107 protein-coding genes, 1 other RNA gene and 2 pseudogenes (2 of these 110 only partly in view) are annotated in these 115,343 nt (G+C 42.6%); 32 read left to right on the top strand and 78 right to left on the bottom strand.

All coding sequences use genetic code 11. The annotated features are described in order from the left end of the window. From FIV01_RS11185 to FIV01_RS11225, 9 genes are all read right to left on the bottom strand, one after another. A protein-coding gene (locus FIV01_RS11185; protein ID WP_152431069.1) for a riboflavin synthase crosses the window boundary here: on the bottom strand, positions 1-618 show its 5' portion. Its footprint begins 33 nt before the window's first position; 618 of the gene's 651 nt are visible here — the first part of the coding sequence; it begins with the start codon at positions 616-618; its stop codon lies off the left edge, out of view. Between the two features lie 2 nt (positions 619-620). Further along, a complete protein-coding gene (ribD, locus tag FIV01_RS11190) occupies positions 621-1,721 on the bottom strand; it encodes a bifunctional diaminohydroxyphosphoribosylaminopyrimidine deaminase/5-amino-6-(5-phosphoribosylamino)uracil reductase RibD (protein WP_152431070.1) in 1,101 nt (366 codons plus the stop codon). 14 nt (positions 1,722-1,735) lie between these two features. Further along, the gene (gene nrdR, locus FIV01_RS11195) at positions 1,736-2,185 is read right to left on the bottom strand and encodes a transcriptional regulator NrdR (protein WP_114785212.1); all 450 of its coding nucleotides are present in this window, start codon (positions 2,183-2,185) and stop codon (positions 1,736-1,738) included. Positions 2,186-2,404: 219 nt separating this feature from the next. After that, positions 2,405-3,655, bottom strand: coding sequence for a glutamate-5-semialdehyde dehydrogenase (locus tag FIV01_RS11200; RefSeq protein WP_152431071.1), 1,251 nt, complete (start codon positions 3,653-3,655; stop codon positions 2,405-2,407). 14 nt (positions 3,656-3,669) lie between these two features. Further along, on the bottom strand, positions 3,670-4,803 hold the full coding sequence (gene proB / locus FIV01_RS11205) for a glutamate 5-kinase (RefSeq protein WP_152431072.1): 1,134 nt from the start codon (positions 4,801-4,803) through the stop codon (positions 3,670-3,672). A gap of 173 nt (positions 4,804-4,976) precedes the next feature. Next, the gene (gene crl / locus FIV01_RS11210) at positions 4,977-5,366 is read right to left on the bottom strand and encodes a sigma factor-binding protein Crl (RefSeq protein ID WP_152431073.1); all 390 of its coding nucleotides are present in this window, start codon (positions 5,364-5,366) and stop codon (positions 4,977-4,979) included. Positions 5,367-5,473: 107 nt separating this feature from the next. Further along, positions 5,474-6,721, bottom strand: a complete 1,248-nt coding sequence (gene frsA / locus FIV01_RS11215) for an esterase FrsA (RefSeq protein ID WP_152431074.1) — start codon at positions 6,719-6,721, stop codon at positions 5,474-5,476. A gap of 224 nt (positions 6,722-6,945) precedes the next feature. Further along, a complete protein-coding gene (gene gpt, locus FIV01_RS11220) occupies positions 6,946-7,410 on the bottom strand; it encodes a xanthine phosphoribosyltransferase (protein ID WP_152431075.1) in 465 nt (154 codons plus the stop codon). Between the two features lie 66 nt (positions 7,411-7,476). Further along, the gene (locus FIV01_RS11225) at positions 7,477-8,766 is read right to left on the bottom strand and encodes an NCS2 family permease (RefSeq protein WP_152431076.1); all 1,290 of its coding nucleotides are present in this window, start codon (positions 8,764-8,766) and stop codon (positions 7,477-7,479) included. A gap of 830 nt (positions 8,767-9,596) precedes the next feature. On the opposite strand from FIV01_RS11225, the gene FIV01_RS11230 reads away from it, so the two are divergent. From FIV01_RS11230 to FIV01_RS11245, 4 genes are all read left to right on the top strand, one after another. Then, positions 9,597-11,069 (top strand): aminoacyl-histidine dipeptidase, encoded by a 1,473-nt coding sequence (locus FIV01_RS11230; RefSeq protein WP_152431077.1) that lies wholly within the window; start codon positions 9,597-9,599, stop codon positions 11,067-11,069. A gap of 280 nt (positions 11,070-11,349) precedes the next feature. Next, on the top strand, positions 11,350-11,793 hold the full coding sequence (locus FIV01_RS11235) for an ATP-dependent zinc protease family protein (RefSeq protein ID WP_152431721.1): 444 nt from the start codon (positions 11,350-11,352) through the stop codon (positions 11,791-11,793). Next, positions 11,790-12,695: a 30S ribosomal protein S6--L-glutamate ligase gene (gene rimK / locus FIV01_RS11240; RefSeq protein WP_152431078.1), complete on the top strand. Its 906-nt coding sequence runs from the start codon at positions 11,790-11,792 to the stop codon at positions 12,693-12,695. The genes FIV01_RS11235 and rimK overlap by 4 nt, the downstream gene beginning before the upstream one ends. Beyond that, a complete protein-coding gene (locus FIV01_RS11245) occupies positions 12,682-13,746 on the top strand; it encodes a succinylglutamate desuccinylase/aspartoacylase family protein (protein WP_152431079.1) in 1,065 nt (354 codons plus the stop codon). The genes rimK and FIV01_RS11245 overlap by 14 nt, the downstream gene beginning before the upstream one ends. 40 nt (positions 13,747-13,786) lie before the next feature. Here FIV01_RS11245 and FIV01_RS11250 read toward each other — a convergent pair whose 3' ends face one another. The 3 genes from FIV01_RS11250 to FIV01_RS11260 all read right to left on the bottom strand — a co-directional run bounded on the left by FIV01_RS11250 (position 13,787) and on the right by FIV01_RS11260 (position 16,685). Further along, positions 13,787-15,151, bottom strand: coding sequence for a sodium-dependent transporter (locus tag FIV01_RS11250; protein ID WP_152431080.1), 1,365 nt, complete (start codon positions 15,149-15,151; stop codon positions 13,787-13,789). Between the two features lie 253 nt (positions 15,152-15,404). Next, on the bottom strand, positions 15,405-16,151 hold the full coding sequence (locus FIV01_RS11255; protein ID WP_152431081.1) for a YggN family protein: 747 nt from the start codon (positions 16,149-16,151) through the stop codon (positions 15,405-15,407). A 57-nt stretch (positions 16,152-16,208) separates the two neighbouring features. Continuing rightward, positions 16,209-16,685, bottom strand: coding sequence for a GreA/GreB family elongation factor (locus FIV01_RS11260; RefSeq protein ID WP_152431082.1), 477 nt, complete (start codon positions 16,683-16,685; stop codon positions 16,209-16,211). Between the two features lie 75 nt (positions 16,686-16,760). Here FIV01_RS11260 and FIV01_RS11265 point away from each other — a divergent pair, with 75 nt between their 5' ends. Then, positions 16,761-18,713, top strand: coding sequence for a RecQ family ATP-dependent DNA helicase (locus FIV01_RS11265; RefSeq protein WP_152431083.1), 1,953 nt, complete (start codon positions 16,761-16,763; stop codon positions 18,711-18,713). Here FIV01_RS11265 and dinB read toward each other — a convergent pair. After that, positions 18,699-19,766, bottom strand: coding sequence for a DNA polymerase IV (gene dinB / locus FIV01_RS11270; RefSeq protein ID WP_152431084.1), 1,068 nt, complete (start codon positions 19,764-19,766; stop codon positions 18,699-18,701). The genes FIV01_RS11265 and dinB overlap by 15 nt on opposite strands. 468 nt (positions 19,767-20,234) lie before the next feature. Between dinB and FIV01_RS11275 the strand changes: the two genes are divergently transcribed. Next, positions 20,235-21,581 carry an AAA family ATPase gene (locus tag FIV01_RS11275; RefSeq protein ID WP_152431085.1) on the top strand — a complete coding sequence of 449 codons (1,347 nt, stop codon included), beginning with the start codon at positions 20,235-20,237 and terminating at the stop codon, positions 21,579-21,581. After that, on the top strand, positions 21,582-22,517 hold the full coding sequence (locus tag FIV01_RS11280) for a DUF4435 domain-containing protein (protein ID WP_152431086.1): 936 nt from the start codon (positions 21,582-21,584) through the stop codon (positions 22,515-22,517). A 100-nt stretch (positions 22,518-22,617) separates the two neighbouring features. Here FIV01_RS11280 and FIV01_RS20755 read toward each other — a convergent pair. After that, positions 22,618-22,917, bottom strand: a pseudogene (locus FIV01_RS20755) (regulator); the annotation flags it as partial. A 995-nt stretch (positions 22,918-23,912) separates the two neighbouring features. Between FIV01_RS20755 and FIV01_RS11290 the strand changes: the two are divergent. Beyond that, on the top strand, positions 23,913-24,578 hold the full coding sequence (locus tag FIV01_RS11290) for a hypothetical protein (protein WP_152431087.1): 666 nt from the start codon (positions 23,913-23,915) through the stop codon (positions 24,576-24,578). A gap of 131 nt (positions 24,579-24,709) precedes the next feature. On the opposite strand, the pseudogene FIV01_RS11295 reads toward FIV01_RS11290, so the two are convergent. The 10 genes and pseudogenes from FIV01_RS11295 to bolA all read right to left on the bottom strand — a co-directional run. Beyond that, positions 24,710-25,130 (bottom strand): annotated as a pseudogene (locus FIV01_RS11295) (helix-turn-helix domain-containing protein); the annotation flags it as partial. 174 nt (positions 25,131-25,304) lie between these two features. Beyond that, positions 25,305-25,538, bottom strand: a complete 234-nt coding sequence (gene nqrM / locus FIV01_RS11300) for a (Na+)-NQR maturation NqrM (RefSeq protein ID WP_152431088.1) — start codon at positions 25,536-25,538, stop codon at positions 25,305-25,307. Positions 25,539-25,558: 20 nt separating this feature from the next. Beyond that, entirely contained in the window at positions 25,559-26,563 is a 1,005-nt protein-coding gene (locus tag FIV01_RS11305; RefSeq protein WP_152431089.1) for an FAD:protein FMN transferase, read from the bottom strand. A 144-nt stretch (positions 26,564-26,707) separates the two neighbouring features. Further along, positions 26,708-27,931 (bottom strand): NADH:ubiquinone reductase (Na(+)-transporting) subunit F, encoded by a 1,224-nt coding sequence (gene nqrF / locus FIV01_RS11310; protein WP_152431090.1) that lies wholly within the window; start codon positions 27,929-27,931, stop codon positions 26,708-26,710. A gap of 33 nt (positions 27,932-27,964) precedes the next feature. Then, positions 27,965-28,561 carry an NADH:ubiquinone reductase (Na(+)-transporting) subunit E gene (gene nqrE / locus FIV01_RS11315; protein WP_152431091.1) on the bottom strand — a complete coding sequence of 199 codons (597 nt, stop codon included), beginning with the start codon at positions 28,559-28,561 and terminating at the stop codon, positions 27,965-27,967. Between the two features lie 7 nt (positions 28,562-28,568). Further along, a complete protein-coding gene (locus FIV01_RS11320; protein WP_152431092.1) occupies positions 28,569-29,201 on the bottom strand; it encodes an NADH:ubiquinone reductase (Na(+)-transporting) subunit D in 633 nt (210 codons plus the stop codon). Next, on the bottom strand, positions 29,201-29,971 hold the full coding sequence (locus tag FIV01_RS11325) for a Na(+)-translocating NADH-quinone reductase subunit C (protein WP_152431093.1): 771 nt from the start codon (positions 29,969-29,971) through the stop codon (positions 29,201-29,203). Before FIV01_RS11325 ends, FIV01_RS11320 begins: the two co-directional genes overlap by 1 nt. Continuing rightward, on the bottom strand, positions 29,961-31,205 hold the full coding sequence (locus FIV01_RS11330) for an NADH:ubiquinone reductase (Na(+)-transporting) subunit B (RefSeq protein WP_152431094.1): 1,245 nt from the start codon (positions 31,203-31,205) through the stop codon (positions 29,961-29,963). Before FIV01_RS11330 ends, FIV01_RS11325 begins: the two co-directional genes overlap by 11 nt. A gap of 5 nt (positions 31,206-31,210) precedes the next feature. After that, the gene (locus FIV01_RS11335) at positions 31,211-32,551 is read right to left on the bottom strand and encodes a Na(+)-translocating NADH-quinone reductase subunit A (RefSeq protein WP_152431095.1); all 1,341 of its coding nucleotides are present in this window, start codon (positions 32,549-32,551) and stop codon (positions 31,211-31,213) included. Positions 32,552-32,990: 439 nt separating this feature from the next. Further along, a complete protein-coding gene (gene bolA / locus FIV01_RS11340) occupies positions 32,991-33,299 on the bottom strand; it encodes a transcriptional regulator BolA (protein ID WP_152431096.1) in 309 nt (102 codons plus the stop codon). Positions 33,300-33,432: 133 nt separating this feature from the next. On the opposite strand from bolA, the gene FIV01_RS11345 reads away from it, so the two are divergent. The 4 genes from FIV01_RS11345 to FIV01_RS11360 all read left to right on the top strand — a co-directional run bounded on the left by FIV01_RS11345 (position 33,433) and on the right by FIV01_RS11360 (position 37,318). Beyond that, on the top strand, positions 33,433-34,563 hold the full coding sequence (locus FIV01_RS11345) for a methyltransferase (RefSeq protein ID WP_152431097.1): 1,131 nt from the start codon (positions 33,433-33,435) through the stop codon (positions 34,561-34,563). Positions 34,564-34,609: 46 nt separating this feature from the next. After that, positions 34,610-35,179, top strand: a complete 570-nt coding sequence (locus tag FIV01_RS11350; RefSeq protein WP_152431722.1) for a YajG family lipoprotein — start codon at positions 34,610-34,612, stop codon at positions 35,177-35,179. Further along, entirely contained in the window at positions 35,179-35,736 is a 558-nt protein-coding gene (locus tag FIV01_RS11355; RefSeq protein ID WP_152431098.1) for a peptidylprolyl isomerase, read from the top strand. Before FIV01_RS11350 ends, FIV01_RS11355 begins: the two co-directional genes overlap by 1 nt. A gap of 208 nt (positions 35,737-35,944) precedes the next feature. After that, positions 35,945-37,318, top strand: a complete 1,374-nt coding sequence (locus tag FIV01_RS11360) for an AmpG family muropeptide MFS transporter (protein WP_152431099.1) — start codon at positions 35,945-35,947, stop codon at positions 37,316-37,318. Between the two features lie 55 nt (positions 37,319-37,373). Here FIV01_RS11360 and FIV01_RS11365 read toward each other — a convergent pair whose 3' ends face one another. From FIV01_RS11365 to FIV01_RS11375, 3 genes are all read right to left on the bottom strand, one after another. Next, complete coding sequence (locus tag FIV01_RS11365; protein WP_152431100.1) at positions 37,374-38,036, bottom strand: ChrR family anti-sigma-E factor; 663 nt, start codon at positions 38,034-38,036, stop codon at positions 37,374-37,376. Beyond that, positions 38,033-38,617 (bottom strand): sigma-70 family RNA polymerase sigma factor, encoded by a 585-nt coding sequence (locus FIV01_RS11370; RefSeq protein ID WP_152431101.1) that lies wholly within the window; start codon positions 38,615-38,617, stop codon positions 38,033-38,035. Before FIV01_RS11370 ends, FIV01_RS11365 begins: the two co-directional genes overlap by 4 nt. A gap of 101 nt (positions 38,618-38,718) precedes the next feature. Continuing rightward, a complete protein-coding gene (locus tag FIV01_RS11375; RefSeq protein ID WP_152431102.1) occupies positions 38,719-39,288 on the bottom strand; it encodes an LON peptidase substrate-binding domain-containing protein in 570 nt (189 codons plus the stop codon). Between the two features lie 347 nt (positions 39,289-39,635). Here FIV01_RS11375 and FIV01_RS11380 point away from each other — a divergent pair, with 347 nt between their 5' ends. From FIV01_RS11380 to csdA, 4 genes are read left to right on the top strand one after another with little or no spacing between them, the layout of a single operon-like run. Continuing rightward, positions 39,636-40,445, top strand: coding sequence for a nucleoside-specific channel-forming Tsx family protein (locus FIV01_RS11380; protein WP_152431103.1), 810 nt, complete (start codon positions 39,636-39,638; stop codon positions 40,443-40,445). A 27-nt stretch (positions 40,446-40,472) separates the two neighbouring features. Next, positions 40,473-41,441, top strand: coding sequence for a 2-dehydropantoate 2-reductase (panE, locus tag FIV01_RS11385; protein WP_343040031.1), 969 nt, complete (start codon positions 40,473-40,475; stop codon positions 41,439-41,441). Continuing rightward, the gene (locus FIV01_RS11390) at positions 41,434-42,039 is read left to right on the top strand and encodes a DJ-1 family glyoxalase III (protein ID WP_152431104.1); all 606 of its coding nucleotides are present in this window, start codon (positions 41,434-41,436) and stop codon (positions 42,037-42,039) included. Before panE ends, FIV01_RS11390 begins: the two co-directional genes overlap by 8 nt. Continuing rightward, positions 42,036-43,247 (top strand): cysteine desulfurase CsdA, encoded by a 1,212-nt coding sequence (gene csdA / locus FIV01_RS11395; protein ID WP_152431105.1) that lies wholly within the window; start codon positions 42,036-42,038, stop codon positions 43,245-43,247. The genes FIV01_RS11390 and csdA overlap by 4 nt, the downstream gene beginning before the upstream one ends. Before the next feature lie 33 nt (positions 43,248-43,280). Here csdA and radA read toward each other — a convergent pair whose 3' ends face one another. Then, the gene (gene radA / locus FIV01_RS11400) at positions 43,281-44,660 is read right to left on the bottom strand and encodes a DNA repair protein RadA (RefSeq protein ID WP_152431106.1); all 1,380 of its coding nucleotides are present in this window, start codon (positions 44,658-44,660) and stop codon (positions 43,281-43,283) included. Between the two features lie 134 nt (positions 44,661-44,794). Here radA and FIV01_RS11405 point away from each other — a divergent pair, with 134 nt between their 5' ends. Continuing rightward, a complete protein-coding gene (locus FIV01_RS11405) occupies positions 44,795-47,140 on the top strand; it encodes a PilZ domain-containing protein (protein WP_152431107.1) in 2,346 nt (781 codons plus the stop codon). Positions 47,141-47,199: 59 nt separating this feature from the next. On the opposite strand, the gene serB is transcribed toward FIV01_RS11405, so the two are convergent. Then, a complete protein-coding gene (serB, locus tag FIV01_RS11410; RefSeq protein ID WP_152431108.1) occupies positions 47,200-48,180 on the bottom strand; it encodes a phosphoserine phosphatase in 981 nt (326 codons plus the stop codon). Between the two features lie 103 nt (positions 48,181-48,283). Here serB and FIV01_RS11415 point away from each other — a divergent pair, with 103 nt between their 5' ends. Next, positions 48,284-48,889, top strand: coding sequence for a YtjB family periplasmic protein (locus tag FIV01_RS11415; RefSeq protein ID WP_152431109.1), 606 nt, complete (start codon positions 48,284-48,286; stop codon positions 48,887-48,889). A gap of 38 nt (positions 48,890-48,927) precedes the next feature. Here the strand turns inward: FIV01_RS11415 and deoD are convergent, their stop codons facing one another. The 8 genes from deoD to FIV01_RS11450 all read right to left on the bottom strand — a co-directional run bounded on the left by deoD (position 48,928) and on the right by FIV01_RS11450 (position 56,916). Then, positions 48,928-49,647 carry a purine-nucleoside phosphorylase gene (gene deoD / locus FIV01_RS11420; protein WP_152431110.1) on the bottom strand — a complete coding sequence of 240 codons (720 nt, stop codon included), beginning with the start codon at positions 49,645-49,647 and terminating at the stop codon, positions 48,928-48,930. Positions 49,648-49,725: 78 nt separating this feature from the next. Then, on the bottom strand, positions 49,726-51,054 hold the full coding sequence (gene deoA, locus FIV01_RS11425; protein WP_152431111.1) for a thymidine phosphorylase: 1,329 nt from the start codon (positions 51,052-51,054) through the stop codon (positions 49,726-49,728). 91 nt (positions 51,055-51,145) lie between these two features. Then, positions 51,146-51,922, bottom strand: coding sequence for a deoxyribose-phosphate aldolase (gene deoC, locus FIV01_RS11430; RefSeq protein WP_152431112.1), 777 nt, complete (start codon positions 51,920-51,922; stop codon positions 51,146-51,148). Positions 51,923-52,204: 282 nt separating this feature from the next. Continuing rightward, positions 52,205-53,470: a NupC/NupG family nucleoside CNT transporter gene (locus FIV01_RS11435; RefSeq protein ID WP_152431113.1), complete on the bottom strand. Its 1,266-nt coding sequence runs from the start codon at positions 53,468-53,470 to the stop codon at positions 52,205-52,207. A 205-nt stretch (positions 53,471-53,675) separates the two neighbouring features. Continuing rightward, positions 53,676-54,449, bottom strand: a complete 774-nt coding sequence (locus tag FIV01_RS11440; RefSeq protein ID WP_152431114.1) for a TatD family hydrolase — start codon at positions 54,447-54,449, stop codon at positions 53,676-53,678. A gap of 2 nt (positions 54,450-54,451) precedes the next feature. Then, positions 54,452-54,598, bottom strand: coding sequence for a hypothetical protein (locus tag FIV01_RS20615; protein WP_172971833.1), 147 nt, complete (start codon positions 54,596-54,598; stop codon positions 54,452-54,454). Positions 54,599-54,610: 12 nt separating this feature from the next. Further along, on the bottom strand, positions 54,611-55,384 hold the full coding sequence (yaaA, locus tag FIV01_RS11445; protein WP_152431115.1) for a peroxide stress protein YaaA: 774 nt from the start codon (positions 55,382-55,384) through the stop codon (positions 54,611-54,613). Positions 55,385-55,482: 98 nt separating this feature from the next. Then, positions 55,483-56,916: an alanine/glycine:cation symporter family protein gene (locus tag FIV01_RS11450; protein WP_152431116.1), complete on the bottom strand. Its 1,434-nt coding sequence runs from the start codon at positions 56,914-56,916 to the stop codon at positions 55,483-55,485. A 701-nt stretch (positions 56,917-57,617) separates the two neighbouring features. Between FIV01_RS11450 and FIV01_RS11455 the strand changes: the two genes are divergently transcribed. After that, positions 57,618-57,800 (top strand): DUF3545 family protein, encoded by a 183-nt coding sequence (locus FIV01_RS11455; protein ID WP_114785163.1) that lies wholly within the window; start codon positions 57,618-57,620, stop codon positions 57,798-57,800. Between the two features lie 40 nt (positions 57,801-57,840). On the opposite strand, the gene FIV01_RS11460 is transcribed toward FIV01_RS11455, so the two are convergent. After that, positions 57,841-58,392 carry a hemerythrin domain-containing protein gene (locus FIV01_RS11460; protein WP_152431117.1) on the bottom strand — a complete coding sequence of 184 codons (552 nt, stop codon included), beginning with the start codon at positions 58,390-58,392 and terminating at the stop codon, positions 57,841-57,843. Positions 58,393-58,485: 93 nt separating this feature from the next. Continuing rightward, a complete protein-coding gene (gene ung, locus FIV01_RS11465) occupies positions 58,486-59,178 on the bottom strand; it encodes a uracil-DNA glycosylase (protein WP_152431118.1) in 693 nt (230 codons plus the stop codon). 782 nt (positions 59,179-59,960) lie between these two features. On the opposite strand from ung, the gene grcA reads away from it, so the two are divergent. The 4 genes from grcA to FIV01_RS11485 all read left to right on the top strand — a co-directional run bounded on the left by grcA (position 59,961) and on the right by FIV01_RS11485 (position 64,266). Beyond that, positions 59,961-60,338, top strand: a complete 378-nt coding sequence (gene grcA, locus FIV01_RS11470) for an autonomous glycyl radical cofactor GrcA (protein WP_152431119.1) — start codon at positions 59,961-59,963, stop codon at positions 60,336-60,338. Between the two features lie 137 nt (positions 60,339-60,475). Continuing rightward, the gene (locus FIV01_RS11475) at positions 60,476-62,047 is read left to right on the top strand and encodes a sensor domain-containing diguanylate cyclase (protein WP_246210399.1); all 1,572 of its coding nucleotides are present in this window, start codon (positions 60,476-60,478) and stop codon (positions 62,045-62,047) included. Positions 62,048-62,306: 259 nt separating this feature from the next. Then, complete coding sequence (locus FIV01_RS11480; protein ID WP_152431120.1) at positions 62,307-62,708, top strand: hypothetical protein; 402 nt, start codon at positions 62,307-62,309, stop codon at positions 62,706-62,708. A 415-nt stretch (positions 62,709-63,123) separates the two neighbouring features. Beyond that, positions 63,124-64,266 (top strand): RCC1 domain-containing protein, encoded by a 1,143-nt coding sequence (locus tag FIV01_RS11485; protein WP_152431121.1) that lies wholly within the window; start codon positions 63,124-63,126, stop codon positions 64,264-64,266. 41 nt (positions 64,267-64,307) lie between these two features. Here the strand turns inward: FIV01_RS11485 and FIV01_RS11490 are convergent, their stop codons facing one another. From FIV01_RS11490 to FIV01_RS11510, 5 genes are all read right to left on the bottom strand, one after another. Further along, a complete protein-coding gene (locus tag FIV01_RS11490) occupies positions 64,308-64,928 on the bottom strand; it encodes a hypothetical protein (RefSeq protein ID WP_152431122.1) in 621 nt (206 codons plus the stop codon). Between the two features lie 114 nt (positions 64,929-65,042). Continuing rightward, positions 65,043-65,663: a hypothetical protein gene (locus FIV01_RS11495; RefSeq protein WP_152431123.1), complete on the bottom strand. Its 621-nt coding sequence runs from the start codon at positions 65,661-65,663 to the stop codon at positions 65,043-65,045. Next, on the bottom strand, positions 65,660-66,409 hold the full coding sequence (locus tag FIV01_RS11500; protein ID WP_152431124.1) for an AHH domain-containing protein: 750 nt from the start codon (positions 66,407-66,409) through the stop codon (positions 65,660-65,662). The genes FIV01_RS11495 and FIV01_RS11500 overlap by 4 nt, the downstream gene beginning before the upstream one ends. Before the next feature lie 12 nt (positions 66,410-66,421). Then, positions 66,422-69,244: a DUF4150 domain-containing protein gene (locus FIV01_RS11505; protein WP_152431125.1), complete on the bottom strand. Its 2,823-nt coding sequence runs from the start codon at positions 69,242-69,244 to the stop codon at positions 66,422-66,424. A 27-nt stretch (positions 69,245-69,271) separates the two neighbouring features. Next, complete coding sequence (locus FIV01_RS11510; RefSeq protein ID WP_152431126.1) at positions 69,272-69,721, bottom strand: hypothetical protein; 450 nt, start codon at positions 69,719-69,721, stop codon at positions 69,272-69,274. 381 nt (positions 69,722-70,102) lie between these two features. On the opposite strand from FIV01_RS11510, the gene FIV01_RS11515 reads away from it, so the two are divergent. Beyond that, entirely contained in the window at positions 70,103-70,948 is an 846-nt protein-coding gene (locus FIV01_RS11515; RefSeq protein ID WP_152431127.1) for a LysR family transcriptional regulator, read from the top strand. On the opposite strand, the gene FIV01_RS11520 is transcribed toward FIV01_RS11515, so the two are convergent. The 13 genes from FIV01_RS11520 to FIV01_RS11575 form a co-directional block, all read right to left on the bottom strand. Then, positions 70,899-71,678, bottom strand: a complete 780-nt coding sequence (locus FIV01_RS11520) for a TSUP family transporter (protein WP_152431128.1) — start codon at positions 71,676-71,678, stop codon at positions 70,899-70,901. The genes FIV01_RS11515 and FIV01_RS11520 overlap by 50 nt on opposite strands. Before the next feature lie 281 nt (positions 71,679-71,959). Beyond that, positions 71,960-73,018 carry an MFS transporter gene (locus FIV01_RS11525; RefSeq protein WP_246210401.1) on the bottom strand — a complete coding sequence of 353 codons (1,059 nt, stop codon included), beginning with the start codon at positions 73,016-73,018 and terminating at the stop codon, positions 71,960-71,962. 9 nt (positions 73,019-73,027) lie between these two features. After that, positions 73,028-73,159, bottom strand: coding sequence for a hypothetical protein (locus FIV01_RS20870; protein WP_281361289.1), 132 nt, complete (start codon positions 73,157-73,159; stop codon positions 73,028-73,030). Positions 73,160-73,165: 6 nt separating this feature from the next. Next, positions 73,166-73,549, bottom strand: coding sequence for a VOC family protein (locus FIV01_RS11530; RefSeq protein ID WP_152431129.1), 384 nt, complete (start codon positions 73,547-73,549; stop codon positions 73,166-73,168). Beyond that, positions 73,519-74,256: a hypothetical protein gene (locus tag FIV01_RS11535; protein ID WP_152431130.1), complete on the bottom strand. Its 738-nt coding sequence runs from the start codon at positions 74,254-74,256 to the stop codon at positions 73,519-73,521. Before FIV01_RS11535 ends, FIV01_RS11530 begins: the two co-directional genes overlap by 31 nt. 391 nt (positions 74,257-74,647) lie before the next feature. Further along, positions 74,648-74,752, bottom strand: a complete 105-nt coding sequence (gene cydX / locus FIV01_RS11540; RefSeq protein WP_152431131.1) for a cytochrome bd-I oxidase subunit CydX — start codon at positions 74,750-74,752, stop codon at positions 74,648-74,650. Positions 74,753-74,761: 9 nt separating this feature from the next. Further along, positions 74,762-75,898 (bottom strand): cytochrome d ubiquinol oxidase subunit II, encoded by a 1,137-nt coding sequence (cydB, locus tag FIV01_RS11545; protein WP_152431132.1) that lies wholly within the window; start codon positions 75,896-75,898, stop codon positions 74,762-74,764. Between the two features lie 9 nt (positions 75,899-75,907). After that, positions 75,908-77,485, bottom strand: a complete 1,578-nt coding sequence (locus FIV01_RS11550) for a cytochrome ubiquinol oxidase subunit I (RefSeq protein ID WP_152431133.1) — start codon at positions 77,483-77,485, stop codon at positions 75,908-75,910. A 69-nt stretch (positions 77,486-77,554) separates the two neighbouring features. Next, complete coding sequence (locus tag FIV01_RS11555; protein WP_152431134.1) at positions 77,555-78,154, bottom strand: HvfX family Cu-binding RiPP maturation protein; 600 nt, start codon at positions 78,152-78,154, stop codon at positions 77,555-77,557. 2 nt (positions 78,155-78,156) lie between these two features. Then, on the bottom strand, positions 78,157-78,882 hold the full coding sequence (locus FIV01_RS11560) for a putative DNA-binding domain-containing protein (RefSeq protein WP_152431135.1): 726 nt from the start codon (positions 78,880-78,882) through the stop codon (positions 78,157-78,159). Beyond that, positions 78,875-79,741, bottom strand: a complete 867-nt coding sequence (locus FIV01_RS11565; RefSeq protein ID WP_152431136.1) for an MbnB/TglH/ChrH family RiPP precursor modification enzyme — start codon at positions 79,739-79,741, stop codon at positions 78,875-78,877. The genes FIV01_RS11560 and FIV01_RS11565 overlap by 8 nt, the downstream gene beginning before the upstream one ends. Next, positions 79,729-80,043, bottom strand: coding sequence for a hypothetical protein (locus FIV01_RS11570; RefSeq protein WP_152431137.1), 315 nt, complete (start codon positions 80,041-80,043; stop codon positions 79,729-79,731). The genes FIV01_RS11565 and FIV01_RS11570 overlap by 13 nt, the downstream gene beginning before the upstream one ends. Continuing rightward, entirely contained in the window at positions 80,033-80,989 is a 957-nt protein-coding gene (locus FIV01_RS11575; protein WP_152431138.1) for an MBL fold metallo-hydrolase, read from the bottom strand. The genes FIV01_RS11570 and FIV01_RS11575 overlap by 11 nt, the downstream gene beginning before the upstream one ends. 337 nt (positions 80,990-81,326) lie before the next feature. Between FIV01_RS11575 and FIV01_RS11580 the strand changes: the two genes are divergently transcribed. The 5 genes from FIV01_RS11580 to FIV01_RS11600 all read left to right on the top strand — a co-directional run bounded on the left by FIV01_RS11580 (position 81,327) and on the right by FIV01_RS11600 (position 84,982). Beyond that, on the top strand, positions 81,327-82,025 hold the full coding sequence (locus FIV01_RS11580; RefSeq protein ID WP_152431139.1) for a hypothetical protein: 699 nt from the start codon (positions 81,327-81,329) through the stop codon (positions 82,023-82,025). A 318-nt stretch (positions 82,026-82,343) separates the two neighbouring features. Beyond that, a complete protein-coding gene (locus tag FIV01_RS11585) occupies positions 82,344-82,979 on the top strand; it encodes a delta-endotoxin CytB (protein ID WP_114785146.1) in 636 nt (211 codons plus the stop codon). Between the two features lie 62 nt (positions 82,980-83,041). Then, positions 83,042-83,629 carry a type-2Aa cytolytic delta-endotoxin gene (locus tag FIV01_RS11590; protein ID WP_152431140.1) on the top strand — a complete coding sequence of 196 codons (588 nt, stop codon included), beginning with the start codon at positions 83,042-83,044 and terminating at the stop codon, positions 83,627-83,629. A 31-nt stretch (positions 83,630-83,660) separates the two neighbouring features. Next, complete coding sequence (locus FIV01_RS11595) at positions 83,661-84,278, top strand: hypothetical protein (protein WP_152431141.1); 618 nt, start codon at positions 83,661-83,663, stop codon at positions 84,276-84,278. Between the two features lie 20 nt (positions 84,279-84,298). Then, positions 84,299-84,982, top strand: coding sequence for a cytolytic delta-endotoxin (locus FIV01_RS11600; protein ID WP_152431142.1), 684 nt, complete (start codon positions 84,299-84,301; stop codon positions 84,980-84,982). 114 nt (positions 84,983-85,096) lie between these two features. Here FIV01_RS11600 and carB read toward each other — a convergent pair whose 3' ends face one another. The 21 genes from carB to rsmI form a co-directional block, all read right to left on the bottom strand. Beyond that, positions 85,097-88,327: a carbamoyl-phosphate synthase large subunit gene (carB, locus tag FIV01_RS11605; protein ID WP_152431143.1), complete on the bottom strand. Its 3,231-nt coding sequence runs from the start codon at positions 88,325-88,327 to the stop codon at positions 85,097-85,099. Between the two features lie 16 nt (positions 88,328-88,343). Continuing rightward, on the bottom strand, positions 88,344-89,483 hold the full coding sequence (carA, locus tag FIV01_RS11610; protein ID WP_152431144.1) for a glutamine-hydrolyzing carbamoyl-phosphate synthase small subunit: 1,140 nt from the start codon (positions 89,481-89,483) through the stop codon (positions 88,344-88,346). Between the two features lie 483 nt (positions 89,484-89,966). After that, positions 89,967-90,776 (bottom strand): 4-hydroxy-tetrahydrodipicolinate reductase, encoded by an 810-nt coding sequence (dapB, locus tag FIV01_RS11615; protein ID WP_152431145.1) that lies wholly within the window; start codon positions 90,774-90,776, stop codon positions 89,967-89,969. Between the two features lie 143 nt (positions 90,777-90,919). Next, positions 90,920-91,318, bottom strand: coding sequence for an 8-oxo-dGTP diphosphatase MutT (gene mutT, locus FIV01_RS11620; RefSeq protein WP_152431146.1), 399 nt, complete (start codon positions 91,316-91,318; stop codon positions 90,920-90,922). A 63-nt stretch (positions 91,319-91,381) separates the two neighbouring features. Beyond that, positions 91,382-94,111: a preprotein translocase subunit SecA gene (secA, locus tag FIV01_RS11625; protein ID WP_152431147.1), complete on the bottom strand. Its 2,730-nt coding sequence runs from the start codon at positions 94,109-94,111 to the stop codon at positions 91,382-91,384. A 337-nt stretch (positions 94,112-94,448) separates the two neighbouring features. Then, positions 94,449-95,366, bottom strand: coding sequence for a UDP-3-O-acyl-N-acetylglucosamine deacetylase (gene lpxC, locus FIV01_RS11630; RefSeq protein WP_152431148.1), 918 nt, complete (start codon positions 95,364-95,366; stop codon positions 94,449-94,451). A gap of 150 nt (positions 95,367-95,516) precedes the next feature. Beyond that, positions 95,517-96,752: a cell division protein FtsZ gene (gene ftsZ / locus FIV01_RS11635; protein ID WP_152431149.1), complete on the bottom strand. Its 1,236-nt coding sequence runs from the start codon at positions 96,750-96,752 to the stop codon at positions 95,517-95,519. Between the two features lie 29 nt (positions 96,753-96,781). Beyond that, entirely contained in the window at positions 96,782-98,044 is a 1,263-nt protein-coding gene (ftsA, locus tag FIV01_RS11640) for a cell division protein FtsA (RefSeq protein ID WP_114785125.1), read from the bottom strand. Next, the gene (locus FIV01_RS11645; protein ID WP_152431150.1) at positions 98,028-98,837 is read right to left on the bottom strand and encodes a cell division protein FtsQ/DivIB; all 810 of its coding nucleotides are present in this window, start codon (positions 98,835-98,837) and stop codon (positions 98,028-98,030) included. The genes ftsA and FIV01_RS11645 overlap by 17 nt, the downstream gene beginning before the upstream one ends. 160 nt (positions 98,838-98,997) lie before the next feature. Next, on the bottom strand, positions 98,998-100,461 hold the full coding sequence (gene murC, locus FIV01_RS11650) for a UDP-N-acetylmuramate--L-alanine ligase (RefSeq protein WP_152431151.1): 1,464 nt from the start codon (positions 100,459-100,461) through the stop codon (positions 98,998-99,000). A gap of 11 nt (positions 100,462-100,472) precedes the next feature. Then, on the bottom strand, positions 100,473-101,534 hold the full coding sequence (gene murG, locus FIV01_RS11655) for an undecaprenyldiphospho-muramoylpentapeptide beta-N-acetylglucosaminyltransferase (RefSeq protein WP_152431725.1): 1,062 nt from the start codon (positions 101,532-101,534) through the stop codon (positions 100,473-100,475). Beyond that, a complete protein-coding gene (gene ftsW, locus FIV01_RS11660; RefSeq protein WP_152431152.1) occupies positions 101,521-102,720 on the bottom strand; it encodes a cell division protein FtsW in 1,200 nt (399 codons plus the stop codon). Before ftsW ends, murG begins: the two co-directional genes overlap by 14 nt. A gap of 14 nt (positions 102,721-102,734) precedes the next feature. Continuing rightward, the gene (gene murD / locus FIV01_RS11665) at positions 102,735-104,060 is read right to left on the bottom strand and encodes a UDP-N-acetylmuramoyl-L-alanine--D-glutamate ligase (RefSeq protein ID WP_152431153.1); all 1,326 of its coding nucleotides are present in this window, start codon (positions 104,058-104,060) and stop codon (positions 102,735-102,737) included. Positions 104,061-104,065: 5 nt separating this feature from the next. Further along, positions 104,066-105,148: a phospho-N-acetylmuramoyl-pentapeptide-transferase gene (gene mraY, locus FIV01_RS11670; protein WP_152431154.1), complete on the bottom strand. Its 1,083-nt coding sequence runs from the start codon at positions 105,146-105,148 to the stop codon at positions 104,066-104,068. Beyond that, positions 105,145-106,503, bottom strand: a complete 1,359-nt coding sequence (locus FIV01_RS11675; RefSeq protein ID WP_152431155.1) for a UDP-N-acetylmuramoyl-tripeptide--D-alanyl-D-alanine ligase — start codon at positions 106,501-106,503, stop codon at positions 105,145-105,147. Before FIV01_RS11675 ends, mraY begins: the two co-directional genes overlap by 4 nt. Continuing rightward, on the bottom strand, positions 106,500-107,984 hold the full coding sequence (gene murE, locus FIV01_RS11680) for a UDP-N-acetylmuramoyl-L-alanyl-D-glutamate--2,6-diaminopimelate ligase (protein ID WP_152431156.1): 1,485 nt from the start codon (positions 107,982-107,984) through the stop codon (positions 106,500-106,502). The genes FIV01_RS11675 and murE overlap by 4 nt, the downstream gene beginning before the upstream one ends. A 9-nt stretch (positions 107,985-107,993) precedes the next feature. Continuing rightward, positions 107,994-109,754: a penicillin-binding transpeptidase domain-containing protein gene (locus FIV01_RS11685; RefSeq protein WP_152431157.1), complete on the bottom strand. Its 1,761-nt coding sequence runs from the start codon at positions 109,752-109,754 to the stop codon at positions 107,994-107,996. Then, positions 109,751-110,068 (bottom strand): cell division protein FtsL, encoded by a 318-nt coding sequence (gene ftsL / locus FIV01_RS11690; protein WP_114785109.1) that lies wholly within the window; start codon positions 110,066-110,068, stop codon positions 109,751-109,753. The genes FIV01_RS11685 and ftsL overlap by 4 nt, the downstream gene beginning before the upstream one ends. Positions 110,069-110,074: 6 nt before the next feature. Further along, entirely contained in the window at positions 110,075-111,025 is a 951-nt protein-coding gene (gene rsmH / locus FIV01_RS11695) for a 16S rRNA (cytosine(1402)-N(4))-methyltransferase RsmH (RefSeq protein WP_152431158.1), read from the bottom strand. Positions 111,026-111,210: 185 nt separating this feature from the next. Beyond that, positions 111,211-111,605, bottom strand: an RNA gene (gene rnpB / locus FIV01_RS11700) — RNase P RNA component class A. A gap of 120 nt (positions 111,606-111,725) precedes the next feature. Continuing rightward, on the bottom strand, positions 111,726-112,589 hold the full coding sequence (gene rsmI, locus FIV01_RS11705; protein ID WP_152431159.1) for a 16S rRNA (cytidine(1402)-2'-O)-methyltransferase: 864 nt from the start codon (positions 112,587-112,589) through the stop codon (positions 111,726-111,728). Positions 112,590-112,652: 63 nt separating this feature from the next. Between rsmI and FIV01_RS11710 the strand changes: the two genes are divergently transcribed. The 3 genes in view from FIV01_RS11710 to FIV01_RS11720 are tightly spaced (at most 3 nt apart) and all read left to right on the top strand, a layout consistent with a single transcriptional unit that may run on beyond the window. Then, positions 112,653-114,467, top strand: coding sequence for a penicillin-binding protein activator (locus FIV01_RS11710; RefSeq protein ID WP_152431160.1), 1,815 nt, complete (start codon positions 112,653-112,655; stop codon positions 114,465-114,467). After that, positions 114,451-114,819 (top strand): YraN family protein, encoded by a 369-nt coding sequence (locus tag FIV01_RS11715; RefSeq protein WP_152431161.1) that lies wholly within the window; start codon positions 114,451-114,453, stop codon positions 114,817-114,819. Before FIV01_RS11710 ends, FIV01_RS11715 begins: the two co-directional genes overlap by 17 nt. Before the next feature lie 3 nt (positions 114,820-114,822). Next, positions 114,823-115,343, top strand: partial view of a phosphoheptose isomerase gene (locus FIV01_RS11720; RefSeq protein ID WP_152431162.1) — the 5' portion only. 70 nt of this gene lie beyond the right edge of the window; only the first 521 of its 591 coding nucleotides appear in the window; its start codon is at positions 114,823-114,825; its stop codon lies beyond the right edge, outside the window.

Consider the following 115,343-nt stretch of genomic DNA (forward strand, 5'->3'; position numbering starts at 1 on the left):
GGTTAAGCGTGATTCTGGTTGTGAGGATTGACTTGTTAACAGACGCTCCATATAACGAGCCAGTACATCAACTTCTAGATTAACTTTACGTCCAACATGAAAGTCTTTAATGGTCGTTTCATCTCCGGTATGAGGCACTATCGTCAGCTTAAACGCATTCTTTCGCAAGGCATTAACCGTTAAGCTAATGCCATCAACGGTAATAGAACCTTTTTCGGCTAGATATTTAGACAATTCTTGAGGCATTGAAACCCAAAATTCGATCGCCCTACCTACTTGGTTACGCTCGACAATTTCCCCTACGCCATCAACATGTCCAGAGACGATATGACCACCAAATCGAGTCGTGGGTAGCATGGCCTTTTCCAAGTTGACCTTACTCCCCACCTGATAGTCAGTAAAAGCCGTTTTATTGAGCGTTTCCAAAGATAAATCAGCAGTGTAGCCGGTCGAGCTACAATCAACGACTGTCAGGCAAACCCCGTTAGTAGCAATACTATCGCCAAGTTTCACATCAGACATATCAAGCTTGCCGGCTTCAACCGTTACACTAATGTCTTCACCTTGAGGAGTGATTGCAGTCAATGTACCAACCGCTTCTATAATTCCTGTAAACATAACTATGATTCTTTGTTTTCTACTTTAGCAATAATACGAATATCAGGACCAATCTGCGTTATATCGCGGAAATTAAGTTCTATTGTTTCTTGCATCGACTGTAAACCAAGCGCACCAAGCAAGCCTCTACCATCACTGCCCATGAGTTTCGGCGACAAGTACAACACTAACTCATCCACTATCCCTTGCTTAATTAAGCTGGTAGCTAGGGTGGCTCCCGCCTCTACCCAAAGGTGATTAATTCCAAAGTTTGATGCCAAATCAGCAAATGTGGGAACTAAATCAATTTGACCACTAGGAGCAAGATGAGGACTGAGATCACCCTGCTGAGACACAATAATACGCGGCCCTTTGGTTGAGAAAAGCTTAAGCTCGGACGTAAGCAGGTTTTGCCTGTCTAAAATAACTCGTTTAGGTTGACGCACTTCATTCTCGGCAAGTTGGCTTTTGACCGTTTCAGGTAGCTCAGACCAACGCACATTGAGAGAAGCATTATCCTCAATCACCGTCTTGCTGGTTGATAAAATAGCATCAGATTGAGCGCGATATTTCTGTACATCGCTTCGAGCTTGCGCAGAAGTAATCCACTTGCTTTCGCCATTTGATAAAGCGGTTTGACCATCAATGCTGGCTGCCATTTTCAATTGCACAAAAGGAAGCCCAGTTTGCATCCTTTTAATAAAGGCGGGATTCAAAGCCTCTGCATCGCTTTTTAAAAGACCAACTTGCACTTCAATACCAGCATCTCGAAGCATGTTAATGCCTTCAACTTTGGGATTAGGGTCTTCCATCGCACAAATAACCTTTGCCACTCTAGCCTGAATCAAAGCAGATGCACAAGGAGGGGTTCTACCGTAATGAGAGCAAGGTTCGAGTGTGACATAAACAGTTGAACCAACGGCTTTGTCCCCTGCCATATTAAGTGCATTAACTTCAGCATGGGGTTCGCCTGCACGATAGTGAAAACCTTCGCCAACAATGGCGTCATCACGGGTAATAACACACCCTACGTTTGGGTTGGGTGGCGTAGTATAGATGCCGCCTTTAGCCAAATTAATGGCACGCGACATCATTTTATAATCTAGAGAAGAGAATTCAGACATTATACTGCTAACCGTCAATCTTCCAGACGCGCTATTTCTTCACCGAATTCTCGAATATCTTCAAAACTTCGATAAACGGAAGCAAAACGAATATAAGCAACTTTGTCGAGCTCTTTAAGTTGATCCATCACTAAATTACCAATCATCTCACTGGAAACTTCTCGCTCACCTGTCGCTCGAAGTTGTGACTTAATCATACTTATTGAGAGTTCAACCGAATCTGCACTCACGGGACGCTTTTCTAACGCACGCTGAAGCCCACCAATCATTTTATTTTCATCGAAGGGCTCACGGTTTCCATTTGATTTAATTACTCGAGGCATTACCAACTCAGCGGTTTCAAAAGTGGTAAAACGCTCACTACAGGCTAAACACTGCCTGCGACGACGAACTTGATGGCCATCAGCCACCAAACGAGAATCGATCACTTTGGTGTCATTCTCTGCGCAAAAAGGACAATGCATATCACCTCCATAATATACTGAAATACCCTTTCATTGACGAGCTAATTCCATCAACAAAGCTATTTTAATATATCGTTGCTAGTGTAACGGATTTGCTAAAGTGAAGAAAAGTAAAAGGGGCATTATCGCCCCTTTTTTATCCTAAAGATGATCAAAATGTTGAGCTGCACTGTGTTGAGCACAAAACAACTAAAAATATAACCATCAATTAAACACTAATTAAGCTCGTACTAGATAGTTAGCTTTACCAACCCATTTATAACTGGTTAGCTCTTCAAGTCCCATAGGGCCTCTAGCATGCAGTTTCTGCGTCGATACAGCTACCTCAGCTCCAAGGCCAAATTGTGCACCATCAGTGAATCGGGTTGATGCATTAACATAGACCGCGGCTGAATCGACAGAGTTTATGAATCGCTCTGCACTTTCTAAGCTATTTGTCATGATTGCATCTGAATGACTGGCATTATGCTCTCGCATATGGTCAATCGCTTGTGCTATATCTGATACAACTTTTACACCCAGAGTGTGACTTAACCATTCGGTATCAAAGTCTCCTTCTGCACTATCACGAACGTTTTCTGCATCGCCTAGCAATGCTTTCGCGGCTGGCTCTGCAACAAAAGTTACTTTGTTTTGCATGCGAGTTTTCAGTTTTATCAGCAAATCGGCGGCTATATCCTGATGAACCAGCAAAGTATCGAGTGCGTTACAAGCCGATGGGCGTTGAACTTTTGCATTTTCAATCACATTAACTGACTTTTCCAAGTCCGCACTTTCATCGACAAAGATATGGCTAATACCAAAGCCACCGATTATTACGGGTATCGTACTGTTCTCTTTGCACATTTTGTGTAAACCAGCACCACCACGCGGAATAATCATATCAACATAATCGTCGAGCTTTAAAAGCTGAGAAACTAACTCCCTATCTGGCTTTTCAATATATTGTACCGAAGCTGCTGGAAGATCAGCCCTCTCCAATGCAGATTGGATAACCTTGACCAACTCCATATTGGAGAAAAACGTCTCTTTACCACCCCGAAGGATGCTGGCATTACCCGTTTTTAAACATAAAGAAGCAATATCTATGGTTACATTTGGGCGCGCTTCATAAATCACACCCACTACCCCCAGCGGTACTCGGCGGCGAGCCAGCGACATGCCATTTTCGAGGACTTTACTCTCTATTTCGCTCCCGATAGGATCATCAAGCTTTATCACATTTCGAACATCATCAGCGATAGAGGCTAAACGAGTTTCATCAAGTAAAAGGCGGTCAAGTAATGCCTCACTCATCCCCGACTCTCTCCCAAGCTCAATATCCTTGGCATTGGCTTCAAGAATGCGGGCACAGTTGGCTTCCAATTCATCGGCAATTATCGCCAAAGCATGATTTTTTTGTGCTGTCGATGCGTTAGCTAGTTGAAATGTAGCTTGCTTTGCAGCCTTACCTATAGAAATCAGTTCCAATCTCATTACCTCAATTATTCCTGAATTATGACCATATCATCACGATGCAGCACCTCACTGCCGTAGTCATAACCCAAAATCCCTAAAATATCTTTGCTGTGTTTACCTATGATGCGAGCCATATCGAGACTAGAGTAGCTCGAAATACCACGAGCAATGAGCACTCCTTTTTGATCAGTAATTCTCACTACTTCTCCTCGTCCGAACTCACCACTGATGCGAGTGACACCTTTAGCCAATAGGCTACTTCCTTGCGACAACACTGCTTTTACTGCACCATCGTCTATTACGATGTCACCAGAAGCAGAGGGACCGGCCAAGATCCAACGTTTACGACTTTCTAATGCCTCTTCTATTGGCAGAAAACGAGTTCCTTGTGGCTGCTCACTAAGAGAGTCAAATACAACATTTGGTGCACTGCCTGCTGCAATAATCACTTCGATTCCAGCACGACGAGCAATGTCCGCTGCTTGCAGCTTGGTAGCCATACCTCCGGTTCCCAATGAAGTTCCACTATCTCCGGCAATCTTTCTCAAGGTATCATCAATGGTTTTTACTTCTTTGATCAATTCAGCTTGGGGGTCTTTGCGGGGATCAGCAGTAAACAGTCCTTTTTGATCAGTGAGCAATAAGAGCTTATCGGCACTACACAAAATGCCTACTAATGCAGAGAGGTTATCATTATCACCCACTTTAATTTCACTTGTCGCAACTGCATCGTTTTCATTAACAATAGGAATAATATTGTTATCCACCAACGCACTAATAGTATCGCGAGCATTAAGGAAACGTTCACGATCTTCTAAGTCTGCACGAGTAAGCAACATTTGCCCTATTTTAATGTTATAGAGGCCAAACAATGCTTCCCAAGTTTGAATAAGTTGGCTCTGACCAACAGCTGCGAGAAGCTGTTTGTTTGCCATTGAGTTAGCTAGTGCTGGGTAACCTAAATGCTCTCTTCCAGCAGCTATTGCACCTGATGAAACCATAACCACAGAATGGCCTTGCTTCTTAAGCTCTGAGCACTGCCTTGCCAGTTCAACCATGTGAGCTCTATCTAATGCTAACGTACCGCCAGTAAGGACACTGGTCCCGAGCTTAATAACTACGGTTTGACAGCTCGTAGCCTTCACGCATTTTTGATTCATTATCGATCTGCTATAAAAATAAAAACCTTCGTCCACCCGCTTGCAATGAATATGGATGTCATTGCTGGATGTTCTTGAACTAGATGTTTTAACAATCAACGCAGCAATTAACAAGCACAAAAGGCGCTAATCAGCGCCTTTTTTTAGTCTAGGAAATATATACAGGAACTTATCTAACCGAACTCTGCAGACTCTTTATGAAAATCAAGCGTCATGCCAAATTGTGTTGCCAGTGTTTCAATAAGTTTCTGGTGAAAGCCTTCCTGAGTGCGGCTAACTTCCGCTATCGCTTTTTTGGGCAGCTTCTCATCCATCCAATCACCTTTAGCGTCATATAAACCGACTCGGTATTTTGCTTCGAACGCCTCTCCCTCTTGTTCCAGCTCTAACCACCACCCCCAAAACTCTCTCTCTTCAGGTGATTTTTTGTCGTTCACACACACAGAAAGGCAGTCAAACAAGTATTTGCCTTGCTCACACTGCGCTTCTCGTAAATAGGGACCAATGGCTTTTAGCGTAGATAATAAACGGTAATGGGTTGGATTCTTCGACTGTTCAGACATAATGAATCTCCATATTCAATATCTGTTGTAATTATGACGAGCAAAAATCAGGACTACTTAGTTAGGGTATTACCCATATATAAGTGTTGACTAATTTATGTGATTTGTCATCTAATTAGCTCGTCCTCCAACCACTTGATGGCTAAATCGAGTGATTCCTCATACCCCTGTGTAATTGTTTTCGCACTAATTTTCTTTGCTTTCCCATAGTCGCTAAATAACGCAACTAAGCGATTATCACTATGTGGAGACACAGGATCATTTTCTAAACTCATCGCTAAAATAGGCACTTTGGTTTTACGACTTGATAGTATGCCTTGAACCTTTAATGACCAAGCCATTAGCTGACCGGATAAGCTATTGATATCGACCGCATTTTTTCCTAGTCGAGAGGCCAGTATATCAAGATACATTTTCGGCATTTTTTTCAGCTTCTCAGGCGAGGACAGCACATCATGAATCGGTGCACCCAAGCTGACACAGGCTTTCAGTTTATCTTGCTCCACAAATGCAAGCCTGACCATAGCATTACCACCGAAACGAAAGCCCAATAATCCGACCTTATGGTGATCGACCCAAGGAATATTAAACAATTCATTAAGTACTGCTTGATGCAAACACGAAGTGTCTTCAGTCAGGCTCCAATGGCTATTATGACCGATAGACGGCATATCAACCGTCAGCATGGCAATATTTTTCGCCGCTAAATGATTACGAAACAGTCTCCACAAATCCGTTTGCAGGCTATCTAATCCAGCGCTGACCATGACAACAGGTTGAGGCTTATCCGTACTGGTGAGGTGTAAGTGAGCAATAATGCGCTTGTTCTGATAAGGAATTTCTAATTTCTTAACTATATACTGAGTCTTTTTTGCCGCTTCAGAATATGCGTTACTCGCCAATACTTGAGCTTGGGAAGCTAGGTTATCGTTTTTTAAATGAGGGTAGCCAGCAATACTAAAACACAAAGAAGCATTAAAAAGTGCATCAGCAGCCTCCTCGCCCTTAAGTTCATTAGAGCGAAGGGTGTGTGACATACCCAACTTAGTCCACTCATAGGTCCAGTTACCACTGTGATATCCCATCACAGTATCGAGCCATTCATCATAAGTTCTTGAATGCTTAGAGGATGCTATCTTGGATAACACTTCATCTGCTTCAATCGGATCTAAACCTTGCCATGCCCATTGCAATCGATTGATATTCCTATACCACTTAGCCCCCTCTCTGTGACGTTTATCGTCTAATATTTTCTGGCTGCTTGGCATATATTGAGTAAGCGAAGAGGTTTCCTTCGCTTGCTTATGGTTGGTAAACAGAGTTTCTGAGAGGTTTTTGCTCACTTCTTCAGACATGACATGGCCTAGTTATTAAGTTTTCTGTATTGTATACATGGATTGGATTAAAAATCAGATCTGGCTTGCTGTTTAACATACAAGTTCACATTCAGCTGAAAATCAAAATAAGCGCAGCAGAAAAGACAAACCAAAAATGACCCACTAGGGGCCATTTTAGTCTGATTCGATTCCATTATCTCCGTGTCTTGCACAGCAAGACAAGGACTCTGGTTTTAATCAAATTATTTTTGCTTGCGGTTTATTGGTTCAATGTACTGAATCGACATGTCCCAAGGTTGTTCTATCCATGTTTCTTGCTCAATATCTACCACATAATCATCAAGTAAAAGCGCACCGGAAGGTTTGGCACAAACTGCAATAAGTTTCGCTTTTGGATAAAGTTCACGTAACTTACGCGCCGTATCACCACTATCTACCAGATCTTCTACGATTAAATAACCTTCACCATCACCTTCAGGCGCTTTGAGAACACTCATGTCGCGTTGGTGATCATGATCGTAACTGGAAATGCAAATGGTATCGACATAACGAATACCCAATTCACGAGCTAAAATCGCTCCGGGAACAAGACCACCTCGACTCACAGCCCATATCCCTTTCCACTGTTCTGCTGGCATTTGCTTCTCAGCAAGTTCCCGGCAGTAAGCGTGCATTTGATCCCACGTAATAATGAACTTCTTAGTCATTGTAATAACCCAATAATTAAACTTGCCACTGCATAGACGGATTCCGACTAGCAAGTATGAAAAGCGCTAAGCAACCATGTACTTGATGATAAAGACTAATGACATAACCCAAACACTAAGAGAAACATCTCGACCTTTTCCGCTGCATAACTTTATTGCAGCATAAGCAATAAAGCCCAACGAGATACCTTCAGCGATTGAGAAAGTTAACGGCATCAATAAACATGTCACAACAACAGGAGCCGCTTCAGTTAAATCCTGCCAATCGATATTTGCTAACCCTGATAGCATCAAGATTGCTACGTAAAATAGCGCACCAGCCGTCGCATAGGCTGGAATCATTCCCGCCAAAGGAGAAAAGAATAAAGCAAGTAAGAATAAAATACCAACAACAACAGCAGTTAAGCCCGTACGGCCACCAGCTGACACACCCGAAACGCTCTCAATGTAAGATGTGGTGTTGGATGTTCCAAGCAAAGCCCCAACAGACGTCGCGGTTGAGTCAGCCAACAGCGCTTTGCTTAAACGAGGGATTTTGCCATCTTTATCCATTAAGCCCGCTTTTTGCGTAACACCCACCAAGGTACCAGCGGTGTCAAATAGGTCGACAAACAAAAAAGCGAAGACAACTGAAATCATACCCACTTCAAATACGGCAGAGAAATCCAGTTGCAGAAAAGTAGGTGCGATACTCGGCGGTGTGGACATAATACCCGCCCATTGAACATCACCAAATGCCAAACCCAAGCCCGTCACCGCTAAGATAGCAATCATAACCGCACCTTTGATGCCACGATTGACTAAAGCAATGGTTAGGAAAAAGCCTATTGATGCCAATACCGCAGGCAATGATGTAATAGCGCCTAAGGATACTAAAGTAGCTGGATTATCAACCACTATGCCAGCATTTTTTAACGCGATAAAAGCAAGAAAAAGCCCAATACCCGCAGAGATGCCCGTTCGTAATGACAATGGAATAGAATGAATTATCCACTCACGAATCTTAAACACACTTAGAAGAATAAACAGTAAACCAGACACAAATACTGCGGCTAATGCAACTTGCCAAGTGTACCCCATACCAAGCACAACAGCATAAGTAAAGAAAGCATTCAGCCCCATACCCGGTGCTTGTGCGATAGGGTAATTAGCAACAAACCCCATGATAAAGCAACCGATCGCAGCTGCTAAACAGGTCGCTACAAATACCGCACCATGATCCATGCCCGCATCCGCTAAAATTGCCGGATTAACAAAGATAATGTAAGCCATGGTCAAGAATGTTGTTAGACCGGCAATGATCTCAGTTTTTACACTTGTGCCGTGTTCACTGAGCTTAAAAATTTTTTCGAGCATAATCGAATTCCAAAGATGAAAAAGTAAACGGTTGCGTAATCGATTGGCGGAATTATAGAGTTTAATATTTTCAAATTCCAGACAGATTTCATCTGTAAGAAAGCAATCTATCTATAAAATTTCAGCTCAAATAATGTGGCACAATATCACTAAATCAAAAACATCTTTAAGTTCATAGAGTAATAAAAAAACGCCACTCAATTTGAGTGGCGGTTGATTCATATCAGTTACAAGAGCACTGAGACAAAATTCTAATTTATAGGGGGTATATAAACTTCATTCAGGAATCTCTGTCTAAGTTAAATAACTAAAACTAGATGAATAGACAAAATCGCCAATGTAAATAGAGTTGCTTATCCAGAGTTTTGCACTTGGTAAACCTTTCATAACCATCACCTTCTAACTCAATTAAAAAACAATCTAGATTGCTTTCTCAGTTTCTTGGAGGCGGCAAAGTGGACTCTTCCCTTGAGCATTTTATCTTCACTGCAGAAGTTAGTTTCTGACTATATCAAAAAGAAACTTTATTACAATAGTTAAAGATTAAAGTCACAAAAACTTAATAAAATAAGAGTTTCACGCATAGAAATTGTAATTAAATTACATCAATATCAGTTATAAACTTCCCATAATGAGCAATTAATATCATATCAATGATTCTGACAATAATCATGATAAAACGGTTTTTTGTTCACTTTTACTACTAGGTTGTAGTAATGAATGATATTCTCAAATGTTCTAATTCGTGCGCCAACCAGAGCCATGTATGCCAACGAGCTTTTAGCATTACATGCCCAAGTCTTGGCACTATCACAGTAAAGGAGTCACCTGTGTCTGAATTTCATTCTGAAGTTAGCGGCTTATCACCAAGCGTCGTATGGCAGTTTTTCGATAAAATTTGCTCAATTCCTCATCCTTCTAAGCATGAAGAAGCATTGGCCCAGTACATAGTCAACTGGGCAAAAGAACAAAATCTAGATGTCCGGCGAGATCCTGTGGGTAATGTTTTTATCAAAAAGCCCGCAACTCCGGGAATGGAACATAAAAAAGGCGTGGTACTTCAAGCTCACATCGACATGGTGCCGCAGAAAAATGAGGACACAGATCACGATTTTGCTAAAGATCCAATCCAACCATATATTGATGGCGAATGGGTAACAGCGAAAGGTACAACTCTCGGTGCTGACAATGGCATGGGGATGGCATCGTGCTTAGCTGTACTGGCTTCCGATGACATAAAACATGGACCACTAGAAGTTTTACTGACTATCGATGAAGAAGCGGGTATGACAGGAGCCTTCGGGCTTGAGGCGGGATGGCTAGAAGGTGAAATATTACTCAATACCGACTCCGAGCAGGAAGGCGAAGTTTATATGGGCTGCGCTGGCGGTGTAGATGGTGAAATCTCCTTCGATATTCAGCGTGAAGCCGTTCCAAGTGGCTACACAATTCGCCAACTGACATTGAAGGGGCTAAAAGGCGGTCACTCTGGCTGTGACATACATACAGGGCGTGGTAATGCCAATAAACTCATCGCTCGTTTTCTCGCAGGCCACGCCCAAGAGCTCGACCTACGCTTAATTGAATTTCGCGGTGGAACACTGCGTAATGCTATTCCGCGCGAAGCTTTTGTGACCATTGCGATCCCAACTGACAATGAATCTAAATTGTCAGACTTATTTGAAGCGTATACAAACCAAATACAGCAAGAGTTGGGAAATACTGAACCTAGCATCATTTCACTAAATCAAAACGTTGAATCGAGCCAAGAAGTGATTGCAATCGCCGATCAGCAACGCTTTATAGCAGCACTTAATGCATGCCCGAATGGCGTCATTCGCATGAGTGATGACATCGAAGGCGTCGTTGAGACCTCTCTTAATGTGGGTGTAATCAGCACGCAAGAAAACACCATCAAGATACTTTGTCTGGTGCGTTCTTTAATTGATTCAGGACGTAGTCAAGTCGAAAGTATGTTGAGTTCAGTTGCTGAACTTGCTAATGCAGACATTGAATTTTCCGGTGCCTACCCGGGGTGGAAACCAGATCCCGACTCAGAAATCATGTCAATCTTCCGCGAGATGTATCAAGGCATATACGGTCACAAGCCAAACATTATGGTAATACACGCGGGCTTAGAGTGTGGGTTATTCAAAAAGCCTTACCCTAATATGGATATGGTCTCATTCGGCCCAACCATCAAATTTCCTCATTCTCCTGATGAGAAAGTCAAAATTGACACTGTTGCTCTTTATTGGGAACAAATGGTGGCTTTGCTCGAAGCCATTCCAGAAAAAAGGTGATCCCGTCAACTTCAATTAATAGTGCACTACAGGGGTAAACAAAGCGCCTCTGTATGTGTGCAACCTATCGTATCTCCCCTTCAACACATCATTTATCCTATTCCCACCGATAAATATTATTTGTCGTCACGATGAGCTTTTCTGTTCGTCCAATCTCTCCTATATTGCTAGGATAGCCCCTTAGTTAGAACAGACAGATAGCCATTCTTAACAATATTTTTATCATAAAAAACAACTTGTTAACATGGGTACTCAAATCGTGGTTAGGGTTAGAATAGTGATCAAAGAAAAAATGGTGCTTGGTTGGCGAGAGACACTGAGTCTGCCTGAACTTGGAATAGCCCAAATAAATGCCAAAGTGGATACGGGGGCACGCACTTCATGCCTTCACACCTTTAAAATGGAAAAATTTGAGAAGCACAATGCGCCTTGGGTTCGGTTTTGGATTCATCCTATACAACGCAACACCGAAGAAGAAATCATTTGTGAAGCCGCTATTATTGATGAGCGAGTCGTCAGAGATTCAGGAGGACATGAAGAGTCGCGCTACGTTATTGAGTCAATGTGTTCACTGGGAGGAGAAACTTGGCCGATAGAAATCACTCTCACCAATCGTGAAAATATGTCATTTCGCATGCTTCTAGGAAGAACAGCTATGGGAAAACGAATTGTCGTTGATCCAAACCAGTCATATTTAATCCCCTTTGAGGACAGCAGCCAATGAAAATAGGTATCCTATCACGTAATGCTAAGTTGTATTCTACTCAACGTTTAATAGAAGCGGCACAAGATAGAGGACATGAAGTCAAAGTGATTGATGCCCTGCGTTGTTACATGAATATCAACTCAGACAAGCCTCAGATCCATTTCAAAGGGGAAGAACTTTCTGGATTCAATGCCGTGATCCCAAGAATCGGTGCTTCGGTCACTTTCTATGGTACAGCTGTTCTGCGTCAGTTTGAAATGATGGGTGTCTACCCTGTCAACGAATCCGTTGCTATCACTCGCTCGCGCGACAAACTTCGTTCAATGCAGCTGTTATCGCGTAAAGGTGTAGGGATGCCAATCACAGGTTTTGCCAGTAAGCCTGATGATGTTAAAGATCTCTTAGAGATGGTGGGCGGAACTCCTGTTGTTATCAAGCTACTCGAAGGTACTCAAGGCATAGGTGTAGTGCTGGCAGAGACACGTAAAGCGGCTGAAAGTGTGATTGAAGCTTTTATGGGCCTCAAAGCAAACATTATGGTGCAGGAGTACATCAAAGAAGCCGAAGGGGCCGATGTACGCTGCTTTGTTCTCGGAGATAAAGTGATTGCGTCCATGAAACGCCAAGGGGCAGAAGGAGAGTTTCGCTCTAATTTGCATCGCGGTGGCAGTGCATCTTTAACAAAAATTACTCCACAAGAGCGCCGAACTGCTGTTGCAGCAGCTAAAATAATGGGACTAAATGTTGCTGGTGTCGATCTATTGAGATCTTCTCGAGGGCCATTGGTTATGGAAGTTAACTCCTCTCCGGGCTTAGAAGGTATCGAAGCTGCAACTGGAAAAGACATTGCTGGAATGATCATTGAATTTATCCAAAAAAACGCAGCAAGCAAAAGGACACAAACTCGTGGCAAAGGCTAAAAAAAATCACGTATTTGAGTTTCTCGGTCAATCAATATTACCCGGCGAGAGAAAAGTCATTGAATTGGAGGCTGCCAAACTCTATACGCACTCTCCTCTATCCTTCCCAGTAGAAATAATTCATGGAAGATTGGCTGGTCCTGTACTTATGGTTAACGCTGCCATCCATGGCGATGAGCTGAATGGCGTTGAAATTGTTCGCCAGCTAATAGACACCATAGAGATCGATAAACTCAAAGGTACACTCATTGCGGTCCCTATAGTTAACGTTTTTGGTTTCATTCACAAATCACGTTACCTTCCCGACAGGCGAGATCTTAACCGCTGCTTTCCCGGTAGTGAAAAAGGCTCTCTCGCCTCTCGTATGGCTCACACTTTCTTCTCTCAAGTAGCGAAGCGTTGCGATTACATCCTTGATCTGCATACAGGCTCAATTCACCGGACTAATTTACCGCAAATTCGTGCCAACCTGACTAATGCTGAGACACTGCGTATTGCACAAGCTTTCGCAACTCCGGTTATTATTGATGCCCCATTACGGCCCGGTTCACTGCGCAGTGAAGCAGAACAACTCAATATTCCTGTGCTTACCTATGAAGCTGGAGAGGCGCTGCGCTTTGAACCCATATGTATAAATGCTGGTTTTTTGGGGGTTAAGCGCGTGATGCAAGCAATAGGAATGCTGCGAAAAAGCAGAAAGACTTTACCAACATCAGTAATAGCCAAATCGACCAACTGGCTTAGAGCGGAAAGTAATGGCATTTTGAGAACTATGGTTACGCTCGGAGAAAAGGTCACTCGAGGGCAAGTGCTCGCCTATATTAGTGCGCCCTTAGGCCACAGTGAAATCGCTTTAAAAGCGCGTAAAGGGGGGATTGTCATCGGGCAACAAACCTTGCCACTGGTCAATGAAGGTGATGCCATCTTCCACCTCGCCTATTTTGAAGAAGACGATCAGCAAGTAGAGCAAGTGGTAGGCGATTTTATTGATGAGGTCTCAGACGCTGATCTTGAGCCACTCACCACAGGACAAATTACTCAACCCAACTAGCAACACCTCATACCAAATGAGGCGTTGCTAGCCATTTTATTTAGCTAAATGATGCCCAAATAACCGTAGCAACTAGTACAGGACAAACAAACTTAACGTATACAGGCCAAAGTTTTCCGAACCAACCGAGAGTAAAATCTGGACATCCTTGCTCTAATTCTTTGATTTTCGAACTTCGATTCCAAACCCAGCCACCAAATACACAAAATAAAAGTGCAGCTACTGGCTGAACATATTGAGTCGCCAATGTGGCAACGAGACCAAAGAGGTTACCAAAATTGAACACGATCACTGTACTAAATAGCGCAATCAAGCCTCCCAAAATCCAGCTGGTCGAACTGCGTTTGGTACCCAGTCTTTCACTCACTAGAGCTACTGGACACTCCAGCATTGAGATGGATGAAGTTAAAGCGGCGATCGTCAGTAGTGTGAAAAATACAATAGCAAATAACTGGCCTAACAGTCCTAGGCTATCAAACATTAAAGGTAGAACAGTAAACACTAAGGTGTCTGAGCTAAGTAACGTCCCATCTTCTGCATAGATCTGAACTCCTTTGTACATAGCAACAAACATCGCAGGCATAACCACCAATCCTGCAATAAAAGCCACAGAAGTATCAACAAGAGTGACATGCATCGCCATCTTGGGTAGGTTTTCTTTCTTACTCAGGTAGGAGCCATAAATCAACATAGAACAACCACCTATGGTCAAGGAGAAGAAACCTTGGCCCATAGCTGCCAAGATCAATTTGCCATCCATCACCTTACTAAAGTCGGGAACCAAATAATGCTTTAACCCTTCTGTCGCTCCACTCTGAGTCATGATGTAAACAAAAAGTAGTCCAAACAGAACAAATAGTGCGGGCATCAGACGCGTTGACCATTTCTCAATACCTTGCTTTACACCGCCTTGGACGATCAAAATCGTCAGTACATAAAAAGCAAGAGTGCCAAATAAATTGCGCTCTATACTAAACCCTTGAAGCCATTTCGTCGCAGACTCTAGACCTAGAATTTCAGTGATAGCACCAAGGAGAAAGCAGATAAGCCAACCGCCAACAATGCTGTAAAAGGCAAGTACCATACTAGGGACACTCAGACCAATCCAGCCAACCATAGCACCAAATTTTTTCATCGCTAAATTAGGTGTCAGAGCTCGCATACTATCCACAGGGTTGGCTTGTCCATGGCGACCAATCGCCATCTCAACCACAAGCATGGGAAAAGCGACAACCAAAATCATGACTAGGTAGACCAGTAAAAACGCTCCTCCACCATTGCTCGCCGCTTGAGTCGGAAATCCCCAAATATTACCCAATCCGACCGCGGCACCTGCTGCCGCTAAAATAAAACCCAATCGAGAGCCAAAGTGTTCCCGAGATTTACTATTATCTTTTGCTACCATAAAACTAAAAATACTGCATTCACAAACTAGTTGGCTAGTACAATATTACAATCACTGATTTCTCTCTAGTGGTATCAGGCGCTAGTCAGCAGTTACTCAGCAAAAAATAACATCACAGATCGTAAATATTTGTTTACACAAATAATCAGCTAGTCAATGGGTCTCTGATAAAAAGACAAAAGAGTGAAGGTACAGAAGGAAAGAGCGCTCAATGCGCTCTATCTAAAAGTAAGCAAGGCTATTAAATAAGTATCTAAATAGTAAACACTTGGTAATCTTGAAGCTGAGGAATAATCTGGTGCAGCTCTTGCTCTTCTTCTGCAAGTTCCCCCAAAGAATCACAAAACTCTTGGCTTTGTTGCTCAACTTCACCAGCATGCTTTTTCAACCTTGCAGAGATACGCTCTTTAAGCTCACTCATAGTGTCAGCCATTTGAGTAAGATTAAGGCCATCTTCAGCTTTCATTTTCTCAGACATGGCTGTAAAGGCGCTGGATATAAACTCTTTATTAAAAAGCTTTTTAGCCTCTTCCAAGTCTTGGTTCCAAGTTTCACTCAAAGAAGAAAAACTGTCTGCGGGTAAAATCAAATCTCCTTCTTTGTAATACCTTTGTTCAATATTGGCGTAAAACTCTTGCATCGAAGCTTTAACTCCTTCAAAAGCTTTAGGCGTATCAAAGCTTTTTGCAACATCATCGATAATATCATTGGCCAGTGCAAGCCCATCACGAGCTATTTGCTTAGCTTGTGGTAGATAATCATTTAAATGAGCACGATAGTCGGATATTGCTTGTGTTTGTTCAGATTTAAGAGTGACTTCTTCTCCTTGAATCAACAATCGATTGTTCGAATCTAGCACCGCAGTGTTACCGTCTGGCTGATGTATTTCCAACCTTTCATTATTCAATCGAATATCATTTTTTAGATCGACACTGCACTGATCAGCTACCACTTGGTTTACCACCATAAGTAAAGGGATCATCCAAAGTACTTGTTTCATTTTTATCTCGCTTTATTAAATACTTCCAAACCCTAGCAAACAATTCACCTGCTTACGTCAAATTATTGTATCGATTTGATAATAGAAACTCTTTGGTCCAACTTGATAGTCCACGTCATCTCCCACTAACTTACCGTTTAATGCCTTTCCTAATGGTGAACTAAGTGTGACTAACATGACTCGCTTTGCTTGATAGTCAATTTTCAGTCCGCCTGAACATGGTGCAATAAAAAAGTATTGAGCTTGGTCATCATCGTCAAAAAGCGAAACTAAACAGCCAAGCATCACTGATTCGGCATTTTTCGGTAATTGCATCTGTTTCATCACGCTCAGTTCGCGCTCACACTCTTCAACTCTCATGGCTTGCCCATGTGCCAAATAAGAAGCCTCTAATGCCAAAGTGTCATATTTATGCTCAGGAACCGTCTCTTCATCTGTTGCCGATTCAATCGCTCTTTGGGTTGCGCTTTGAGCAATGACGAGCGACTTTTCCATCTCGAGTAATATTGTTTGCAGTAGCTCAAACTTATTCATACTAAAATCATATTCCTCAACTGATAATCTCTTTAGAATACTATTTCATGAGCCCAAGTCATACCGATAGCAAAAATGCAGACTTCAAATAACCAACAAATCATCTACCAAAAACTGCAACAGTGCTTTGGTTTTGAGCAATTAAGAGAAGGACAATACCAAGTCATAGATAAGGTATTGAGCGGAAAGTCATGTGCAGCTATCTTTCCAACGGGCTCAGGAAAGTCCCTCTGCTACCAGCTTTCTGCTTTGTGTCTTCCTAATCTCACCCTTGTGATCTCTCCATTGCTCGCGCTAATGAAAGACCAGCTTACTTTTCTTAAAAGTAAAGGGATCAAAGCAGCCTCACTTCATTCTGGTCAGACTAAAGAAGACGTTCAGGCCACAATGAGTGGTGTTCAAACTGGTGAGATCCGTATTTTGATGGTGTCGGTAGAGCGAATGAAGAATGAACGTTTTCGTCATTTTTTATCTCAACAATCCATATCTCTACTAGTTGTTGACGAAGCACACTGCATCTCAGAGTGGGGACATAACTTTCGACCTGATTATCTAAAGCTCCCTCAAATTCAGCAGCAACTTTCCATACCTCAGGTGTTGCTTCTCACTGCAACAGCCACTCAAGCAGTACTGGATGATATGAGCAATAAGTTCGCGATTGAAAAAAATGATATTACTGTCACTGGCTTTTATCGGCAAAATCTCGAATTGTCAGTACTGCCATGCCAAGTAAACCAAAAGGAAACGGTGTTACTCTCGTTGCTCAATCAAACGCCTACACTCTCCACCATTATTTATGTCACTCAGCAAAATACTGCCGAAACGTTGGCCAAGATGCTGCTCTCCAGGGGCATCAATGCTGTAGCCTATCATGCTGGCCTTGAGAGTGAACAAAGAGAAAACATTCAACACGCCTTTATGGCAGGTCACACAGATTGTATCGTCGCGACCATCGCCTTTGGAATGGGGGTAGACAAAGCGGATATTCGCCGAGTTATTCATTTCGATTTGCCCAAATCTATAGAAAACTATGCTCAGGAAATTGGCCGAGCAGGCAGAGATGGTCTTTCTTCACAGTGCGTATTGCTTGCCAACGAGGAAGGACTTTGTACTTTAGAAAATTATATTTATGGTGATACGCCTGAATATGGCGAAATCCTCAATATCATTAAGCAAGCCTCCTCCTCTGCTCCCCAATGGGAGATCGTCGTTTCCAGGTTGTCTAGTGAAAGTAACATTCGCCCATTACCTCTCAAAACCTTACTGGTTTATATGGAATTACATGGGCTTATCTGCGCTCAGTATACCTATTTTGCACAATATCGGTTTAAGTTTCTAATAACTAAAAATGACATCATAAGCCGCTTTAATGGTGAAAGGCGAACATTTACTCAAGCGCTGTTTGATAGTGTTTCCAGCGCTAAAATATGGAATCAAGTAGACTTTGATCATTTATGGAATACCTATCAAGGTGAAAGAAACCGAGCGATAGCCGCACTGGATTATTTTCATCAGCAAGGATGGATTGACCTCGAAAGTAAGCTAATGACCGAAGTGTATCGAGTTGATGATATTAGCGATGACAAAGAGAAGATAGCTCAGAAACTATGGTCTTTGTTTAAAGACAAAGAGTCTTGCGATATCGAACGAATTCACACTCTGCTTAAACTGTTTAAATCAAATCAGTGTTTAAGTTACGCTTTAGCATCTTACTTTTCTGATCCCAATGCGCCGCAACAATGCGGTCACTGTAGTGTGTGTAAAGAAGAGACCAAACCTTGGCCAGAGAAGGTAAACTCAAATATACCAACATCAGAATTGAATAATTGGTTACAAGAATTAGAAAATCTCACATCAGAAGTATTATCGGATAGTGTGAAAACTAAATTTCTTTGTGGCATTCCAACTCCTTGCTTTACCAAGATAAAAGCCAAGAAATTGACGGGGTTTGGCAAGCTTGGCCATTGTGCCTACCAACAAGTTCTTGATGAAGTCGTATCGAGGAAGAAAAGTTTAGAAAAAGCTTAGTTGCTGAGATCCTTCTTCGGGTTTGAGCATCACATTTAGGCCAAGTAGGCGAATCTCGCGACCTTTTTGCCGCTTGAGAATATCGCGAAGCAAGCCTTTAAAATCGCCAAGATCCAGCTGTGAATGCAGATGTTCTATAGTAGTTTGTTGAAAATCAGCAAACTTAAGCTTAATACCTTGCTTTAATATCATTTTTTCAGGAGAAACTTTGCTGAGCCTTATTTCAAGTTCAGGAAACAGTTTACTTTCAATAACCTGCCAACACTGATCAAATGTCATAATATTTTGAGTCAATGTGCTTTCCACCCCTACAGATTTACGCTCTCTCTCGACAATAACAGGCCGGTTGTCAATGCCGTGGCTTTTCGTCCATAAAGAAGCGCCGAGACGACCAAAGCCTAACAGTAAATTGCGATAATCACTGTTTTTGATATCCGAGCAAGTATATAAGCCCGCTTTGTTGAGCTTAGCTAAGCTCACTTTTCCAACACCTGGGATTTTTTCCAGTGGCAATTTATCCACTTCATGTTGTACATGACTTGGCGGTATTACATATTGTCCATTGGGCTTATTTAGATCTGAAGCCACTTTTGCCAAAAATTTAATCGGTGCAATGCCTGCTGATGCGGTCAGATTAAGTTCTTTCGCAATATCACGTCTAATAGCCTCGGCAATGAGCGTTGCTGAACCTTTATAAAGCGGACAGTCGGTCACATCTAAATAGGCTTCATCTAAGGACAAAGGCTCAATCAGAGAAGTATAGCGAGAAAAAATTCGTCGGATATGCTGCGAAACTTGCTTATAAACCTGCATTCGACCCGGAATCACTACAAGATTCGGGCATAGGGTCAAGGCTTTCCCCGTTGGCATAGCACTTTTAACTCCGTACTTTCTCGCCTCATAATTACAGGTCGATATCACTCCCCTTTGCTTTTCCCTACCTCCCACAGCCAAAGGTAGAGAGCGATAGCTTGGATTGTCACGCATCTCTACCGCAGCGTAAAAGCAATCCATATCAATATGGATAATTTTCCTTATTTTGCCTTGCTCCATGAATCGACAAAACCCAAAAACTGTATATAAACACAGTATATTGTAATTTTACTGGTACACCAAGGCAGAAGACGTTGTTTATGCACTGTCGCTGAACAATAAAAATAAAAACTGTCTACCCCGAAACCCGCTTCTATCATGGCTACCAAAAGCCAATTGTGAAAATAAAGTTGCAAACTTCCCGATGCTTTTTTGTCGTCGTTTGTCTTTCGCTCTGAGAAGGTTTTGCCCCAAAGTGTGTTAGCCCCTTTGCTTATTAACATCCTGTTTATGGGCTTTTGCCTTATTACAAGTTATCCATTCTTCTCATGCTGTTGGCTGTTAATACCCGAGATGTAATACGGGGTGAAAATCTAATATTAACAATATCAATATTATGCACACATATTCATACAAACCACTTTCATTTAAGTGGGTGTTCGGTTTATCATCTCGTTGTATACGTCAGTTAATACCAATAGGAACACTATGGAACTTCATCAAATAGACCCCGTAATAGAGCATTTCAGAATACTTGGTCTCCACAACGAGAGAAACATTAGCTTAGACATGAACGGTAACGTCAAGATTCTAGTCGGAGATAACGGTTCTGGTAAAACGACTCTACTAAACTGTATGTACTATGTACTGAATAAACAGTTTGAGAAGCTCAACAACATTTGTTTTGGAAAAATTGAAATTAAGTTTTATGGATCTGAGCCTTTAACTATTACAAAAGAAGAAGTTGAAGAACTAAATCTTGATGAAGTATTTTTTGAACCTCAACTAAGAGAAATTAGTAGATACATTCCGCGCGAGATTGTGCTCGAGCTTACCAAACGTGCAGCGTCGCTATCATTCTCTTCATTTGCAAACTATATTCGTTCTAAAGGGTATATGTATAAAATACCAATGAGTAGCCGTGAAATGTATGATGCGTGTAGAGTTGGATATACGCATTACAACTCACAAATTACATTAAACTCTCGTTATAAGATGTGGAATGAATATGTTGATAAACATTTTGATTTAAAGATATTATACCTACCTACATATAGACGTGTAGAAGAAGACCTTTCTAATTTAGGTTCCTATGAGAATGATTTTAGTGATTCATTGATAAACTTCGGAATGAGCGATGTTAAACAGCGATTTAAAAATGTCAGAAATGAATTAAGAGATTCTGCTGTTAGTTTGTATACAAATCTAAATGGTCGAATGTTGACCCAGCTAACCACAGATTATGTTGCCACAGCAGAACAGTTCAAAAAAATCAAAAACACTGAAGCATTGAAAATTGTTCTTGATCGCGTTGGAGATAGTATTTCCAGTGAGACAAAAAACAGAATATTGGAGCTTGTTGAAAATAAAACCATTGAACAAGAACGCTATCATCCTCTGGTATTTATTCTTAGTAATCTAATTGATGTGTATTTTGAGCAAAAAGAGTTGGATGACGCAATAAAAGAGTTTGTCTACGTATCTAATAAATATTTGGTCAATAAAACCTTTATCTATAACGAAAGTAAAGTAGAAATAACGATTATAAATAATCGCTCAGAATCAGAAGTAGAGTTGGACAACTTATCTTCCGGTGAAAAGCAATTAGTTTCAATCTTTTCAAAACTGTATCTAGAGAAAAATAGTAGCTACGCTATTCTCTTTGATGAGCCAGAACTTTCACTCTCTATTGAATGGCAGACTGAGTTGTTACCGGATATTCTTCATTCCGATAAGTGTGGATATATGTTGGCGGCTACACATTCCCCATTCATATTCCAAAACAGCTTGGATTCTCTTACTGACAGCCTCAACGTTACTTATTGCGAGGTGTAAATGTCAAATAGAAAAGAAATGATGAAAGGGATGGCAAATCTCCCTGTTGTTGGTTTGATTAGACTCTTAAAGGCTCACTCATCTGAACCCGATGCAATAATATGTGTATTTGAAGGCGAAGATGCTAAATACTACGGTGCTCGCATCGATTCAGTTTTTAAAAGTAAAACTAGACGAAATGTTCCTTGTAAAGGTAAAGGTAATCTTTTTTCTTTGAAAAAAACTGTCGAGAGTAATGCTAATCTAAAAGGAGTTAATATACTATATTTCGCTGATCGAGATTTCGATTTTTCTGACATTACACAAAGAAATATTTACTTTACTCCATGCCACTCTGTTGAGAATTTTTATGTAAATGATGCTACTTTTCGTAAGATACTGAGTGATGAATACGGAATATGTTCGGTAAATAGTAAAAAGGATTATGATGAAATCCTTGAAATGTTTAATTCTACTTATAAAAAGTTAGAAAATGAGATTATTTGCTTGAATGCGTGGATAATGCTGCAAATTAAACTCGGTGAAAAAGATGATTCGATTTCACTTAATTTAAACAGCACTAAGATCACCGACTTTGTGGATATTGAACTCGACAGTATTATTCCAAAGTATGACTTGGGCAAATTAGGTAAAATGTTCCCTAACTCAGGTGAAGTAAATGATGCAGAACTTGGCACAGCTACCAATGCTCTGAGAGATAACGGTGGAGCTAGTTCTTGTCGCGGTAAATACATTATTCAGTTCATGAGAATATTTTTAGATAAATTGAGTTATGAACTAAATAACAAACAAAGTAATTTAGTAAATTTAAATGTTAAACCTAAATTAATGGTGAATGATGGCAACATTTTGTCTGCCTTATCCCAATACGCGACTACCCCTCCCTGCCTCAGTGACTTCCTTATCACACATAATGAACTAGCTTTGGCATCTTAAAAAATGAGGCGGAACGCCTCATTTAAATCATTAACTATCTAATTTTTGATATTGCCCTTGCCATTTATATTAACTTTGTAGATGTTTCAATTTATAGCTATGAATTAATCTCTAGCAATGTAATTCCTGCTAAAATTTGCTGTGGTGTTACTAGTTGCCCTGTAGGTAGTTCTAATTGGCATTTACGCATTCTGAAGCCATGCTACTCTTTATTATAAGACAATTCTAGACGACATTGATTGCGCTTCAATCTTCTACACTCTTTTGGGATTTCTTTTCCTTTGTCCCACTCTTGGAAAGTCCTCACACTTTTCAAACAAAGCATCGCTGCCTGTTCGACAGATAGTCCGCATTCAAACTCACGAAAAACATAGCTTTTAGTCATTTCATGATACTTCACAGTTAACTCTCTCTAAATTGAAAGAGTTTATTATTTGCGATTTAGAATAGACGTAAGCGGCATTAAACATAAGGGCGCAAAGTGCGCACTGCACGAAGTCGTATTAACTGGCAATATTTGCCTTATAAAAAGTTATTCATGAATTGCTAATGTTCAATTTTTAGTAACGCATTTCTGTCCAATACCTTGACGAAATAATTGGAGAAGGTAAATCGAGTCCTGTAGATTTTCAGCGAATGGAAATGATCTTAAATATTTGTGGTCGTGAATTACTCCCCGCATATCAAGATATCTTAAAATGTCGCGGTCAGATCGCTGAAATGGCAACTGCTTATAAGGAGGATTACAAACAGGGTAAGAATCGAAAAATTATGCGGAACCAGATTCCCTCTTGATCCTATCTCTATAGAATGAGTTGTCGTAGGCACAAAAACTTATGAATTCAGTTATCAAATAAAGTGGGTCCGAGTCACTTGCTCTCGGGTCGGCTTACCCTTTTATTCTTACTTAATTCGGGTCCAAAAACTCGGATGTAATCAGGTCCGAGTGATTTTGTTTGCGGTCCACTACAGATATTGAGCAAATCTTAACCGACAACGCAAAACTTTGCGACAAAACCTGGTTGTGCTGTGACTAGGTGTAACGACCCGCAAGCACAATGACAAGCAAGTACATGAGGTCAATTTTTCTTCTTAATCCAAAGAGTGGCAGGGGCTGAGCTGATGCTTACGAATAAATTAATCTTTTGGTTAATTACCCCAAGAAACGCAATGGCCTGGTTATTGTGAATAAACACCAAAACTCAACTATATTCATATTGATTGGGCGAAATAGAACCCATAGACAATTAATGTAGACTCCCCTGGAAAGGCCAACGCTAAAGCTAGAACTTTAACCCAAAGTAACCGCTTCGCGATCGTGATTTGGAGCATTCATCCACGGGTAAACCCATGGTGGTCTGTATCGACAGAATACAAAAAAGGGCTAGGACTATAATGAGTATAACATTGTATGAAGCAAATCGGTATCAACCGGATATTTGCAAATCTTTAACAACGGCATGGCTAGGCCAAATGATGCGGGGGACAAATTACGGCGAATTGTGGTGCGCCACCGCTCACGCAGCGACCGAGAACGATGCATTCTATCAATCTCATTGTCAGCAACAAGCACAACTTGAGTGTACGGAGCAGTTAAAGGCGCAGAAAAATATACAAATGCTGTTAACGCAAACGAATTTTATGCAAAACCATCCTAATGAATCAGTGGCATTAGTCATGGCGAGAACACCCGCTATTGATTCCTTAACTTCTCAGAAAACAAAGAAAATCATGTTAATGAGAGTTCGCAATATTAAGGTAGTGAGATCCACTGACAATATTGATTTGATAGGATTGAAAGCTGAGTTTAACAAGCTAAGTGATACAACACGTTATTATGTGGTGCAGGTGAGAGCGAATAGTGGCTCTCATGCGATTGCTGTTGTCTCTACAAAAGCGAAAGGTATTTTTAGCCCTAGTGGGTATCTGTACTATTACGATCCGAACTTAAAGAAAGTGGTTCGCTGGAGCAGTCGGGAGGAGATGAAAGGCTTTTTAGACAAAACCTTGCTTAAAGATTATCGGTCAATAAATGGGATTTGGCAGGTGCAGGCAATGTAGGGCTCTGAGTCGGCAGAAACTTAACTATCGACATAGTCGGTTCTGTCTCGTTTGCATTTTATGCAGGTTTGATAACCGACTTTTGAGATGAGATGTGTGCTAGGTGGCTTGCGAGTCGTTTCTCTAATTTTGCTTGAACGCAAATATTCCCTATCGATATTTTTTACTGTTTCCCAGCGAATTCCTAAATGTTGAGAGACGTTATGTATGCTCATGTGGCGACATAAGCCACTGATGAAATTGCAAAATCGAGCGGTATAACGACCACCTTTAGCCACATATTCAGTCTCTTCAATCAACCGTCGTCTTTCTTTGTCTCTAGTTTGAGTCAGCTCAACCTCAATCGTACAAGACCGCCCACTCACAGGTAAATCTTGAAGACGTCTTTTAACGTAGTGATCGACGGTACAGGAAGTCCCTGCTATTGGCTCTTTGACTTTATACCGGCGGTCTCGACGACAGCGAACGAATACGCTTTGGGACATTTCTTCTATTGAACAAGATTCAACACTGGCCTTTAAAGCTAAATAACGAGGAAGATAAAGACGACAAAATAGACTACTGACTTATTTTAAAAATAAGTATTATAAGTCATGTAATTATGATGAATAAGCCGTATATACAGACTCATGAAAGCGGAGAAGGAGGTCTTTTACGACAAAGTTTGAGGATAGTTAAGTCAGATCTGGAATATTTACGCCCGACAAAATGCCGAGCTTAAATATTTTATGCTATGCGGTCTTTTTCCCATGCGGCCAGCTTTTCAGCTCTGAGCGCTTCTCTTGCTTCGCGTTTTTTACGTGCATCGCAAGGTTCAGGACAATTACATACTTTATCTACACCGACAGCCCCTAGCCCACCGCAGCTGCCTTTCACCACTTTCTTTTGAAAGATATAGCCGACAGACATCGCCATTATAAAGGCGATAAACACACCAAAGGTGATCAGAAATGTACTCATAACAACATACTCACTAATTATTATTTATTAATATATGGCTTATACGCGTCTGACGCCAGTTCTATGAAGCCATCACTCGATTTTACAATCATAAATACGGGTATACTTTTGTCGTTGGCGACCTTCATACCTCTATCCTCTCCAAGCACCATTAAGCCCGTTGCTAGACCATCAGCCGTCATAGAGGATTTATCGAGTACAGTAACAGAAACAACTTTATGATTAATGGGTTTCCCAGTTTGTGGATTAATTATATGGGAGTATCTCACACCTTCTTTTTCGAAGTAATTACGATAATCACCTGACGTGGCAATCGCCATATCTCCTGGCTCGATGATTTCCTGTATGGCTCGCTCATCAACCGTGGGCTTTTCTATCGCTATTCGCCACTTAACCCCTTCGCGATTTAAGCCTTTGAGACGCATCTCACCGCCGACTTCAACCATGTAATTTAGTATGCCTTGCGACTCAATATAATCCGCTACCACATCAACACCCCAGCCTTTTGCAATGGTTGAAAGGTCAACATACAAGTTTGGAATATCTTTCGACAACGCATTACCTTTTACACTTAAGTGCTCAATTCCCGTTTCTGCTTTGCGTTTTTTAAGCTCATCGTTGCTTGGCACCACTTCAGGGCGTGCTTCAGGCCCAAAGCCCCATAGGTTCACCAGTGGACCAACGGTGACATCCAAAGCCCCCAATGTCAGATTATTAAGACGGATAGCCTCTTTCACTACAGTTGCTGTTTGCGGCGAAACTTCAAAAGGTTGCGAGCTTTCACTTTGATTAAAACGACTTAATTCAGAATCAGTTCGATAGGTCGACATCTGATCATTCACTTGCTCAAGTAAGCGATCTACTTCTTTCTGTACCACATCAGGAGTGGGCTGGTCTTCGGCAACAATGTATTTAATGTTGTATGTCGTGCCCATAGTAGGGCCACTAAGATGGACTTGATCAACGGGCTTTTGACAGCCGGCAATAATGAAAAGAGAAGCAAAAACAACAAGCCATTTTTTCACTTGTTTGACTCCTTATGGTGAAATGAAAATAGTACATAAATCTGGACTCAAGATTCATCTTCTATCATCACTTTTAAATTACAGCATAGGAAAAAATAATGGCTGACCTTGTAGGCCAGCCATAGATATCAATAACTTAAAGTGTTAGCCACCAAAGTCATCGAGGAGGATATTTTCATCCTCTACACCAAGGTCTTTCAGCATACCGATAACAGCAGCATTCATCATTGGTGGACCACACATGTAATACTCACAGTCTTCAGGCGCTTCATGGTCCTTCAGGTAGTTTTCATACAGAACGTTGTGAATGAAGCCTGTATAGCCATCCCAATTATCTTCGGGCATTGGATCAGACAGAGCACAGTGCCATACAAAGTTGTCGTTCTCTGCTTGCAATCCATCGAAGTCTTCTACATAGAACATTTCTCGCTTAGAACGAGCACCGTACCAGAAAGACATCTTACGTGAAGATTTGAGACGCTTCAGTTGGTCAAAGATATGAGAACGCATTGGAGCCATACCTGCACCACCACCAACAAATACCATTTCATTGTCAGTATCTTTAGCAAAGAACTCACCAAACGGTCCTGAAATTGTACACTTATCACCTTCTTTTAGTGACCAGATATACGAAGACATAATGCCAGGTGGAACATCAGGATTGTTCGGCGGAGGCGTAGCAATACGGACGTTAAGCATAATGATGCCTTCTTCTTCCGGATAGTTAGCCATTGAATAAGCACGAATAGTTTCGTCATTAACCTTAGATTCATAACGGAACAAATTAAACTTATCCCAATCCTCACGATACTCATCAGGAATATCGAAATCCGCATACTTAACGTGATGCACTGGCGCTTCAATCTGAATGTATCCACCAGCACGGAAAGGTACTGACTCACCATCAGGGATCTGAAGCTTTAGCTCTTTAATGAAAGTTGCTTTGTTATCGTTAGAAATAACAGAACACTCCCACTTTTTAACACCAAAAATCTCTTCAGGAAGTTCAATATCCATGTCAGTTTTCATTGCGACCTGACAGGCTAAACGCTCACCTTCGCGCGCTTCACCTTTTGTAATGTGGTCAAGCTCGGTAGGCAAGATGTCACCACCGCCTGATTTGATTTTTACCCGGCACTGGCCACAAGAGCCACCGCCACCACAAGCAGAAGATACGAATACGCCGGCACCTGCTAGCGCACTCAGTAATTTACCACCTGGTTGTGTAACAATGGCCAATGAAGGGTCATCGTTAACAGAAATTGTAATGTCACCTGTTGGTACAAGCTTAGATTTAGCGAAAAGAATCACTAGTACTAAAACCAGTACAATCAGAGTAAACATCACTACACCAAGAATAATATCCATTGACTATTCCTTTATTGTTGCGGTCTACCCGACTTACAGTTGAACACCAGAGAAAGACATAAAGCCCAACGCCATTAGACCTACGGATATAAATGTGATACCAAGACCACGTAATCCGGGAGGTACATCAGAATACTTCATTTTCTCTCGGATACCTGCAAGAGCGACAATCGCTAGCATCCAACCCACACCTGAGCCGAATCCATAAACGACAGACTCTGCAAAGTTGTAATCACGTTGAACCATGAAAGACACACCACCAAAGATCGCACAGTTTACTGTGATCAATGGCAGGAAGATCCCAAGCGCGTTATACAAAGGTGGGAAAAAGCGGTCCAACACCATTTCAAGGATCTGTACTAGAGCCGCGATAACACCGATAAAGGTAATGAAGTTTAGGAAGCTAAGGTCAACCCCAGCAACCAAGGCATTCTCTTTAAGAACTAGGTTGTATACTAAGTTGTTGACGGGTACTGAGATAGTCAGTACCACAACAACAGCAACACCAAGACCGAAAGAGGTCTTTACTTTCTTAGATACGGCAAGGAAAGTACACATACCCAAGAAGAACGACAAAGCCATGTTCTCGATAAAAATCGATTTAACTAACAGACTAATGTAATGTTCCATGACTCTCTTACTCCTTCGCTTCTACTTGTTCTGGCTTAAGAATACGGATTGCCCAAATCAGGAAGCCGATTAAGAAGAACGCAGATGGGGCAAGTAGCATCAAACCGTTAGGCTGATACCAACCACCATTGCTCACTAGAGGCAACACTTCAATACCAAATAGCTTGCCTGAGCCAAGCAATTCGCGGAAGAAACCAACAGTGATAAGAACGAAGCCATAACCCAAACCGTTACCGATACCATCAATGAAAGAAGGTAGTGGTGCTGATTTCATTGCGAATGCTTCCGCACGGCCCATTACGATACAGTTGGTTATGATAAGACCGACGAATACCGAAAGCTGTTTAGAAATATCGTAAAGATAGGCTTTAAGTATTTGGTCAACCACGATAACAAGAGAGGCGATAATTGCCATTTGGACAATAATACGCACACTATTTGGGATGTGGTTACGAATCGAAGAAACGAAGAAGTTAGACATAGCAGTTACAAACGTCACCGCTAGAGTCATAACAAATGCAGTTTCCAGTTTGGTTGTTACTGCAAGCGCAGAACATACACCAAGAACCTGAAGCGCAATTGGGTTGTTATCCAATACAGGCGCTAAAATGCTCTTTTTAACGTTTTGTGCACTAGACATTAGTTCAGACCTCCGTCACGAACTTTTGCTAGGAACGGGCCAAAGCCCATGTCTCCTAACCAGAAGTCAAATGTGTGTTGAACGCCCTTACTGGTTAATGTTGCCCCAGATAGACCATCGACACCATGCTCAGAACCAGCCGGAGCACCACCTTTAACGACTTTAATTGCGGGTTTATGGTTTTCATCGAACAATTTCTTGCCGACCCACTGAGCTCTCCATGATGGGTTTTCAACCTCACCACCAAGTCCAGGTGTTTCACCTTGCTCGTAATAGGTAATCCCTGACACTGTGTTGCCATCTGTTTCTACGGCAACAAACGCGTACATCATTGACCATAAGCCGTTACCATGAACAGGTAAAATAACACGAGTCACAGTATCGTCTTGCTTAACGAGATAAATAGTACCTACGTTAGCTCGTCGAAGTATCTTAGCTTGGTCTTCGTCCGGACTTAACTTAATTGACGAGGCTGGATCTTTAGCTGCTTTACGCTGGTCATAGGTTGCAGCGTCGCCGTCAACAAAATCACCAGTTTTGAAATCAACCAAACGCGCTTCAATAAATTCAGAGAAAAGCTCAGGGACTTTTTTTCCGTCAGTATCGATACCAGCAACTTCGATAATTTTAGTTTGCTTATCCAGAACAGCGTTCGCTTTTTGTTGATTTCGCAAACCTACAGCGGCTGTTGATACTATGATTGAACAAACAAGGCTCAACCCGATAACAACACCCAGCGTCTTTTTAATGCTGTCGTTATTACTTGCCATAACGTGCTAATCTCCGCTTGATGTTCTTCTCGATAACTATATGGTCGAACAAAGGTGCAAACAGATTCGCAAATAGAATCGCAAGCATCATCCCTTCTGGGTAAGCCGGATTCACAACACGAATCAACACACACATCAAACCAATAAGTATTCCGTACCACCATTTAGCATTGTTAGTGAACGAAGCAGATACCGGATCTGTCGCCATAAAGAACATACCGAATGCAAAGCCACCCAAAACTAGGTGCCAATGCCATGGCATATTGAACATTGGGTTAGTATCTGAGCCGACTAGATTGAATAATGTTGCTGTTGCAATCATACCAATCATGACACCAGCGATGATTCTCCACGACGCAATGCGCATATATACGATCATTGCTGCACCAATCATTAGCGCTAAAGTAGACACTTCACCAATAGAACCTGGAATGTTACCAATAAACGCATCCATCCAAGTAATTGGAGCACTGGTAACAGTATTCATTAAAGCACCGTTACCACCTTGAGCCCATTGACTCAAAGCTGTGGCACCAGAGAAGCCATCAGCAGCAGTCCAAACTACGTCTCCGGAAATTTGTGCTGGGTAAGCAAAGAATAAGAACGCACGACCAGCAAGCGCAGGGTTTAAGAAGTTACGACCTGTACCACCAAAGATCTCTTTAGCAACCACAACACCGAAAGTAATACCAAGGGCTGCTTGCCACAGAGGAAGCGTTGGAGGAACAATGAGTGCGAACAAAATGGAAGTCACAAAGAAACCTTCGTTAACTTCGTGCTTACGCACCATACAGAAAAGTACTTCCCAGAAACCACCAACAACAAATACTGTCGCATAAATAGGTAGGAAGTAAGTCGCACCCAAGAGCATTTTACTGCCCCAGCCTGCATCGGCAGCAAGAGTACCGCCGAACATTTCCGTCAGCCAGTAGTGCCAGTTGCCAGCAACAATTGAGGCAAACTCATCACCAGCATACATATGATTTAAGGCCGCTACAGCTTGGCCACCAGCGTTATACATTCCCCAGAACATCGCAGGGAAAACCGCTAACCAAACCATGATCATGATGCGTTTTAGGTCAACGCTGTCACGAACATGCGAACTTTTCTTCGTAATTAGACCTGGAGTATAGAATACTGTCGCAACAGCTTCGTACAGAGCAAACCATTTTTCATGCTTACCACCAGGCTCAAAATGATGTTCAATGTCTTCAAGATACTTTTTCAGAGCCATGAAAATCACCCTTCCTTCTCGATCGTGTCTAGGCATTCACGAAGCAATGCTCCGTACTCATACTTACCCGGACATACAAAGGTACACAATGCCAGATCTTCTTCATCCAGTTCTAGCGCACCTAATGCTTGAGCACTGTCAGTATCGCCCGCACATAGGTCGCGAAGTAGTAAAGTAGGTTCCATATCCAGCGGCATAATACGTTCGTAGTTGCCAATTGGCACCATAGAGCGATCACTACCATTGGTCGTTGTAGTCATGTTAAACAACTGACCCTTGAAAATATGGCCTAAATAGGCACGCGTTATCGAGAACTTATTCTTACCAGGCGTCGCCCAACCGAACAGCTCTTTATCGCGGCCTTCACGTAAGACTGAAATCTGTACATGATAGCGACCAAGATAAGCGTGCGGACCAGAAGCCTGAGTTCCTGATAGAACTGAGCCTGAGATAATACGCACTTCACCTGGCATTAATTCACCATCCGTTAGGTCAGCAACGTTTGCTCCCTGAACGGTGCGAATTAAGCGGGGGTTATTTACAACGGGGCCAGCAAGAGAAATAACACGCTCTGAGTAGAGCTCACCAGTTAGGAACAACTTACCGAATGCAATCACATCCTGATAGTTAATACTCCAAGCAACATTCTCTGCATTTACTGGATACAGGAAATGCATGTGAGTGCCGACAAGTCCTGCTGGATGGGGGCCGTCAAAAACATGTTCCTCAACATTGCTTTGAGAAGAACGAGGAAGACTGGTGCCGGCTTTACAAACGTAAACTTTGCCATCAGTCAAAGTTGAAAGTACATCCAGACCTGCAACGAATGCTTCCTGCTGTTCATTAATGACCAACTCAGGCTGAACCGCCAATGGATTAGTATCCATAGCAGTAACAAAAATTGCCTGTGTAGAAGATTCAATAGCTGGAACCTTGCTAAAGGGACGAGTACGCAAAGCGGTCCAAAGACCAGAATCAACAAGCTGAGTTTTAACCGCATCGCGGCTAATGCCAGCTATTTGTCCTGCTTCAAACTTATCGAACGTAACCTGCTCTTCACCTGCCACTTCAATCACAACGGACTGAAGGACACGTTTAGCGCCACGGTTAACCTCGACCACTTTACCACTTGCTGGTGAAGTAAATTTCACGCCTGGGTTCTTCTTATCTTCAAAAAGAACTTGAGCTTTTTTCACTTCATCACCTACGCGAACATGCATGGTAGGACGCATGCCGACGTACTCTTCGCCAAGCAAGGCGACTTTCTTGATGGTTTTACCATCATTAATCACCTGGGTAGGAGTTCCTGCGATAGGCAGGTCCAAACCCTTCTTTATTGTAATCATACGCACTTGCACTACTTTTATCGGGAAAAAGATTCATTGATTGCGTAACTTTTAGACACGACATTAGTGTCCGGTTTTGATGCTGGTTAAAACACCAAAATCGCAACATCCTATTAAAAACCTCGCTACAAATTTAGTCGAGATTTATCAGGTGCGTTAGTCTATCATCTTTTTAGAAGTATACGCCATGACCAAAGAAAGGAATCAGATATATATTTCGAAGGATTTGAGTTTAAAAGGTTAAATATTGGTCATAAGTTTGAACCACCGCACAAACAGCAATAACCACACGCCTCATAATACTTTATTTTATTCATAGTATGAAACACTTAGCAATAGAGCTAATCAAGCCGTGTATTTGTATATTTAGTGTTAAATAGTTGATTAATTAACAATCAAAAAATATCATGTGCCACTACGAGCTTTATAATACGCTATACTACTTGGATCCGCCCAAACACATTGGGCTATCTGGAGCCACTTGATTTTGTTTATTCCACTCTTCTGTTGTGTAAGTGTGAATAGAGAGTGCGTGGATATGATTTGCGAGTTCATCTGCCAAAACTTGGTTGACCTGCCGATGGCGGCCAATCAACCTCTGTCCTGTAAATTTCTCACTGACAATGATAACTTTAAAATGACTTTCTGAACCTTCTGGCACATTGTGCATATAACTTTCGTTTATTACCTCAAAGTGGGCTGGTTCAAAGTAGTCCGAGAGTTTCGCTTCTATTGCTTCATGTACCATTACGTCAACCTAAATACGAATTGCTTCTGTCCACGAATGATACTCTTGTTATACATAAAGCTAAAGGTTTTAGTTTTAACTACCTTCTGCTTCTGCGACAATTTATCGTATACATTTCCATACCATTACAAATATGAAAACTAAACTTGCGCTTCACCAACGCACTTTAACTCTTCATCGTCACCCTAAAAGGAATAATGAAACACTTCAAGCGTGGGATGCTGGAGATGAATACCTCATAAACCACATGGAAGAATTGGACATTGCTCCTGGCAAACATATTTTGATCCTAAACGATAGTTTCGGTGCACTAAGCTGCTGGTTTGCACTTAACCATCAGGTGACCTTGATGAGTGACTCTCATATTGCACATCAAGCGACACAGCAAAACCTAGCGGATAATCAAAGTAACAATATCACTTTATGCAGCACGCTAGCCAATGTCCCCGCTCACGTAGATTACGTCCTAATGCAAATCCCAAGAAACAATCGCTATCTTACATGGCAGTTGAATCAATTAAGGCTAAGTTTGGGTAAAGCTGTACCTGTCATTGCGGTGAATAAAGCCAAAGAAATCCATTCTTCAACACTCAAATTGTTCGAAAAATATCTAGGAAGCACTCATACCTCTCTCGCTTGGAAAAAGCACCGCCTAGTTTTTTCTACCCCTGATGCTCCTAACGCTATCGCTGTCGATCCCATCACTAAATGGAAAGTTGAGCCGCATAAATTTGAACTGAAGAACTTGCCCAATGTCTACTCGGGAGAAAAACTCGACCAAGGCGCTCGTTTTATGCTCGAGCATTTACCAAATGGCTTAACCACAGAGCGAGTCATTGATCTTGGATGTGGGAATGGCGTGCTATCAGTAAAGCTAGGACTCGACAACCCCGATATAAGTATTACATGTGTAGACGAAAGTTACATGGCAACAGCCTCTGCAAAGGAAAATCTACTCGATGCTCTTGGTTCTGATAGACAAATAGAATCTATCACCAATAACTGTCTGGATGGGTTCCAAATCGATAGTGCAGAGCTGGTTTTATGCAATCCTCCCTTTCATCAACAACAAGCTATAACGGATCACATAGCATGGCAAATGTTCTGTGATGCAAAGCATGTTCTTTGCAATGATGGCAAATTATTAGTTATCGGCAATCGACACCTCGGCTACGATGTAAAGTTATCTAAGTTGTTTGGTAAGCCTAAGGTCAAACTTATCGCCTCAAATAAGAAATTTGTTATTTTACAGGCAACTAAATAGTTCACTATCATGTCTCTATATTAGAGTTACGTTAAAGGAAATTATGATGAGAAAACTGGTTCTAGCCGCCTCAGTGGCGTTACTTACTGCATGCTCCTCCCCTCAACAAGAACAGCTAAACTTTATGCCTCAGCCTGTTCTGAGCAACAGCAACCTTGTTCAAAATGCAAATTTTACGCTGACAAGTAAAGATGTTCGATCGGCTCAATACGTAGCATTGATAGATAGCGGACGTTCTAACATTGAACCAATACACTCAAGACAAAATGTTCGCATCAGCATTGAGAATGCCTTATTAGAGCAATTCCAATCCCAAGGTTTTAACAGCACGGTCAACAGCGAAAACTCTGTAAGTGTGGAGATACAAGAAGCTCTCGTATCGGTTAAACACTCGGTCATGGCCAATGAAATGGACGGCAAGGTCGTACTCGAAATCACCGCTGAAACTCCCAAAGGTAAGCTAGTGAAAACCTACACAGGGACCGCAAAAAGAAATGGAGCACTAAGCGCATCAGATGATGAAATAGGTATGGTACTCAACGATGTGACTAACTTAGTGTTAAAAGAAGTTGCCAACGACCGTGAACTCAAAGACTACATGCAGGAGCGCTTTTAATGTGGAAGACAATCATTGCCTCATTGGCGCTTTTTAGTAGTCTAGCTTTTGCTGGTCCTAAAGTCGTATTTGAAACCACTTTAGGCGCATTTACCGTTGAACTCGATAAAGAAAAAGCACCAATTACGGTTGCGAATTTTGTAAAATATGTCAAAGACGGGAGTTATGTAGGGACACAATTTCACCGAGTTATCCCAGGTTTTATGGCTCAAGGTGGTGGATTAGACAAAGACATGAAACCTGTACCTACATACAGTCCAATTAAAAATGAAGCGTCAAACGGGCTAAAAAACGAAGTCGCCACTATAGCCATGGCTAGGACTCGTGATCCAAACTCTGCCACTCGACAATTCTTTATTAACTATAACAATAATGAGTACCTGAATTTTAGCGACGACAAACAAAAGCCTTCCGCAGGCTATGCTGTGTTCGGCAAAGTCACCAGAGGCTTTGAAACCGTAAAGAAAATGAGTGAAGTGCCCACAACGACAAAAGGCAATTTTCGAGATGTACCTAAAACTGCCATCATTATCACTAATGCCAGTTTAATGCCTTGAATTTATAGCTCTAACCTAACTGGTTAGAGCTGTTTATTATTGATAAACAAATTATTAGTGAACATAATCATCTCGCCCTTCGAGGACTAAGCAATATTTTTAGCCACTATAACTTAAGCTGGTTTAAAGAGCTTAAGTATCTAGCTCCGGCCTAAAGGGTGAGAGCTACTTGTGATTGTATACATTTAAACGCTATTAGGATGAGTTCATGTCAATCAATTCCTGTTCCAAATCGTGGCTAACAACTCTACGTAGCTATTCAGACAAAAGACTGCTCTGGGTATTCATGTTAGGCTGCTCTAGTGGTTTTCCTTGGGTACTGATTGGTTCAAATATGTCTGGCTGGCTAAAAGACGCTGGTCTAACACGAGCAGCTATCGGCTATTTTGGTAGTGTCTTTGTTGTCTATGCTATTAATTTTCTTTGGGCACCACTGGTTGACCGAATTAAGCTTCCATTGCTCCATGCCTTCTTAGGTCAACGCAGAAGCTGGATTTTCTTTTGTCAATCACTCGTCTTAATCTGCACCATAGGGATAGCAGGAGTTAATCCAGCAGAAAATCTCCTGTTCACATCAATGCTAGCACTTGCGATAGCAATCTCGTCCGCTACTCAAGACATTGCTATCGATGCTTTTCGTATTGATACTTTCCCAAAATCAGATTCCTCCAAACTACCTCAAGCTTCAGCAATGGCGGTAATGGGATGGTGGACAGGATATTCTCTACCCGGCTATGTAGCATTCATCAACGCAGACACCATTGGCTGGAATGGAGTTTATTACGGAATGGCCATCATAGTCGCTGTGTTGATGCTGTTTACTCTTTTAGTTGGTGAGCCCGCGACTGATCGAGAGAAATTGCAAGCAGCGGCTGAAGAGCGCCACAGCAATGTAGTTGGAAATAGAGTGATAGCATGGCTGACGGTTACCGTTATCGAACCTTTTCTAGATTTCTTCAAGCGCAATGGGACACGTGTCGCTCTCACACTGCTGTTATTTGTGTTCTTATTTAAAATCGGCGAAGCTTTCCTTGGCCGAATGTCGATTGCTTTTTACAAGGAAATCGGGTTCTCAAATGAGCAGATTGGCTATTACTCTAAGCTCGTAGGTTGGGGACTAACGACGTTGTTCACCTTGGTCGGCAGTATGGTCAATGTAAGGTTTGGTATTGTTCGAGGGTTGATGATTGGTGGTATCACTATGTCGGCGAGCAACTTAATGTTTGCATGGATAGCATCAGTGGGACCAAATGAGCATCTATTCTTGGCAACCATCATTGTCGATAACTTCACAACGGCATTTTCCACGGTTGCCTTTGTGTCTTTCCTAACCGTTCTCACTGGCCAAGCATTTTCAGCGACCCAGTACGCCCTGCTCGCATCACTAGGTAATTTGGGGCGCACAACGCTAGCATCTTTCAGTGGTGAGTTGGTCGATTATTTAAACGATTGGTCCACATTCTTTATCCTTACCTGCTTAATGGTGATTCCAAGCCTGATAATGCTGTATTCGCTTCGCCATCATTTCACCGCCTTACTAAACAAAGCTCAGCAAATAGATAACGAAGAAAATCAAGGTTGAACAAACAGACAAAAGGCTTGATTTAATCACCAAGCCCTTTCCTATCTAGCACAAGTTAGGGATACATTCCCTTGCCAAACAAGTTAAATATTCTTGCCACTCCTTGGGTGAACATCATAGGCTCAGTTAATACGGTAAGGCATAAACAATCTTCACCCTCTTTTGTGTAAGGACTGTGCTTGTCTGACCCATCTTTGACTAGATAATCTCCCGCCTCATAATGCCCGGCTTCATCACTAAAACCTCCGTGCAGTATCAAGGTCGATTCAACCCCTTTGTGAGTATGCTGAGGAATTTTTACCCCCTCCGCGATATACAACAGATTCACTTTGACTGAGTCACACACATCGACCGGAGCACTAAATACTTTGCCGCCGTAGCTGCGCCACTCGCCAATTTTGTTTTCAAACCGAGAAAGAGAAAGCGGCAAAGCAAAGGTTTTACCGTGCACTTGCACTGATAGAGGCTTTCTGAACGGCCTCATCGGTAGGATGTCTTGCTCAGAGTCTACTATGTCCGCGAACATAGACTCAAAGCTCGGATCTTGTTCCCCCTTGAGAGAACTCAGCTCCTCACCCAAATATTGCTCGTGCTTTAACACGTTTGCTTTACAGTCTGGACAGCTCTCTAGATGCGTAGCAATAGCAAACCCGTCAACGGAGTTAAGTTCTCCTGCCGCATATGCTTTGAGAATGTGTAGTTCAGGATGATAACTCATAACCGCTCTACCTCCATTGAGTGGCGCAATTTTTCAACGGCCAATCTTAGTCTCGATTTCACCGTCCCCACTGGAATATCGTACATGTCAGCGACTTGCTGATGAGCAAGCTCTTCCAGATACACGGCTTGTACAACCTTCCTTTGCGGTTCTGGCAACACGCTCAAAAACTTGACAACCTGCTCTTTGAGCATCTCATGCTCGGGGGTATAGTCTTCGATTCGATCTGGCGGACAAAAGTCATCTGGCCAAATATCTTCGGAGTGGATGTGTACCTCCCGTCCTCGCTGCTTGCGTAGCGTGTCGAAGCATAAGTTCCGCGCGATTGTATATATCCACGTCGATAGTGAACTTTTGGCTCCATCAAAAAGCTGGCTCTTTCGCCACACTGTCGTTAACGTCTCTTGAACTAATTCAAGCGCGACTTGCTCGTTACCCATGTGCTTAAAAGCAAATTGCTTGAGGCGCGGTGCGAAATGCTTGAAGACCAGAGAAAAAGCGTCTTTGTCCTGCTCTTTCACTCTGTCCATGCACTCACACCAATCTTGCTTAGCAAATGACTCAGTGTCTTTAGATAACATGCCGAGTTCCTTTTACGTGCTGTATTAGTCGGTATACGAACACTGACAGCAAAGTGATCATATTCGAGTTCAATAAAATTGGACTCTATCTTATCTAAAGTTTAGTACTCTATCGACTGAGACAAAAATTCTATAGCCTGCTGACAATCGCTCTGCATGAGCAGATGGTCTGCTTCTTTTTGATTGACAGGGAGGAGTTCTAACCATCTCTGGCACACCCAAGTGGCGTCATCGAAATAACACTCTGGGTGAAGCTCGGAAAATTGAGGAAAGCGGCGGTACACATCTTTGAGGTATTCACTTAGGTGCTGATGTTCCACTTTTATCTTTGAGTAGGTCCAAGAGTCTAGCCATTCAACTTTGGCTTGCCTTAATCCATCGTATTCAGAGCGCACTTTAATGATCTTAAAGCGCTTTGTTCCAACGACAGTGACACCTAGTAGCCCACCGTCCAAAACTTCAAAATCGACAATCTCAGCAAGTGTCCCGACGACCGACAACGCAGGGTCTCCGGATTCGGCATTCGAATCATACAAACAGATGCCGAACGTGTTATCGACCTGACACGCTTGCTTGATAAGCCTCTTATACCTTGGCTCAAAAATTCTCAGTTTCATTTTTCCGCCGGGAAGCAGCACAGAGCCGAGCGGAAAAAGCATTAATTCATTCACTACTTAGTACCATATGTTCGTTTAAAAATATCTACGGTACAGGTAGCAATTCGATCAATTCTTGGCCTCACGTGTGATTAAAACGAGAAAATCACATTTTCATTTAACAAACCGAGAAGCAAACGATACCGTCAACACTTCTGCTAGAAACATGTTAGTTCCATTTAAAAACAAATCAATCACTAAAATCGTGACTTAGATCACCTAAATTGTGCAAAATATCATCATTTGTCACTGCTAAATGATGCGTTTATCGCTATTATGCGCCCAGCCAAAGTACAGCGAAGATTGTATACCTCGGCACGATAACTACATTTTCACACAAAATATACATAGAGAGTCCCACTATGCGTAAATCACTTTTAGCTCTTGGTGTTGTTACTGCCATGTCTAGCCCTGTTATGGCAGCTGACTACTCAGACGGTGATATCCACAAAAACGATTACAAATGGCTTCAATTTAACCTAATGGGAGCCTTTAATGAAAAAGGCCCTGGTTCTGACTCCACCCATGACTACCTAGAGATGGAATTTGGCGGTCGTTCAGGAATTTTTGACCTTTACGGGTACGTTGATTATTTCAATATTACTGGTGATTCTGACAGCGACAAATCAGGCTCTGACAAACTATTTATGAAGTTTGCTCCTCGTATGTCTCTGGATGCATTAGCAGGTAAAGATCTCTCTTTTGGCCCTGTACAAGAAGTCTACATTGCCAGTGAAAATATCTTTTACGGCGGCGCAACAGAAGCACAGTATAAAATCGGTGTCGGCTCTGACGTCATCGCGCCATGGTTTGGTAAAATGGGCCTAAACCTTTATGCAAATTATGACAACTCTAAAAAAGATTGGAATGGTTACCAGCTTTCAACTAACTGGTTCAAACCTTTCTATCATTTCGAGAATGGTTCCTTTATCTCATACCAAGGTTACCTAGATTTTCAGTTTGGTATGAAAGACGAATATTCTCAGTCTAGTACTGGTAGCGCTATGTTCAATGGCATCTACTGGCATTCAGACCGCTTTGCTGTAGGTTATGGTCTAAAACTATTTAAAGACGTATACGGCTTTGAAGATGGTGTTAAAAGTCCCTTTGGCAATGAAGAAAACGAATCTTCAGGCGTTGGCCACTACGTATCAGTTACCTATAAGTTCTAAGCTAGGTAGCAGGCTACAGCTTTCAAAATGGCACGTTTACGTGCCATTTTTATTGGCAATACCTTCATATCATCGTATTCTCTTGGCAAATTCGCGCCTATTATCATTCAGATGAAGATTGTTATTCTTGGTCCTGGGGCTATTGGCTCTTTATGGGCATGTTGTTTAAGCCGCGCTGGCCATTCAGTGTCACTTTGGTCTCAACACCAATGCGACTCCATTTATCTTCAGCAAGAGCACTTACCTGCAATACAATTTACCAGTAATAATAAAGACAAACTTGCATCGGCAGACCTGTTATTGGTCACGCTTAAAGCCCCTAATGTCATGCCAGCTATCAAAGAGATAGCTCTAAACATTGCCCAACAAACGATTGTGGTATTAATGCACAATGGCATGGGGACGGCAGAGGCCATTAACACTTTATTACCGAATAATCCACTGGTGATTGCCACTACCACACATGGCGCTTTTCGCCCAAAACCGAGTCAAGTACTGCATACAGGTAAGGGATACACAGAGCTCGGCGGCTATAACGACGGTGGTAAGCGTTGTGATTTTTTACAACCCGTGTTTGAGCATGCGCTGCCAAAGACAAGTTGGCACTGTGATATTTTCACTCCAATTTGGCATAAACTGGCAATAAACTGCATCATCAATCCGCTGACTGCGATTGATCAGGTTAAAAATGGAGAGTTATCCTCCGCTAAATATCAGGAAGTCATCACTTTGCTGATAGACGAAATAAACCAAGTATTAAAAGCTGAAGATATAGATGTGACTCACGAAAATCTAACCACTAAAGTACATCAGGTTATTGAGGCAACATCTGACAATTACTCGTCTATGCATCAAGATATTTTCCATAAACGCCCAAGCGAGATAGACTTTATCACAGGTTATCTTTTACAAAGAGCAAAGGCACATAATATCTCTGCGCCAGTCAACCAAACGCTCTTTCAAAAAATTAAGCAGATTGAACAAGACCATGACTAAAAAAGTACTGGTACCTATAGCTCCAGGTACAGAAGAGATGGAAGCCATCACTATCATCGACATGATGGTGCGAGCAGGCTATCAAACCGTTATTGCAAGCGCTGATTTCGAAGGTCAGTTAGCAATGAAGGCGTCGCGCGGCGTAACATTAACCGCCGAGTGCAAACTGGTCGATATTGCCGACGACGAGTTTGACGCCATTGTTTTACCCGGAGGCGTCGGCGGCTCTGAAGTCTTTCGTGATAGCACATTGCTAGTTGAAATCGTTCGCCAACAAATGTATGAAGGCAAATTAGTTGCGGCTATCTGCGCAGCCCCTGCCATAGTGCTTGCTCACCATAATCTGTATCCGGATGCGATTATGACTTGCCATCCAAGTTTTGAGTCTCATATAAGCAAAGAAAAATGGCGCGCTAAACGCGTGACCTACGACGTCAACCATAATCTATTAACCAGTCAGGGTCCTGGCACTGCCCTTGAGTTTGCAATGGAAATTATCATCAATCTATCAGGCAAGAAGCATGCATGGACAGTTGCAGAGCCTATGATTACTCTTCCTACTCTACACTATCAAAAATTAGGTGGCAGTGAATCATGATAGACGTGGAGGCTATTCGCACTCAATTTCCAGCATTGCAGCAAACCGTCAATCAACAAACCTTGGTATACCTTGATAGCGCTGCAACCACGCAAAAGCCTGATTGCGTAATCGAGACTATTGCTCACTACTATCGCGCACAAAATGCTAACGTTCATCGCGGCAGTCATAGTCTCACTGCACACGCGACCGGTCAGTTTGAATCCGCACGCTCCACTATCGCCAAGTTTATTGGAGCAAACAGCGAAAGAGAAATCATCTGGACGCGGGGAGCAACTGAAGCGCTCAATCTTATCGCTCAAACCTTTGCTCGTAATACGCTCGAACCTGATGATGAAATCTTAGTGAGTGAGATGGAACACCACGCCAATATCGTACCTTGGCAAATCGTAGCTGAGCAAACCGGTGCTAAAGTGGTAAAAGTCCCCATGACAACAGACTGTCAGTGGGATATGAAGGTATTTGACTCTTTACTTTCCCAAAAAACAAAAATTGTCGCACTGGCACATATCACCAATGTCACAGGAACGAGATTGCCGATTGAAGAGGTGATTACTAAGGCAAAGCAAGTTGACGCGAAAGTGATTATTGACGGCGCACAAGGCATCGTCCATGAGCCTATTAATGTCAATAAGCTTGGTGCTGATTTTTATGTTTTTTCAGGCCATAAGATCTTCGCTCCTGCTGGAATTGGCGTGCTTTATGGAAAATTAGAGTTGCTTGAAGCCATGCCACCGTGGCACGGCGGTGGTAAAATGGTTGAGCATGTCTCTTTTTCAGGTACCACATACAGCGCACTTCCCGGAAAATTTGAAGCGGGCACGCCAAACGTGGCGGGGGCCATTGCACTGGCTAGGGCAATTGACTGGTATAGCGCGCTGTCCATCCAAGAAGTCGAAAAACATGTGCAAAATATCACTCAGCAAGCTTATCAGAGGCTAAGCAAGATTGAAGGCGTGAAAGCACTCGGCTTTCAGCCAAAAGCGAGCGTGATTTCTTTTGTGGTTGAAGGGGTTCATCACCAAGATGTGGCCACTTTGCTCGATCAGCAAGGTGTGGCCATCAGGGCTGGCCACCACTGCGCTCACCCTTTAATGGATGCCCTTGGCGTTAAAGGTACGATAAGAGCATCTTTTGCTGTTTATAACAACTTGGAAGATGTTGACAGATTAATAGCTGGCGTTGAAAAAGCCGTTGACATGCTATAAGAGCTAAGGGTTGAGCACGTTCAACCCTATCATTTACAACTCTTCAAATGCAGCAATAGCATCAGACAGTTTTTTTACTGCGTGGATTTGCATTCCCGCGATTCCTCCCTTGGGCATATTGGCCGCTGGTACAATCGCTTTCTTAAAACCATGCTTAAATGCTTCGTTTAATCTTTCCTGCCCACTTGGAACCGGACGTATTTCACCCGCCAGTCCAACTTCGCCGAAGATCACCACATCTCGAGGTAGAGCTCTGTCTCTAAAGCTTGATAGCAGTGCCATAACTAATGCTAGATCAGCACTGGTTTCGGTAACTTTTACCCCGCCAACCACATTCACAAACACATCTTGATCCGCCATTTGCAAACCGCCATGTTTATGCAGGACCGCGAGCAAAAGAGAAAGGCGGTTTTGCTCAAGGCCAACAGCAACACGTCTCGGGTTGGCCAATTGGGAATAGTCGACTAGCGCCTGTATTTCCACCAGCAAAGGTCGCGTGCCTTCCCAAACCACCATGACAGAGCTTCCCGACGTCTCTTCTTCCCCCCTTGAAAGAAAGATTGCCGAAGGATTGCTGACTTCTTTGAGTCCTTGTCCTGTCATTGCAAAAACACCTAGCTCGTTCACTGCGCCAAAACGATTTTTGTGACTGCGAAGCGTTCTGAAACGGCTGTCAGTGCCACCATCAAGTAATACTGAGCAATCGATAATATGCTCCAGAACTTTCGGTCCTGCTAGAGTACCATCTTTGGTCACGTGCCCAACAATAAACACGGCGACATTATTTTGTTTAGCGTAACGGGTTAACGCAGTCGCCGACTCCCGTACTTGAGCCACACTGCCAGGAGATGACTGTACATCCGCAACATGCATCACTTGAATCGAGTCAATCACCAATAGCTTGGGCTGCTCCTTCTCTGCAACCTGACAAATTCTATCCACGTTAGTCTCTGACAGCATCTTTAAATTATCCTTGGGTAAACCAAGGCGCGAGGCACGCATCGCCACCTGTTGTAAAGACTCTTCTCCTGTCACATAGAGTGTAGGCATGTGAGAAGCGAGATAACACATGGTTTGTAAAAGCAGGGTCGATTTACCCGCACCTGGGTTTCCACCTATCAGTATCGCCGCACCTGGAACAACACCTCCGCCAAGCACACGATCAAGCTCTTTAAAGCCACTGGTAAAACGAGGGACCTCTTGCAAATCAATCTCAGACAATACTTGAACCTGAGTTTCTCCGGAATTACCTGCGTAACCTGAAAGCCGGTCATGTTTATTCCCAACTGGTGAGGCAGCCATCCGAACTTCGCTGATCGTATTCCAAGCACCACAAGCATTACACTGCCCCTGCCATCTGGGAAAATCCGCCCCACAGTCGTTACATACGTAGGCTCTTTTTACCTTTGCCATATCACTTCAGACCCCAATAAATACCGTTCACCTTATCATTCGTCATCAATAGACCTTGATTCGTTGTAACATAACACTAAAGTTTTATATATCAAGGTAGATATTTTTTGCGAGGGGTTATTAATCAATAACCAATGGAACAAGCCGAAATATTGTCGTTAGCAGAGCGACTCATCCCTGCTTATCACTCAGAAGATTTTGACTTCGTTCTTAGCCAAATGACCGAAGGAGAGGCCCCGTCTGTCAAACTTTTGGTCAAAATGGAATTAAACCGAGTGATGGCGCCTTGCTCTAAAATTGTTGACTTAAGAGGCAGGGTTAATGGTGAATGCCGAGAGTATGAGCTGGATGGCGTAAAACACTGGCTTGATGACGTCGCATTCAATACTTACCAAAAAAATGTACGCAGGTATGGTGGTTATACGGAAGGAGTATGGGAGGCATTGTGCAACACTCACAATAACTTCCGTGTAATGAAAAAAAGAGGCCAGTTGCATGGTGACGAAACCGAAGAAAAGACCAGCATATTCGATGTTGAAGCGATTAAACTTGGCTACGACTTAAAACGCCGAGAAAATCGCCTCAAAATATCTTCTCAGATCGAGTTTAAACTCGCTATTGACCTAGTTCATGCCACAACCATAGACCTTTCTCCATCAGGAGCAAAGTTTAAAGTCCCGTCGGCGTTCGATTATCAAGCTGGCTCAGAAATCTCTGTAAAGTTTACTGAATTGATGAAAGAGTCCGATCTCGAAGGATTAACCAACCCTATAAAATACCGAATTGTTGGTGTAGATGAATCCTACGATAATGACTCGGTCAAGTTTCTTCGTTTGCTCAAACTAGACGAATCTAATGTCATTGAGCAGTTAATCGATAGTAAACTAAGCAGTGATAGCCAACGTAACCGGCATGACACACAAGACAAAGTCATTCGGGCTCGTTCGAGAGGCTATGAACACACTTTTCTAAAACATACTTGCAATCTTCCTCTGTTTTTCAGTGGTTCTGAGTTAAAGCTTGCCTTGATGACAGAAAACAATCAGCCAATATGGCACTATTGGCATGATGAACGTAATCAACAAGCCTTAACCAATCTTTTTAATCCCAAACGCATAGCACGCATACTTAAAGCAGGTGAACAAAATTCAAGCCATACGTTTTATACCTTCACACATGGCCATCAAGAAAAAACTTTGTTTTTTTCTATGATGCTGTCAGAGGCAAAGCCTGAGGTACAACAACTGTTTTGCCACGTAGGAGCAAGGAAAGACAGTTGGAAAGTATTTAGAATTCATATGTTCAAGCTTACTGAAGAAGAAAGCTCCGAATTAGCGCAGCATTCTTCGGAGCTCACTCTGGATGCAATTACACTCACCCATTGTGGCATCTTGCAAGAGCTATCGACAGAGACAAGTAAAGACGACTATTTAATCGCTCCAAAGCCCAAGCTCCCCAGTAGTACCATCAATAACTTTTGCCATGCTCGAAACCCGGCTAATAATCCAGCTTGTATTTACTATGATGCTAAATCACGCCGCAAAGAACCACGCTTTCAATTTCGCTCTCCTTTGGTACTTACAGGGGAGGATAAACAAACACACTCTGGCATAACGCTTGATATTTCCAAACGTGGTATCAGTATTGCTTTAACCTCTCCTAGCACGCTTAAAGCCGGAGAAACATGCTCGGTAAACTTTACCGAACTAGACAAACTCGACAAGAACTCCTCATTAAGTAAAGTCCCATATAAGGTGATTAGAATCTCACCTGGAGGGAAACGATTACAACTGGTGATTCTCGAAGATAGCCATACTATGAAAAACATCGCCTTTTTCGGCAGTTTAATTCAACATAATCAAGACAAACTAAACTCTATAACGGAAGTACTTCCCAGCAATGAGTTATTAGAAGACCTGCATGATATTCTCCTGGGTAAAATCGTCAGCGCGCCTATTTTTGTTGAAAAACCAACACGAACTCTCAAACCTAGAGTGATCGGTGTTAATTTCCCTCTGCCTCCCTATCTAGTTCCACTGGCCAAACTCGGCAAGGAAGACAAATTCTCTCTTGAGCCTATTTTCAAAGGACATACCAATACATTACTTGCCCAGCCAATGAAACATATCGACGGCGCACAGCCACAGTTTCACGAAATCTATCTGGCGTTAACCTTATTTGGTAACCGAATCCAATCATGGGAGTCGAAGCTCATCGGTGAATTTGAGTCAGTACAAGAGCGAATAAAATTTATTAAAAAAGCTCAAACAATGGGGCGTTTCTATGCGATTCGAATCTGTAGTGCGCCAGTGTTCGAGCCGATGAGCGCTCTATTGCAAGAGGATATTACTGAACTTGCACCGCTTAACATGCATCATGCTAAAACACTGGAAAAAGAAATTACCGGTATCGTCGGATATAGCGAAATAACAGACATCACTGAAGAAGTAACACTCAGACTGCACTTGCCAAGTGAGTAGCTTTTTACTCGTTCGCAGAGACGTTTAAACTCAACGCCTCTGATTGTCATTGACCGACTTTATGGCTTAGCCTGAAAACTTATCTTTTTCTGCTTAGCTAGACTGGCAGACAGAATACATAACACGCCACCCAATCCAGCATAGCGCACTGCGGCTTGGGCGATTTTTTCTACTTTAGGCTTAGCATGGTAAGCAACTCCCAAACCCGCCGCTTCCATCATAATAAGATCGTTCGCACCATCACCAACAGCAACAGTATTGTGTTTTTCTACCTCATACAACTCTGCGAGTTCGTGTAAGATATCGGCTTTAGTCTGAGCAGATACTATCTCACCTAGAACGTTTCCTGTTAGCTTACCATTGGCAATTTCCAGTTGATTGGAGCGCGCATAATCCAAGTTCACTGTCTTTTTAAGGTGATCTGAAAAGTAAGTAAAGCCACCTGAGGCAATTGCCGTTTTCCAGCCAAATTGTCGAAGCGTACCAATTAAACCGCCAAGATCAGGCATTAAAGCCAATTCATCCCTAACTTGGGTTAAAATTGATTCATCAGCACCAGCAAGCGCAGCGACTCGGCTACGCAAGCTTTGCTCAAAGTCGAGTTCACCCTGCATGGCACGCTCAGTGAGCTTTGACACTTGCTCTCCAACACCTGCCAATTTTGCAATTTCATCAATGCATTCTATTTGAATGGCGGTAGAGTCCATATCCAGCACGATCAAACCCGGTTTAGACAGGTCTGGAACATCATTAAGAGACGCATAATCAAGAGATAATGTTTGCAATATTGTCTCATGCTCAGACATTAAGTCCCCTTGCACCAGAGCAACTTGATAAGGCCCGACTTTCCATACATCGACAATCTCATTGTGGTACCCTGTGAAGGTATTGATGCGTTCAAAATGTTCGGCTAGTAAGTGCTCACCAAAAACAATCCAGTTAGCTTTCGCCTTATCCATGTGATTAGTAAATCTGGCTTCCGGTAATCGAGCATACAAAGAAGCCTGTTTTTGAATAGAAAGAGTCTTAAACGTTTCCATGTGAGTTATTCCTGAAAAACTTAACCACAACTTAACCTATTGCAATTTGCCTGCGCAAGTATCAATATTCTTTATAGTAAACTTATCTTATGTTTAGGTGAATATGGAATCTTCCCTATTTTCGTTTCGAATGGCTTTGAGAGTACTCACAATCGTCTCTCTTATCAGTATGTTACTTGTTATTGGAATCAATAGCGTCAAGATAAGCCAAGCGAACCAAGATATTCAAAAAAACCAGTTAGATACTTTAATTAAAGTTCTTGTGTCTCAAGCATCATTGGCTGCAGGAGAGATGATTGCAAGCCAAGACCAAGAGCGCTTATTAAAGCTCACCAATCAGCTATCTAAAGACGATCTAGTATTTGACGCCACTATTTATGATGCTGAAGGTGTGCGATTAGCATCGAGTGACAAAAGCAAAAGTGTACGAGAGATTCTCGGTTTAGATACCCCGCTGGAGACAGCAAGGATCGGAAAGCAACAACTTGTAGAACCTGTTACTTACGATAATGTGGTGATAGGTTTTGTCCGCCTTACGTTTGAAACAGGCAAAGTTACCGCTTTCTCTGACCATTACTACAGGAAAAGCGATCGCTACATGTACACTATGGTCGCCATGAGCTTTATCACTGGGATACTTCTGACCATTGTTGTGCGTAGAAAGCCCAGACAAAAGGGTGAAAATCTACTTCTAAAAGAACTAGATTAAAGGGCTGATGTTCAACATCAACCCTATCATGGCACAGTTTACTTGCCATCAGACAAGATAATTGAATCGAGTGCTATCAGTATCATCTCATTAAAGGTTGTTTGGCGCTCATCAGAAGTGGTTTGTTCGCCCGTTTTGATGTGATCGGAAACCGTACAAATTGTCATTGCTTTGGCGCCATATTCTGCGCACGCCCCATATATCCCAGCAGCCTCCATCTCTACGCCCAGAATACCGTATTTATCCATTACATCAAACATACTAGGATTCGGTGTATAGAACAGCTCGGCAGAGAATAAATTACCAACCTTTAGCTCGATGCCGCGCTCTTTTGCCGCATCTTCAGCTGCGCGTACCATGTGATAATCGGCGATAGCAGCAAAGTCGTGGTCATTAAAGCGAATACGATTTACTTTTGAGTCAGTACATGCGCCCAAACCAATAATGACATCGCGGACTTTAATATCACTACTTACCGCCCCGCAACTGCCAACTCGAATGATTTTCTTCACACCATAATCTTTAATAAGCTCAGTGACATATATCGAGCAAGAGGGAACACCCATACCATGCCCCATCACAGATACACGGCGCCCCTTATAATATCCAGTAAAACCCAGCATATTACGAACATCACAGACCTGAATAACATCATTTAGGAAGGTTTCAGCTATGTATTGAGCACGAAGTGGGTCGCCAGGCATAAGTACAACATCTGAAAAATCGCCTTGCTGAGCGTTGATATGTGGGGTGGCCATAATTGATTATCCTTTTTTTCCAATGTTTAGCATTCTAGTTGCGTTTAAGCTTTCGTTATCTATACAGTCAGGCACGCTCTATATATCTTCAGCTCTAATTTGACGATACACATCAGGAGTTGGGGTGTATTCGCCTCCAACAGTAATAGCTTGTTGAAGTGATGTAGCGGCCTCTTTCCATTGCTGCTCATTTCGAGCATGGATAATAGCTAATGGCTTATCTGAACACGCCTGCTCACCCAAGCGAATAAAATGGTCAAACCCTACAGCATGGTCAATCTTATCTGTCGCAAAACGGCGTCCTCCCCCCATAGCAACCACAGCCATCCCTATAGCGCGAGTATCCATAGCGGTAACAATTCCCGTTTTCTCAGCAAATACAGCTTGGATAAAAGGCGCTTTTTCTAGGTAATCATCGTAATTTTCGACAAAATCGACTGGCCCACCTAAACCTTCAACCATCAGGCCAAAGCATTGCGCTGCTTTACCATTTTCCAATACCTCGATTAACTTGGTACGTGCATGCTCAGTGTTATCAGCTAACCTTCCCAATACCAACATTTCAGCAGCAAGAGCTAGCGTCACTTCTAAAAGACGGGGGTTTTGATATTCACCGGTTAAGAACCGAACCGCTTCTCTGACCTCCAGAGCATTACCTGCTGATGAGGCCAATACCTGATTCATATCGGTTAAAATAGCGGTTGTTTTGGTACCTGCACCATTTGCCACTCCGACAATGGATTTCGCCAAATGCTCAGATTCTTCGTAGGTTGGCATAAAGGCGCCTGTTCCTACTTTGACATCCATAACTAGAGACTCTAATCCAGCTGCTAACTTTTTCGATAAAATAGAGGCGGTGATCAAAGAAATATTATCAACCGTTGCCGTGACATCTCGAGTGGCATAGACACGTTTATCAGCTGGCGCTAAATTTCCGGTTTGTCCTATGATGGCAACGCCTGCTTGCCTAGTCACGTAAGTAAAGACTTGGTTGGATGGCATAATGTTGTAGCCTGGTATAGACTCTAGCTTATCCAGTGTTCCTCCTGTATGCCCTAGTCCTCTTCCCGAAATCATAGGAACAAAGCCTCCACAGGCCGCAACCATAGGACCCAACATTAATGAGGTCACATCTCCTACGCCACCTGTTGAATGCTTGTCCACCACTGGACCAGGAAAGTCTTGTTCGTGCCAATCAATGACCATTCCCGAGTCACGCATTGCACAAGTCAGCGCAATTCGCTCTGGCATCGTCATTTCATTAAAAAAAATCGCCATAGCAAAAGCCGCTATTTGGCCTTCAGAAATACTGTTATTGGTAATTCCTTGGATAAAAAAATTAATTTCACCAGAGGTCAGCACCTCACCATCACGCTTTCGGCGTATGATTTCTTGGGGTAAATACATTAGAGCCTCCCATACATTGGGGGTTGATGAGTTAGATGCAGCGGCAAGTAAACACTTACCGCTAAATTGACAAGATTAAGATCTATCGATCTCAATAAGCTGCAGGATCAGCGGTTTCTTTTGTCACTTCTAATGTATGAAGAAGATTGGTCAAAAGACTCGAGGCTCCGAAGCGGTAGTGACGTGCATCGACCCAATGTTCACCCAATATTTCATCCGCCATGGCCAAATAAGCGGCAGCATCTTCCGCAGTGCGCACTCCACCAGCAGGCTTAAAACCAACAGTGGAGGCGACCTTCATATCACGAATCACTTCCAACATCATTCGAGCATATTCAGGCGTAGCATTGACCGGCACCTTGCCCGTCGATGTTTTAATAAAGTCAGCGCCAGCATTGATTGATATCTCTGAAGCCTTTTTTATCAATGCTTCTTGTTTAAGTTCACCGGTTTCAATAATCACTTTGAGCAAAATATCACCACAGGCTTGCTTGCACTGCTTTACAAGTTCAAAGCCTACTTCTTCGTCACCTGCCATCAGTGCACGATATGGAAAGACCACATCAACTTCATCAGCACCATAAGCGATTGCAGCTTTAGTCTCTGCCACGGCAATACTGATATCAGGGTTTCCATGCGGGAAGTTAGTCACAGTCGCAATTTTAATATTGGGTGTACCTTGTTCTTTAAGTGTTTTTTTGGCTACGGGGATAAAGCGAGGATAGATACAGATCGCTGCCGTATTACCAACTTTTGACTTAGCCTCGCGGCACAGCTTGATGACTTTTTCATCGGTATCATCATCATTTAGTGTAGTAAGATCCATCAATTTAAGCGCCCTTAAAGCCGCGTCTTTTAAATCGCTCATTCCTATCTCCGAACAATGTTTATTTTTGGCTTAATGGAAAAGTCAGAGTGTGGTTTCTATAAACGCAAAACTAAAATTTTCTGCCAGCTACAACACTCTCATATAGTCACAATACCCGGGCTTAACCCATAACGATAGCCACTTATAAAACGCAAACGGTTTGGATCTCAAACTAGTTTCAGCCTTAAGAACAAGCGACTAAATGAGTTAAGCAGTGAAGCCTAACCAATAAAAAACCCGCTTTATCGCGGGTTTTTTATTCACTTTAACGAGTTGGTCTTATTACATACCAGATAAGGTTAAGCAGAAGCCTGCAATCGTTGCAGCCATTAGGTTTGACAGTGTACCCGCAGCAACTGCTTTCATCCCCATACGAGCGATATCAGAGCGACGCTGAGGTGCAATTCCACCCAAGCCGCCTAGCAAGATTGCAATCGAAGACAGATTTGCAAAACCACACAGTGCAAATGAAATGATTGCCTTAGTTTTCTCAGACAGCACGATTTCTGCTGAATCACCCAAAAGCGGAGCAAAGTTTAAATAGGCAACAAACTCATTTACTACCAATTTTTGACCAATAAATGATCCCGCAATCGTTGCTTCTTCCCATGGAACGCCAATAAGGAATGCAAGTGGAGAGAAAACATAACCAAGGATTAACTCTAGCGTCAGCTCAGGCATTCCAAACCAACCACCAACGCCACCCAAGATACCGTTAACAAGCGCAATAAGGCCAACGAAAGCAAGTAGCATGGCACCAACATTCAGTGCCAACTGTAAACCTACAGCTGCACCACCAGCGGCGGCATCAATGACGTTAGAAGGCTTGTCTTCTGCACCATCAATATCACCATCAAAGCTTTCATTAGGCTTATCAGTTTCTGGCATGATGATCTTTGCAAACAGCAAACCACCCGGCGCTGCCATAAAGGATGCTGCGACTAGATACTCGATCGGAACCCCCATAGATGCATAGCCAGCAAGTACACCACCGGCAACAGAGGCTAGACCTCCACACATTACAGCAAATAGCTCTGATTGAGTCATTTTAGGAATGAATGGGCGAACGACTAGAGGAGCTTCGGTTTGACCGACAAAAATGTTTGCTGCCGCGGACATAGACTCTGAACGTGAAGTACCCAACACCTTTTGTAGAGCACCACCAAGGATTTTAATTACCCACTGCATAATACCGATGTAGTACAAAACAGAAATAAATGCAGAGAAGAAGATTAGTGTAGGAAGAACACGGAAAGCGAAGACGAAACCGCCACCACCGAAAACTTCAAACATCTTACCAGAGACTAAGCCACCAAAGATAAACTCAGAACCCTTGTTACCATATGCGATAACATCTGAAACACCGTCAGAAAAGCCCTTTAGCAATTCCTGACCCCAAGGTATGTATAGAATAAATGCACCGAGTGCAAATTGAATAGCGAATGCGCCACCCACTGTTCTAAAATTAATAGCTTTACGGTTACTAGATAACGCTACTGCAATGGCAAGTAGAACTAGCATACCGACTAGGCTCATAAACAGGCTCATAGTTTATGACTTCCTTATATGTTGTTTGTTGGCGTGTTACAATTATGGAGCTATAAAGCGGGGGCAATTATACTCATCCGGCCACACATAAAGTAATGTATTCTTCACAGTTTCTAATAAGATTCATCATGCGCTCACTCATTTATGTGACATGGATCTCTATTTGAAGTATGTTAAATCATATAAATAACATTGTACTTAGATTCTATTCACAAACTTTAAAGACCCGATTGGCATTTTTCCATGTAATTTGTGCGACAGATCGCTCATCTGTATCACGCAGAAGAGTCAAACAAGACAAGACTTGAGATAACATTGCGGGGTGATTAGGTTTTCCTTGATACCCCATAAGCGGCATATCTGGAGCATCTGTCTCCAGCACTATCCATTCAAGAGGTAAATTCGCTGCCGTCTGGCGAGTTTTTCTCGCACGAGGGTAAGTGATAACTCCACCTATACCAATATAAAAGCCAAGTTCGATAAATTGCATCGCCTGTTGATAGCTGCCAGAAAAACCATGCAACACACCTCCAAAAGTAAACTTATGCTGTTTTAACAGCTGAAGGACTTCATTATGCGTTTTTCTGCTGTGAAGGATTAAAGGTAATTGAAGGTCATTTGCCAATGCGATTTGTGCATTAAATACTTTACCTTGTATGTCATGGTCAACATCAACCATAGCATCTAAGCCACATTCACCAATCGCTCGAAAGTGATTAAGATGGGCCTCTGTTTGTTTCTGTAAATCGGTAAGGTGATAAACACTATTGTCGGTAAGAAAATAAGGGTGCATGCCTAATGCTGTATATATACCCGCATATTCAGCCGACATTGCAAGCAACTTATCCCAGTTTGATGGGCCAATAGAGGGAATCATTATCCTCTCTACACCTTGAGTCTGAGCCAACTCAAGCTGACAGGCAAAGTCATCTGCAAAAACATCGAAATCAAAATGGCAGTGGGTATCAAAAAGGCGCATTATCATTGCGCCTTGTGTGTCGAATTAGATGCTTGGTCATTAGAGTCATTACGATAAAAAACACAGCGGCGTCGATTCGCTTCAACAAGGCCCATAGACTCACACCATGAATCATAACGTACAATCCAATTTTTGAGCCAAGCATACATAGCTAAAAACCTTTATTGCTCTTCTCGCTTAAAGACCAACTCTGTTGGGGATGACTCTTGCTCAACAAAATAATAACCCGCAACATCAAAGTCTGTCAGTTTTGCCACACTATCAATGCGATTTTCGATAATATATCTTGCCATCATACCGCGTGCCTTTTTAGCATAGAAGCTGATGACCTTATACTGGCCACTTTTACAGTCTTTAAATATCGGCGTCACCACTTGAGCATCGAGTAATTTTGGTTTAACTGCCTTAAAGTATTCATTTGAAGCTAAGTTTATTAGCACATTATCACCCTGATCTACAATAGCCGCGTTTAGCTTATCGGTTATCACATTACCCCAGAATTGATAGAGATTACTTCCTTTGCTATTCGCGAGCTTAGTGCCCATCTCCAATCGATAAGGCTGCATTAGATCGAGGGGTTTAAGTAACCCATACAATCCAGATAGCATTCTTAAGTGCTTTTGGGCATAGTCAAAATCATCGTCAGAAAGTGTTTGTGCATCTAATCCAGTATACACATCACCCTTAAAAGCCAAAATCGCTTGACGAGCATTACCCGTTGTAAATTCCTCATTCCAGTCTTGGAAACGTCCGACATTAAGATCGGCAATCTTGTCGCTAACTTTCATTAAGCTGGCAACATCAGCAGGCGTGAGCTTTCGGCATACATCGATCAATTGCTTGGAGTATTCGACTAGCTCTGGTTGCGTATACTTCTCTGTCGCTAAAGGTGACTCATAATCTAAAGTTTTTGCAGGTGATACGACGATTAACATAACTTTAACTCTATCCTTCCTATCTTGATTATCTACAGAGTACAAAAAAAGCCATGCAATGTCTGCATGGCTTTCTGTATCGTTATCATAGATAAGGTCTATGACTCTTTTTTGCTGTTATCCCAAATACCATCTTCTAACTGTGATTTGAGCTCAGGGAAATCATTACTATCAAACGTTGGAACCTTACCTGCTTTAAGCTGACGGTTATAGTCTTTAGCCAGTTTGATAACGATTCCTGAAAGCAGCAGAATCGCGACTAGGTTAACAATAGCCATCATGCCCATAGATACATCAGCGAGTGACCAAACAATAGGCAAAGATGCTACGGCACCAAACATCACCATACCCAGAACAATAATACGGAAAATACCCAAACCTGCCTTATGGTTATGCTCAAGGAATATAAGGTTTGTTTCTGCATAGGAATAGTTAGCGATGATGGAAGTAAAGGCAAAGAAGAAAATTGCAATCGCAACAAAAACTCCGCCCCAAGAACCAACCTGCGAGCTCAGCGCTGCCTGTGTTAGCTCTATGCCTGTGATTTCACCATGAGGTACATATTCACCAGACATAAGAATAATAGCCACGGTAGCAGAACAAATAACTATGGTATCCATAAATACACCAAGCATCTGTACATACCCCTGAGATGCTGGGTGTGGCGGATAAGGCGTCGCAGATGCCGCTGCATTGGGCGCAGAACCCATACCAGCTTCATTTGAGAACAAGCCGCGTTTGATACCATTAATCATCGCCTGTGCAATCGCGTAGCCAAGACCACCGGCCGCAGCCTCTTGTAAGCCAAAAGCACTCTTAAAGATCAAGCTGAGTATTGCTGGTAGTTTTTCGATATTGGCAAAAACAACGAACAGAGCTAGCAACAAGTATAGTAGCGCCATAGCTGGAACGATCATTTCAGCAACACGTGCAATTCGTTTAATACCACCAAAAATGATCACTGCAGAAAGCATTACTACGGCAATACCAACGTAAGTTTCGTCCCAACCAAATGCTGTATTCATTGCTCCAGCAATAGAGTTAGCTTGTACAGCGTTAAATACCAAACCAAAGGCGATGATAAGGAAAATAGAAAAGAGCACGCCCATCCAACGCATTCCTAAGCCTTTTTCCATGTAATAAGCAGGACCACCGCGGTAGTTGCCATCATTATCTTTGGTTTTGTATAACTGTGCTAACGTGCTTTCAGCGAATGATGTCGCCATACCTAACATAGCGATAAGCCACATCCAGAAAATGGCACCAGGTCCGCCAGCTGTTAACGCAACAGCAACGCCAGCCATATTACCAGTACCAACACGGGCAGCAAGGCTAGTACATAAGGCTTGAAATGATGAAATGCCTGCATTGTCGGCTTTACGGCTATTCTTCAAAACCGAAAACATATGACCGAAATGTCTAAATTGGATAAAGCCAAGTCTGACAGTAAAGTACACTCCGACACCAACCAGTAAATAAACCAGAATCGAGCCCCAAAGTAGGTCATTCATCAAATTAATTAAATCTGTCATAAGCTCCTCATATTGAGTGTTCGCTGCTCTATGCTTCCTTGCCTTCCATCCAGTCGCTAACCAAGTGTCAACTTTGCTTAGTATTATTGTTTGTTTATCGTGCAACTCAGATATGTAAAACGCGCCTCATGCTTCCATTTTACGTAGCAACGTATTTTTTGACTGGCGGATAATGCAATCTACCCAGTCAAAAATCAATATGAAACACAGCACATACTGGTTTTACTTTTAACTATAAAATCACCATTAGCTAACACAAAAAAGCACAAAAAAAACACAAACAAGAAACATTAGCATTAAAATTTAACAACAATAAATAATAGACAACCTGACAGATATATGACCTTGTTTTAATGATTGTCACTCCTTTAACGCCAAGGACTCACCCAAGACACTCGTTAGTAAGATTTACAATAGCAAGCATACAAAACAAGTAGCACAACATCGAGATTCATCACAAATCAAGTCGTTTAATATTTAAACACCCCTTTAACATTTAACTTGTGATAGTTTGTACACTAAATCTTTTCCGTTTGGATAAAAAATCAACAAATTTTCATCATTTTTCTGTGAGGCTCAGTTTAAAATGCATAAAAAATTAATTTAATCGTAACAAATGCGAAACCAATCAAGGTTAGGCTTCAAACAGAGTGGTATTTAAACTGTACCCCTACAAGGGAAATCATTTAAAGAGGTGGCTTATGGAAGGCTTAAACTTTGAAGATATCATGGAAATGGATTTTCCAAAAACTCGAGCAGCACGCTCTAAACCAGTCAAACGTAAATGGCGCGAAATTGAAGCGATTAAGGATAAGCAAAGGCTACAGAGAGAACTGAAAGACATGGACATCGGCTTCGATGATTTTGATGAGCTCGACTACTGATACTTTAAGGAGGCACACCAGTGCCTCCTTTTTATTTTAATTAAACACTTTCTCGTTCACCTTGGCGAACACGCTGGGCAATCTGTTGATATTCTTCGGCGATAGTATCACCAAAAACAGGATCGTCTTCACCGACATTCCAACGCTTTTCGACTTCCTGCCAGTCATGGAGATTAAAGCTTTGTTCAATTAAGGGTAGAATGGAACGCTCCTCAAACTCCAAATGACGCTTTTGTACTTTGATAAACTCGTCAAGCTGCTCGACAAAGATATGTCGAGGAACAACAGCATCTTGTAGAATCATTTCAACCGTATTGAGAAAAGCGTGAGTTTTGTCTGACAATAATTCATGCTCTTGCTCCAAGTCTTCCATCTCCTGTTTATGACCATAATGCTCCGTATAATAGTGATAGAGAATATCTTCTTTAGGGTGATGGACTCGCTCTGAATGATTGGCCATATAGTCGACAATTTCCTTGACCAAGGTGTAGTTTATTGGCAGCTCTGTGTGCATTTGAGCTATTTTCTTTTGCAATACTGCCAGAAGCCGAACCATATAACTATGTTCTCTGTGGATCCTTTCCATCATCATGGTGACACCTCTTAAACCTTGTTTTCTATAAGTGTATAAGAAAGCGTTTGATCGGATATTGACCCTAGTCGAAAATTAACAACAAGAAATTATCTATTCAGTCACATCCACTGACACAGGTAATCGCCAATCAATCTCCGACTTGCCCATGGACTGGAGAAGGTGGTTCGCTCTTGAGAAATGTCGGCAACCGAAGAAACCTCGGTGTGCAGACAAAGGTGAAGGGTGTGGCGCTTCTAAAATGTGATGACGTTTACGATCAATAAATCGGCCTTTCTTTTGCGCATGAGATCCCCAGAGTAAAAAGATAACATCTGATTGATGTTGGTTTATCGCTTCGATGACTCTGTCTGTAAACGTTTCCCAGCCTGTTTTTGAGTGCGAATGCGCTTTACCTTTCTCTACGGTTAAGACAGTATTAAGCAATAAAACCCCCTGCTCAGCCCAATTTTGCAGATACCCATGGGTTGGGATCTCAAACCCCTCAATATCTTGCGATAGCTCTTTGTACATATTTACTAAGGAAGGAGGTGGTTTTATTCCAGGAAGAACAGAAAAGCACAAACCATGAGCCTGCTTAGGTCCGTGATAGGGATCCTGACCAAGGATGACGACCTTTATATCACCAAATTCAGTCGCTCGAAACGCATTGAAAACATCTTTGGCGGGGGGATATACGGCTTTACCTAAAGCCCTTTCAGACTCAACGAAGTTTAGGGTCTGCTGAAAATAATCCTGCAGTTTTTCCGCTCCAATGACATCATGCCACGCAAGTTGCTGGCCCATTGTATTGTTCCTTTTCCAGTTAATGCTGTGCTAATTGTCGCAAAAAGTGTCCAAGGAACAAAGCGGTTAACAAGATGACATTAATGTTTTTGCGGTATCCTATGGTGTCCTTGTCCTGTGACATGTCGGTTTGGCACTGGCATACGAGAAACGCGGGGACGAATATAAAAGGATGTATACGGCATAACTTTATCCTCATGAGTTGCAAGCCTAACTAGGCTATGAAAATTTAGTGCCAATGTTTCAAAACCCCAGCTATGTAATTAATGCACTTGAGTCTCTTTGCTTTTTTCTATCTATATTTCATACACCTAACTAACTCTTATCTTAGACAGCACAAAACAAAAACCAGCAAGGCGGAGCTTAAAGTGTTTAAAAAGCGGCAGTCCTACTTATTTCAAGAGGCAATGCCACCATCTCTTTATGCTTCTCAAGATGACAATCACTATGACTAGCGACCAATTGAGCTTTACCACTTTTGCCTTTGAAATATTCACCACTTTTAAGCCCTTTTCCATTTCAATAGCAGAAACAACAATGTAGTAAAATGACAACATAAAAGTCCAAGTAAGGCTTTACCCTTTGTAACAAGAGTAAATAAAACATACATCGAGAAAATAAAGCCACTTGAATCAATTTGAATACTATCAATAATTTAAAACACTCGGCATTTCATTGATTAAAATCAAAGCTAAAAAGACGTCAGTGCGTTATACAGTAATCAAGAATAGGAATTTAGAAAAAAAACACCAATAAACAATTATTTCGTTTAGGAGATAGACATGATCCAAGGGATACAAATTACCAAAGCTGCCAATGACGCGCTAGTTAACTCAATTTGGCTACTTGATACAGAGAAAGGCGAAGCGCGATGTGTTGCCGCACAGCGTGAATATACTTGTGATCAAGTGATCGCGACTAGCGATCTCGGTGAGTATGAAAGCCGTGAGGTAACTATTGAAACGGCTCCACGTATTGAGGGTGGACAACACCTTAATGTTAACGTTCTAAAACGTGAAACCTTAGAAGATGCGGTCGCAAACCCAGAGAAATATCCTCAACTTACCATCAGAGTTTCAGGTTACGCAGTACGTTTTAATTCATTAACTACAGAGCAACAACGTGATGTTATTGCTCGGACCTTCACAGAATCTCTTTAAAGCCAAATATTAAGGCGCAAATACGCGCCTTTTACAATACTCTCTAGGCTAAACTTCCCTACTTAAATCCGCCAACATCAAATTATCTACTAAACTATCAATAAAACATTATTGATTGTGCTTGATGGGGAAGCGGTTTGAAATCACTATCACCTTTACGACCTACTCTTGGGTTGAGATTATGTGTTCACTTGGGCACTTTGATTACTCTTATCCTTATCTCCTTTGCGATTTTGGTCGGAGAATACAAAGAACAAAAGCGCCGAATACTCGATAATTATTCAGTGAGTATGGAATCAAAAGTTCGCTCAAGTATTGGCGTATATAAAAAATTCTCGCACTACATCTATCAGCAGATAGTCAACAATCAAGAAGTGCTCCAATTACTGGAAATCGCCGTCGCAGAAACAGGGAACAAACGAGACCAAGCAAGAATGAAGTTGTATCAACTGCTTAAGGATAATTATCAGCTGCTCAGGGCTCACAATTTCAGGCAGCTTCATTTTCATTTTCCAAATGGCGATAGTTTCCTTCGTGTACACAAACCGGGAAAATACGGTGACAACCTGTTTTCAATTAGAGAATCTGTAAGACTTGCCAACACACAACAAAGAATAGTTGAGGGCTTTGAAGAAGGGCGCATTTTTAACGGCTATCGCTTTGTCTATCCAATCACTTACGGACAACAAGCACTTGGCAGTGTCGAAGTCTCTCTTTCCATGGGCAGTATTATTGACCTGCTTGTTGAACTGTACCCCAAAGACGACTTCCAATTTATCATCAGCCAAGATGCCGTCGATTCAAAATTGTTCGATGATATGAAAGATCACTACATCCCGAGTGTCCTCACAGATGGTTACTACTACGACAAAGCCGTATTTGAAAAACATTTACGTGATGTAAACCACCGAAACCTCATTGACCAAGCAAAAACATACAGCAGCAAACTTAAGCCTCTGTTTGATAAAAAAGAGAGCTTTTCACAAGCTGTTTCTATACAAGGCAAAGACTACATCATCAGTTTTCTTTCAATCAAAAACTTTAAAGACCAACATGTGGCTTACCTAATCAGTAGCTCTCGAGACAATTTGTTGGGGACTTTACTGCAAAACTACGCCACCTACTTTATCCTGATTATCGTCGTGTCTTTGTTCTACGTTTGGAATATTTACTCCGAATTTACTCATAAAAAACAGTTAACTTACCTATCAAGTACCGATTTTTTAACCAAGCTTTCAAACCGAAATACCTTTACTGAAAACATACAGTTTGAACATGCTAAGTCGACAAGCTTTAACACGACATTCAGCGTGATCCTGTTCGATATTGATCACTTCAAAAAAATCAATGATGAGCTTGGACACAATGCAGGGGATGATTGCCTTAAAGAGCTCAGCGAACTCGTCTCAAAAAAGGTTAGACATACAGACACATTAGCAAGGTGGGGAGGAGAAGAGTTTATTATCTTACTCCCTGAAACACCGGAAGAGAGCGCTTTAAAAGTTGCCGAAGCGATTAGAGAAGCCATTGAGTCAAACGCCTTTTCACTAAATCGTACTGTCACCGTGAGCTTAGGGGTTGCAGAAATTACCCCAGACGACGGCAATGTGGATATGGTCATAGCCCGAGCTGACGAAGCATTGTATGCCTCAAAAGAAGCGGGAAGAAATAAGGCAAAAGCATGGTCTAGCTTAAAAGGTAATAATTAGGCACTCATAATTGATTCATTCAATAATCCAGCGTTAACTTTGCATAAATAGTTATAATCAGCTTAATCTTTTATAAGCGTAATTTAATCACCTTATTTGTTAATAGAGGCGCTCTTTTTATAGCTAAACATCAAAGTATTGTGATTTATTATTTTATAATTGAGATCTTATGCATATTTTATATTCTTGACTTATTTACTCAGGTAAATAAAATGCCCTACCTTGTTGTAACATTTTATTAACAAGGAACGTTTGTCATATGAAATTTTCATCTCTATTATTGTCTTCATTACTACTATTAAGCTCATCAGTATTTGCTGATACCACCACTTATGTCTATTGTGGCCCGACTGATGGTGGTCGTGATTGGGATTGGCTATTAGACCAGGATGATAACTACGTCACCATAAAAGGACAGTGGGCACGTATAACTGAAGCAAGTGGTCGTTACTTTAAAGTATTCAGAGTAACTGAGGAATTATGGCTACAAAAATCTCTGCAATGCCCTGCTGGATATAATGTTCAACCTGCAGATAGTGGCACTTCTCGATGGGAAATCTTTGAAATCATACGTGCTAATGGCTCAAGCTATTTTATCAATGGATATAGGACCTATTATTTCCAAGGTCAAGTAGAATCTAATTTCCAACTAAGAGTTTAGCCTGAAGCATTTAATTAAATTAATCGGTTTTATTTATTAAATAATTGATCATTAACAATTTTTAACACATTATATTTTATCTACATTATAAGTATAAAAACGAAGGTCACTATGAAAAAAACGAAGGTCACTATGAAAAAAACAATCCTATTACTCGCTGTTGCTCTTTTTTCTTCCTCTAGCTCAATAGCCAGTATTAACTGCCCTCCTGGTGAAATGCCAATTTGCAGTGTTAACTTATGTTTCTGCGATAAGCTTTAATTAAATTTTAATATGTAAACATAGGATTGAATAGGCTAATGACATGTACATTAGCCTATTTTTATTTTAAGCAATAAAACAGTACTAGGTATTAGCCAGTCAAAATTCATAGCATAACGGTTATACACTGATTGGATAAAAATATAAGGCGTTTATGATTAAAATGAAGGTTTTCTCTTTCGTCACTCTCTTTTTCTTTATCTCTACTGTACAGGCGCAAACGCCAACTTCTTGGAAACACGTCTCTTTAGGTAGCAGCCATACCTGCGCGCTATCAACCTCAAATGAGCTCTACTGTTGGGGAAACAATTACTCAGGCCAGCTAGGTGTCGGCTTATCAGATGTTCACAGAGTGACAAGACCAAGCATGGTCAGTCTATCTGAAGACACCAAGCAGCTTAGCTTAGCGGGCACTCACTCTTGCGCCCTATCAATTCAGGGCAATATTGCTTGTTGGGGTGATAATATGCGTTATTTGCTTGGTCCAGGCTCTTATCGGCGCTTTGCTCCAAGACCATTACCCGCTCAAACTCCAGCTATGTCTTTATCTATGGGTAGCAGTCATGCATGCTTAGTCAAAGACAATAATACCGCGCAATGTTGGGGAGATAATTTCTTTGGCCAACTTGGCACCGGCCGAACTCGACGTGAACTCACTCCTACCAATGTGGTAGAACCCTCACCTTTGAGCGATATCCAAGTAGGAGAAAACTTCACATGTCTACAAACTCAATCCGGCCAAGTAAAGTGCTGGGGAAACAATTATTTCGGTCAGCTTGGGATTGGTTTTCCAACCAATCAGTCCAAAGACAATCAATCTTACATGCTCCCTCAATTGGTTGAACTCGGTCGAGTTTCATCAGAAATTGCAACTGGTGAGCACTTTGCTTGCTCGCTACTGGATAATAAGCAAGTCAAATGTTGGGGTAATAACCAATCCGGTCAACTGGGAATAGGCAGTCAAACAAACAAAGCACAGCCAACCAGTCTAACCTTCTCCGAAAATGTGCAAAAACTGGCGCTGGGTAAACAGCATGCCTGCGCTATACTGCAAAATGGTACGCTACAATGTTGGGGAGACAATCAATACGGGCAGCTAGGTATTGGCAGCCGTGACAGTCAAACCACCCCAACCACAGTCGCACTTGGCCAAAGTGCTAAACAAATATCACTGGGCGACAAACATACTTGCGCTCTATTAGCCGATGACTCCCTCAAATGTTGGGGCGACAATATACAAGGTCAATTAGGTTTAGGCCATAGAGTGCTAAAAACCACCCCGCAAAGCATTAATTAGAAAAAGGAGGCTAAGCCTCCTTTTGCAGCAAGGCCTATTAATTAAGCGGGTACAAACTGCATGCCCATCACCCAATCAGAAACCTTTACAAAATTTAGCGTGTCCACATTGTGCTTTTTAAATGCCCTAACCACTTTTTCATGCACCATAATATGCGGGTAATCTGTGTATCTTGGCATAAAGACTAAACGATCTTTTTCTGGTATTGCAGATAATTTATCATCATCTAAATAGTACTCAGATATTGACTGTTCTTCTTCGTCAGGATCGAAATCATCAATACGGCATTTTTCTAGGTTTAATACATCCATATCTTCAAAAATATTAAATACCCAATAACCTTCATGATATTTATCATTATCATCAACAATAACTGCCGGATAAGCTTGACAACATGGATTATTAATATTGCCCAAAGATTGCTTTATTGCATCGGAAAAGACTGGATAAGCAATACTCATATGCGCCTGCTTAATCGGTCTTGATATTCTTTTCGCTAAATCTTCATCACGATAGCCATTAACAAAAAACATCGGCTCACCGCCGGTAAGTTTAGTGTATTCATAGTCGCGGTGATCCGATCTATCGTGTGTGGTTAGATACAAAGTGTTTTCATCATAGCTTTTAAATACAATATAGTACTGATCGTTATATTGACTCATCGTCCTACCTTAGCTAGCCCTATTATGCTTTCGGGTGCTTTTGTTATCTGAGTTTAGGTTGCGCCACAAATAGCAAAAGGAGGCTTAGCCTCCTTTTTCAGCAAGGTCTATCAATTAAGCAGGAACAAACTGCATGCCCATCATCCAATCAGAGACTTTAACAAATCTAAGTGTGTCCACATTGTGCTTTTTAAATGCCCTAACCACTTTTTCATGCACCATAATATGCGGGTAATCGCTGTATTTAGGCATAAAGACTAAACGCTCACTTTCTGGCATAGCATTAAGCTTATCGTCATCTAAATAATATTCATCTATCGTATGCCGTGTATCATCTGGGTCAAAATCATCAATACGACATTTTTCAAGGTTTAACACATCCATTTTTTCAAAAACATTAAATACCCAATAGCCCTCATGAAATTTATCATTATCATCAACAATAACTGCCGGATAAGCTTGGCAACATGGATTATCAATATTGCCCAAAGATTGCTTTATTGCAGCGGTAAATACTGGATAAGCAATACTCATATGCGCCTGCTTAATCGGCCTTGATATTCTTTTCGCTAAATCTTCATCGCGATAGCCATTAACAAAAAACATTGGCTCACCACCAGTAAGTTTAGTGTACTCATAGTCACGGTGATCCGATCTATCGTGTGTGGTTAGATACAAAGTGCTTTCATCATAATGTTCAAAAACAATATAGTATTGACTGTTGTATTGACTCATTGTCCTACCTTAGGTGTCCATCTTGTACTTTGGTATGTAATGGTTTTTTTATTCCATCGTGCGCCGCTGTTTTGATAGCGCTTATCCGCACCGTCTCTGTCTTGCTCTTCACTTTGGTAATGTAGCCTGCTGTGGGCGCAATTATTATCTGGGCACAGCTCTGCAAGATTAATATCAAATTGACCAGCACAGCCAGGCCCGCCAGGAATAAAATAGTGAGAAATTTTAGTCAGCGGCAATGAAAAAAACTGCCCCTTTTCAATCCTATTGATTTTTTTTAGTATCTTAATACTAATCGGATCCAAGAGTTTATGAATATCCGCATCTGTCTCGGTTTTTTTTGTCTTACCATAACACTCTTTAATACTTCGCCGTATTTCAGGATCTGTTAACTCTCCTGAGACATAGCGATGATAAGGTTTTTCCTCCGGCCGACTAAAGGTATGATCGCCGCGATGCAATTGACAATGCAGCTGGCACGCCGCAGGCAAAGTGGCCGGCAGCCCGACCAAATTTGATAACTGATTGATATCATACCCTTTACTAACCAAGCTTTCACCTAACTTACTCATTTTTACCGCTTCCGCAGAGATCAAATGATGGGTATCCATATGAATCCCATTATTAAAAGGGTGCTCCTTATCGTTTTTTACATTGCGAACCCAGCGTTTGCGATACCCTTTTTTTTCAATCTTACCGTCAACAAAATCAGATTCGGCGGCTTCTTGATTTAACTTTGTACTCATAAGGCGTTGACTCTATACATAATTAATTTCACCGCGATACACGCGTGGCGTTTTATGTTGATCGCTTTTACACAGTCGGCATTGGCCATTGCGAGGCTGTGGCTTCTCTTTTACTTGGGTGGTTTGATTGACTCTATTGTTGCTGATTGCAGATTTCGGTCGCAGTGCCAAATACCCCGCCAACTTATCGTAATCAGGCAAAATTTCGACCAAGCCATCAAGCGTATTGGTAAAGGTCGTTAGGGCCTTGGTTGCATGAGACAGCTTACCTACCTTAGTCGCGCCCAAAGTTAATTTAGCGCTCACCGCAGCGATTCTTGCCGCCGCGCCAGCAGGTCCTGTCAGCAAACCTATAACGATCGTCAAGACAATTTCGATGGCAATATAAGCAGCCGCTTTGCCCACGTGGTAGAAGTAAAAATTAGGCGGAATTGCCTCAATAATCAAATTGAGATAGGTGAAGTAAGGCAAAATGCTATTATCATCGTTGATAAGTGCCAAAGCTTTGGGGAAAAACTCGCTTTGTTTAATTTCCATCGCCCATTCTGGATCAAACTCCATCACTACTTGGTCAACAAAAGCTTCAATCGCTTTAATGTCGTTATTGGTAAATAGGGTTGGCAGGTTCCATATCGCCTTTCTGTGTCTCGCAATACAGTTAATTTTACGCGTAATGTCGTCTGAGCCCTCATTCCACCATAGCTGAACATCATCAATGGCTTCATCGATACTCTGGTATAGATCAATACTGGCGGCTTTCAACAAATTGGGCGCAATGCTACTAATGTAAGCCGCTTGTTTGATCCAACTCGGCAGCTCGCTTTGCGCGAGTTGAGCTTGAGTGTCCGTCATAGCGTCTAACGTATATTTTTCCAACTGAGTGTATTTTTGGTTGGCATAGATATAGAGCTTGTCAAAACCGTCAGTGGTCGCTTCAGCTAAGGTGTGGCCCATGTCTCCCCAAACTTCAGGAGAGAACAGCTCAACCACATCAGCGCCCCAAGCTTGTACGCCTTCCAGTACCCCATCACCTAAACAAAAGACGCCCTCTTCATCCCACTGTTTTTGGAAACCAGACATATCGTTAGCCACAGTATTAAGTAGGCCATCCAAGTAGGTTTCAATGCTTTGCTGCTGCTTGGCAATTTTATCTTCAATGCCCGCTTCGCCCTCAAACTCTATAGTCACTGAGTGACTATTTGGTTTCAGGTCATCCACCACCATCACTCCGCCTTCGGCTTTCTGCGTCTCAAGCGCCAGCTCAATACTGTCTGATATTGTGCTTGGTTGTGGCATTGCATTAAGCTCTAGCTTGTCTTTGTGTGGCACAGAATCATTAATAATGACTTTAAGGTTTTGTGCATAAACAGGGGTTTGCCATAAATCGTCGTATATCGCCCGTACTTTAATCCACTTTTGCTCCTCAAGGTCGATTTTGGGCAGGGTATTGACCACGACTTCTATGGTGCCTGCTTCAGCGGAGTAGATATTGTCGGCCGCTTGAATGACCGACACGCCTAAGGTATTGCTCATCAACTGCGTCGACTTATCTTCTAAGCGAGTAAAAGCTTGAGCCAATTTATCCGATAATGCCTTGGTATAGGTGTCTATAGTTTTGATGTGCTTGGCGTAAATATCGGCGGAAAGATAGACATAGTTGAGGCGACTGGCTTCTTGTTGCAGCGACTCGATACGACTTTTTACCTTGCCAAGCAAGCTCTCAATCTCGCTATTAAGTAGGTTTTTGGTTTGCTGCCACGGGTACTCTTTAAGGAAGGTTTGCGGGTTACCTTTACCCCTTGCGCGCATGTACGCCAACATGCGATCTGTGGTTTCATGCTTAGGTAGACGAAACAGCACCGACAACAGCTCACCTTCTTCTACCACCATAGGCAGAGCTTGGACTAATAGAGCGTCATAGCTTTCATCGGCCAAACTCTCGATGCCCGCCACTAAAGACTCAGCCAAGAGATTATATTTAAAGTCTGGATGGCGCAGCGCAAAGTGAGATTGGGTTTCCGCTTTCACCATCTCGGCAAAGTAGCGATCGGCGGTGAGACTTTTGCCCATAGTGCCCCAGCCTTCCACAGGAGGCGCGACGCGATTCGGATGCCAAAATAGTTGCTGACCTTTAGACACTGAATCAAAAAATTCATCGTCTAGGAAAGAAGGAAGATAATAAGGATTATTAATCCGAACGGGTCGGACGATATAATCATTAACACTTTCTTGAGCAACAATTTTTATTTGCCCAGGTTTTAACCCTGACACCTTACTTTTGCCCGCCATATCAAAAGCGCCAGCAGACACAGGCATTCCCGAGGGCTTGGTGATGATAAATTCGGCATTTTTTAACAAAATGCCATCTGGGTAGCGGGCTTTTACATAAACGGTATAGGTACCTTCGTCTTCCTCAGTTACCGTCACAGGCGGGTTTTGCACACCGCCCAAACACATGGTGTTGGCTTTGTTCATCGTCATTTGGTCAGACAAGCGAGCAACACCTTTACCTTCAATAAGCACATTGGGCGAGGCGGAAATAAACTCGGCTTCTGCCTCTATGGTGCCAGAAGAGACACCTTTTTGATCGCCGTCAGCATCACCAGTACTTTTGGCAAACTTACTGCCTTTAAGCGCAATACTGTTACCACCGTCAGCGGTAACTGTGGTTGTGCCATCAACCAAATCCGCTGATTTGGCATTGTTGCCGTAAGGAATAGGCACAACAGCGGGCCCAATGGTCGTCAAACAGACGTCAGGTAAGGTTGCATTTGCCTCACCACCAGAGCCCTTATGAACAATACTTAGTCCGTTTGCATTGATAGTAACAGACATGATTACTCCTTGATTCGCTAAACCGACCTAATTTAAGGTAATTTTTTCGCCTCGGATCTTGTTCGATTTCTCAGCATTGGTGGTTATATAGTCGGCTTTAGTGGTAATGCGACCATCGTTTCCACTGAGTTTAGTTTTGGCTGAACCAGAGCCTATGACGACTTCTTCTTTGCCTTCGAGTATCACGCGTTCAGCACTTATGATTAGCTCATCTTTTGCCATCAATGAGAAATAGATATCCCTGACAATAGGGGCCGATAGATCGCCCTTCATAAATTCAATTCGGCAATCAAGTTGGTTATCTATTGCCATATTGATTTGAGCACGAGTAAAAGGCCTACCTATGGGGGCAAGCACAGGCTCTTGACTCGGGTTGCCTTCAAAATCGATGCTTAGATGATTGTTATCAGAGTGGATGCTTTTGATGTGCCCAATACGAGCGGTAATTCGTTTGCTCGATGAGGTTTGTGATGCCATTGCTACTTCCTATGTTCATATGAATCCATTGGCAATATATCACTGGCCAAAAACACAGCACACTTGCACAAAAACAGCCACTAGCGACACATTGAATAGCCATTAAGCAAAATACACAGGTAAAAAGACAAGCAGAGAAAAATAACGCCGATCAAGTCAGTGTTTTTGTCTAAATAAGCAGTTGAAAAACCTTTACTTGTTGTGATACGGATCTCAATAAATAATTGAAATAAATAAACGACATATAGTTGAAAAAGTCTATTGATATACCAGAGTGATACAAAGACGACTTTATTCACATAGGCGGTTTAAGTCTTTAGTATCAACTTCAGTCTAATTAGGCTACATTGAGTTATTCATTCCTATTTTTCAACATTAGTTATGTTACTTGAAGGCATTGAAACTTTGCTGGTTTTGAGCAAAGCCAAAACCATGAGTCGTACGGGAAGTTTGCTGTATATCAGCCAGTCAGCAGTCAGTAAGCGGATTGCCAATTTAGAAAAGAAACTGGATAAAAAGCTGATTGAGCCTTGCGGTCGTTCAATAAAGCTCACCGCAGATGGACAAGCTTTGATCGACAGCATTGGCCCTTCATTTAACGAGCTGCGCGGCCTTATTTATGAACAGCAAACGCTGCAAGATACTTCATGGATAACTCTAGATAGCTCCAAGTCTCTGATTGCAGGATATCTTGGTAAAACCATCGCGGATTACTTAAAACACGATGCCTTTTTGACCATAACTACCAACCACACACCGCGAATTGTGGAACATGTCAAATCGGGTAAAGCCACATTGGGCCTATGCGCTGGATTAATGCCCGCCCATCATGGCCTACTCACGTTCCACTTAGCTGATGAGCCTTTTGCGATCGTGTATAATAAGCCATTAAATAAGCTGCCAGACACCATCATTACCAATGATTTAACCAATCCATCCAACAGTTATCAGCGACAAACCCTCGATAAGTTCAATATCACACCAATTATGGAAATGGACGCTTATACTGCCGCCGCTCAGCTTGCTCTGGGTGGAACCGCGCCCGCGCTTATACCTAACTCCATTATAAAAACCTTAAGCATCTCAGAAAAGTATTGTTTTCGTTTTGCTGAACTGGCGCATCTTATCCGCCCCATCCATATTTGTGTCAGACAAAACGTGTATCAATCGCCCCGAGTTAAAACATTGATAGCAACCATTGGTGATGCTGTTGCCAAAGCAGTTTAAGTGCCATCACCATAGACATAGTGATCACCAAAGGTCGAATCCATTTTTGCCCTTTTGTTACCACCACTTTCGCACCAAGACGTGCCCCGATAAAACCGCCAACGGCCATGACTAAACCAAGTTGCCAAATAGGCAAGCCAGCAATTATAAAAAACAGCAGCGCAGCAATATTAGAGGTAAAGTTGAGCACCTTGGTTCGAGCAGTCGCCGCCACCAAAGAAAATTGCCCAATCACCACAAAGCACACTGTAAAGATGGAGCCGGTTCCGGGGCCAAAAAATCCATCATAAAACCCCACACCGCCACCCACACATAAGGCAAACATCGCCTCTGATATCTTTGCTTCACCCGAGTGTGCTTTAGCTTTAGGCATGAACAGGAAATACAAGGAAATAGCCAAGAGTAAAATGGGAATTAAACTGGTCAGAATACCGGCATCAACATACTGTACAGCTTCAGCACCAATCGCAGCGCCTATAAAAGTACAGCCAATAGCAAGGCGCATTTCTTTGAGGCTCACAATACCGTTGCGAACAAAGTACCAACTCGCTGAGAAACTGCCAAATGAGCTTTGCAGCTTATTGGTCGCCAATGCCTGAGTTGGTGGAACGCCCGCCGCAAGCAAAGCAGGTAAGGTGAGTAATCCTCCCCCACCTGCCATAGCATCAATAAAACCAGCCGCAGTGGCGACCAAAAAAAGTAAGGTTAATATTTCAAATGAGATGTCCATATCGAGAGCTTGTTAATCACTAATTGACAATAAACATATCACTCTATTTTAGACCCACATAAGGAAAGCTTAGATATTAACCTATTCCTTTTATTCATGATTAATTAAAAACAGAATGTATGGATAAAAATGTCTCTTACCCATTCTCATCACTCAAAGAAAAGTTGTACTCTGACTTATCCTTGAGGAGGTTTATTGGTTACTTGAGCAACACAAAAAACTCAAGAAAGCCGCTGAATATAAAGTATGACTTTCTTGAGCGACATGTTTTGACCCAATTACTAAACCATCTGAACTGATTTTTGGTCAGCGCCTGCATTAAAGCGGACCAATACAGCTAATCCAGGTAAGGTCGCAATAGCAACATATAAGCCAACATAAGCAGAACTTAACAACATCGCTTCTGTCACTATCAGCGGCGTGAGACCACCAAAGATCGATAATGCAATGTTATAACCAATTCCTAACCCGGTAGTTTGGTTGGCTGATTGCTGCCATAACAGCGCAGCTAAGTTACCCAAAATGATCGCAGCCAACGCACTGATACCTAACACAGCTATGGCTTGCCAGATAAATTCTCTGGAATCAAGCAGCACAAACAAAGGTATCGCCGTAAACAGCATAAACATCGCCCCAAATTTAAACGCTTGTTGTGGCGAAGAACATTTGTCGACGAGAAAAGAAAATACGAGCAACAACAAAACAAGTAACGATGAATTTATCAACGCAAGATTTTCGATACCCATGGCTTTGCCCAAAATACCGCTAGCTAGGTTCTGTACATAGAACACCACAGCACCAAGAATGGAAATACACAACACTTTGGCAATGATCTGACAACTAGACTTACTGGCCACCGCTTCTGCTTTAGGCAATTCAGGTAGAGAAAGACGTAAATATAAGCTTACAATGATATTTGCTACACCCACTAACAGTGGTACTCGCCATCCCCAATCACTCATCTCTTCTGTGGTTAAGTAGTGTTCTAAAGCTGCAACGATAAGAAGGGAAATGATCACACCCACAATGGAGCTCGCGACAATCAAACTGCTCACACGTGAACGTTCTGACTTCTTCGCATCGTAGAGAAGGTAATTGATTAGGGTTGGGTATTCACCACCGAAGCTAAATGCTTGAATCATTTGGAAGAACAAGAATACAACCACAATGTACTGCCCGACGCTATCCACGGGGACAAACGCCATCGAGACAGTTGCTAAACCCGTCAATAGGTTACAAAAAACCAATGCCCGTTTACGGCCATATGTGTCGGCATAGCGACCAATGACGACACCGCCAAAGGGCCGGATCAAAAAACGTAGGGCAAAGACTCCCCACACCACCAGCTCTTAGTGCTCAATGCCTTGGGTGGCAAATAGCTGGGAAATGTACATAGATATCGATGCGAATACAGCGATATCATAAAACTCCATGGCATTACCAAGCACAGCACTGGAGCGCTGCTTCCAAGTAAGTGACATTCTGTTTTACTCCTCTATAAGTTCTAATTGATTTCCATCGGGGTCTGAACAGAAAAAGTAACGGAAACTACCTAGCCTAGCGTTGTAAATAGTAGTAATGTTAGTGACTTCCGATAATTTTCTATGAAAGGCTTCAAGATCATTGACTCGCAAAGCAAAGTGGGTGATGCCCACTCTTTTTAACGCGATCAAAGATTCAGGAACTGGGGCTGAAACGTCCCCACAAAAGTGAAAAAGCTCGATTCTCGAGCCTTGGTTTTCCAGCATATGAATGGTGACCTGCTCATCCTGATAACTTCGTTCAAGCTGATAACCAAGCAATGCATAGAAATCTTGGCTAGCGACTAAATCACCAACCGTTAACGATACATGATGAAACTGTCCAGACACGCGACCGTCACTCCATGTTCCACCAATTTTCTAAAGAAGACCGAATCAGGCTGAGATTCACAGTCAAGTTTGCATTTGATGATATATATTCGTCGGGCTTCTTCTGTCTCTTTACAACCGCGAAGTAAAGCCACCTCTTGAAAGGTTTTCATCTCAAGAAAGTAACGCACACTGGTCAGTTCATCGTGCGTCAGCATCAAGTTGCCAAACACATAAGGTTTGTTTTCAGCATCATTCGGCCCAGTTGAATTGGCTACCGACAAACTATCGATAGAGATCTGTATTTGTTTATCGCTCCAGCATTCAAGCGCAAGGTGGTTAACCTTAGGACGAAACGCAATCGACTGACTGACCACATCGCAAGGCAAGGGCGTAATTGGCAAAGAAATAAGGAGGATGTCGTACTGTGAGCCCTGATTCGTCACAATATCAACACGGTTATGGCTGGCTTTGGCCGACTCGCAGAAGTTTTGGGCTCCCTGACTGTTCCAAAGATTAATCCCCAGTCTGAGACGCGAATGGAGGTTTTTGTACAGCTCATCGCCCCAATAAGCCAGATGCCACGAGTAGTTGGTCGATACGGTCTTCACTTGCTCCAACTGAGTATCTACCCGAGAAAAAGACACCGTCTGGTCGACTTCCATGTATTCAATATAGCGTTTGAATACATGGCACATCGCTTCCATGTCCGCGTTACGTACATCCACAACTGTTTAACATTATCAATAGAAACAATATGCGCATAATACACTATAAACTTAGTTTTACTACTTAGTGTAAGAATATATATCTAACCCTCTGTTAGACAGCGGGTTATATAACGATTTGACTTCATTAATCAAGAAGGGCATTGGAATGGCCATCACTCTGGTAAAAGCCTTATGACAATACAAGTACCCTCTCAAACTTCGGTTGCAGCAACAAGACGCCCAGGAAAAAGGAAATGTAAGCCATCATGATTCTAGCTCGCCAAAACAAGTAACCATACCGAGAAAACCAAACTCCTTAGAAGGTACTTCTCAAAATAGCAGGAACCCGATAAAGGCGAAGAGCCAACAGAGCACTCCTAGTGTGTATCCCCAATGTATTATTTAACTTCTACTTATCACAGCCAAAAAAGCCAACATGCTCAAGCCATAATCCATTAATAATGCCCAAAGAACAAGCGAGTAACACACCTAGTACCCAACACATATACCACATAAAGCCTCCTTAATAGAGTGATGAGCTATTGCTTTGCACATAGTCATTATCCAAACGCCCAAACATCTTGTAGTAACACCAAGCTGTGTAACTCAGGATCATCGGTACAACAACAATCGCCACAACAGCAATAATACCAAGTGTCTTTTGACTCGACGTAGCATCCCACAAAGTCAAGCTATGCGATGGATTAATGCTCGATGGCATGATCATAGGGAATAACGCCGCACCTGCAGTGATGATGATACTTGCAATTGCCGCACTTGATAGGCTAAATGCCAAGCCAGCGCGTTGATAAACACCCGCCCAAATACTTAACATCAAGCTTACTATGGCATTTATTGGTAGTAGCCAAAGTAAGGGAAAATCGCGAAAGTTGTGTAATAGTTCGCCCGCATCACTAACGACTTGTTTATTGAGTGGATTCGATGCTGCATCTTTTACCAAAGTTCCAACTATGATGTAACCGGACTGAGAGGAAGCTATAAAACCACCTAACGCAAACAATAAGATTGTCGTCACAGCGCTATAGGTTGCTATTTTTTGCGCTCGCATGCGCAGTACATCTTTGGTTTTCATTTGCAAAAATGTCGCGCCTTGAGTCACGGTCATACTCAAACTGACTAAACCACATAAGATGGGCAGCGGCGTGAGTAAATCAAGCAATCCACCTTGATAATCGAGCATAAGCAAAGGATTCAATTCAAATGGCACTCCAACAAGCAAGTTACCAAAACCAACACCGAAAATAATCGGTGGGGTTACACCACTAACAAACAAAGCCATATCACATGCAGCGCGCCATTTTGGACTGTCTAGTTTGGCTCGATAGTCCATACCGATAGGACGTAACCATAGCGTGGCCAGTACAAAGATCATCGCAAGATAAAAACTCGAAAACGCCGCCCCGTACACCAAAGGCCAGACAGCAAAAATGGCGCCGCCAGCAGTAATAAGCCATACCTGATTGCCATCCCAGTGTGGCGCAATCGTATTAATCATGACTCGGCGTTCAAGGTTATTTTTTCCTAAGATAGGCAGTAGCGCAGCCACCCCCATATCAAAACCATCTGCAATCGCAAAACCGATCAACAGCACACCAATTACCACCCATATAAACAGGCGTAAAGTTTCATAATCAAACATACCCTCTCCCTAATTTTGCTTTATCATGGTCTGTAATGATTGTTCTCGCTCGAAGTGATAACGCCCAGTTTTCAACACACTTGGGCCACGTTTGGCAAATTTCACCATCAAGAAGGCTTCGATACACAAAAATATGCTGTAGAGAACAAACACAAAACCTAAAGAGATCCAAATATCATTCGTCGTAAGATTAGATACGGCAATATTAACTGGTAACACTTCTCCAATAGCCCAAGGCTGACGTCCATATTCAGCAACAAACCAACCCGCTTCACAGGCAATAAAAGGTACTGGAATCACCCAGATTGCAGCTCTTAATAGCCATCGATTAGATTCGATTTTTTGTCGGCAAACCTGAATAAAAGACAGTCCTATAATGACAAACATTAGAACGCCACAGGCTACCATAATGCGAAAGCTCCAAAATAAGGGGGCAACTTGCGGTATGGTGTCTTGAGCTGCTAGCTTAACTTGGCTATCGGTGGCATCTACCACCTTGTCTGTGTATTTTTTTAGCAGTAGACCATAGCCAAGATCTTGTTTAATTTCATCAAATTGAGCGATCACATCCGGTTGATCATTACCTGCTCTAAGTTTCTCTAATAAGCCATACGCTTGTATTCCCGAGCGAATCCGCTGTTCATTTTGAGCCATAAGATCTTTAATCCCCGTGACGGGTTTATCCAAAGATCGCGTGGCAATTATCCCCATCAAATAGGGAATCTTAATCGCGTAATCCGTTTCCATGCTGTCTTGGTTTGGCAGACCAAATAAAGTGAATGATGCAGGTGCTTCTTCGGTGTTCCACTCAGATTCAATCGCAGCCAGTTTAACCTGCTGAACATCACCAAGCTCGTATCCAGATTCATCTCCAAGCAGCACTGTCGATAAAATTGCCGCCATCCCAAATGCAGATGCGATAGCGAAAGAACGTCGAGCAAAGGGAAGATCTCGCCCCTTAAGCAGGTAATAGGCGCTGATGCCCATGATAAAAAGAGCACCTGTGGTGTAGCCTGCGGCAACGGTATGGACAAACTTCACCTGTGTCACTGGGTTAAACACCACTTGTGCAAAGTCGACCATCTCCATACGCATAGTTTGATAATTAAATTCAGCGCCGACTGGGTTTTGCATCCAGCCGTTCGCCATTAAAATCCAAAGTCCCGAGAAATTGGAACCTAAGGCCATTAACCAAGTGGCAGATAAGTGCTGTCGCTTAGTTAAACGTTCCCAGCCAAAGAAGAACATCCCCACTAAGGTTGATTCAAGAAAGAAAGCTATCAGCGCTTCTATGGCAAGCGGTGCACCAAAAATATCCCCAACATAGTGTGAGAAATACGCCCAATTGGTACCAAACTGGAACTCCATGGTTAAACCCGTTGCGACACCGACAGCAAAGTTAATTCCAAATAACTTGCCCCAAAACTTGGTCATATCCTTGTAGACTGTTTTACCTGTCATCACATACAAGGACTCCATAACGGCAAGCAGGAAAGACAAACCAATCGTTAGCGGGACAAAAATAAAATGATAAAGAGCGGTACTTGCGAACTGAAATCGAGATAGTTCAACAACATCTGCGAACATAGAAACTCCTTCCCGCTGTGAAAACAGCGGGTTAGGTAAAGAGGATTAATCGATTTAATGAAGGTGTGGTTAGGCTTTAACTGGAGTAGAGTTGAATGGTTTTCGGAGCCAGTAATCTAGGCTCACATATCGGCCGCCACCGTAGAAAAACAGCACCATCAACATAACAAAATAGGTTGCGGCAAACTCCATCCCATTGTTGAGCATCACAGGATCGCCAAGTTCTGTAATATAGTTGTATCGACCAGGGAAGTTAGTAGCTAGCCATTCAATAAACCCGTTCAGCCGTACACTTGCTTCCATACTGCTAGTAGCTATGGCGTCCCAACCATGCTTCCAATGCACCATGGCGCTGGCAACACTCATCAAAAAGATCATAGGAATGGCCATCACTCTGGTAAAAAGACCCAGAGCAATACAAATGCACCCGACTACTTCAGTCGCGGCAGCAAGAAATGCCAGAAGCTCAGGAAAAGGAAGGTTTAAGCCACCATCAGCCGCAGAAGCACCAAACCAAGCGACTGTGCCCGAGAATCCCAAAACTTTAGAACGAGCGCCGACAAAGATAACCGGGATAAGATAGAGGCGGATAGCAAGCAAGGCCAGATAATCATATCTTTGACACTTTTCCACTAAGCCATCGAACCAATTAAGAGCTGACTTAATCATAATTATTCTCCTAAAAATTGGACTTTAATAAGTCCTAATTCACTAAAATGTTGCACCCACTCCATCACGTTAAAGCTGATATTTTTGTGATTAACCCTTTGTTGCAGCAGGGCTGAAGTTAAATCAGGTTGCTCTATCAGCATTTGAATCAAAGCGATATCTATATCTCTTAACCTTTGAGAGACAACATGCTGCTCTTGGTTACGAAATACGCCGTAAAACACACTATGACGGTCAGTGGTTAAAAATGTCACTGAGTCTTGATGAAGCAAGAAAGGGACTTGAGTGAGTTTTAAGGTTGGATTGACTTGTAAGCTATCGTTTTCTGTTACCTCTTTTCGAGAAAACTCAGCAAAATTGTTGCTTACAGCGTCGATTTCCACACAAAAAGTAACCCATTCATATTCAAGCAAGGCTAACTGTTGCAATGATACAGCTCCCGAACTGGCACCTTCATCTTTCTGCATAAACTGTACAAATTCGCTTGCTATTTGGTGAAATTCAGCCTCAAAGGCAGCATGTTTAGCCACAAAGCCATCAATCATTTGCTCAAGTTGTAGATGAGAAAATTGCGCTGAAAAAAGTGGGAAGGTGTTGGTCACCACACCAAAAACATTATCGCGAATGAATTCGCTGTATCGACAGCCGTCTCTTTGCTCGTTTGGCAAACGTATCATTGCCGATAAACGTTCGGTTTGAGCCTGCATTTGGCTAGGAGGGTTAAGCATTAACTACCCCCTTACAAAGCCCCTCGAGCGTTTGACCAAATTCCTGTATTTCACCATGAATACTGCGCAATTCTTCAGCGAGTACCAGTAGAGATGGCATATTTTGATCCCGCTCTAGAAGCAAAGGTTTACTACCATGAACACCATAGGTGTAGCGAGCTAAATCCAATACTTGCTCAGGAACCGGAGCTCCATGGGTATCGAGCAAAAAACCATCTTTTTCTTTAAGATGACCAGCAATATGGCAATAGCGTATCACCTCACTTGGTAAGCTATTAAGCATGTTATAAGGGCAATAACCGTGATTGTGACTGTTTACAAACACATTGTTGATATCCAGCAACAGCTCACAGCCACTTCTATCGCATATCTCAGCAATAAACTCTCCCTCAGGCATTTCGTCGCCATAACTGTGGTAATAAGAGATATTTTCCAGCGCAATCGGCCTCTGAATCACATCTTGGACCCGATGAATACGTTCGACTAAATAGGCAATATTCTCTTTTTGTCTTGGTATTGGCAGTAGCTCATACAAATAGCCTTGACTGTCCTTTGAAAAGCTCAAATGCTCGCTGTATATCTCGATATTAAACTCATCGAGAAAATTCGCGACATCTCTTATAAAAGGTTCATTTAAAGGCTGACAATCACCAATAGATAAACTGAGTCCATGAGCAACCAAAGGATATTTTTGCGCAATATCTTGCAACTGCTCGCGCTTTAACCCACCGATATTCATCCAATTCTCTGGCGCCAATTCAAGGAAATCAATATCAGGATGTTCAGGTAGCTGGCACAGCAAATCAATATGTTCGCTGCGCAGCCCTAGTCCTTTTGACGTATTGGTTATTGTCCGCATACGCCACCTGTGATTTTGCTTTGGGTTAATTTAATGGTTTCATTAGAAGGGTTAATTCCCTCCCCTGTCACGCCACACTTACCATCACGAGCACGAACTAACCGACCTTGGGGGTCACTTGTTAATTCTTGTTTTTCAAAGCGCTTTTCTGTGCCACATTTACCCGCTGCACATTTCCCGCCATGCTTTGATTTAGATTGAGCTTCAACCGGAGCTTCCGGCGAAGTATCAGCAAAGGCCATACCTGAGTTGAGAGTAATAACCGATGTCATTGCAATAGATAGAACGAGTTTATTGTTCATTGGATATCTCCTTAGCGGCGCTCATGGGATAACTGGATAAATCGTGCCCAGCAATCACCTGACCTTTGTAATACTGTTTCACTATCTTGATCGATTCGGGTTTGAGCTTAAGACCTAGTCCCATCCAATGATTGAGGACCAAAATTTTGGGGTTCACTTGCGCGGCGATTTTGCCAACGATTGAGGGCTTAGCATGCAAAAATGCAGATGTTTCATCGGCTTGTTCGTGAATCGCTAAAGGCATCAAAAGAATATCAGCCCCTTTCGCAAACTCGACAAAATCCGGATTACTGCCATTTTGATCAGCAGAAAGCACCATCACGCCTTCTTCGCTTTCAATGCGATAGGCTAGGCAAGGTACATCACCATGGGGGATGCCGAGCGCAAAGATAGTCAGCCCATCTTGCTGGTAAACTTTGGTTCCTTGTGAAGATTTATAGGGTACGTCTGTGATAGTGACAGGAAATAAGCCATCACTACCATCAAACAAACCATTGAGATAGGCATAAGCACCTTTATCACCATCGAACAATGCTTTCATATAACCAGTCATACTAGGAAAAGCAGAACCGGCTTCAGGCCCAGCAATATCTAAAGGATCTTGGCGATCAAAAAAGTAACCACCTTTAAGCAGTGCTGGCACATCAGCAACGTGATCGGTGTGAAAATGAGTTAGACCGAGAAAATCGAGATCCTCAAGCTTACCGCCAGCTTGACCAAACCTTAGGTAAACTCCGCCACCAGCATCTATCATCACTTGTGACTTTCCCTTCCACCAGATAAGTTCACCGGAAGAAGCGCGAAGATCGTCGGAAATAGGTCCGCCAGATCCAAGCAGTTGGAGAGTAAAATTTTTATCGAGCGGTTCGAGAGAAAGAGCGTAGCTATTCACTGAACCAAGAGATAACCCCATCGCTAGTATCAAGGCTTTTAAAGGCTTTTTCATATCAGATACCTATGAGTGACATTTATTATTTCTCTTCTTTGGGTGAGCAGCCAAAGAAGCAACAAGGGCAGGAAAAACGAGCTGTTTTTGATGTCCGTCAAAGTACTCAACTAAGATATCTAATAAATGAAGTTAAGAATATCTATATATTTTTAATTATCGTTTAGATAAACTGAACAGAATAAAATATATTGAGTGATCAGCATCTAGATACAAAACTGATTGCATGGAATGGAGCCAAAGCTTTCGCTGCTTCTTCTAGCAGGTGGGAACTAAATCACTATTATCCGAAATGTAAAAGCCTTGATAACCCAATAACATAAAGGATAATCCTGCGATGAAAAAAACAGCGTTAGTTTTCTCTTTACTGGCTTCAAGCCAACTGTGTTTCGCTGATAATACGCTTTATCAACCAAAAGATGAAAACACCCCCTCCATTGAATCCATTACGATGAGCTACGGCACTCCAATGAGAAAAGAACTTGCTCTAAATGGCGCGACTTCGGGCTTACCTAAAACCGCTTATAGTGGTGCAACCATGAAGCTTAATATGATAGGCGGCGTGGCGCCCTACTCTGTCGAAGTAACAGAAGGTAATGTAGATATTAAAGACGATGTCCTGACCATTAGAGAGAAAGGAAAAATCAAATTGCTCATCTCTGACTCTGTAGGCTCAAGTTTCACTTATTCTTTTAATCCGAGTTTTTTCTCTACACCCGACAATGTGATCAGAACCTTTTCTCAGTCTGAGAAATACTGTAGCAAACTAGGTGGTAGCTTACCCAAGATTGAAGATATTGCACTCTTTCCAACTGCTAGAATGTTTGGTTATTTATTTTCTGAGTGGGGAAGCTTTTCTTTAAATCAATCTGGTTGGTATACATCTGATCAAGATATATCTTATAAGCTATTTAGAAACCAAGATGAATGGTCAAGTATGGGCTATGACGGACATATATCCGCTCATTTAGATAATGGATTGGTTTACCAAACATATGATGATGCTTTTGCTAGAACCACTTGTATTCTTAAATAATCCATGATTAAAGGAGCGTTATTAAGTTAGCGCTCCTTTATAAAAATAAACCCATTATTGATAGATTAAATTTTAACCTGCCGTAGATAAATGAATACTATCAATCAAACCCTCCAAATACGCAGCACAGGTCACTATTGATTCAATAATCGCAAAGCTGATATTAATCAACAACTTAAATAACACCCTCTCATAACAAGTTATTCGTTATGTGAATAGTGTCGCAATTATGAAACACCAAACCTGCATATAAGACGATCTGCATATAGACCTTGGGATGAACTTTACTCCCAACCAATACAGCATGGAGATCAGATTATGACTTTTGATAGCGTTGTCGTTCTAGACAGTAACGATGTGATCAAAAAGGCAGGTGAAAGCAAGCTTAACTTCAATACTCTGTTTCAAGTTCCAGCAGAGAATGTTCATCAGGCAATTGAAATGGCACAAGTTTTTCAAGATGCCATCAATGGTGACACGCTAGAGTTTAACTTTGACCAAGCACTACAGCTTGTCAAAGAACACAAAGAAATGGCCGTCACTGGCACGATAAACCAGTCAATCGTAAAGCAAGATAATCAAGTATCGGCCATGGTCGATGATGTCATGAACCTGCTTGATACTGTAGTGGGTGTTTACCTAGACAAAGAAACGCCAACCTATGAAAAATTCAAAAACACGATTGAGCAAGGCTTTACGAACCTCAATGAGCAAAAAGAAAGTTCTTGGATTTTCTGGAGTAAGGAAAGCGAGCACAAGACCACCTACACCTACAACATCTTATTTGCTGTGGCCAATAAAGATACAGGCTCGGTTATGGCGGCCGCTCCAATTGGCTTAACCATCACTGTTGATGTCGACAAAGAGAAAGTACTTTGGATTACAACCAAAGATAAGCATAACTACTCTGTGAACGTTAAATCAATCACTGTCGTTGAAGCGCTGCAGGCATAAAAGCCTTGGAGGTGGCCATTTGCCACCTCCTAATTCGCAATATAATCAACTAAGGAAAGGTCATGGAATCAGTAACCATAGCACCGGATATTAAAACTGATATTTTTAGCCCCATCTTAAACATCAACCTCGAATATCTAGATCAAGCAGTAAATATGTTAAGTGCCTTTGACAATCTTCACAGCGCAACACAAGGTATAGATTTTGACCAAGCTCTTACTATTGCTAAAAGCCATAAAACCATGGCAGTTATTGGCACAAAGACGGTTGCCGAAACAGCCCAAACAATGCAAGCATGGGTCGCGATAGATCAATTACAAAATTTGATCGGTATGGTTCAAGGAGCGGTGACTGAAAATTGGGCTGCATTTGGTATGGCTGCGCGAGCTTTTTTGGATCTCAATGCTCAGAAAAATGGCGGTTACTTTGTGATATTTGGTCAAAGTGAAAAAGAAGTGTCCTACCAGTACAATATGTTTAACATTGTGCAAAATCAGTCGACAGGTGCCACTATGGTTGGCCAACTTACATCCGTCGACATTCACCTAAAGTCCTCTGATAGCAACGTATTGTCTTTGGTGGCAGGTTCAAAAGTCACACAAACCATGAACTTTAAAAGCATGGTCATAGCCGAAGCATTAGAACGCTGATATAAACCTTACATCTTCTGAGAGGTTATTTATGAATATTGAAATCGTGCCCTGTAAACAAAAAGAGTTACCTTATCAGGTATTTTTAGAAGTAGAGGATGAGCGCTATCTGACTCAAGCATATGAGCTATCCAAACTCTTTACTGACTGTTCAAATGAAAACCGCATTATTGACTTTGAACAGGCCAAAGCACAAATCAAAGCAGAGCCTGGGTTAGCAATAATTGCAACATTAAACGTAGAACTAAATAAACAATATCAAGCCCTATCTATGCTCACTTCAGACATAGCAGGCCAACTGACAGCACAAGATTCATTCGGTATTTTCGATAAACAGAGACTCCAAACCATAGTAGCCCACGCATTTTGCGATCTCGATAAACAAAAGGATCAACCTTGGTTTGGCTATTTAGAAACTGAAACAAATCAGGGTAATCATGCCCACTATCAGTACAATTTCCTCGTTATTTCTCAAAGCGATCGCACAGGCCCTCTTATGGCTGTCAGCCTACTTTCAATAGAAGTTGAGATAGAAAATAACAGCCACAGCATTTTTAGTCAGCCACATAAACCGGACGCGCTGACGATAGACAGTGATAAGATAGACATCAAACTGAAAGGACTGCAGGCCGTCAGACAACTTAGCTAGTTTCATAGAGGTAAGCCAATATGTACATCACCAGAGATGTAAAGGTTACTCCAGTAAATAGCCCCGTTGTACTGGGTGACTCAATTTTAAAAAACAATGCTTTAGCTCCAAACTCAAGGGTTTTGGCAACAGACGATCAACAAGATCTGAAATTCAAAACGCTATTTTCTTTGGAGCCTCAATATATCAACCAAGCAATAGCGGCAACACGAGTATTTCAACAAGCGCTCAATTCATCATTAGAGTTGAATATTGCTAAAGCTGAACAATTAGCACAAGAGAATAACATTCACATCGAAAGGACTATCCAACCTGTAATATCGAGTGATTCTCCTCAGGGGGCAATTTCAAAGCTTGAAGCACAGCTTGATGAAGTTGTTGGCGGTACCTTTCCAGCTAATCTAAAAGCGAAAATTATGGATATCGTATCTGATGGTTTTGTAAACCTTTATCGACACGAAAGCAGCGCTTGGATTTTTTGGTCCAGCGAATCTGCCAATAAGTCCTCTTACTACTACACTATGCTACTCGCGATTCAGGAAGATGATGTACTGGTTTTCGTGCCGCTTGGGTTTTATATACAAGCCAATATCAGTAAAGAGAAGGTGTTATTCATTACCGTATCATCCAGCACTCACTACTCCGTCGCACTCAATGGATTAAAGGGCACACAGCCTTTGGGCTACTCTCCCAACCAATCATGAATAAAAACGTCATGAGCTCGGCGCGACTTATTAAATAAACTGTTTGTCCAATAAAAAAGCCTGCTTGAATAAGCAGGCTTTATAGTCTCTATATACAGCGTAAACCTTATCTACTTAAGCTTGGCTTTTCGCCACTTTTGCATGTAACTCTTGTACTGAAGTCACCGAGGCACAGGCATCAGCCGTATGTGACATACAAGTGGCAAATGCCGCATTGAGAGTTGTCGTATAGTTCACTTTTTCAGCTAGGGCACCGCGGCGCAATACTTTAGAGTCTTCAATAGACTGACGACCAGCCGTCGTATTCACGATATAGGTATACTCGTTGTTTTTGATACGGTCTAGAATGTGTGGACGACCTTCGTGTACCTTGTTAACAAGACGAGGATTGATTCCCGCTTCACCTAGGATGATCGCTGTACCGTGTGTTGCGTCTAGCTGGTAACCAAGTTTGGTTAGCTTAGAGGCGAGATCAACAACACGTTGCTTGTCACCTTCGCGAACAGACAATAGTGCACGACCGCCTTCTGGGTAAACATTGCCACAACCTAGTTCCGCTTTCGCGTAAGCTTCTGCAAAAGTTGTACCTACACCCATAACTTCACCGGTAGAGCGCATTTCTGGGCCTAACAGTGGATCAACACCAGGGAACTTGTTGAACGGTAGTACGACTTCTTTCACTGAGTAATAAGGTGGGATGATCTCTTTGGTAAAGCCTTGTGATTCAAGAGATTGACCTGCCATTACGCGTGCAGCAATCTTCGCTAGCGGCGCACCTGTTGCTTTAGAAACAAACGGGACAGTACGTGCAGCACGAGGGTTTACTTCGATTAGGTAAACTTCGTTGTCTTTCACCGCAAACTGGGTATTCATCAGGCCACGTACACCTAGCTCAAATGCGAGTTTCTCAACTTGCTCGCGCATCTTGTCTTGGATCTCTTGACTTAGCGTGTAGGCAGGAAGTGAACATGCAGAGTCACCCGAGTGAACACCCGCTTGCTCGATGTGCTCCATGATACCGCCGATCACCACTCGCTCACCGTCACAGATAGCATCGATATCCACTTCAGTTGCATCATCTAGGAAACGATCAAGAAGTACTGGCGACTCGTTTGATACACTTACTGCTTCGTTGAAGTAGCGACGCAGGTCTTGCTCATCGTATACGATTTCCATCGCACGACCACCAAGAACATATGATGGACGTACAACCAGTGGGAAGCCAATCTCTTTTGACTTATCAACCGCTTGCTCGATAGTCGTTACTGTCGCGTTCTCAGGCTGCAGAAGCCCAAGACGGTCAACAGCTGCTTGGAAACGCTCACGGTCTTCTGCGCGGTCAATCGCATCTGGGCTAGTACCAATAATAGGAACACCAGCCGCTTCTAGCGCACGAGCCAGTTTCAGTGGTGTTTGACCACCGTATTGAACAATCACACCTTTTGGCTTTTCAACACGTACGATAGAAAGTACATCTTCTAAAGTTACAGGTTCGAAGTAAAGACGATCAGACGTATCGTAGTCGGTAGAAACCGTCTCAGGGTTACAGTTAACCATGATGGTTTCGTAACCATCTTCACGCAGTGCAAGTGAAGCGTGTACACAACAGTAATCAAATTCGATACCTTGACCAATACGGTTTGGACCGCCGCCCAGAACCATAATCTTGTCTTTATCGGTTGGCTGCGCTTCACACTCCTCATCGTAAGATGAGTACATGTAAGCCGTATCAGATGAGAACTCAGCCGCACAAGTATCAACTCGTTTGTAGACTGGGTGAATGTCATACTGGTCACGTAGACGACGAATTTCATTCTCAGATACGCCAAGGATTGAAGACAGGCGAGCATCAGAGAAACCTTTACGCTTCATCTTGCGCAATACATCTTGAGTCAGGCCGGCGAAGCCACCTGCTTTAACCTCATTTTCAAGCTTGATGAGTTCCTCGATTTGCACCAAGAACCAGCGATCAATCTGAGTGAGGTTAAACACACCGTCGACTGACATGCCTGCACGGAACGCATCAGCAATATACCAAATACGCTCAGCGCCTGCTTCTTTTAGTTCATGGCGAATCTTTGTTAGCGCGTCTGGCGCATCGAGATCGACCATTTCATCAAAGCCGTTTGCACCGACTTCTAAGCCACGTAATGCTTTTTGCAATGATTCTTGTTGATTACGACCAATCGCCATAACCTCACCCACTGACTTCATCTGAGTCGTAAGACGATTATTCGCACCGGCAAACTTCTCAAAGTTAAAGCGCGGGATCTTAGTCACAACGTAGTCGATGGTAGGCTCAAATGATGCTGGCGTTGCACCACCTGTTATATCATTTTGTAGCTCATCGAGAGTGAAACCAACCGCCAGTTTGGCTGCGATTTTAGCAATAGGGAAACCGGTTGCTTTTGATGCTAGAGCTGATGAACGTGACACACGAGGGTTCATCTCAATGATAACCATGCGGCCATCTTTCGGATTGATACCAAACTGAACGTTTGAACCGCCCGTTTCAACACCAATTTCACGCAGTACCGCAAGTGAGGCGTTACGCATCAATTGGTATTCTTTATCCGTCAATGTCTGTGCTGGAGCCACTGTGATCGAGTCACCAGTGTGAATACCCATTGGATCGAAGTTTTCAATCGAACAAACAATGATACAGTTGTCCGCTTTATCGCGAACCACTTCCATTTCGTACTCTTTCCAGCCAATTAAAGACTCATCGATCAGCAATTCATTAGTGGGAGAAAGATCTAAACCGCGGCGACAAATTTCTTCAAATTCTTCTTTATTGTACGCAATACCACCACCGGTACCACCCATAGTGAATGAAGGGCGAATAATGCATGGGAAACCGACCATATCAAGAACGCGGTATGCTTCTTCCATAGTCTTAGCAGTATCAGCACGTGGGCATTCAAGACCGATAGACTTCATCGCTTTATCAAAACGAGAACGATCTTCCGCCTTATCAATCGCATCGGCAGTTGCGCCTATCATCTCAACACCGAACTCTTCAAGCACGCCATGCTTTTCTAAATCAAGTGCACAGTTAAGAGCAGTTTGCCCTCCCATGGTCGGAAGAACCGCATCGGGACGTTCTTTTTCGATGATCTTACGTACTACTTCCCATTGTATAGGCTCAATGTAGGTGGCGTCTGCCATCTCAGGGTCAGTCATAATCGTCGCAGGGTTAGAGTTAACCAGAATAACTCGATATCCCTCTTCGCGAAGCGCTTTACACGCTTGAGCACCAGAGTAGTCAAACTCACATGCTTGACCGATAACAATCGGGCCAGCACCCAGAATTAGAATACTTTTTAGGTCAGTACGTTTTGGCATTCTCTACTACTCCAAATTAAGCGCTGTGTTGTTTAATAAGTTCAATGAAATGATCAAATAGCGGCGCAGCGTCATGAGGACCTGGGCTCGCTTCTGGGTGACCTTGGAAACTAAATGCTGGTTTATCGGTGCGATGAATGCCCTGAAGAGAACCATCAAATAAGGATACGTGGGTAGCACGCAAATTCTCTGGCAAACTATCTTCATCAGCTGCAAACCCATGGTTTTGTGAAGTAATCATAACCACATTTCGGTCAAGATCCTTCACTGGATGGTTTGCGCCATGATGACCAAATTTCATCTTCACCGTCTTTGCACCCGATGCAAGCGCCAAGATTTGGTGCCCTAAACAGATGCCAAAGATGGGTAAACCTTTATCTAGGAATGCTTTTGTTGCTTCAATCGCATAAGTACATGGTTCAGGGTCACCAGGGCCATTTGAGAGGAATACACCATCAGGATTAAGTGCCATCACTTCTTCTGCTGTTGTCTCCGCAGGCACAACTGTTAAGCGGCAACCTCTGTCAACGAGCATACGCAAGATGTTTCGCTTTGCTCCAAAGTCATAGGCAACAACGTGATATGGTAGCTCGCTGCTGTCTTGCGCATCTGGAAGACCACTTTCGAGCGTCCACGAACCTTGTTGCCATTGATACGCTTCTTTCGTTGTAACTTCTTTCGCAAGATCCATACCTTTTAAGCCAGGGAATTCTTTTGCTTTGGCCAAGGCTAAAGCTTCGTCTAGATTGCTGCCTGCAACAATACAACCGTTTTGCGCACCTTTTTCACGCAGAATACGAGTCAACTTACGCGTATCGATATCAGCGATACCTACGATATTTTGTGACTTAAGGTAATCAGAAAGGGTTTGTTCATTACGGAAGTTAGAAGCGATAAGGGGAAGGTCGCGAATCACAAGGCCTTGTGCATGGATAGAAGAGGATTCTTCATCTTCGGAGTTGGTTCCGGTATTGCCTATATGTGGGTAAGTGAGAGTGACGATTTGTTGAGAATAGGAAGGATCAGTGAGGATTTCTTGGTACCCCGTCATCGAGGTATTAAAAACGACTTCACCAACGGATGAACCATCTGCTCCAATGGAAACTCCGTGGAACACTGTCCCATCTTCTAGGACTAACAGTGCTGATTTACTCAAGACAACCTCCAGAATAAAAATGCATAAATTATAAATTAAACTGCAAATCTGCCTTCCTTTACACCTTGAATAAGTGATTTCAGGTTATTTAGACAAATTGGCAGCATTCTAATGACGAAGATTAAATGTGTCAACAGGAGCATAAAAATTAATTCAGACTTTAGGGCAGTTAATGCAAATAAGCGCTTGTAGTAGCTAAAATACTAGCTTTACTCCCGTAATTTTAGCCATTGGATACAAAACGTATAAATTTACTTGGTAAGATAGCAGAAGAGTATGGCATCAAAAGATAACAGCAATACGCAAACGTTAAACCACCCGATTAAAGACTATTTTTAAAGGCTTCAGATAAAAAAATCAGCCTTAACTCCATAAGATAAAGAAAAGATCGTGATAACTGACAAAGTAACTAAAGTTTTGTAAACAGTGAAAGCAGAGGAAGGGATTAAAAACGCCGAGCAAGCTCGGCGCATAATTATTTAATTACAGATCATTTAATCCAAGCACATCTGTCATGCTATAAAAACCCGCAGGTTTCTCTTTTAACCATACCGCAGCTTTAACCGCACCATTAGCAAAGGTCATACGATCGGTAGCTTTATGGGTTATTTCTACCCGTTCGCCAATATCAGCAAACATAGCGGTATGCTCGCCGACAATATCGCCAGCTCGAATTGTAGCAAAACCGATCTCATCTTTGGTTCGTTCACCAGTAATCCCTTCACGAGCATAAACAGCAACGTCACTCAGCTTGTTACCCATAGCACCCGCAATGGCTTCACCCATGCTAAGCGCAGTTCCAGAAGGGGCATCTACTTTGTAGCGGTGATGAGCTTCAACCACTTCAATATCACAGTAATCACCCATTACCTTCGCTGCTTTTTCAAGTAACTTGAAAACAAGGTTTACGCCAACAGAGTAATTTGATGCCATAACAATAGGCATTTTCGTTGCCATTTCTTCGATTTGCTGGCGCTCTGCCTCTGAAAAGCCTGTCGTGCCAATGACAATACTTTTACCATGCTTCTGACAGAGTTCGAGGTTTGCTAAGGTACTTGCTGGCGCAGTAAAGTCTATGATGACGTCAAACTGGTCGATCTGTTTACTCAAATCATCCGTCAGTACAACATCAAACTTACCCTCTCCACAAAGCTCACCAATATCAACACCAACTAAAGAAGATTCAGGCCTTTCTGAGCCTGTACCAACTTGGGCAAGTGGGTTCTGGTGAGTCGCTTTGACTAAGTTGCGCCCCATGCGTCCAGCTGCTCCCGCAATTGCAATACGTACCATGCACTTCTCCATTATTCACGTTTTGTATGCTACTGAGTTAAAACTACCAATATTAAAGACAACTGGCTATACATTCGATAGTGAAATTTTCCTACTTGGCTTAAAAGCACTATCTTCTTTCTCCTGATTGACGACTCTTATAGCTAGCTATATTCATCCACCACTCTGTCAAGGATTGTTCTATTTGCTTCGGGAAATTCATAGTCCCTTAGCTTAGTGATCGGTACCCACTTACCTTGCTGCCCTTCTCTACCAAAAGGTTGGTTTTCAAAATCGGTGACAAGAATAAAATCAAACTTCAATGACTTATCCGTGTAGTCATATTCTAAATGCTCGAACAAGCTATGTTGTGTCACCTGAATACCAACTTCTTCATCTAACTCGCGTTTAATGGCTTGTGCGATAGTTTCTTTGTCTTCAACCTTTCCTCCTGGAAACTCCCAAAATCCACCCTTATGTTTTTCCTCTGGGCGCTTAGTGATAAAGACTTCACTTTTTTCAGCATTTAAAATAATAGCCGCGACAATATGGATACGTTTCACAATCAGTTTCCTCAAAAAAAGAGCCGCTAATGCGACTCTTGATGTTTTAAAATCTATCTATTTTTAGCCACTCAGCTGGCCATGGCACTGTTTGTACTTTTTGCCACTGCCACAAGGACAAGGCTCATTACGTCCTACTTTGCGCTCTTCACGGACCATAGGCTGATTGGAGTGGTCTTCTTGGCTTTCATTAGCTAGCTGGTTACCAGCTGAAGCATGCTGTGCTTGAGCTCGTCTCGCCGCTTCTTCAGCTTGTGCTAGGCGCTGCTCTTCCATGCGCTCAACTTCTTCTTGTTGCTGAACACGAACTTTAGATAAAATGGTGATCACATCTGATTTTAGTGCATCCAACAAACCTTCAAACAACTCGAACGACTCACGCTTATATTCCTGTTTCGGGTTTTTCTGTGCATAGCCACGTAGGTGAATTCCCTGACGCAAGTGGTCCATAGCTGCAAGGTGCTCTTTCCAGAGCGTATCAAGAGTCTGTAGCATGACTGATTTTTCAAAGTTACGCAGCACCTGCTCACCAACTACAGTCTCTTTCTCTTTGTAGACTGCAATCGATGTTTCCAAGATTTTCTCACGCAGAGCTTCTTCATAGAGCTTGTCGTCATCTTCAAGCCACTGCTTGACTGGCGCATCGAGGTCAAAATCGTTTTTCAGACGTTCCTGTAGCCCTTCGACATCCCACATATCTTCTAAAGACTGAGGTGGAATATATTCGTCAATGACAGAAGCTATAACATCCGCTCGATTTTGCTCAATCATTTCACTGATGTCTTCCACATTCATCAGTTCATCACGCAGCTCATAAACAACTTTACGCTGATCATTGGCCACATCGTCGTATTCTAGAAGCTGTTTGCGGATATCGAAGTTTCGGCCCTCAACTTTACGTTGAGCCTTCTCAATTGAGCGAGATAACATTTTAGACTCAATCGCTTCCCCTTCTTCCATACCACTTTGAATAAGGCTCGCCATACGATCGGAAGTAAAGATACGCAGCAGTGAATCTTCCATAGAAAGGTAGAAACGTGACGAACCAGCATCACCTTGACGGCCAGAACGACCACGCAGCTGATTATCAATACGGCGAGATTCATGACGCTCCGTACCAATAATATGCAGACCACCAGCCTCTAACACTTTATCGTGCACTTCTTTCCAATCTGCTTTGATCACCTCAATCTGTTCTTGAGTTGGGCTATCCAAAGCATCAATTTTCGCCTGCCAGCTGCCACCAAGCACGATATCTGTACCACGGCCAGCCATGTTAGTCGCAATGGTAACGGCACCTGGTGTACCTGCTTCTGCAACAATTTCAGCTTCTCGCTCATGGAACTTAGCATTCAAGACATTGTGTTTGATCTTGGCTTTTTTCAGTGCATTCGATAAAAGCTCTGACTTTTCTATCGACACTGTGCCCACCAAAGAAGGCTGGCCTTTTTCCACTCGCTGCTTGATATCTTCAATAATAGCGGCAAACTTTTCTGTCTCAGTACGGTACACCACATCTGGCATATCGTTACGAACCATAGGCTTATTCGTTGGGATAACGACAGTTTCCAACCCATAGATAGACTGAAATTCAAACGCTTCAGTGTCTGCCGTACCTGTCATACCAGACAGCTTTTCGTATAGACGGAAGTAATTCTGGAAAGTAATCGATGCTAGTGTCTGGTTTTCATTTTGAATTTTAACGCCTTCTTTTGCTTCCACAGCTTGGTGAAGGCCTTCAGACCAACGACGCCCGGGCATAGTACGACCAGTGTGTTCGTCAACAATCACGACGTCACCATCTTCGTTAACTATGTAGTCGACGTTCTTCTCAAACAAAACATGCGCTCGTAAGGCAGCATTGACATGATGTAGCAAACTAATATTGGTCGGCGAGTAAAGTGTATCCCCCTCCTCCATTAAACCATTTTTGATCATCAATTCTTCAACGTACTCTTGACCAGTTTCGGTCAAGTGCACTTGTTTTGACTTCTCATCCACTGTGTAGTGGCCATCACCGCGATATTCTTCAGAGTCTTCTTGATCCTGTTTCTCAAGGTGAGGAATTAAGGTATTGATACGGGTATACAATTCCGAGCTATCTTCAGCAGGACCGGAAATGATCAAAGGAGTTCGGGCTTCATCGATCAGAATGGAATCGACTTCATCAACAACAGCGAAGAAACGCTCGCGTTGAACTCTGTCTTCTGAGCGAAACGCCATATTGTCACGCAAGTAATCGAAACCAAATTCGTTGTTAGTTCCGTAAAGAATATCTGCTAGATAGGCTTGTTTTTTCTCTTGAGGTGGCATGTTAGGAATATTGACACCAACCGTCATACCCAAAAACTCGAACAAAGGACGGTTTGTTTCAGCATCACGCTTAGCAAGATAGTCATTGACCGTCACGACGTGTACACCTTTCCCAGCTAAAGCATTTAAATAGGCTGGCAGTGTCGCCGTCAGTGTTTTACCTTCACCTGTGCGCATTTCTGCAATTTGGCCTGCGTTAAGCACCATACCGCCGATAAGCTGCACATCAAAATGACGCATGCCGAATACGCGTTTAGACGCTTCACGCACAGTCGCAAATGCCTCAGGAAGTAGGCCATCTAAAGTTTCACCTTGTTCAAGACGCTGGCGGAATTCAACAGTTTTTGCTTTTAGCTCTTCATCAGAAAGTGCTTCAAAGCCCGGTTCATAGTTATTTATTTCTTTTACAATTTTTCTAAGGCGACGTAACGTGCGGTCGTTGCGACTACCAATTACCTTTGTCAGTAGCTTAGTTATCATTTGTTATGCATCTCTCTTTACTTAGATCGGGCCCGATCTACATTCTATGCCTTCAGTCTCTAACAGTTCTAAACTAAGAATACTGAGATAAATCACGTTACTCAGATATTGAGATGAGAACACGGGATTTCAAGGCGTAAGTGGCGCTTAGTTTAAGGAATTTTACCATCAAGGACCAATAACAAGGTGATTTGTTTGAAGCATTCTTTATTTTCAGTGATTATATGACGGATGTTTGGCCGCTTTAAGAGCCAACTTGCTTCAATAAGGCAGTATTTTGCCGCTACTATAAACAAAAAAACCAGGCAGATTGCCTGGTTTCTAAATACAAGAATTTTTACACAGTTAATGCGTTAGCGCTTGCAAAAGCAACAGGAGATGTGGCTTCTTCTTCAAACGTTACCCACTCCCAAGCTTCTTGATCAGCAAGCACTGATCGCAGCAGCTGGTTATTCAATCCATGACCAGATTTGAATGCACGGAATTCACCAATAATTGGGTGTCCACACATGTATAAATCACCGATAGCATCAAGCACCTTGTGAGTAACAAACTCATTGTCAAAACGCAGGCCTTCTTCATTTAAAATGCGATACTCATCCAGCACGATTGCACAATCGAAACTACCACCGAGACACAAATTCTGTGACTGCAAGTATTCTATATCACGCATGAAGCCAAAAGTTCGGGCCCTAGATATGTCTTTGATAAAACCTTGCGATGAGAAATCAAACAGAAGGTGCTGCTCATCAGATTCTATTGCTGGATGGCTGAATTCAATCTCGAAGTCCATACGAAAACCGTTATAAGGTACGAACTCAGCCCACTTATCACCATCTTCAAAACGCACTGGTTTTTTAATACGAATAAAATGCTTTGCTACGTTTTGCTCTTCAATGCCAGCTTGTTGAAGTAAAAATACAAATGGACTTGCGCTGCCATCCATAATCGGAATTTCAGGAGCGTCGACCTCAACAATAATGTTATCGATCCCCATCCCCGCGAGCGCTGCATTTAAGTGTTCAACTGTTGAAATACGCACACCTTCATCATTGACTAATGCTGTACAAAGCATAGTGTCACGAACAGATTGAGCATCAACAGGAAAATCAACAGGTGGATTCACATCCGTTCGACGATAAATAACGCCAGTGTTTGCAGCCGCTGGGCGAAGAGTTAATGTGACTTTACGACCGGAGTGTAAGCCCACACCAGTTGTTTTCACTATTTCTTTCAGAGTACGTTGTCTGATCATCTGCTTGCCTCAGTACAAATTGCTACAAAACCCGGTTGATAAGCAATATCAACCGCGAATCGTACCATAATTTTGAACGGTGTCAAATTATGTTTAGTTCATAATTTTGAACACTGTCAAATTATAATTTTGAACAGTGTCAAATTATGCTTAGTCAGCCTGACGACGAAGGAATGCTGGAATATCCAGATATCCTGTGTCCTTGTCGGCTTTAGGTGCAGCACTTTGTTGGCCAGCACCTGCGCTTGAAGGAGCAGAACTTGTCGGCTGAGGAGTTGCCTGAGGTTTCTCTTGCAAACTTGATGCCGCTTTTTCTTCTACTTTATCAACAGCTGGCTGTTGAGCTGGAGTAACTGGTTGAGCTTGTTGCTGAACAACGGGAGACGCTTTTGCCTTCCCTCCAGCGACTAATGTGATATCAGGTTTTTTTTCTGTACCTATACCTGTAGCAACAACAGTAACACGAATTTCATCAGCCATATCAGGATCTAACGAAGTACCAATAACAACTGTAGCATTATCTGACGCAAATGCCTTAACTGTGTTACCAACCGTTTCAAACTCATCCAGACGCATATCAAGACCAGCTGTAATATTCACTAGAACACCACGAGCACCAGCGAGATCTATATCTTCTAGAAGCGGGCTTGAGATTGCCATCTCAGCAGCTTCCTCAGCACGATCCTCACCTTTAGCCACACCACTTCCCATCATTGCATGACCCATTTCCGACATCACAGTGCGAACATCCGCAAAGTCGACGTTTATCATGCCCGGACGAGTAATAAGCTCTGCGATACCTTGTACTGCATTCTTAAGTACGTCATTCGCACTAGCAAAAGCTTCTAGTAAAGTAATACCACGCCCTAACACTTTCAGCAGTTTCTCATTTGGAATCGTTATCAAGCTATCGACTTGCTTCGATAGTTCTTCAATTCCTTGTTCTGCAAAAGCTAAACGCTTCTTACCTTCGAAGCTAAATGGCTTAGTCACAACAGCTACTGTCAAAATTCCCAGCTCTTTTGCAACTTCTGCAATCACTGGGGCAGCACCTGTTCCTGTTCCACCGCCCATACCAGCTGCGATAAATACCATATCGGCACCATCGAGCTCTTCTTTAATTCTATCGCGATCTTCGAGAGCTGCATCACGCCCTACCTGAGGGTTTGCACCCGCTCCAAGACCTTTTGTAATATCACCACCAATTTGGATAACGCTGTTAACGCTTGTTTTACGAAGCGCCTGCGCATCGGTATTAATGCTAATGAATTCCACGCCTTCGATGGACTCACGTACCATGTGCTCAACGGCATTACCGCCGCCGCCACCAACTCCAACGACCTTAATGACAGCGTCATCAGACATTTCCATCATCGGTTCAAACATGTGTTATCTCCGTTTATCCTGTACTCAGGTTAAAATTCTTTTTGTATCCAATTACGCAAACGACCAAATAATGTCGTTACAGACTGGCGCTTCGGCTCAGTATACTCTGTATCATCATTAATTTGGCTATCTCTTGCATAATGAAGTAAACCCACTGCCGTTGAATGATACGGCTCTTTTACATAATCTGTTAAGCCACTCACTTGGAGAGGCTTTCCAACTCTTACTTGATTGCGGAATACACGTTCAGCACATTCAACTAATCCCTCAATCTGCGCAGCTCCACCCGTCAAAACTACGCCTGCTGCAAGATGATGTTTTATCCCATCTTCTCGCAGTTTTTCCTGAATCGTATCTATTGTTTGATTGACCAACCCCATCAATTCAGTATAACGAGGCTCCACAACCTCAGACAAAGTCTGTCTCTGTAAACTACGTGAAGGTCTTCCTCCAACACTAGGAACATTGACGGTATCATCTTTACTTACCAGTTCACTGAGGGCACAACCGTACTTGACTTTAATCTCTTCAGCATCGCTGACTGGTGTGCCAAATGCAAAGGCAATGTCACTCGTAACCGCATTGCCAGCATAAGAAAATACCTCAGTATGCCTCAGTGCTCCGCCAGTCCATATAGAAACATCCATGGTGCCAGCACCAATATCAACAACACACACGCCGAGTTCACGTTCATCTTCAGTTATCACTGCGGTACTCGCAGCTAAACCAGAATAGACTAAGTGTTCAACTCTTAATCCACAGCGCTCGACAGCTTTGATGATATTCCTTGCCATGTCATTGTGACATGAGATCAAATGAACGCTGACTTCCATTCTTACTCCTGATAACCCTAGCGGATTTTTTATCCCCTCTTGGTAATCAATAGTAAATTCTTGAGGAATTACATGAAGAATGCGCTGTTCGTCACCTATTTTGATAGATTTAGCAGTATGAATCGCTCGATCCATATCTTCTTGAGAAACCTCTTCATCAGAAATGGTTCCCATACCCTTTTCTATTCGGCTAGCAATATGTCGACCCGATATCGAGATAAACACATTACTGATTTGACATTCAGCCATGAGCTCGGCTTGGTCAACAGCACGTTGGACAGACTTGACAACAGACTCCAGATCATTAACCCCGCCTTTATCCATCCCACGAGACGGGCTGCTGCCTGCACCAATGATATTTATCTGACCATCAGGCAATACTTCTCCAACCAGAGCTGATACGGTTGCAGTGCCTATATCAAGACCAACAATAATGTTGTCATCAGCGGTCTTTGTCATCTGAGCTCTCTTGTTCTATCTCTTGTCCGGGAAACCAACCTACGGAAGCTCCCGTATCATACCTGAGGTCAATATAGCTGACTCTCTGTGAATCGCTACCTAAGTTTTTGTATAATGAAAGGAATCTTTCAACCCTCTCATGTAAATATTCTTTACCTAGCTCAAGCCTAATACCATTATCCAGAATTATCTGCCAAGCTCGGCGATCGTTGAGCAATAAAGACGAAATATTGAGATTTAAAGCCGCAAATTTGGGACTTACTTCTCGCCACACTTCTAATACTTCTTTACTACTATCCAAAGGGCCATATAGCCTGACACGATCACCAGTTAATTTATCGATATCACCATTGAAAACATTACCCTGCCGATTAAGAAGCTCAGTCCCATTCCAAATAGCCACTGCAACATACTCGGTTAAGAACACTTTAATCGTATCTGGCCACTGCTTTCTTATTGAAGCATGCGCAACCCAAGGAATATCTTCCACCGTTTCTTGCAAAACTTTGACATCTTGTGACATAAAAGTCCCCACATGCGGCAAAGTTGCAAAGGCGCGTTGCACGTCTCGGGGTGATACGTACTTAAGGTCCCCTTCCAATATAATATTCGACAAAGGCAGACGCTTTTCATCCCACATCCAAGATACCGTAGAGTATAGAATCGAGCTAATCGACAGCACCACGAATAATAAAAACAACCCACCAAGGCTATGTTTTTTTGCTAGTGGATACTTGGTTAAATGACGTTTTTGTGTGCTCGTACTCTCAACCAAGGCAATTGCCTCCGTCATTCAATCCTAACCCTATCAATTACCTGTGTGTCATAAGAAGGTAAAGTACTGACTTTAACCTTCGAATTATACTGGCGTCATCTAAAGTATCAAACACAGAAATTGAGAAATAACACTTTAATTCTATTATTTGTCTCAAAAAATAGAATTTTCATTTTTTTCAATCGCCAGCGGTCATTTTGTCTAAGTTTAATTCAAGTGTTGCAAGCTGCTTCGCCACTTTGCCAATATCACCAGCTCCTTGAGTTAACACTAAGTCACCATCTTGCAAAACATTCACCAAAACTGAAGGTAAAACACTGATATCAGGAATAAAAATAGGGTCCAACTTTCCTCGACTACGAATGGTGCGGCACAGTGAACGGCCATCGGCACCTGATATAGGCTTCTCACCTGCGGAGTAGACATCCAACATAATCAACACATCAACTTGTTCAAGAACATTAGCAAAATCATCGTATAAGTCTCGTGTTCGGCTGTAACGGTGAGGCTGGAAAACCATGACCAAACGCTTATCCTGCCACCCATTACGAGCAGCTTGGATTGTGACATCAACTTCCGTCGGATGATGGCCATAATCATCAACTAGCATAACGAGGCCGTTACCCGTTTCAAATTCACCTAAATGTTCAAATCGCCGTCCAGTACCTTGGGTTGAGGCCATTGCGCGCAAAATAGCATCATCCTGAATGTCGTCTTCAGTGGCCACAGCTATTGCGGCCGCCGCATTCAGAGCGTTATGTCGACCAGGAATATTTAGGGTGATCTCCAAATCTGCACGACCATTTCGAACTACTGTGAATTTGCCTTGCTGACCATGCTGATGGTAATTTTCAATACGAACATCGGCTTGTTCGTCGAAGCCATAAGTAATGACTTGTCTGCTAATTCTCGGGATGAGTTCAACTACCACAGGATCATCGATACAAACAATTGCCTGTCCATAAAAAGGTAAATTGTGTAAAAAGTCGATAAAAGTCTGCTTCAGTGTTTCAAAGTCACCACCATAAGTGTCCATATGATCTGACTCAATATTGGTGACGATACTCACCATAGGCTGTAAGTGCAAAAATGAAGCATCACTTTCATCTGCTTCTGCAATTAATATACGACTTGAACCCAAGCGCGCATTAGTACCTGCACTTTTTACCAAACCACCATTAACAAAGGTTGGGTCCAAACCAGCCTCAGAATATATCTGAGTCACTAAAGCTGTTGTTGTCGTTTTACCATGCGTGCCTGCCACTGCGATACCATGACGAAAACGCATCAACTCTGCAAGCATTTCGGCTCGGCGCACGACCGGGATTCGAGCTGCTCTAGCGGCTTTAATTTCAGGATTATCCTCGCTGACAGCCGTCGATACAACCACAACACTAGCCTTTTGAACATTAGACTCATTGTGACCAATAAAGATACATGCTCCTTTCTGAGCTAAGCGATCGGTCACTTGATTATTCGCAAGATCAGAACCAGATATCTGATACCCCTCGTTGAGCAATACCTCAGCGATACCACTCATTCCGGCACCACCTATACCAATAAAGTGAATACACTTTACACGCCGCATTTCTGGCACCATGGATCGAATTTGGGCTAAATTTTGAGTATGTAAAATAGTCATGGAATTTCTCGTTAATTTGTTAGTGCAATGATGGCATTAGCCACTTTATCATCTGCATCTAACCTTGCTACCGAACGCGCACTGTTTGCCATTTCAATCAGTTTATGGCGATCGAGTTGTTGTATTTGCTGAGCGAGTTTATCTACTGTAAGCTCAGGTTGTTCTATCATTTTTGCAGCCCCACATTCTACTAAATGATCAGCATTCAAAGCTTGCTGTCTATCTTTATGCATAAAGGGGACAAAAATAGCCCCCAGACCTGCTGCTGCAACTTCTGATACCGTTAACGCACCAGAACGACAAATAAGTATATCAGCCCAAGCATACGCTTCAGCAACATCTTCAATAAACTCGACTATCTGCGCAGACTCAACTTGAAGACTATGGTACTGAGACTCAACCTCAGCCTTGTTATTTTTTCCTGCTTGATGGCGAACCTCATATCCGACACCTAATTTTGCCATGACTTCAGGCATAGTGCGATTAAGAACTTGTGCTCCTTGACTGCCGCCCATGACTAAAATACGAATATTATCTGTACGTCCACCCATTCGTTGAGAAGGATCTCTAATAGCAACAACGTCCTCTCTAACTGGGTTGCCCACAACTTCAGCATCAGGGAAAGCCCCCGGAAAAGCTTGGAAAACCTTAGCTGCAATCCATGATAGCCAACGATTGGTTAATCCAGCAACGGCATTTTGTTCATGCAAAACAACAGGAATACCCTGAATTCTTGCGGCTACTCCTCCAGGGCCACTAACATAGCCTCCCATGCCCAAAACCACATCTGGCTGCCAAGCTTTGATGTGCTTTCTTGCTTGAAGAACGGCATTAACTATTTGAAAAGGCGCTTGAATCAATTTCAATATACCTTGCCCACGTAAGCCTTTAACCTTAATAAAATCGATTTCTATGCCATGTTTGGGAACCAGTTCAGCTTCCATTCTATCGGCAGTGCCAAGCCAGCGAATATCCCAACCTTGTTGCTGAAGCTTTTTAGCAACAGCTAAACCAGGAAAGACATGTCCACCCGTTCCTCCAGCCATTACCATCAAACGTTTATTTTTTTTCATCATCTGCTATCTTTTTAGGTCTCGGGGTCATCGAACTAATACGACATTCAAAATCAACTCTTAATAATATCGCCACCGCAACTGTCATAATAATTAAACTCGATCCCCCATAGCTAATCAAAGGTAAAGTTAACCCTTTTGTAGGAACCATACCCGCTGCGGCTCCTACATTGACCAAGGTTTGAAACGCAAACCAAATTCCGATGCCGAATGCTAAATAACCACCAAAAAGCACATCATTTTCAAATGCTTTACGCCCTATTAAAATCGCTTTGATGACTAAACTAAAAATCAGCATAAGAACTAAAACAACACCTACAAAGCCTAATTCTTCTGCAAGTACAGCAAAAACAAAATCAGTGTGGGCTTCCGGCAAATATTCCAGTTTTTGAATTGAGTTGCCTAAGCCTTGCCCTAACCATTCCCCTCGACCAAATGCCATTAAGGATTGTGTCAACTGATAGCCACTGCCAAACGGGTCTTCCCATGGGTCAAGAAAAGACGTCACTCGCCTTACTCGATAAGGCTCTAACAATATGAGAGCAACCACAGAAAAAATACCGACTGCCATGAGTGCTAAAAATTGACTTAATTTAGCTCCGGCAATAAATAGCATGCCAAACAAAGTAACCAGCATGACAATAACTGTTCCTAAATCAGGCTGGAGTAAAAGCAAACTAGCCAGGGTACCAAAAATGATGATCGGCTTGATAAATCCACCAAAAAAACTTGAACGAACTTCTTGGTGTTTACGAACAAGATAGCCTGACATAAAGATAAATAATGACAGTTTTGCAAGCTCTGCAGGCTGCAAATTGAACAGACCCAAGGGTATCCAGCGAGAAGCTCCATTGACTGACTTACCCGCCACCAAAACAACGATAAGAAGAAAAACCGATAAACCTAATAGCAGAGAGCCATATTGGGACCATTTACTCAAGGGAACCTGAAGTACTATGCTAGCGGTTACTAACGCAAGCAACAGAAATACAGCATGGCGAAACATAAAGTGAAATGGCTGGTCTGTAAGACGCGTGCTAATTGGAAATGAAGCAGAGGTCACCATCACTAACCCTGTCAGCATTAAGCCTAAAGCTATCCAAACCAGCTGGCGATCATACAATACCTCAGGAGAAGAGGTGGTGATCCAATGTCTAGTGCTTGCTAATAATTCTCTTAGTTGCATATGTGATAGCTTAGTTATGCTAATTGCTTGACTAGCGCCGTAAAGGTTTCGCCGCGTACCATAAAATTTTCAAACTGATCAAAGCTAGCACAGGCAGGGGATAGCATAACCATATCTCCACGTTGCGCTCTACAACTCACCCACTTAATAATATCCGCTAGTGTTGCAAAATACTTTGAATCATGTGTGAGTGACATAAAGCGTCGACCATCTTGGCCAAAACAACATAGCTGAACATCCAAGGGGTTAAGGGCAGACTCAAGCTCTGAAAAGTCAGCGCCTTTACCATCTCCTCCAACGAGTAAATAAAGTTTCCCAGAGAGAGATAAACCGGATAAAGCCGCTAAAGTACTTGCAACATTGGTTGCCTTGGAGTCATTGACCCATTTTACGCCTTGCTTATTAGCTATAAGCTGACACCTGTGAGTAAGCCCAGTATAAGCTTTTAATGCACACAAACCCTTAGCGACATCTACACCAGCTTCGTTTAGCAACGCCAGAACAACGAGAGCATTGGCCATATTGTGTCGACCCACTAAGCTAAGCTCGTCGGCAGCTAATATTGCCAAATCTCGATGACATAAAAACTCTCGCCCATCTACTGATTTGACATGATACTCGGTTTGCCTCTGCAAACTAAACTCGATCAGACGCTTGTCCTGCTGATCAGGAAAGGTTGCGAGAGCGTCAGCATTAACCACACATGCTTGAGCATGGGCAAAAATACGTAGTTTAGCTTGGCGGTATGCCTCCATATCGGAATATCGGTCCATATGATCTTCCGAAAGGTTTAAGAAAGCGCCTGCGACCAAAGAAAGGCTTGAAGTCGTTTCTAATTGGAAGCTAGACAATTCTAAAACATACAGGTCAGCATCTTGGTCAAGTAAGTCCAATGCAGGAACACCTATATTTCCACCAATAGCCGTCTTAACACCTGATGCATTTGCCACAACACCTGCGAGATCAGTCACAGTGCTCTTACCATTTGACCCAGTAATAGCAATCACAGGTTTATCCACTTGCCAAGCAAAAAGCTCAATATCTCCAATGACAGGAATTCCCATACCGATCGCTTGTTGCAGTTGAGGAGTTGATAGCGCAATTCCAGGATTAACAACTATAAGATCTACATCTATCAACCAATTTCGGGGCCAACCACCACAAACTAATTCCACATTTTTCGGCAAAGATTCACAACCTGGTGGCTGCTCTCGAGTATCGATCACCTTGATCCTCAGACTTTTAGGCAGGCTTAACAAATGCCTTACTACCGAAGCCCCTGTCAAACCAAGGCCTACAACGACAACACTCTCAATATTTTGCCAAGGTTTCAAACTCAACTTCCTTAACGTACTTTCAGTGTTGCTAGGCCAACCAGCACAAGCACAATCGACATAATCCAAAACCGTACGATTACACGTGGTTCTGGCCAACCTTTCAGCTCATAGTGATGGTGAATTGGCGCCATACGAAAAATGCGTTGACCTCTGAGTTTATATGAACCGACTTGGAGGATTACAGAGAGCGTTTCCATAACAAACACCCCACCCATAATAACTAGGACAAACTCTTGGCGTACCAATACAGCGATAGTTCCTAAAGCACCACCAAGAGCAAGTGAGCCAACATCTCCCATAAAAACTTGTGCTGGGTAGGTGTTGAACCACAAAAAGCCCAACCCTGCGCCGACCATAGCAGTACATACTACAACCAATTCGGAGGCATGAGGAACATAGGGAATATGGAGATAATTAGCAAAATTCACGTTACCTGTTGCCCATGCAATTGCAGCAAAACCAGCAGAGACAAGCACAGTTGGTAGGATGGCCAATCCATCAAGACCATCCGTTAAGTTAACTGCGTTACTGGTTCCAACAATAACAAAGTAACTCAAAACGATATAGAAGAGCCCAAGCTGCGGCATAACATCTTTGAAAAATGGTACCACAAGCTGAGTAGCGGTTGTCTCTTTTCCATAGGCATACAATGCAAAGGAAACCACCAAAGCGATAGCGGACTGCCAGAAGTATTTCCAACGAGCAATGAGACCATCCGTATCTTTGTTAATAACTTTACGGTAGTCATCGACAAAACCAACAGTCCCATACCCAACCAATACAGCGAGTACAGCCCAAACGTAAGGGTTAGACAAATCAGCCCAAACAAGAACGGTTGTAATAATACTGGTTAAAATCATCAGCCCTCCCATAGTGGGAGTCCCGCGTTTACTGAAGTGAGACTCTGGGCCTTCATCACGAACGACTTGGCCAATTTGCAATGTTTGTAATCGCTTAATAAGACGAGGTCCCATCCACAAAGACAAACCAAGGGCTGTTAATACGCTAACAATGGCTCGAAAAGACAAATATTCAAATAAACGGAAAAATGAAAAGTATGGCTGTAGAAGCTCTGCAAGCCAAATGATCATGTATACATCTCCTTCACAGCAGCAACAATATGATTCATGCCTGCACTATTCGCCCCTTTGACAAGTATTGTCTGGGAACCGTTATGCTGAGCAATGTGCTGCTTTATAAACTCAATCATGCTGTCATGAGTATCAAAGTGCTTACCGTCACATACATCACTAATCGCTATGCTATCTGATCCGTAAGTAAGCACATATTCAAATTTAAATGGGGCCGCATGTTCACCGACTTGGCGATGAAGTGCAAGACTTTCCTCACCTAACTCAGCCATATTGCCTAAAATAAGCCATCGTACACCATTAAAGCTACCTAACAAATCTGCAGCCGCTTTCATAGCAGGTACACTGGCGTTATAACTATCGTCAATCAGTTTAATATTTTCGTTGAGTTCTATACTCTCGACTCGACCTTTAACCATAGACAGAGCTTCCAATCCTGCAGCAATCATTTGTGTTGAAGCTCCCAACTCAATCGATAGCGCAGTGGCCGCTAAAGCATTGGCGACATTATGCTGGCCGATCATTCCCAGCGACACATCAAAACTGGTATCCGGCGTATCAATGGTAAAAGAAGCCATACCATTGATATCCATTGTTAGATTACGTGCTTTATATTGCGCTCTGTTATCAGAGAGTGAGAAAGTCTTTACTGTTTTGTCAGATAAAACTCTGTCCCATAGCGGCCCGCCATTACTATCCAAGTTTACGATAGCAACAGCGCCAGATTTCAACCCTTGGTAAATTTCACCCTTTGCTCTCTTAACCCCTTCCAATGAGCCAAACCCTTCCAGATGTGCTGCAGCCACATTATTGACAAGAGCAATATCAGGGCTGACAAGCTGGGTCGTGTAAGCAATCTCACCGACATGATTAGCCCCTAATTCGATGACAGCAAAATCATCTTCGGGCTGTGAACGCAACAAGGTTAATGGCACTCCGATGTCATTATTAAAATTACCAGCGGTATATAGCACTCTCCCCTCTTGAGACATAATGCTTGCTACCATTTCCTTAACCGTTGTCTTACCACAACTACCCGTGATTGCCACCGTAGGTGTCTGGCAGATCTGATGAACAAATTTACCTAATAAGCCAAGCGCGACTTTGGTATCTTTAACCAATAATTGAGGCACTTTTACATCAGCACAGCGACTAACGAGCAAAGCAGACGCGCCAGAGGAGATTGCTTGAGGAATAAAGTCATGAGCATCAAATCGCTCTCCGATCAAAGCAATAAAAAGAGCATTCTCTTCAATGACTCTAGTATCTGTCGAGATACTATTAACCACGGCATCATCACCGATAAGCTCAGCATCGAGCACCTCAACCAATTGTGACAGAGTTAGAGAGATCATTGTGTTAGCTCCAAAAGTTGTAATGCCGATTCGCGATCTGAATAATGTAGCGTTTTATCATCTATGATCTGGTAATCTTCATGACCTTTACCTGCTAACAAGATAATATCGTCTGCGCAACTGTGCCGCAGAGCATAAGCCAAAGCTTGATAGCGATCGTGTTCCACAGTTGCTTTTGTGGGAAGTGTCATTCCAGCCAGCATATCTTTTACTATCTCTATGGGCGACTCACTTCTAGGGTTATCGTCGGTTAAAATCACTTCATCTGCGAGCGATTCTCCTATCGCGGCCATCATAGGTCGTTTCCCTTTGTCTCTATCTCCGCCGCAACCAAAAATCACCCAAAGCTTGCCATTGCAATGGCGCTTCAGTGCTAGAAGGGCTTTTTCCAATGCGTCAGGAGTATGAGCGTAGTCGACAATAACTTTCGCTTTACTTTCTGCTTGAAATAACTCCATACGACCCAACACTGATTGTAATTGACCAGCACTACCCAGCAGTTGATTCTTTTCTATTCCTAGAGAAAGCAAAGTAGCAAATGCAAGCAGTATGTTACTTGCATTAAACTCTCCAACTAGAGGCACGGTGAAGCAACCCTCGCCAAACTGACCAGAAAAGGTTAATTCAATCCCAGTTGATGCATATTTTATACTGGTAGCATATACACCTTGACCAGATGCTATCAGCGACAGTGATACTGGAATACAAGATTTGATTTCCTTAGCCAATGAGGCGCCAATAGGATCATCGATATTGATAACAGCCCGAGCACAATTATGCTCAGTAAAAAGCGAACGTTTAGCTAACGCATATTGCTCCATGCTGCCATGGTAATCTAAATGATCACGGCTTAGATTGGAGAAGACACCTACCTCGAACTGCTGTGCTTTAACCCGGCCTTGTACTAAACCATGGGACGACACTTCCATAGCTGTATATTTAGCGCCTTGTTGCTCTAGTGCTGATAAAACATCCTGAATTTCTAATGCATGACCAGTCGTATTGGCCGCTGGCTGCAAAGCTTCAAGAAATCCATTACCCGTAGTACCTAGAACCGCGCACTTTTTCCCCGAAAGATCTAGCCACTGGGCGATTAACTGAGTAATCGTCGTTTTACCATTGGTTCCTGTTACCGCAATCAAACGGTTATGCTTTAACGGCATTAATCGGCTTGCAATATGCGACAGGTACTGACTTAGGTTCGAAATATAGATGATAGGTATATTTCTACGCCATTCAATTTTACCATGGCTGTCTAGCTCTTCGGTTTCAGCAATGACTGCGTTTGCTCCTTGACGAATAGCCGAGTCAATAAAATCCCGACCATCAACCACATGACCTTTCACCGCCACAAAGGTGCTCCCGGAACTTACCAGACGACTATCTAGTTCAAGCTTTTTAACAACAATATCTAAGCTGTTTTCAGCCGAAATATCTAGCCAAGGTGATAATAACTCAGTAGCAGTCATGGGTTGGGCCATAGCGTTTCTCTATTTATCTCTTTTAAATCGATTCTCGTCAGGGGCGACATTCAGAATTTGTAACGTGCCTTTAGTGATTTCAGAAAATACTGGACCTGCAACCGAACCTCCGTAATAGTTGTCCCCTTGAGGTTCATTCACAACTACAACAACCGCAATTCTTGGGTTGCTCACAGGTGCAACGCCCGCGGTGTAAGCAAAATATTCATCCCCATAACCGCCTGCAATAGCTTTAATTGATGTTCCTGTTTTGGCTGCCACTCGATAGCCCGGAACCGCTGCTTTCGTTGCAGTACCGCCAGGTTGTGTTACCGTTTCGAGCATATCAAGTACAATATGCGCATTTTCTTCGTTAAGCACTTGGCGTGACAAATCTTGTTGATTACTTTCGATAATGTGGATCGGTTGGTATTTACCGTAATTACCCAAGGTTGCATAAGCATGAGCTAGCTGTAGAGGAGTAATCGCTATACCGTAACCATATGAAAGGGTAGCGATTTCAAATTTTGACCAGCGGCGACGATTAGGAAAAATACCTTGTGTCTCGCCAACAAGATTTAAACCAGATAACTCACCAAAACCGACAGAGCTATACATACCCAATAAAGCCTCAAGAGGCATATCTAGCGCAAGCTTAGCAACTCCAACATTACTCGACTTTTTTAATATCGTAGCCAGGTCGGCTTTACCTACTTTAGAGACATCACGCACCTTCTGACCACCGATCGGCATAATGCCATTGCCGGTATCAATAATTGTATTTTTATCGGCTACTCCATTTTCGAGAGCCGCTAAAACCACAAAAGGTTTCACGGTAGAGCCTGGCTCAAACGCATCGGTAATAGCACGGTTACGCATTTTTGCCGATTGAAGATCGGATCGATTGTTGGGGTTGTATGACGGCGCGTTAACCATGGCTAACACAGCACCCGTTTTAACATCAAGGATAACAGCCGTTGCCGATGTCGCCCTATAATCGGCGACTGCCTGTTTAATAGAGCGATAAGCGATGGCTTGAATTCTCTGGTCTATGGTTAAGTCTAAAGGCTTACCTTGCTCCCTCTCTTCAAGAGAAATATTCTCAACCACTCGACCATATCTATCTTTACGGATGATCCGCTTTCCTGCTTCCCCTGTTAGCCATTTATCATAACTGCGCTCAGCACCTTCCAAACCATGTCCGTCGATTCCTGTTACGCCTACAATATGGGCACTCACTTCGCCTGTGGGATAATAGCGACGGGATTCAGCTTTAAGCCCAACACCCGCGAGTTTTAACTCTCGGATATAGTTAGCCATCGCAGGACTAACTTGACGTTGGAGATAAATAAATCGGCGTGATTTACTGCGGCGAATCTTTTCAATCATTTTCTGACGATCAAGGCCGAGCACGTCAGCCAATGCGTACCAACGATCCATATTGCTAAAGCCATCGCGTTTAAATATGGTCACAGGATCAGCCCACACAGCCTCGACAGGAACACTGACCGCAAGTGGTTCACCATTGCGGTCAGAAATAATGCCACGGGCAGAGTGAATCGTTTTGGCTCGCACTGAACGTAAGTCACCTTGCTGAATCAGATTATCTGGCTCAACAATTTGAATATAAGCAATTCTTGTGATAAGTGCTGAGAATGCAACAAACATGGCCAGTAGCACTAAATAGAAACGCCAACGTATCAGGTTCGGCTGTTCAATATGCCCAGACTTTTTTCCCGATACTTTGTTGGATGTTTTCTTTGCTGAGGAAGGCTCTCTATTTTTACTCATGGTAGGTCGATAACCACCTCTTTATCCGCATCTGGACGCTTCATCTGCAATTCGTCTTTTGCGATTTCTTGAACTCGGCTATGTTCTGCTAATGCCGTTTCTTCGATCAGTAAATTACGCCATTCATTATCTAGACGTTCACGTTCTTGTAAAGCTAAGTCCTTTTCTGTAATCGCTTGACGTGTATGATGTGTCGTGAACACAACCGCCATTGCTGATGCGAATATAAACACAAGGATCAACAAAGGTATTCGACCAATAGTAACAAGGTCCAATACGATGAGCTTAGCCAAATTAGGAACAGGTTTGTCCATGGTTACCTATAGTTTTTCCGCAATTCGAAGCACAGAGCTGCGAGAGCGTGTATTGATATCAATTTCTTGTTTAGAGGGTTTAATCGCCTTGCCGACAGGCGTTAAATTTGCTTTACCAAGTGCACTGATTTGCTCCTCTGTCATTGGGATACCATGAGGCACTTCTGGTCCTTTACTTTCTTTACGGATAAATCGCTTTACCATTCTATCTTCCAATGAGTGGAAGCTGATCACAGATAAACGCCCTTGAGGGGCAAGAATACTGGCGGCCGACTTTAACGCGGTATCAATTTCTTCTAATTCACTATTTATGTAGATTCTAAATGCTTGAAAAGTGCGCGTGGCTGGGTGTTTCTTTTCTTTGAAACTTTTAGGAGCCGCCTCTGAGATGAGCTTTGCTAACTGACTGGTTCTAGTCAAAGGTTCATTATCTTCATTTTCGCGATAGTTAACTATGGCCTTCGCAATACGGCGAGCGTGTTTATCTTCGCCAAACTCACGAATAACCCAAGTTATATCATCCAAGTCAGCTTCTAATAACCACTGAGACACAGGAATACCCGTGGTTGGGTCCATTCTCATATCCAGAGGACCATCTTTCATAAAACTAAAGCCGCGTTCAGCGTCATCGAGTTGAGGGGAAGAAACACCTAAATCAAGTAATACACCATCCACTTTGCCAACTAAACCTCTTTGCTCCGCATAGTCGGCCATCCCAGAGAAAGGACCGTGAATAATAGTAAACCTAGCATCATGAATAGTCTTGGCCTCTTCAATAGCTTGAGGATCACGATCGATACTGAATAAGCGTCCAGAGTCTCCTAATTGACTTAATATCTGACGACTATGGCCGCCTCGACCAAAGGTTCCATCGATGTAAATACCATCGGGCTTAATTGCCAAACCATCGATTGACTCGTGCAGTAGTACGGAAATGTGCTTAAATTCTTCGGTCATTGTATTTGTATCTCACTCTTGCACCAATGCGTTCAAACTAGCCAGTTTACTGATTTGGTCTAGGATCACCACCTATGCTAAATCGTACACGTGATATTGCGCTAAGTTTAGTGCTTACGGCAGTATGTTCGTCAATAAAAAGCAAAAAACCCATCACAACATGAGAGTTATGATGGGTTTCGAATAGGTGGAGCCGACATATAAGCCGGGTTCTGTTCCGCATACGCGGCGGTAGCCATTCGTCTAGGCCAGCAATCGCTCACTGGCTCAAGCAACCTACCCGCCTCCTTACGCGAGCAACGCAATATGGAAGCCTATTTGGTCTTGCTCCGGGTGGAGTTTACCTTGCAACGAACTGTTGCCAGTCGTCCGGTGCGCTCTTACCGCACCCTTTCACCCTTACCTGTACTCTAACGAGCCATCGGCGGTCTTCTCTCTGCTGCACTTGTCGTAGGCTTGCGCCTCCCAGGCGTTACCTGGCACCCTGCTCTATGGAGCCCGGACTTTCCTCCCCTTTATCAGTCTCCCCTACCACATGGATAAAGGACATCAATAAAGCAGCGACTACCCAGTCAACTCCGAGGCGGATTGTATAGACATTAACACTCAGTGTCTAGTGAGATCACAAATATGATGAAATCAAGCGAACAAACGGCGAAAAAACCATCTCAGATTGCCTAAGAGCATTTTATAAGCCCCATTAGTCAAGGTGCTCAAGGCCCCACTTATAAAGCGCATTTTTCTTTAAGTTATATATCTCAGCGGCCAAAGCTGCGGCTTTTTTAAGGGGTAACTCTTTACTTAAAATAGCTAGAGTTCGAGTTGCTTCTTCAGGCAATGAATCATCACTAACTGCTCGATATCCATGAACAAGCAACGCCATTTCCCCTCTTTGCTGGTTCTCATCAGATTTAACCCAATCAACCAGCTTAGCCAAGGGTAATCCCTGAATGGTTTCAAAGGTTTTGGTCAATTCACGAGCGAGAACCACTTCACGTTCAGCCCCTAGGATCTCTAGCATATCGTGAAGAGAATCGAGTATTCTATGTGGCGATTCATAGAAAATACAGGTACGCTCAGCTTTAGCAATCTCAAGAAACTTATCTTTTCGTCCTTTGCTCTTAGCGGGTAAGAAGCCTTCAAAGCTAAAACGATCGGAAGGTAAACCAGATGCACTTAAAGCGGTGACAACCGCGCATGCACCAGGCAGCGGTACAACTTTAACGCCAGCCTGACGACACTTTGTCACCAAATGGTATCCTGGATCGCTAATTAATGGGGTACCAGCATCAGAAACCAGTGCAATAGAGTATCCAGCTAACAGTTTTTCAACTAAAACTTGCGCTTTTTGTTGCTCATTATGATCATGCAAAGCAAAGGTTTTCGTCGAAATACCAAAGTGGGATAACAACTTGCCAGTATGGCGAGTATCTTCAGCAGCGATAAGATCAACATTGGTTAATGTATCAAGAGCCCGTTGAGTGATATCACCTAAATTGCCAATTGGCGTCGGGACAATGTAAAGAGTTGGAACCTCAGTTGGTAAGGTTTTTTTATCTGTCATTTGTTTACCATCACTTCAACGATTAATATAGACAAAATTTTGTACGGAAATAGTTAATAACTCATGGCTATGAATAACCACAAGAGACGCAGTGTAACACGCATATTGACTCCTGTAGCCCTTGCTGTCATTTTGACAGCTTGTTCTACAGCCCCATCTAAGCAAACAAACGTTGATATCACCCTTTCTCCAAATCAATCAACGAGAACTTACCTTATGCGGGCTGACAGCAGTCAAGGCAATATTCAAAATGACTGGCTAATCATGGCACTGAAAGCTGCAATAAAATCCAACGATTACACTCAAAGTGATTTACTCATCCGTCGCTTAGCTAGACAAGATCTTTCTCACATGCAACAAGCAGAGTTGCAACTAGCACATACAGAATTATTAATTAAACAAGCTCAGTATGATGAAGCCTTGAATAACTTAAACTTCGATGCTTCGTGGAAGTTAGCAGACGTTCAATGGCAAGCCTATCATCAAGTGAGAGCCCAATTATTCAACAAGCAGGCCAATTACTTTGAAGCCACTAGGGAGCTGATCGCCTCAGCTAAATACGCACAACCTTCACAACAAAAAGGTATCTCTCAAAGTATTTGGGACAATTTGAGTCAGTATAACCAATATCAGATCACAGAGTTTACTGCTAACCGTGATGAAGAAGTTTTAGATGGTTGGTTGCAATTATCTATCTACACAAAAACCTTATCTGCTAATCTTTCTCAGATGAAGAATACCCTTGAAAAGTGGCTCGAAGAAAACCCTAATCACCCTGCCGCGCTATATACACCATCAGGAATTATTGATCTTCTCAACCTAGAAGTCACTAAGCCTGTAAACACTGCTCTACTACTCCCACTATCAGGGAAATTTTCTAAACAGGCACAACTTATCCGTGATGGCTTCATTCTGGAAATGATGAACGACACTCAGCGTGATGAAAACGCCAGTCTGACTATTATTGACACCAACAACACTACAGTTGAGCAGCTAGAACAAACCCTGGTAGAGAAACGTATCGACTTCGTGGTAGGGCCACTAATAAAAAGCAATATAGACAAGCTCACCCAAGCACAGTCTGGTTTCTCACAACCCTTACCGACACTCGCACTCAACATTCCCGATAGCTTGGAAAACGGGAATAATACTTGTTACCTTGCGCTTTCTCCTGAGCAAGAGGTTTCTCAGGCAGCAAAACATTTATATTCACAAGGTTACCGCTACCCACTGATCTTGGCACCTAAAGGAAGCCTAGGTACGCGCGTTGTCGAAGCCTTTGAGCAAGAGTGGAAAAAGCATAGTAATAATCACGTTGCGGTTAATTTGTTCGGAGATAAACGCCAACTTCAAAAAGACATCAACAAAGTATTTGGTTTGCAGGAAAGCCAGCAGCACATCGCACAAATGGAATCACTGCTGAACATCCCTCTCAAAACACAGCCACGTAGTAGGCGTGATATAGATGCCGTCTATATTGTTGCTGGGAATGCTGAACTGACCTTAATCAAACCTTTTATTGAAGTAGCAGTTAACCCGGACACTATTCCACCTAAGCTATTTTCGAATTCACGCAGTAACAACGGACGTCAACAGTATGAGGATTTGTCAGGAGTAATGTATAGCGATATACCATTGCTTGTTCAGCCTAATGAGTCACTTGAAGCGCAAATGGAGCTACTTTGGCCCAAAGACTCTAATTCAGAAAAACGTTTACAAGCTCTTGGTATGGACGCTTATTTATTGATGGAGCAACTTCCACAAATGAAAGTAGTCGAAGGCTATACATTGCAAGGAAATACAGGATTGCTAAGTCTCAGCTCAGACTGCGTCGTACAGCGTGAGATCAGTTGGGCTGAATATGGGCAAGTTGAATAAACGACAAAGTGGTGAACATTACGAAGCTTTGGCTGAGCGGTTTCTGATTGGCAAAGGGCTAACTAGTATCGAAAAGAACTTCCATGTAAAGGGAGGTGAGCTCGATCTAATCATGCAAGATGGCGCTAGTATAGTGTTTGTTGAAGTGCGCTATCGCTCAAGCCAATATTTTGGTCATGCTGCAGAAACCGTGAACCAGAGTAAAGTGCTCAAACTCATCAAAGCAGCCAATGTATGGTTGATGAAACAGGGTAAATCAGTTCATACTACTGACTTTCGATTTGATCTTATAGCCATTCACCAACACGGCCAACAAATCGAATGGATAAAAAACGCAATAACTCAAGGATAATCAATGCTAGACAGCATTAAAGATAGCTTTACAGAAAGTATTCAGATTCAAATTGCAGCGGCAGAGGCATTACCTGATGCCATCACTCACGCTGCACAAGCAATGGTTGCTAGCTTACTCAATGGCAATAAAATATTATGCTGTGGCAATGGAGGATCTTCTTCCAATGCTCAACAGTTTGTATCATGTCTACTCAACCAATTTGAAACTGAGCGCCCTAGCTTGCCTGCCATGGCTCTAACAGCAGATAATACCACACTAACAGCCGTTGCTAACGACTACCACTACGAAGAAATTTTCTCTAAACAAGTCCGAGCATTTGGTCAGGCAGGTGATATTCTTTTGGCAATATCAACCAGCGGTAATAGCAAGAATATCATCAAAGCTATGGAAGCTGCCGTAACTCGCGATATGACTATCATTGCATTTACTGGTAAAGATGGCGGTGAAATGGCAGGTCTATTGGGCGATAACGATGTCGAAATTAGGATTCCATCTCACAGAACAGCCAGAATTCACGAAGT

The organism is Vibrio aquimaris (assembly GCF_009363415.1).
GTDB classification, from domain to species: domain Bacteria; phylum Pseudomonadota; class Gammaproteobacteria; order Enterobacterales; family Vibrionaceae; genus Vibrio; species Vibrio aquimaris.

Excerpts from the sequence above, each read along its gene's own strand:
- frsA (WP_152431074.1), bottom strand. The coding sequence starts at position 6,721 with ATGTCTGAAGAAGTGAGCAAAAACCTCTCAGAAACTCTGTTTACCAAC.
- carB (WP_152431143.1), bottom strand. The coding sequence starts at position 88,327 with ATGCCAAAACGTACTGACCTAAAAAGTATTCTAATTCTGGGTGCTGGC.
- yaaA (WP_152431115.1), bottom strand. The coding sequence starts at position 55,384 with ATGTTAATCGTCGTATCACCTGCAAAAACTTTAGATTATGAGTCACCT.
- cydX (WP_152431131.1), bottom strand. The coding sequence starts at position 74,752 with ATGTGGTATATGTGTTGGGTACTAGGTGTGTTACTCGCTTGTTCTTTG.
- FIV01_RS11290 (WP_152431087.1), top strand. The coding sequence starts at position 23,913 with ATGAGTATAACATTGTATGAAGCAAATCGGTATCAACCGGATATTTGC.
- FIV01_RS11365 (WP_152431100.1), bottom strand. The coding sequence starts at position 38,036 with ATGAGTTATCATCCTGAACTACACATTCTCAAAGCATATGCGGCAGGA.
- FIV01_RS20615 (WP_172971833.1), bottom strand. The coding sequence starts at position 54,598 with ATGTATGCTTGGCTCAAAAATTGGATTGTACGTTATGATTCATGGTGT.
- FIV01_RS11440 (WP_152431114.1), bottom strand. The coding sequence starts at position 54,449 with ATGCGCCTTTTTGATACCCACTGCCATTTTGATTTCGATGTTTTTGCA.
- csdA (WP_152431105.1), top strand. The coding sequence starts at position 42,036 with ATGATAGACGTGGAGGCTATTCGCACTCAATTTCCAGCATTGCAGCAA.
- FIV01_RS11590 (WP_152431140.1), top strand. The coding sequence starts at position 83,042 with ATGGAATCAGTAACCATAGCACCGGATATTAAAACTGATATTTTTAGC.
- rsmH (WP_152431158.1), bottom strand. The coding sequence starts at position 111,025 with ATGACCGAAGAATTTAAGCACATTTCCGTACTACTGCACGAGTCAATC.
- FIV01_RS11460 (WP_152431117.1), bottom strand. The coding sequence starts at position 58,392 with ATGATGATGGAAAGGATCCACAGAGAACATAGTTATATGGTTCGGCTT.
- murE (WP_152431156.1), bottom strand. The coding sequence starts at position 107,984 with ATGGCCCAACCCATGACTGCTACTGAGTTATTATCACCTTGGCTAGAT.
- nqrF (WP_152431090.1), bottom strand. The coding sequence starts at position 27,931 with ATGGATATTATTCTTGGTGTAGTGATGTTTACTCTGATTGTACTGGTT.
- cydB (WP_152431132.1), bottom strand. The coding sequence starts at position 75,898 with ATGTTTGATTATGAAACTTTACGCCTGTTTATATGGGTGGTAATTGGT.
- FIV01_RS11595 (WP_152431141.1), top strand. The coding sequence starts at position 83,661 with ATGAATATTGAAATCGTGCCCTGTAAACAAAAAGAGTTACCTTATCAG.
- grcA (WP_152431119.1), top strand. The coding sequence starts at position 59,961 with ATGATCCAAGGGATACAAATTACCAAAGCTGCCAATGACGCGCTAGTT.
- crl (WP_152431073.1), bottom strand. The coding sequence starts at position 5,366 with ATGTCTGAACAGTCGAAGAATCCAACCCATTACCGTTTATTATCTACG.
- radA (WP_152431106.1), bottom strand. The coding sequence starts at position 44,660 with ATGGCAAAGGTAAAAAGAGCCTACGTATGTAACGACTGTGGGGCGGAT.
- FIV01_RS11600 (WP_152431142.1), top strand. The coding sequence starts at position 84,299 with ATGTACATCACCAGAGATGTAAAGGTTACTCCAGTAAATAGCCCCGTT.
- deoA (WP_152431111.1), bottom strand. The coding sequence starts at position 51,054 with ATGTATTTACCCCAAGAAATCATACGCCGAAAGCGTGATGGTGAGGTG.
- FIV01_RS11505 (WP_152431125.1), bottom strand. The coding sequence starts at position 69,244 with ATGTCTGTTACTATCAATGCAAACGGACTAAGTATTGTTCATAAGGGC.
- ung (WP_152431118.1), bottom strand. The coding sequence starts at position 59,178 with ATGGGCCAGCAACTTGCGTGGCATGATGTCATTGGAGCGGAAAAACTG.
- deoC (WP_152431112.1), bottom strand. The coding sequence starts at position 51,922 with ATGAGCGATTTAAAAGACGCGGCTTTAAGGGCGCTTAAATTGATGGAT.
- FIV01_RS11345 (WP_152431097.1), top strand. The coding sequence starts at position 33,433 with ATGAAAACTAAACTTGCGCTTCACCAACGCACTTTAACTCTTCATCGT.
- FIV01_RS11575 (WP_152431138.1), bottom strand. The coding sequence starts at position 80,989 with ATGAAAAAGCCTTTAAAAGCCTTGATACTAGCGATGGGGTTATCTCTT.
- ftsL (WP_114785109.1), bottom strand. The coding sequence starts at position 110,068 with ATGGACAAACCTGTTCCTAATTTGGCTAAGCTCATCGTATTGGACCTT.
- FIV01_RS11370 (WP_152431101.1), bottom strand. The coding sequence starts at position 38,617 with ATGTTATCTAAAGACACTGAGTCATTTGCTAAGCAAGATTGGTGTGAG.
- panE (WP_343040031.1), top strand. The coding sequence starts at position 40,473 with ATGGCACGTTTACGTGCCATTTTTATTGGCAATACCTTCATATCATCG.
- FIV01_RS11585 (WP_114785146.1), top strand. The coding sequence starts at position 82,344 with ATGACTTTTGATAGCGTTGTCGTTCTAGACAGTAACGATGTGATCAAA.
- nqrM (WP_152431088.1), bottom strand. The coding sequence starts at position 25,538 with ATGAGTACATTTCTGATCACCTTTGGTGTGTTTATCGCCTTTATAATG.
- FIV01_RS11645 (WP_152431150.1), bottom strand. The coding sequence starts at position 98,837 with ATGACGGAGGCAATTGCCTTGGTTGAGAGTACGAGCACACAAAAACGT.
- ftsA (WP_114785125.1), bottom strand. The coding sequence starts at position 98,044 with ATGACAAAGACCGCTGATGACAACATTATTGTTGGTCTTGATATAGGC.
- FIV01_RS11330 (WP_152431094.1), bottom strand. The coding sequence starts at position 31,205 with ATGGCTCTGAAAAAGTATCTTGAAGACATTGAACATCATTTTGAGCCT.
- FIV01_RS11555 (WP_152431134.1), bottom strand. The coding sequence starts at position 78,154 with ATGATTAAGTCAGCTCTTAATTGGTTCGATGGCTTAGTGGAAAAGTGT.
- FIV01_RS11415 (WP_152431109.1), top strand. The coding sequence starts at position 48,284 with ATGGAATCTTCCCTATTTTCGTTTCGAATGGCTTTGAGAGTACTCACA.
- FIV01_RS11360 (WP_152431099.1), top strand. The coding sequence starts at position 35,945 with ATGTCAATCAATTCCTGTTCCAAATCGTGGCTAACAACTCTACGTAGC.
- rsmI (WP_152431159.1), bottom strand. The coding sequence starts at position 112,589 with ATGACAGATAAAAAAACCTTACCAACTGAGGTTCCAACTCTTTACATT.
- FIV01_RS11490 (WP_152431122.1), bottom strand. The coding sequence starts at position 64,928 with ATGAGTCAATATAACGATCAGTACTATATTGTATTTAAAAGCTATGAT.
- FIV01_RS11685 (WP_152431157.1), bottom strand. The coding sequence starts at position 109,754 with ATGAGTAAAAATAGAGAGCCTTCCTCAGCAAAGAAAACATCCAACAAA.
- dapB (WP_152431145.1), bottom strand. The coding sequence starts at position 90,776 with ATGGTACGTATTGCAATTGCGGGAGCAGCTGGACGCATGGGGCGCAAC.
- murG (WP_152431725.1), bottom strand. The coding sequence starts at position 101,534 with ATGAAAAAAAATAAACGTTTGATGGTAATGGCTGGAGGAACGGGTGGA.
- nqrE (WP_152431091.1), bottom strand. The coding sequence starts at position 28,561 with ATGGAACATTACATTAGTCTGTTAGTTAAATCGATTTTTATCGAGAAC.
- mraY (WP_152431154.1), bottom strand. The coding sequence starts at position 105,148 with ATGATCATTTGGCTTGCAGAGCTTCTACAGCCATACTTTTCATTTTTC.
- nrdR (WP_114785212.1), bottom strand. The coding sequence starts at position 2,185 with ATGCATTGTCCTTTTTGCGCAGAGAATGACACCAAAGTGATCGATTCT.
- serB (WP_152431108.1), bottom strand. The coding sequence starts at position 48,180 with ATGGAAACGTTTAAGACTCTTTCTATTCAAAAACAGGCTTCTTTGTAT.
- FIV01_RS11355 (WP_152431098.1), top strand. The coding sequence starts at position 35,179 with ATGTGGAAGACAATCATTGCCTCATTGGCGCTTTTTAGTAGTCTAGCT.
- rimK (WP_152431078.1), top strand. The coding sequence starts at position 11,790 with ATGAAAATAGGTATCCTATCACGTAATGCTAAGTTGTATTCTACTCAA.
- FIV01_RS11325 (WP_152431093.1), bottom strand. The coding sequence starts at position 29,971 with ATGGCAAGTAATAACGACAGCATTAAAAAGACGCTGGGTGTTGTTATC.
- ftsW (WP_152431152.1), bottom strand. The coding sequence starts at position 102,720 with ATGCAACTAAGAGAATTATTAGCAAGCACTAGACATTGGATCACCACC.
- secA (WP_152431147.1), bottom strand. The coding sequence starts at position 94,111 with ATGATAACTAAGCTACTGACAAAGGTAATTGGTAGTCGCAACGACCGC.
- FIV01_RS11570 (WP_152431137.1), bottom strand. The coding sequence starts at position 80,043 with ATGAACAATAAACTCGTTCTATCTATTGCAATGACATCGGTTATTACT.
- lpxC (WP_152431148.1), bottom strand. The coding sequence starts at position 95,366 with ATGATCAGACAACGTACTCTGAAAGAAATAGTGAAAACAACTGGTGTG.
- FIV01_RS11675 (WP_152431155.1), bottom strand. The coding sequence starts at position 106,503 with ATGATCTCTCTAACTCTGTCACAATTGGTTGAGGTGCTCGATGCTGAG.
- FIV01_RS11320 (WP_152431092.1), bottom strand. The coding sequence starts at position 29,201 with ATGTCTAGTGCACAAAACGTTAAAAAGAGCATTTTAGCGCCTGTATTG.
- proB (WP_152431072.1), bottom strand. The coding sequence starts at position 4,803 with ATGAATCAAAAATGCGTGAAGGCTACGAGCTGTCAAACCGTAGTTATT.
- FIV01_RS11280 (WP_152431086.1), top strand. The coding sequence starts at position 21,582 with ATGTCAAATAGAAAAGAAATGATGAAAGGGATGGCAAATCTCCCTGTT.
- FIV01_RS11480 (WP_152431120.1), top strand. The coding sequence starts at position 62,307 with ATGAAATTTTCATCTCTATTATTGTCTTCATTACTACTATTAAGCTCA.
- FIV01_RS11390 (WP_152431104.1), top strand. The coding sequence starts at position 41,434 with ATGACTAAAAAAGTACTGGTACCTATAGCTCCAGGTACAGAAGAGATG.
- FIV01_RS11495 (WP_152431123.1), bottom strand. The coding sequence starts at position 65,663 with ATGAGTCAATACAACAGTCAATACTATATTGTTTTTGAACATTATGAT.
- FIV01_RS11335 (WP_152431095.1), bottom strand. The coding sequence starts at position 32,551 with ATGATTACAATAAAGAAGGGTTTGGACCTGCCTATCGCAGGAACTCCT.
- dinB (WP_152431084.1), bottom strand. The coding sequence starts at position 19,766 with ATGGAGCAAGGCAAAATAAGGAAAATTATCCATATTGATATGGATTGC.
- gpt (WP_152431075.1), bottom strand. The coding sequence starts at position 7,410 with ATGACTAAGAAGTTCATTATTACGTGGGATCAAATGCACGCTTACTGC.
- FIV01_RS11510 (WP_152431126.1), bottom strand. The coding sequence starts at position 69,721 with ATGGCATCACAAACCTCATCGAGCAAACGAATTACCGCTCGTATTGGG.
- murC (WP_152431151.1), bottom strand. The coding sequence starts at position 100,461 with ATGACTATTTTACATACTCAAAATTTAGCCCAAATTCGATCCATGGTG.
- FIV01_RS11275 (WP_152431085.1), top strand. The coding sequence starts at position 20,235 with ATGGAACTTCATCAAATAGACCCCGTAATAGAGCATTTCAGAATACTT.
- FIV01_RS11225 (WP_152431076.1), bottom strand. The coding sequence starts at position 8,766 with ATGCTCGAAAAAATTTTTAAGCTCAGTGAACACGGCACAAGTGTAAAA.
- FIV01_RS11405 (WP_152431107.1), top strand. The coding sequence starts at position 44,795 with ATGGAACAAGCCGAAATATTGTCGTTAGCAGAGCGACTCATCCCTGCT.
- FIV01_RS11350 (WP_152431722.1), top strand. The coding sequence starts at position 34,610 with ATGAGAAAACTGGTTCTAGCCGCCTCAGTGGCGTTACTTACTGCATGC.
- FIV01_RS11255 (WP_152431081.1), bottom strand. The coding sequence starts at position 16,151 with ATGAAACAAGTACTTTGGATGATCCCTTTACTTATGGTGGTAAACCAA.
- FIV01_RS11500 (WP_152431124.1), bottom strand. The coding sequence starts at position 66,409 with ATGAGTACAAAGTTAAATCAAGAAGCCGCCGAATCTGATTTTGTTGAC.
- FIV01_RS11485 (WP_152431121.1), top strand. The coding sequence starts at position 63,124 with ATGATTAAAATGAAGGTTTTCTCTTTCGTCACTCTCTTTTTCTTTATC.
- FIV01_RS11565 (WP_152431136.1), bottom strand. The coding sequence starts at position 79,741 with ATGCGGACAATAACCAATACGTCAAAAGGACTAGGGCTGCGCAGCGAA.
- ribD (WP_152431070.1), bottom strand. The coding sequence starts at position 1,721 with ATGTCTGAATTCTCTTCTCTAGATTATAAAATGATGTCGCGTGCCATT.
- bolA (WP_152431096.1), bottom strand. The coding sequence starts at position 33,299 with ATGGTACATGAAGCAATAGAAGCGAAACTCTCGGACTACTTTGAACCA.
- FIV01_RS11715 (WP_152431161.1), top strand. The coding sequence starts at position 114,451 with ATGGGCAAGTTGAATAAACGACAAAGTGGTGAACATTACGAAGCTTTG.
- FIV01_RS11380 (WP_152431103.1), top strand. The coding sequence starts at position 39,636 with ATGCGTAAATCACTTTTAGCTCTTGGTGTTGTTACTGCCATGTCTAGC.
- ftsZ (WP_152431149.1), bottom strand. The coding sequence starts at position 96,752 with ATGTTTGAACCGATGATGGAAATGTCTGATGACGCTGTCATTAAGGTC.
- FIV01_RS11265 (WP_152431083.1), top strand. The coding sequence starts at position 16,761 with ATGCAGACTTCAAATAACCAACAAATCATCTACCAAAAACTGCAACAG.
- FIV01_RS11580 (WP_152431139.1), top strand. The coding sequence starts at position 81,327 with ATGAAAAAAACAGCGTTAGTTTTCTCTTTACTGGCTTCAAGCCAACTG.
- FIV01_RS20870 (WP_281361289.1), bottom strand. The coding sequence starts at position 73,159 with ATGTCACTTACTTGGAAGCAGCGCTCCAGTGCTGTGCTTGGTAATGCC.
- FIV01_RS11520 (WP_152431128.1), bottom strand. The coding sequence starts at position 71,678 with ATGGACATCTCATTTGAAATATTAACCTTACTTTTTTTGGTCGCCACT.
- FIV01_RS11710 (WP_152431160.1), top strand. The coding sequence starts at position 112,653 with ATGGCTATGAATAACCACAAGAGACGCAGTGTAACACGCATATTGACT.
- FIV01_RS11455 (WP_114785163.1), top strand. The coding sequence starts at position 57,618 with ATGGAAGGCTTAAACTTTGAAGATATCATGGAAATGGATTTTCCAAAA.
- FIV01_RS11550 (WP_152431133.1), bottom strand. The coding sequence starts at position 77,485 with ATGTTCGCAGATGTTGTTGAACTATCTCGATTTCAGTTCGCAAGTACC.
- FIV01_RS11450 (WP_152431116.1), bottom strand. The coding sequence starts at position 56,916 with ATGACAGATTTAATTAATTTGATGAATGACCTACTTTGGGGCTCGATT.
- FIV01_RS11250 (WP_152431080.1), bottom strand. The coding sequence starts at position 15,151 with ATGGTAGCAAAAGATAATAGTAAATCTCGGGAACACTTTGGCTCTCGA.
- deoD (WP_152431110.1), bottom strand. The coding sequence starts at position 49,647 with ATGGCCACCCCACATATCAACGCTCAGCAAGGCGATTTTTCAGATGTT.
- FIV01_RS11260 (WP_152431082.1), bottom strand. The coding sequence starts at position 16,685 with ATGAATAAGTTTGAGCTACTGCAAACAATATTACTCGAGATGGAAAAG.
- FIV01_RS11560 (WP_152431135.1), bottom strand. The coding sequence starts at position 78,882 with ATGCTTAACCCTCCTAGCCAAATGCAGGCTCAAACCGAACGTTTATCG.
- FIV01_RS11435 (WP_152431113.1), bottom strand. The coding sequence starts at position 53,470 with ATGAGCCTGTTTATGAGCCTAGTCGGTATGCTAGTTCTACTTGCCATT.
- FIV01_RS11515 (WP_152431127.1), top strand. The coding sequence starts at position 70,103 with ATGTTACTTGAAGGCATTGAAACTTTGCTGGTTTTGAGCAAAGCCAAA.